Origin of the sequence: Streptomyces sp. NPDC046831 (assembly GCF_040645305.1) — a bacterium.
In the GTDB taxonomy this organism is placed as follows: Bacteria; Actinomycetota; Actinomycetes; order Streptomycetales; family Streptomycetaceae; genus Streptomyces.
In genome coordinates this window covers 34,851-148,861 of sequence record NZ_JBEYXZ010000007.1, presented here as the reverse complement: position 1 = coordinate 148,861, position 114,011 = coordinate 34,851, and the positions used below count along the sequence as shown (strand labels likewise).

General features: G+C 74.2%; 97 protein-coding genes, 2 pseudogenes and 1 riboswitch (1 of these 100 only partly in view). Of the genes and pseudogenes, 36 read left to right on the top strand and 63 right to left on the bottom strand.

What is annotated here, in order from left to right; translation table 11 throughout:
• A protein-coding gene (locus tag ABZ920_RS09545) for a biotin carboxylase N-terminal domain-containing protein (protein ID WP_361500792.1) crosses the window boundary here: on the top strand, positions 1–453 show its 3' portion. Its footprint begins 1,320 nt before the window's first position; only the last 453 of its 1,773 coding nucleotides appear in the window; its start codon lies off the left edge, out of view; the stop codon is at positions 451–453.
• Between the two features lie 175 nt (positions 454–628).
• Here ABZ920_RS09545 and ABZ920_RS09540 read toward each other — a convergent pair whose 3' ends face one another.
• Positions 629–1,579, bottom strand: a complete 951-nt coding sequence (locus ABZ920_RS09540; protein ID WP_361500789.1) for a DeoR/GlpR family DNA-binding transcription regulator — start codon at positions 1,577–1,579, stop codon at positions 629–631.
• Positions 1,580–1,751: 172 nt separating this feature from the next.
• Positions 1,752–3,200, bottom strand: a complete 1,449-nt coding sequence (locus ABZ920_RS09535; RefSeq protein ID WP_361500786.1) for an NAD(P)H-quinone dehydrogenase — start codon at positions 3,198–3,200, stop codon at positions 1,752–1,754.
• A 105-nt stretch (positions 3,201–3,305) separates the two neighbouring features.
• Here ABZ920_RS09535 and ABZ920_RS09530 point away from each other — a divergent pair, with 105 nt between their 5' ends.
• The 3 genes from ABZ920_RS09530 to ABZ920_RS09520 all read left to right on the top strand — a co-directional run bounded on the left by ABZ920_RS09530 (position 3,306) and on the right by ABZ920_RS09520 (position 7,381).
• A complete protein-coding gene (locus ABZ920_RS09530) occupies positions 3,306–3,743 on the top strand; it encodes a gamma-glutamylcyclotransferase (protein WP_361500783.1) in 438 nt (145 codons plus the stop codon).
• 338 nt (positions 3,744–4,081) lie between these two features.
• Complete coding sequence (locus ABZ920_RS09525; RefSeq protein ID WP_361500780.1) at positions 4,082–4,906, top strand: purine-nucleoside phosphorylase; 825 nt, start codon at positions 4,082–4,084, stop codon at positions 4,904–4,906.
• Positions 4,907–5,734: 828 nt separating this feature from the next.
• Positions 5,735–7,381 (top strand): phospho-sugar mutase, encoded by a 1,647-nt coding sequence (locus ABZ920_RS09520; RefSeq protein WP_361500777.1) that lies wholly within the window; start codon positions 5,735–5,737, stop codon positions 7,379–7,381.
• 436 nt (positions 7,382–7,817) lie between these two features.
• On the opposite strand, the gene ABZ920_RS09515 is transcribed toward ABZ920_RS09520, so the two are convergent.
• On the bottom strand, positions 7,818–8,489 hold the full coding sequence (locus ABZ920_RS09515) for a PH domain-containing protein (protein WP_361500774.1): 672 nt from the start codon (positions 8,487–8,489) through the stop codon (positions 7,818–7,820).
• Positions 8,490–8,731: 242 nt separating this feature from the next.
• Between ABZ920_RS09515 and deoC the strand changes: the two genes are divergently transcribed.
• The 3 genes from deoC to ABZ920_RS09500 are packed head-to-tail and all read left to right on the top strand — an operon-like array spanning position 8,732 to position 12,079.
• A complete protein-coding gene (gene deoC, locus ABZ920_RS09510; protein WP_361500994.1) occupies positions 8,732–9,721 on the top strand; it encodes a deoxyribose-phosphate aldolase in 990 nt (329 codons plus the stop codon).
• Positions 9,722–9,726: 5 nt separating this feature from the next.
• The gene (locus ABZ920_RS09505) at positions 9,727–11,202 is read left to right on the top strand and encodes an aldehyde dehydrogenase family protein (RefSeq protein WP_361500771.1); all 1,476 of its coding nucleotides are present in this window, start codon (positions 9,727–9,729) and stop codon (positions 11,200–11,202) included.
• A complete protein-coding gene (locus ABZ920_RS09500; RefSeq protein WP_361500768.1) occupies positions 11,195–12,079 on the top strand; it encodes an aldehyde dehydrogenase family protein in 885 nt (294 codons plus the stop codon). Before ABZ920_RS09505 ends, ABZ920_RS09500 begins: the two co-directional genes overlap by 8 nt.
• Positions 12,080–12,162: 83 nt before the next feature.
• Here the strand turns inward: ABZ920_RS09500 and ABZ920_RS09495 are convergent, their stop codons facing one another.
• Entirely contained in the window at positions 12,163–12,561 is a 399-nt protein-coding gene (locus tag ABZ920_RS09495; protein ID WP_361500765.1) for a hypothetical protein, read from the bottom strand.
• A gap of 126 nt (positions 12,562–12,687) precedes the next feature.
• Here ABZ920_RS09495 and ABZ920_RS09490 point away from each other — a divergent pair, with 126 nt between their 5' ends.
• On the top strand, positions 12,688–13,332 hold the full coding sequence (locus ABZ920_RS09490; RefSeq protein WP_361500762.1) for a uridine kinase: 645 nt from the start codon (positions 12,688–12,690) through the stop codon (positions 13,330–13,332).
• A gap of 219 nt (positions 13,333–13,551) precedes the next feature.
• Here the strand turns inward: ABZ920_RS09490 and ABZ920_RS09485 are convergent, their stop codons facing one another.
• Entirely contained in the window at positions 13,552–14,367 is an 816-nt protein-coding gene (locus ABZ920_RS09485; RefSeq protein ID WP_361500759.1) for a SigE family RNA polymerase sigma factor, read from the bottom strand.
• Positions 14,368–14,627: 260 nt separating this feature from the next.
• Between ABZ920_RS09485 and afsQ1 the strand changes: the two genes are divergently transcribed.
• From afsQ1 to ABZ920_RS09460, 5 genes are all read left to right on the top strand, one after another.
• Positions 14,628–15,305 carry a two-component system response regulator AfsQ1 gene (gene afsQ1, locus ABZ920_RS09480; protein WP_361500756.1) on the top strand — a complete coding sequence of 226 codons (678 nt, stop codon included), beginning with the start codon at positions 14,628–14,630 and terminating at the stop codon, positions 15,303–15,305.
• A complete protein-coding gene (locus tag ABZ920_RS09475; protein ID WP_361500753.1) occupies positions 15,302–16,936 on the top strand; it encodes a HAMP domain-containing sensor histidine kinase in 1,635 nt (544 codons plus the stop codon). The genes afsQ1 and ABZ920_RS09475 overlap by 4 nt, the downstream gene beginning before the upstream one ends.
• Positions 16,933–17,577 carry a hypothetical protein gene (locus ABZ920_RS09470; protein WP_361500750.1) on the top strand — a complete coding sequence of 215 codons (645 nt, stop codon included), beginning with the start codon at positions 16,933–16,935 and terminating at the stop codon, positions 17,575–17,577. Before ABZ920_RS09475 ends, ABZ920_RS09470 begins: the two co-directional genes overlap by 4 nt.
• An 87-nt stretch (positions 17,578–17,664) precedes the next feature.
• Positions 17,665–18,246 carry a VanZ family protein gene (locus tag ABZ920_RS09465; protein ID WP_361500992.1) on the top strand — a complete coding sequence of 194 codons (582 nt, stop codon included), beginning with the start codon at positions 17,665–17,667 and terminating at the stop codon, positions 18,244–18,246.
• A gap of 264 nt (positions 18,247–18,510) precedes the next feature.
• Positions 18,511–18,711, top strand: coding sequence for a PspC domain-containing protein (locus ABZ920_RS09460; protein ID WP_361500747.1), 201 nt, complete (start codon positions 18,511–18,513; stop codon positions 18,709–18,711).
• A gap of 79 nt (positions 18,712–18,790) precedes the next feature.
• Here the strand turns inward: ABZ920_RS09460 and ABZ920_RS09455 are convergent, their stop codons facing one another.
• Positions 18,791–19,207, bottom strand: a complete 417-nt coding sequence (locus ABZ920_RS09455) for an ATP-binding protein (protein WP_361500744.1) — start codon at positions 19,205–19,207, stop codon at positions 18,791–18,793.
• A 167-nt stretch (positions 19,208–19,374) separates the two neighbouring features.
• The gene (locus ABZ920_RS09450; RefSeq protein ID WP_361500741.1) at positions 19,375–20,532 is read right to left on the bottom strand and encodes an adenosine deaminase; all 1,158 of its coding nucleotides are present in this window, start codon (positions 20,530–20,532) and stop codon (positions 19,375–19,377) included.
• A gap of 113 nt (positions 20,533–20,645) precedes the next feature.
• On the opposite strand from ABZ920_RS09450, the gene ABZ920_RS09445 reads away from it, so the two are divergent.
• Positions 20,646–21,407 (top strand): alpha/beta hydrolase, encoded by a 762-nt coding sequence (locus tag ABZ920_RS09445; RefSeq protein WP_361500739.1) that lies wholly within the window; start codon positions 20,646–20,648, stop codon positions 21,405–21,407.
• 27 nt (positions 21,408–21,434) lie between these two features.
• On the opposite strand, the gene ABZ920_RS09440 is transcribed toward ABZ920_RS09445, so the two are convergent.
• Positions 21,435–22,409 (bottom strand): LysR substrate-binding domain-containing protein, encoded by a 975-nt coding sequence (locus ABZ920_RS09440; protein WP_361500736.1) that lies wholly within the window; start codon positions 22,407–22,409, stop codon positions 21,435–21,437.
• Between the two features lie 362 nt (positions 22,410–22,771).
• Here ABZ920_RS09440 and ABZ920_RS09435 point away from each other — a divergent pair, with 362 nt between their 5' ends.
• Positions 22,772–23,974: an MFS transporter gene (locus ABZ920_RS09435; RefSeq protein WP_361500989.1), complete on the top strand. Its 1,203-nt coding sequence runs from the start codon at positions 22,772–22,774 to the stop codon at positions 23,972–23,974.
• 108 nt (positions 23,975–24,082) lie between these two features.
• On the opposite strand, the pseudogene ABZ920_RS09430 reads toward ABZ920_RS09435, so the two are convergent.
• Positions 24,083–24,353 (bottom strand): annotated as a pseudogene (locus tag ABZ920_RS09430) (WYL domain-containing protein); the annotation flags it as partial.
• Between the two features lie 227 nt (positions 24,354–24,580).
• Between ABZ920_RS09430 and ABZ920_RS09425 the strand changes: the two are divergent.
• Positions 24,581–25,597, top strand: coding sequence for a sigma-70 family RNA polymerase sigma factor (locus tag ABZ920_RS09425; RefSeq protein WP_361500733.1), 1,017 nt, complete (start codon positions 24,581–24,583; stop codon positions 25,595–25,597).
• Here ABZ920_RS09425 and ABZ920_RS09420 read toward each other — a convergent pair.
• The 14 genes from ABZ920_RS09420 to ABZ920_RS09355 all read right to left on the bottom strand — a co-directional run bounded on the left by ABZ920_RS09420 (position 25,481) and on the right by ABZ920_RS09355 (position 42,100).
• Positions 25,481–25,825 (bottom strand): STAS domain-containing protein, encoded by a 345-nt coding sequence (locus tag ABZ920_RS09420; RefSeq protein ID WP_361500730.1) that lies wholly within the window; start codon positions 25,823–25,825, stop codon positions 25,481–25,483. The two genes, ABZ920_RS09425 and ABZ920_RS09420, sit on opposite strands and share 117 nt — an antisense overlap.
• Before the next feature lie 193 nt (positions 25,826–26,018).
• Positions 26,019–26,603, bottom strand: a complete 585-nt coding sequence (locus ABZ920_RS09415; protein WP_361500727.1) for a Uma2 family endonuclease — start codon at positions 26,601–26,603, stop codon at positions 26,019–26,021.
• Positions 26,604–26,698: 95 nt separating this feature from the next.
• Positions 26,699–27,982, bottom strand: coding sequence for a thymidine phosphorylase (locus ABZ920_RS09410; protein WP_361500724.1), 1,284 nt, complete (start codon positions 27,980–27,982; stop codon positions 26,699–26,701).
• A 75-nt stretch (positions 27,983–28,057) separates the two neighbouring features.
• A complete protein-coding gene (locus tag ABZ920_RS09405) occupies positions 28,058–28,462 on the bottom strand; it encodes a cytidine deaminase (RefSeq protein WP_361500721.1) in 405 nt (134 codons plus the stop codon).
• On the bottom strand, positions 28,459–29,721 hold the full coding sequence (locus ABZ920_RS09400) for an ABC transporter permease (RefSeq protein WP_361500719.1): 1,263 nt from the start codon (positions 29,719–29,721) through the stop codon (positions 28,459–28,461). The genes ABZ920_RS09405 and ABZ920_RS09400 overlap by 4 nt, the downstream gene beginning before the upstream one ends.
• Positions 29,718–30,839, bottom strand: a complete 1,122-nt coding sequence (locus ABZ920_RS09395; RefSeq protein WP_361500716.1) for an ABC transporter permease — start codon at positions 30,837–30,839, stop codon at positions 29,718–29,720. Before ABZ920_RS09395 ends, ABZ920_RS09400 begins: the two co-directional genes overlap by 4 nt.
• A complete protein-coding gene (locus ABZ920_RS09390) occupies positions 30,836–32,464 on the bottom strand; it encodes an ABC transporter ATP-binding protein (protein WP_361500986.1) in 1,629 nt (542 codons plus the stop codon). Before ABZ920_RS09390 ends, ABZ920_RS09395 begins: the two co-directional genes overlap by 4 nt.
• Before the next feature lie 382 nt (positions 32,465–32,846).
• Positions 32,847–33,902, bottom strand: a complete 1,056-nt coding sequence (locus ABZ920_RS09385; protein WP_361500714.1) for a BMP family ABC transporter substrate-binding protein — start codon at positions 33,900–33,902, stop codon at positions 32,847–32,849.
• Between the two features lie 326 nt (positions 33,903–34,228).
• On the bottom strand, positions 34,229–35,299 hold the full coding sequence (locus ABZ920_RS09380) for a BMP family ABC transporter substrate-binding protein (RefSeq protein ID WP_361500711.1): 1,071 nt from the start codon (positions 35,297–35,299) through the stop codon (positions 34,229–34,231).
• Between the two features lie 283 nt (positions 35,300–35,582).
• Positions 35,583–36,815 carry an amidohydrolase gene (locus tag ABZ920_RS09375; RefSeq protein WP_361500708.1) on the bottom strand — a complete coding sequence of 411 codons (1,233 nt, stop codon included), beginning with the start codon at positions 36,813–36,815 and terminating at the stop codon, positions 35,583–35,585.
• A 393-nt stretch (positions 36,816–37,208) separates the two neighbouring features.
• Positions 37,209–38,366 carry a hypothetical protein gene (locus ABZ920_RS09370; protein WP_361500705.1) on the bottom strand — a complete coding sequence of 386 codons (1,158 nt, stop codon included), beginning with the start codon at positions 38,364–38,366 and terminating at the stop codon, positions 37,209–37,211.
• Between the two features lie 43 nt (positions 38,367–38,409).
• Positions 38,410–39,348 carry an N-acetylneuraminate synthase family protein gene (locus tag ABZ920_RS09365; protein ID WP_361500702.1) on the bottom strand — a complete coding sequence of 313 codons (939 nt, stop codon included), beginning with the start codon at positions 39,346–39,348 and terminating at the stop codon, positions 38,410–38,412.
• A gap of 14 nt (positions 39,349–39,362) precedes the next feature.
• Positions 39,363–40,700 carry an N-acylneuraminate cytidylyltransferase gene (locus ABZ920_RS09360; RefSeq protein ID WP_361500699.1) on the bottom strand — a complete coding sequence of 446 codons (1,338 nt, stop codon included), beginning with the start codon at positions 40,698–40,700 and terminating at the stop codon, positions 39,363–39,365.
• 35 nt (positions 40,701–40,735) lie between these two features.
• Positions 40,736–42,100: a DUF6716 putative glycosyltransferase gene (locus ABZ920_RS09355; protein WP_361500697.1), complete on the bottom strand. Its 1,365-nt coding sequence runs from the start codon at positions 42,098–42,100 to the stop codon at positions 40,736–40,738.
• Between the two features lie 198 nt (positions 42,101–42,298).
• Between ABZ920_RS09355 and ABZ920_RS09350 the strand changes: the two genes are divergently transcribed.
• The 3 genes from ABZ920_RS09350 to ABZ920_RS09340 all read left to right on the top strand — a co-directional run bounded on the left by ABZ920_RS09350 (position 42,299) and on the right by ABZ920_RS09340 (position 46,465).
• Complete coding sequence (locus tag ABZ920_RS09350) at positions 42,299–43,279, top strand: glycosyltransferase family 2 protein (RefSeq protein WP_361500695.1); 981 nt, start codon at positions 42,299–42,301, stop codon at positions 43,277–43,279.
• Positions 43,279–44,631 (top strand): polysialyltransferase family glycosyltransferase, encoded by a 1,353-nt coding sequence (locus ABZ920_RS09345; protein ID WP_361500693.1) that lies wholly within the window; start codon positions 43,279–43,281, stop codon positions 44,629–44,631. The genes ABZ920_RS09350 and ABZ920_RS09345 overlap by 1 nt, the downstream gene beginning before the upstream one ends.
• Positions 44,632–45,289: 658 nt before the next feature.
• Positions 45,290–46,465, top strand: a complete 1,176-nt coding sequence (locus ABZ920_RS09340) for an acyltransferase (RefSeq protein WP_361500690.1) — start codon at positions 45,290–45,292, stop codon at positions 46,463–46,465.
• An 82-nt stretch (positions 46,466–46,547) separates the two neighbouring features.
• Here ABZ920_RS09340 and ABZ920_RS09335 read toward each other — a convergent pair whose 3' ends face one another.
• From ABZ920_RS09335 to ABZ920_RS09315, 5 genes are all read right to left on the bottom strand, one after another.
• Positions 46,548–47,888 carry an alpha-2,8-polysialyltransferase family protein gene (locus ABZ920_RS09335; protein ID WP_361500687.1) on the bottom strand — a complete coding sequence of 447 codons (1,341 nt, stop codon included), beginning with the start codon at positions 47,886–47,888 and terminating at the stop codon, positions 46,548–46,550.
• Positions 47,885–48,871, bottom strand: coding sequence for a glycosyltransferase family 2 protein (locus tag ABZ920_RS09330; RefSeq protein ID WP_361500684.1), 987 nt, complete (start codon positions 48,869–48,871; stop codon positions 47,885–47,887). Before ABZ920_RS09330 ends, ABZ920_RS09335 begins: the two co-directional genes overlap by 4 nt.
• A 329-nt stretch (positions 48,872–49,200) precedes the next feature.
• Positions 49,201–49,860, bottom strand: coding sequence for a leucine efflux protein LeuE (gene leuE / locus ABZ920_RS09325; RefSeq protein ID WP_361500681.1), 660 nt, complete (start codon positions 49,858–49,860; stop codon positions 49,201–49,203).
• 78 nt (positions 49,861–49,938) lie between these two features.
• Entirely contained in the window at positions 49,939–50,211 is a 273-nt protein-coding gene (locus ABZ920_RS09320) for a Uma2 family endonuclease (RefSeq protein WP_361500678.1), read from the bottom strand.
• Between the two features lie 60 nt (positions 50,212–50,271).
• The gene (locus ABZ920_RS09315; protein WP_361500675.1) at positions 50,272–51,852 is read right to left on the bottom strand and encodes a methylmalonyl-CoA mutase family protein; all 1,581 of its coding nucleotides are present in this window, start codon (positions 51,850–51,852) and stop codon (positions 50,272–50,274) included.
• A gap of 222 nt (positions 51,853–52,074) precedes the next feature.
• Here ABZ920_RS09315 and ABZ920_RS09310 point away from each other — a divergent pair, with 222 nt between their 5' ends.
• On the top strand, positions 52,075–52,983 hold the full coding sequence (locus ABZ920_RS09310) for a L,D-transpeptidase family protein (protein WP_361500672.1): 909 nt from the start codon (positions 52,075–52,077) through the stop codon (positions 52,981–52,983).
• A gap of 813 nt (positions 52,984–53,796) precedes the next feature.
• On the opposite strand, the gene ABZ920_RS09305 is transcribed toward ABZ920_RS09310, so the two are convergent.
• The 7 genes from ABZ920_RS09305 to ABZ920_RS09275 form a co-directional block, all read right to left on the bottom strand.
• Positions 53,797–54,954 (bottom strand): hypothetical protein, encoded by a 1,158-nt coding sequence (locus ABZ920_RS09305; protein WP_361500669.1) that lies wholly within the window; start codon positions 54,952–54,954, stop codon positions 53,797–53,799.
• Complete coding sequence (locus ABZ920_RS09300) at positions 54,954–55,616, bottom strand: RNA polymerase sigma factor (RefSeq protein WP_361500983.1); 663 nt, start codon at positions 55,614–55,616, stop codon at positions 54,954–54,956. Before ABZ920_RS09300 ends, ABZ920_RS09305 begins: the two co-directional genes overlap by 1 nt.
• A gap of 822 nt (positions 55,617–56,438) precedes the next feature.
• Positions 56,439–57,344 carry a hypothetical protein gene (locus tag ABZ920_RS09295; protein WP_361500666.1) on the bottom strand — a complete coding sequence of 302 codons (906 nt, stop codon included), beginning with the start codon at positions 57,342–57,344 and terminating at the stop codon, positions 56,439–56,441.
• A 48-nt stretch (positions 57,345–57,392) separates the two neighbouring features.
• The gene (locus ABZ920_RS09290; protein WP_361500663.1) at positions 57,393–58,010 is read right to left on the bottom strand and encodes an RNA polymerase sigma factor; all 618 of its coding nucleotides are present in this window, start codon (positions 58,008–58,010) and stop codon (positions 57,393–57,395) included.
• 493 nt (positions 58,011–58,503) lie between these two features.
• Complete coding sequence (locus tag ABZ920_RS09285; RefSeq protein WP_361500660.1) at positions 58,504–58,896, bottom strand: hypothetical protein; 393 nt, start codon at positions 58,894–58,896, stop codon at positions 58,504–58,506.
• Positions 58,897–59,040: 144 nt separating this feature from the next.
• A complete protein-coding gene (locus tag ABZ920_RS09280) occupies positions 59,041–59,619 on the bottom strand; it encodes a hypothetical protein (protein ID WP_361500657.1) in 579 nt (192 codons plus the stop codon).
• Positions 59,620–60,499: 880 nt separating this feature from the next.
• Positions 60,500–62,122, bottom strand: coding sequence for a glycoside hydrolase family 20 protein (locus ABZ920_RS09275; RefSeq protein ID WP_361500654.1), 1,623 nt, complete (start codon positions 62,120–62,122; stop codon positions 60,500–60,502).
• A gap of 214 nt (positions 62,123–62,336) precedes the next feature.
• Here ABZ920_RS09275 and ABZ920_RS09270 point away from each other — a divergent pair, with 214 nt between their 5' ends.
• From ABZ920_RS09270 to ABZ920_RS09250, 5 genes are all read left to right on the top strand, one after another.
• Positions 62,337–62,825: a 2-oxo-4-hydroxy-4-carboxy-5-ureidoimidazoline decarboxylase gene (locus ABZ920_RS09270; protein ID WP_361500980.1), complete on the top strand. Its 489-nt coding sequence runs from the start codon at positions 62,337–62,339 to the stop codon at positions 62,823–62,825.
• A gap of 149 nt (positions 62,826–62,974) precedes the next feature.
• Positions 62,975–63,355 carry a succinate dehydrogenase, cytochrome b556 subunit gene (sdhC, locus tag ABZ920_RS09265; protein WP_361500651.1) on the top strand — a complete coding sequence of 127 codons (381 nt, stop codon included), beginning with the start codon at positions 62,975–62,977 and terminating at the stop codon, positions 63,353–63,355.
• A 5-nt stretch (positions 63,356–63,360) separates the two neighbouring features.
• A complete protein-coding gene (locus ABZ920_RS09260; RefSeq protein WP_361500648.1) occupies positions 63,361–63,843 on the top strand; it encodes a succinate dehydrogenase hydrophobic membrane anchor subunit in 483 nt (160 codons plus the stop codon).
• A gap of 23 nt (positions 63,844–63,866) precedes the next feature.
• Complete coding sequence (gene sdhA, locus ABZ920_RS09255; protein WP_361500645.1) at positions 63,867–65,621, top strand: succinate dehydrogenase flavoprotein subunit; 1,755 nt, start codon at positions 63,867–63,869, stop codon at positions 65,619–65,621.
• Positions 65,621–66,382: a succinate dehydrogenase iron-sulfur subunit gene (locus ABZ920_RS09250; protein WP_361500642.1), complete on the top strand. Its 762-nt coding sequence runs from the start codon at positions 65,621–65,623 to the stop codon at positions 66,380–66,382. The genes sdhA and ABZ920_RS09250 overlap by 1 nt, the downstream gene beginning before the upstream one ends.
• A gap of 62 nt (positions 66,383–66,444) precedes the next feature.
• On the opposite strand, the gene ABZ920_RS09245 is transcribed toward ABZ920_RS09250, so the two are convergent.
• Positions 66,445–68,928, bottom strand: a complete 2,484-nt coding sequence (locus tag ABZ920_RS09245; RefSeq protein WP_361500639.1) for a DUF4132 domain-containing protein — start codon at positions 68,926–68,928, stop codon at positions 66,445–66,447.
• Complete coding sequence (locus ABZ920_RS09240; RefSeq protein WP_361500636.1) at positions 68,928–69,320, bottom strand: hypothetical protein; 393 nt, start codon at positions 69,318–69,320, stop codon at positions 68,928–68,930. Before ABZ920_RS09240 ends, ABZ920_RS09245 begins: the two co-directional genes overlap by 1 nt.
• A gap of 129 nt (positions 69,321–69,449) precedes the next feature.
• Between ABZ920_RS09240 and ABZ920_RS09235 the strand changes: the two genes are divergently transcribed.
• Both ABZ920_RS09235 and ABZ920_RS09230 read left to right on the top strand, forming a co-directional pair.
• On the top strand, positions 69,450–69,857 hold the full coding sequence (locus ABZ920_RS09235; protein ID WP_361500633.1) for a VOC family protein: 408 nt from the start codon (positions 69,450–69,452) through the stop codon (positions 69,855–69,857).
• A gap of 86 nt (positions 69,858–69,943) precedes the next feature.
• Positions 69,944–70,689: pseudogene (locus ABZ920_RS09230) on the top strand (TetR family transcriptional regulator).
• Positions 70,690–71,045: 356 nt separating this feature from the next.
• Here the strand turns inward: ABZ920_RS09230 and ABZ920_RS09225 are convergent.
• Positions 71,046–72,452 (bottom strand): metallophosphoesterase, encoded by a 1,407-nt coding sequence (locus ABZ920_RS09225; protein ID WP_361500630.1) that lies wholly within the window; start codon positions 72,450–72,452, stop codon positions 71,046–71,048.
• Positions 72,453–72,528: 76 nt separating this feature from the next.
• Complete coding sequence (locus ABZ920_RS09220) at positions 72,529–72,768, bottom strand: hypothetical protein (RefSeq protein ID WP_361500627.1); 240 nt, start codon at positions 72,766–72,768, stop codon at positions 72,529–72,531.
• A gap of 91 nt (positions 72,769–72,859) precedes the next feature.
• On the opposite strand from ABZ920_RS09220, the gene ABZ920_RS09215 reads away from it, so the two are divergent.
• Positions 72,860–74,140: a D-alanyl-D-alanine carboxypeptidase gene (locus tag ABZ920_RS09215; RefSeq protein ID WP_361500625.1), complete on the top strand. Its 1,281-nt coding sequence runs from the start codon at positions 72,860–72,862 to the stop codon at positions 74,138–74,140.
• Here the strand turns inward: ABZ920_RS09215 and ABZ920_RS09210 are convergent.
• On the bottom strand, positions 74,088–74,996 hold the full coding sequence (locus ABZ920_RS09210) for a YihY/virulence factor BrkB family protein (RefSeq protein WP_361500622.1): 909 nt from the start codon (positions 74,994–74,996) through the stop codon (positions 74,088–74,090). The genes ABZ920_RS09215 and ABZ920_RS09210 overlap by 53 nt on opposite strands.
• Positions 74,997–75,081: 85 nt before the next feature.
• On the opposite strand from ABZ920_RS09210, the gene ABZ920_RS09205 reads away from it, so the two are divergent.
• The gene (locus ABZ920_RS09205) at positions 75,082–75,834 is read left to right on the top strand and encodes a decaprenylphospho-beta-D-erythro-pentofuranosid-2-ulose 2-reductase (RefSeq protein WP_361500619.1); all 753 of its coding nucleotides are present in this window, start codon (positions 75,082–75,084) and stop codon (positions 75,832–75,834) included.
• Between the two features lie 176 nt (positions 75,835–76,010).
• Here the strand turns inward: ABZ920_RS09205 and ABZ920_RS09200 are convergent, their stop codons facing one another.
• The 6 genes from ABZ920_RS09200 to ABZ920_RS09175 form a co-directional block, all read right to left on the bottom strand.
• Entirely contained in the window at positions 76,011–76,589 is a 579-nt protein-coding gene (locus tag ABZ920_RS09200) for a 2'-5' RNA ligase family protein (RefSeq protein ID WP_361500616.1), read from the bottom strand.
• Positions 76,590–76,741: 152 nt separating this feature from the next.
• On the bottom strand, positions 76,742–77,755 hold the full coding sequence (trpS, locus tag ABZ920_RS09195) for a tryptophan--tRNA ligase (RefSeq protein WP_361500614.1): 1,014 nt from the start codon (positions 77,753–77,755) through the stop codon (positions 76,742–76,744).
• Between the two features lie 131 nt (positions 77,756–77,886).
• Positions 77,887–79,335 carry a glycine hydroxymethyltransferase gene (locus ABZ920_RS09190; protein WP_361500611.1) on the bottom strand — a complete coding sequence of 483 codons (1,449 nt, stop codon included), beginning with the start codon at positions 79,333–79,335 and terminating at the stop codon, positions 77,887–77,889.
• Between the two features lie 32 nt (positions 79,336–79,367).
• A riboswitch (ZMP/ZTP riboswitch) is annotated at positions 79,368–79,461 on the bottom strand.
• A gap of 128 nt (positions 79,462–79,589) precedes the next feature.
• Positions 79,590–80,813 carry a glutathionylspermidine synthase family protein gene (locus ABZ920_RS09185; RefSeq protein WP_361500608.1) on the bottom strand — a complete coding sequence of 408 codons (1,224 nt, stop codon included), beginning with the start codon at positions 80,811–80,813 and terminating at the stop codon, positions 79,590–79,592.
• Positions 80,814–80,826: 13 nt separating this feature from the next.
• Positions 80,827–81,171 (bottom strand): hypothetical protein, encoded by a 345-nt coding sequence (locus ABZ920_RS09180; RefSeq protein ID WP_361500605.1) that lies wholly within the window; start codon positions 81,169–81,171, stop codon positions 80,827–80,829.
• A gap of 142 nt (positions 81,172–81,313) precedes the next feature.
• Positions 81,314–82,732, bottom strand: a complete 1,419-nt coding sequence (locus tag ABZ920_RS09175) for a PLP-dependent aminotransferase family protein (RefSeq protein WP_361500602.1) — start codon at positions 82,730–82,732, stop codon at positions 81,314–81,316.
• 46 nt (positions 82,733–82,778) lie between these two features.
• On the opposite strand from ABZ920_RS09175, the gene ABZ920_RS09170 reads away from it, so the two are divergent.
• Complete coding sequence (locus tag ABZ920_RS09170) at positions 82,779–83,288, top strand: carboxymuconolactone decarboxylase family protein (RefSeq protein ID WP_361500599.1); 510 nt, start codon at positions 82,779–82,781, stop codon at positions 83,286–83,288.
• A 242-nt stretch (positions 83,289–83,530) separates the two neighbouring features.
• Here the strand turns inward: ABZ920_RS09170 and ABZ920_RS09165 are convergent, their stop codons facing one another.
• The 12 genes from ABZ920_RS09165 to ABZ920_RS09110 all read right to left on the bottom strand — a co-directional run bounded on the left by ABZ920_RS09165 (position 83,531) and on the right by ABZ920_RS09110 (position 99,677).
• On the bottom strand, positions 83,531–84,490 hold the full coding sequence (locus ABZ920_RS09165; RefSeq protein ID WP_361500596.1) for an ABC transporter substrate-binding protein: 960 nt from the start codon (positions 84,488–84,490) through the stop codon (positions 83,531–83,533).
• A gap of 1 nt (position 84,491) precedes the next feature.
• Positions 84,492–86,441: an ABC transporter permease subunit gene (locus tag ABZ920_RS09160; RefSeq protein WP_361500594.1), complete on the bottom strand. Its 1,950-nt coding sequence runs from the start codon at positions 86,439–86,441 to the stop codon at positions 84,492–84,494.
• On the bottom strand, positions 86,441–87,532 hold the full coding sequence (locus tag ABZ920_RS09155; protein ID WP_361500591.1) for a glycine betaine/L-proline ABC transporter ATP-binding protein: 1,092 nt from the start codon (positions 87,530–87,532) through the stop codon (positions 86,441–86,443). Before ABZ920_RS09155 ends, ABZ920_RS09160 begins: the two co-directional genes overlap by 1 nt.
• On the bottom strand, positions 87,532–89,061 hold the full coding sequence (locus ABZ920_RS09150; RefSeq protein WP_361500588.1) for a GMC oxidoreductase: 1,530 nt from the start codon (positions 89,059–89,061) through the stop codon (positions 87,532–87,534). The genes ABZ920_RS09155 and ABZ920_RS09150 overlap by 1 nt, the downstream gene beginning before the upstream one ends.
• 116 nt (positions 89,062–89,177) lie before the next feature.
• Entirely contained in the window at positions 89,178–90,704 is a 1,527-nt protein-coding gene (locus tag ABZ920_RS09145; protein ID WP_361500585.1) for an aldehyde dehydrogenase family protein, read from the bottom strand.
• 186 nt (positions 90,705–90,890) lie between these two features.
• Complete coding sequence (locus ABZ920_RS09140; protein WP_361500582.1) at positions 90,891–92,003, bottom strand: hypothetical protein; 1,113 nt, start codon at positions 92,001–92,003, stop codon at positions 90,891–90,893.
• A gap of 52 nt (positions 92,004–92,055) precedes the next feature.
• A complete protein-coding gene (locus ABZ920_RS09135) occupies positions 92,056–92,403 on the bottom strand; it encodes a hypothetical protein (protein ID WP_361500579.1) in 348 nt (115 codons plus the stop codon).
• Complete coding sequence (locus ABZ920_RS09130; protein WP_361500576.1) at positions 92,390–94,147, bottom strand: hypothetical protein; 1,758 nt, start codon at positions 94,145–94,147, stop codon at positions 92,390–92,392. Before ABZ920_RS09130 ends, ABZ920_RS09135 begins: the two co-directional genes overlap by 14 nt.
• Before the next feature lie 178 nt (positions 94,148–94,325).
• The gene (locus ABZ920_RS09125; protein WP_361500573.1) at positions 94,326–95,315 is read right to left on the bottom strand and encodes a malate dehydrogenase; all 990 of its coding nucleotides are present in this window, start codon (positions 95,313–95,315) and stop codon (positions 94,326–94,328) included.
• A gap of 1,195 nt (positions 95,316–96,510) precedes the next feature.
• Positions 96,511–97,725, bottom strand: coding sequence for a DUF2690 domain-containing protein (locus ABZ920_RS09120; protein ID WP_361500570.1), 1,215 nt, complete (start codon positions 97,723–97,725; stop codon positions 96,511–96,513).
• A 607-nt stretch (positions 97,726–98,332) separates the two neighbouring features.
• Positions 98,333–98,773 (bottom strand): DUF3017 domain-containing protein, encoded by a 441-nt coding sequence (locus ABZ920_RS09115; protein ID WP_361500977.1) that lies wholly within the window; start codon positions 98,771–98,773, stop codon positions 98,333–98,335.
• A gap of 49 nt (positions 98,774–98,822) precedes the next feature.
• Positions 98,823–99,677, bottom strand: a complete 855-nt coding sequence (locus tag ABZ920_RS09110) for a bifunctional methylenetetrahydrofolate dehydrogenase/methenyltetrahydrofolate cyclohydrolase (RefSeq protein WP_361500567.1) — start codon at positions 99,675–99,677, stop codon at positions 98,823–98,825.
• A gap of 261 nt (positions 99,678–99,938) precedes the next feature.
• On the opposite strand from ABZ920_RS09110, the gene ABZ920_RS09105 reads away from it, so the two are divergent.
• The 4 genes from ABZ920_RS09105 (at position 99,939) to ABZ920_RS09090 (ending at position 103,658) form a co-directional block, all read left to right on the top strand.
• On the top strand, positions 99,939–100,502 hold the full coding sequence (locus tag ABZ920_RS09105; RefSeq protein WP_361500564.1) for a hypothetical protein: 564 nt from the start codon (positions 99,939–99,941) through the stop codon (positions 100,500–100,502).
• A gap of 115 nt (positions 100,503–100,617) precedes the next feature.
• Positions 100,618–101,364 (top strand): FHA domain-containing protein, encoded by a 747-nt coding sequence (locus tag ABZ920_RS09100; protein WP_361500561.1) that lies wholly within the window; start codon positions 100,618–100,620, stop codon positions 101,362–101,364.
• Positions 101,361–103,031: a protein kinase gene (locus ABZ920_RS09095; protein ID WP_361500558.1), complete on the top strand. Its 1,671-nt coding sequence runs from the start codon at positions 101,361–101,363 to the stop codon at positions 103,029–103,031. Before ABZ920_RS09100 ends, ABZ920_RS09095 begins: the two co-directional genes overlap by 4 nt.
• Positions 103,032–103,151: 120 nt before the next feature.
• Complete coding sequence (locus ABZ920_RS09090) at positions 103,152–103,658, top strand: hypothetical protein (RefSeq protein WP_361500555.1); 507 nt, start codon at positions 103,152–103,154, stop codon at positions 103,656–103,658.
• A 79-nt stretch (positions 103,659–103,737) separates the two neighbouring features.
• Here ABZ920_RS09090 and purH read toward each other — a convergent pair whose 3' ends face one another.
• Positions 103,738–105,327 carry a bifunctional phosphoribosylaminoimidazolecarboxamide formyltransferase/IMP cyclohydrolase gene (gene purH / locus ABZ920_RS09085; RefSeq protein WP_361500552.1) on the bottom strand — a complete coding sequence of 530 codons (1,590 nt, stop codon included), beginning with the start codon at positions 105,325–105,327 and terminating at the stop codon, positions 103,738–103,740.
• Complete coding sequence (gene purN / locus ABZ920_RS09080; RefSeq protein ID WP_361500549.1) at positions 105,324–105,953, bottom strand: phosphoribosylglycinamide formyltransferase; 630 nt, start codon at positions 105,951–105,953, stop codon at positions 105,324–105,326. Before purN ends, purH begins: the two co-directional genes overlap by 4 nt.
• Before the next feature lie 290 nt (positions 105,954–106,243).
• Here purN and ABZ920_RS09075 point away from each other — a divergent pair, with 290 nt between their 5' ends.
• Entirely contained in the window at positions 106,244–107,074 is an 831-nt protein-coding gene (locus ABZ920_RS09075; protein WP_361500547.1) for a hypothetical protein, read from the top strand.
• A gap of 26 nt (positions 107,075–107,100) precedes the next feature.
• Here the strand turns inward: ABZ920_RS09075 and ABZ920_RS09070 are convergent, their stop codons facing one another.
• Positions 107,101–109,476 (bottom strand): DUF6350 family protein, encoded by a 2,376-nt coding sequence (locus tag ABZ920_RS09070; protein ID WP_361500544.1) that lies wholly within the window; start codon positions 109,474–109,476, stop codon positions 107,101–107,103.
• Between the two features lie 105 nt (positions 109,477–109,581).
• Between ABZ920_RS09070 and ABZ920_RS09065 the strand changes: the two genes are divergently transcribed.
• Complete coding sequence (locus ABZ920_RS09065; protein ID WP_361500541.1) at positions 109,582–110,691, top strand: sigma factor-like helix-turn-helix DNA-binding protein; 1,110 nt, start codon at positions 109,582–109,584, stop codon at positions 110,689–110,691.
• 594 nt (positions 110,692–111,285) lie between these two features.
• On the opposite strand, the gene sucD is transcribed toward ABZ920_RS09065, so the two are convergent.
• Positions 111,286–112,170 carry a succinate--CoA ligase subunit alpha gene (gene sucD, locus ABZ920_RS09060; protein ID WP_361500538.1) on the bottom strand — a complete coding sequence of 295 codons (885 nt, stop codon included), beginning with the start codon at positions 112,168–112,170 and terminating at the stop codon, positions 111,286–111,288.
• A gap of 28 nt (positions 112,171–112,198) precedes the next feature.
• Positions 112,199–113,377, bottom strand: coding sequence for an ADP-forming succinate--CoA ligase subunit beta (gene sucC / locus ABZ920_RS09055; protein WP_361500535.1), 1,179 nt, complete (start codon positions 113,375–113,377; stop codon positions 112,199–112,201).
• Between the last annotated feature and the right edge of the window lie 634 nt (positions 113,378–114,011).

Below are 114,011 nucleotides of genomic sequence, written 5' to 3'. Positions count from 1 at the left end.
GTGCACACCCGGTGGATCGAGACCGAGTTCGTGAACGACATCAAGCCCTTCGCCGCCCCCGCCGAGACGGAGGCGGACGAGGAGGTCAACCGCGAGACGGTCGTCGTCGAGGTCGGCGGCAAGCGCCTGGAGGTCTCCCTGCCCGCGTCGCTGGGGATGTCCCTGGCCCGCACCGGCCTGGCGGCCGGTGCCAAGCCCAAGCGCCGCGCGGCGAAGAAGTCCGGCCCCGTCGCCTCCGGCGACACCCTCGCCTCCCCGATGCAGGGCACCATCGTCAAGGTGGCCGTCGAGGAGGGCCAGGAGGTCAAGGAGGGCGACCTGGTCGTCGTCCTGGAGGCCATGAAGATGGAGCAGCCCCTGAACGCCCACAAGTCGGGCACCATCAAGGGCCTGAGCGCCGACATCGGCGCCTCCGTCACCTCGGGCGCCGCGATCTGCGAGATCAAGGACTGACCCGGCGGCACACGCGCGTGTGAGGAGCCCGGGTGGACGCCGACGGCGTCCACCCGGGCTCCGTGCGTTGCCGTGATTCCCACAGCCGAGCGCCCGCGGCGCGTCCCCGGCCCGGCGCGAGGCCGGCACCCGTCACCGCCGGGATCGCGGTGGGACCCGCGCCGGGCGGGCGCCCTCAGCGCCTGCGCAGGTCCGCCACCCTGGCCCGCTCCGCCGGCGACGACTGGTCGCCCAGGGCCGTGGCCGAGCGGAGGTTCGCGCCGGGGACCTGGCCGCGGCGCGGGCCGGGCAGGGGCACCTCGCGGCGGCGGTCGCGTGCCGGGGCCTGGTCGCCCGGGCTGCCGGAGGCGCCGGCGACGACGATCTGCACGCCCTGGTCGGCCAGGGCCTGCAGCTCGGTGGCCGCGCGGTCGTCGTGCACGGGCGGCTCGTCCGTCACCAGACGGGTGATCAGCTCGGTCGGCACCGTCTGGAACATCGTGTCCGTGCCGAGCTTGGTGTGGTCGGCGAGGACCACCACCTCCGCGGCCGCCTGCACGAGGGCCCGGTCGACCGACGCGGACAGCATGTTGGACGTGGACAGCCCGCGCTCGGCGGTCAGACCGCTGCCGGAGAGGAAGGCCCTGGAGACCCTCAGCCCGTGCAGCGACTGCTCCGCGCCTGAGCCGACGAGGGCGTAGTTCGAGCCGCGCAGCGTGCCGCCGGTCATCACCACCTCCACGCGGTTGGCGTGGGCCAGCGCCTGGGCGACCAGCAGCGAGTTGGTGACGACGGTCAGGCCGGGCACCCGGGCGAGCCGGCGCGCCAGCTCCTGGGTGGTCGTCCCCGCCCCGACGACGATCGCCTCGCCCTCTTCGACGAGGCTCGCGGCGAGGTCGGCGATGGCCGTCTTCTCCGCGGTCGCCAGGTGCGACTTCTGCGGGAAGCCGGACTCGCGGGTGAACCCGCCCGGCAGTACGGCACCGCCGTGGCGGCGGTCGAGGAGTCCTTCCGCCTCCAGTGCCCGCACGTCCCGCCGTACGGTCACTTCGGAGGTCTGGACGACGCGGGCGAGTTCACGGAGCGACACGGCACCGTTCGCTCGCACCATTTCGAGGATCAGTTGGCGACGTTCAGCAGCGAACACGAAACTGACAGTAACCCCGCCGACCGTCTGCTTTCAGCACTTTGCGCCGAATAACAGAAGTTGTTCGCACACCAGGGCACGAGGTGGTATAGAGCCCCCGTACACGCCGCCGCGGCGCCGCGGACGGACCGGCGCCCCCGCCTGGCGACCTGCGGGAAGCCGGCCCCCGGCGTCAGGCCTCGGCGCCCGCCTTGCGGGTGTGGAGCTGCCGCGCCACCTCGGCGATCGAGCCCGACAGCGACGGGTACACGGTGAAGGCCTTCGCGATCTGTTCGACCGTCAGATTGTTGTCGACGGCGATCGAGATGGGGTGGACGAGTTCCGAGGCGCGCGGCGCGACCACGACGCCGCCGACCACGATCCCGGTGCCCGGACGGCAGAAGATCTTGACGAAGCCGTCCCGGATGCCCTGCATCTTGGCGCGCGGGTTGCGCAGCAGGGGCAGCTTGACGCAGCGGGCGTCGATCTTGCCGGCGTCCACGTCGGCCTGCGTGTAGCCGACGGTGGCGATCTCCGGGTCGGTGAAGACGTTCGAGGAGACCGTCTTCAGGTTCAGCGGGGCCACCGCGTCGCCGAGGAAGTGGTACATGGCGATGCGCCCCTGCATCGCGGCCACGGACGCCAGCGCGAACACACCGGTCACGTCACCGGCCGCGTACACGCCCGGAGCCGTCGTCCTGGACACCTTGTCGGTCCAGATGTGACCGGACTCGCGCAGCTTGACGCCGGCCTCCTCCAGTCCCAGCCCGGCGCTGTTCGGGATGGCGCCGACGGCCATCAGGCAGTGCGAGCCGGTGATGACCCGGCCGTCGGCCAGCGTCACCTCGACCCGGTCGCCGACCCGCTTGGCGGACTGGGCGCGGGAGCGGGCCATGACGTTCATGCCGCGGCGGCGGAAGACGTCCTCCAGCACGGCGGCGGCGTCGGGGTCCTCGCCCGGCAGCACGCGGTCGCGCGAGGACACGAGCGTGACCTTGCAGCCGAGCGCCTGGTAGGCACCGGCGAACTCGGCGCCGGTCACGCCGGAGCCGACCACGATGAGCTCCTCGGGCAGCTCGTCGAGGTCGTAGACCTGCGTCCAGTTCAGGATGCGCTCGCCGTCCGGCTGGGCGTCGGGCAGCTCGCGCGGGTGACCGCCGGTCGCGACGAGCACGGCGTCCGCCGTGAGCGTCTCCTCGGTGCCGTCGGCGGCGGTGACGACGACCTTGCGCGAGCCGTCGAGGGCCTGCATGCCCTCCAGCCGGCCGCGGCCGCGCATGACCCGGGCGCCGGCGCGCGTGACGGAGGCGGTGATGTCGTGCGACTGGGCGAGCGCCAGCCGCTTCACGCGGCGGTTGACCTTGCCGAGGTCCACGCCCACCACGCGGGCGGCCTGCTCCATCGGCGGCGTGTCGTCCGCGACGATGATGCCCAGCTCCTCGTACGACGAGTCGAAGGTGGTCATCACCTCGGCGGTGGCGATGAGGGTCTTGGACGGCACGCAGTCGGTCAGCACCGACGCCCCGCCCAGGCCGTCGCAGTCGACGACGGTCACCTCCGCGCCGAGCTGCGCGGCCACCAGGGCCGCTTCGTATCCGCCGGGTCCGCCACCTATGATCACGATCCGAGTCACGTACCCCATTGTCCCGCACCGGCCGCCGTGCTATCGCCGGGGGGCGAACACGGGTGCGTTCTGTTACCCGCGAGACGGACGAGCCGCGGGTGCCCCCTGCCGTAGTCTCGGTCCATGTCGCTCTACGCCGCGTACGCCGGCAATCTCGACGCCCGGCTGATGACCCGCCGCGCCCCGCACTCGCCGCTGCGCGCCACGGGCTGGCTGAACGGCTGGCGGCTGACGTTCGGCGGCGAGCACATGGGCTGGGAGGGCGCGCTGGCGACGATCGTCGAGGACCCGCTGTCCCAGGTCTTCGTCGCGCTGTACGACATCGCTCCCATGGACGAGGAGTCCATGGACCGCTGGGAGGGCGTCGGCCTCGACATATACCGGCGCATGCGGGTCCGCGTCCACACGCTGGACGGCGAGGAGCCGGCCTGGGTGTACGTCCTCAACGCCTACGAGGGCGGCCTGCCGTCGGCCCGCTACCTGGGCGAGATCGCCGACGCGGCGGAGTCGGCGGGCGCCCCGTACGACTACGTCATGGAGCTGCGCAAGCGGCCCTGCTGAGAGCTGGGCGCTGCCTCTTCCCGGAAGGCGCGCGCCGGTTCTGCGAGGGGGCGTGCCCGCTTCCGCCAGGGGCGGAAGCCTCTGCCCCGTGGGGATGCGCGCCGGCCCGGTCGGGGATCACGCGCCGCTCTTCCGGGGGCGGGAGCGGCTCCTCCGAGGTAATGTGCACCGGCCCGCCTCGGGGCGCGCGCCGCCTGTCGCCTGTCGCCTGTCGCCTGTCGCCTGTCGCCTGTCGCCTGTCGCCTGTCGCCTGTCGCCGGAAACGACAAGACAACGATCGCCGTCCCGCGACCTCTGAGATCTACGCGCGTAGGCGAAGACCGGCTACCCTCGTGCGCGTGAACGCATCTCTTCTTCCGGACGACCGCCAGGGCGACCCGTACGCCGCCGCCGACGCAGCCGCCGCGCGCCTGCGCGAACTGACGGGCACCGAGACCCACGACGTCGCCCTCGTGATGGGCTCCGGCTGGGCACCGGCCGTGGACGCCCTCGGCGAGCCCGAGGCGGAGCTCCTGGTCACCGATCTGCCCGGGTTCCCGCCGCCGGCGGTCGAGGGACACGGCGGCAAGATCCGCTCGTACTCCATCGGCGACAAGCGTGCGCTGGTCTTCCTCGGCCGCACCCACTACTACGAGGGCCGCGGGGTCGCCGCTGTCGCCCACGGCGTCCGCACGGCCGTCGCCGCCGGCTGCAAGACCGTCGTCCTGACCAACGGCTGCGGCGGTCTGCGCGCCGGCATGCGGCCCGGCCAGCCGGTCCTGATCAGCGACCACATCAACCTCACGGCGACCTCGCCGATCGTGGGCGCGAACTTCGTGGACCTCACCGACCTGTACTCGCCGCGGCTGCGCGCCCTGTGCAAGGAGGTCGACCCCACGCTGGAGGAGGGCGTCTACGCCCAGTTCCCCGGCCCGCACTACGAGACGCCGGCCGAGATCCGCATGGCCCGCGTGATCGGGGCGGACCTGGTGGGCATGTCCACGGTCCTGGAGGCCATCGCCGCGCGCGAGGCCGGGGCCGAGGTGCTGGGCATCTCCCTGGTCACGAACCTGGCGGCGGGCATGACGGGGGAGCCACTGAACCACGAGGAGGTCCTCCAGGCCGGCCGCGACAGCGCCACCCGCATGGGGTCCCTGCTGGAGCAGGTGCTGGACCGCCTGTGACCGGACGCCGGGCCGGCTGACGTTCGTCCGTGGGCCGGGGTACGTGGAGGGCGCCCGTGCGTCCCGGCCGGGCGGGGCGGCCGGCGCCGGGACGGGCACGCCACCGCCCCGAGCTGCCGGGGCCGGGGGACGCTCCCGCCCGAGCCGCCGGGGCCGGGGGGGCATCCCGCCCGAGCCGCCGGGCCAGGGCGGGCTTCTTCCGCGCCGAGCCCGCCGGTGCCAGGGCGGGCACGTTCCGCGCCGAGCTGCCGACCGGGGCGGACGCGCCGAGCCGCCGGGGCCCGGGCGGGCACGTTCCGTGCCGCGCTGCCGACGCCGTGGCGGGCACGCCTCGCGCCGAACTGCAGGCACCCGGGCGGGCACGCCCCGCGCCGGCCCCAGGCACCGGGCGGGCGCGCCAACGTGCCGGGCCGGTACGCGGGCGGGGTTCACACGGCCCGGCGCCGTCCGGCGCCGCTTCCGTCCCCACCCCACCCGGTGGCACGAACGGCCCGCGGCCCGGCACGGTGGCCGCCCGGCCCGCGGCCCGGCACGGTGGCTGCACGGCCTGCGGCGGGACCGCCCGCGCCGGGCAGGTCCGCGTCCGCAGCCGGGCGGAGCCGACGGCCCGCGGGAACGGCCGGCCTGTACCCCGCTGGTCGGCCCGGAGCGGCCTTGGGCCCGTACCGGCCACCCGGCCCGCGTCGCAGGCACCCCGCACCCCCACGCCCGGCACCCCCGCCGGGCACCGGCGGTCCGACGGACACCCGGACCACCCGGACCACCCGGACCACCCGCACGGCCTCCGGTCCCCGGCCGGAGGCACGACCGACACGAGAGGCTGACGCAGTGCACGACGACCTCATCGCGCGAGCCAGGACCTGGCTGGCCGAGGACCCCGACGCGGACACCCGCGACGAACTCGCCCGGATCATCGACGCCGGAGACGTCGACGAGCTCGCCGACCGCTTCGGCGGCACCCTCCAGTTCGGCACCGCCGGCCTCCGGGGCGAACTCGGCGCCGGCCCGATGCGCATGAACCGCGCCGTCGTCATCCGCGCCGCCGCCGGTCTCGCCGCGTACCTGAAGAAGCAGGGGCCGGCCGCCGGGGACGGGAGCGACGGCCTCGTCGTCATCGGCTACGACGCCCGCCACAAGTCCGCCGACTTCGCCCGCGACACCGCCGCCGTCATGACCGGCGCGGGCCTGCGCGCCGCCGTCCTGCCCCGCCCCCTCCCCACCCCCGTCCTCGCCTTCGCCATCCGGCACCTCGGCGCGGTCGCCGGCGTGGAGGTCACCGCCAGCCACAACCCGCCCCGCGACAACGGCTACAAGGTCTACCTGGGCGACGGCTCGCAGATCGTGCCGCCCGCCGACGCGGAGATCGCCGCCGAGATCGACGCGGTCGGCAGCCTGCACGACGTCCCCCGCCCGGACACCGGCTGGGAGACCCTCGACGAGCGCGTCCTCGACGCCTACCTCGCCCGCACGGACGCCGTCCTCTCCGCCGGCTCCCCGCGCACCGCCCGCACCGTCTACACGGCGATGCACGGCGTCGGCAAGGACGTCGTCCTCGCCGCGTTCGCCCGCGCCGGCTTCCCGGAACCCGTCCTCGTCGCCGAGCAGGCCGAGCCCGACCCGGACTTCCCGACCGTCGCCTTCCCCAACCCGGAGGAGCCGGGCGCCATGGACCTGGCGTTCGCGAGGGCCCGGGAGACGGACCCCGACCTGGTCGTGGCGAACGACCCGGACGCCGACCGCTGCGCGGTGGCCGTCAAGGACGGCGCCGACTGGCGCATGCTCCGCGGCGACGAGGTCGGCGCCCTGCTCGCGGCCCACCTCGTGCGGCGCGGCGTGACCGGCACCCTCGCGGAGTCGATCGTCTCGTCCTCCCTGCTCGGCCGCATCGCCGCGAAGGCGGGCCTGCCGCACGAGGAGACCCTGACCGGCTTCAAGTGGATCGCCCGCGTCGAGGACCTGCGCTACGGCTACGAGGAGGCCCTCGGCTACTGCGTCGACCCCGACGGCGTCCGGGACAAGGACGGCATCACCGCGGCCCTGCTCGTCACCGAGCTCGCCTCGCAGCTGAAGGAGGAGGGCCGGACCCTGCTCGACCTCCTCGACGACCTCGCCGTCGAGCACGGCCTGCACGCCACCGACCAGCTCTCGGTCCGCGTGCAGGACCTGACGCTGATCGCCGACGCGATGCGCCGGCTGCGTGAGCAGCCCCCGACCGAACTGGCCGGTCTGCCCATCACCCGGTCCGAGGACCTCACGCGGGGCACGGACCGGCTGCCGCCGACGGACGGCCTGCGCTACACGCTCGACGGCGCCCGGGTCGTCGTCCGCCCGAGCGGTACGGAGCCGAAGCTGAAGTGCTACCTGGAGGTGGTCGTGCCGGTCGCGACGCACGCCGACCTCCCGGCGGCCCGGACGAAGGCCGGCGACCTGCTGGCCGCGATCAAGCGGGACCTCTCGGCGGCGGCGGGCATCTGACCCGCGGGACGGCGGGGCTCCGGCCCCCGGGGAACGGCCGCCGCCGGCCCCGCGACGGAGCGACCGCCGCCCCCATCAGCACGATGGCGTGCCTCTCACCGGAGAGGCACGCCATCGTGCGTTTCGCGGGTCATCGCCCGCACTCACCTGCTCCCGGCGGCACCGCACCGCGCCGCCCGGCCCGCGCGAGTCACGGCCGGCCCGGTCCCCGCCACCGGATCTCCGCGCCGCGTGAGTCGCCTCCGCCGCTTCTGCCGCCGCGGACACGAGCAGCGACCCGGTGCAGAGCACCCCGAGCCGCAGGTCACCGCGCCACACATGCAGCCCGGGCCACAGCGCCGCGCAGGCCACCCGCCGCCGCGTGACCGCCCCGCGGCTCACCCCACCGCGCAGGCCCCCGGCGGCCACCCGCCGCCGGATCACCGCGTCCCGCCGGTCACCCCACCGCGAGCAGGATCGCCAGGACCACCGCACCGGCCAGCGCCGGACCCAGGATCTCGTAGGCCCAGCGCACGGTCACCTCGCCCTGCGCCGACTCGGCGGACTCGCGGGCCTCGGCGAGCTCGCGCAGGTCGTCCATGATCTTGTCGTTCGCGGCGCGGTGGGGCCCGGACTGGCCGGCGGGGCCGCCCCCGAGCCGGCCGGGGACGGCGCCGCGCCCGGGGTCGCGCTCCGCCGCCGCCGCCCGCGCCTCGTTGCGCGCCGCCTTCTTGCGCCCCCGCAGGGAGACGGGCAGGGCCCACATCTGGTACTTGGCGCCGGACTTGGTGAGGGCCTCGTTCGAGTAGCCGGACCGCAGGCCGGCGACCTGCCCCCAGGGCAGCACGATGACGCGGAAGGGGTTGCGGATGCGCAGCCGGTCCTCGTTGGCGTACACGGCGGGCCGCAGCGTGAAGGCGACCACCAGCGGCACCACGAGGATCATCACGGCCAGTGCCAGCCACGGGACACGGCCGCCGCCGTTCATGATCGCGTCCAGGCCGAGCCAGAGCACGATGGCGAGCAGCAGGACACCGCCCGCGATGGCGGCGGAGGACCGGTGCACCTGGTCCTGGTACGCGGGACCCTGCGGCCGCGGGGCCGGGGACTGGGGCTCTGGGGTCGTCATGGTCCCGATTCTGCCCGACACCCCGGCCGGCCCTGGCCACGCGGTGGCGGGGCGCCGGGAGCGGCCGGCCGGGCCCGTGCGGAGCGCCCGTCGACGGGCAGGGGCGCGGCCGTCACCGCTCGTGCCCCGGCGACGGGCGGCCGGCGCACGGCGGCACCCGTCCGGCGCCCGCCGCCGAGCCGTTCGTCCCGGTTCCGGGGGTGTACATCCGCTACGCGCGTAGATATGCTCGGCTGGTGACCATGCCCACCACTGCACCCTCTTCCGCTGCCGAAGGCGTGGGTGGCACCGCCCGCCACACTCTCGCCGACGTCACCGCGTCCGACGGTTCGCTGCGCCGCTTCCTGCACGGGCTGCCCGGCGTCGACGCGGTCGGCCTGGAGGCGCGCGCCGCCTCGCTCGGCACCCGTTCCATCAAGACCACCGCGAAGGCGTACGCCATCGACCTCGCCATCTCGATGGTCGACCTGACGACGCTGGAAGGCGCGGACACCCCGGGCAAGGTCCGGGCGCTCGGCGCCAAGGCGGTCCACCCCGACCCGACGGACCGCGCGACCCCCGCCACGGCCGCGGTCTGCGTCTACCCCGACATGGTGGCCGTCGCGAAGGAGGCCGTCGCGGGCTCCGACGTGAAGGTCGCCTCCGTCGCCACCGCCTTCCCGGCCGGCCGCGCGCCGCTCTCCGTGAAGCTGGCCGACGTGCGGGAGGCCGTCGCGGCCGGTGCCGACGAGATCGACATGGTCATCGACCGCGGGGCGTTCCTCGCGGGCAGGTACCTGAAGGTGTACGACGAGATCGTGGCCGTGAAGGAGGCCTGCGGCACGTCCGCCCGCCTGAAGGTCATCTTCGAGACCGGCGAGCTGTCGACGTACGACAACATCCGCCGGGCGAGCTGGCTCGGCATGCTGGCGGGCGCCGACTTCATCAAGACCTCGACCGGGAAGGTCGCCGTGAACGCGACCCCGGCCAACACGCTGCTGATGCTGGAGGCCGTCCGCGACTTCCGCGCCCAGACCGGCGTCCAGGTCGGCGTGAAGCCGGCCGGCGGCATCCGCACCAGCAAGGACGCCATCAAGTTCCTGGTCCTGGTCAACGAGACCGCGGGCGAGGACTGGCTGGACAACCACTGGTTCCGCTTCGGCGCCTCCTCGCTCCTGAACGACCTGCTGATGCAGCGCCAGAAGCTGGCCACCGGCCGCTACTCCGGCCCCGACTACGTGACGGTGGACTGATCACCATGACCACGGACAACACGACGGAGAAGACCGTGGGCAAGCGGTCGTCCGCATTCGAGTACGCCCCGGCCCCCGAGTCGCGCGCGATCGTCGACATCGCGCCGTCCTACGGCCTGTTCATCGACGGCGAGTTCGCCGAGGCGGCCGACGGCAAGGTGTTCAAGACGGTCAGCCCGGCCACCGAGGAGGTCCTCTCCGAGGTCGCGCAGGCCGGTGAGGCGGACGTGGACCGCGCGGTGCAGGCCGCGCGCCGGGCGTTCGCCACCTGGTCGGCGCTGCCCGGCTCCGAGCGCGCCAAGTACCTGTTCCGCATCGCCCGCATCATCCAGGAGCGCAGCCGCGAGCTGGCGGTCCTGGAGACGCTGGACAACGGCAAGCCGATCAGGGAGACCCGCGACGCCGACCTGCCCCTGGTCGCGGCGCACTTCTTCTACTACGCGGGCTGGGCGGACAAGCTCGGCCACGCCGGCTTCGGCCCCGACCCCAGGCCGCTCGGCGTCGCCGGCCAGGTCATCCCCTGGAACTTCCCGCTGCTGATGCTGGCGTGGAAGATCGCCCCGGCGCTGGCGACCGGCAACACGGTCGTCCTCAAGCCCGCCGAGACGACCCCGCTGTCCGCCCTGTTCTTCGCGGACGTCTGCCGCCAGGCCGGTCTGCCCAAGGGCGTCGTCAACATCCTGCCCGGCTACGGCGACGCGGGCGCCGCGCTCGTCGCGCACCCGGACGTGAACAAGGTCGCCTTCACCGGCTCCACGGCCGTCGGCAAGCAGATCGCGCGCACGGTCGCGGGCACGGCGAAGAAGCTCACCCTGGAACTGGGGGGCAAGGGCGCCAACATCGTCTTCGACGACGCCCCGATCGACCAGGCCGTCGAGGGCATCGTCACGGGCATCTTCTTCAACCAGGGACAGGTCTGCTGCGCAGGTTCCCGGCTGCTGGTCCAGGAGTCGATCCACGACGAGCTGCTGGACGCCCTCAAGCGGCGCCTGGCCACCCTGCGCCTGGGCGACCCGCTCGACAAGAACACCGACATCGGCGCGATCAACTCCGCCGAGCAGCTGGCCCGGATCACCGCGCTCGCCGACCGGGGCCAGGCGGAGGGCGCCGAGCGCTGGTCCCCGGCCTGTGAACTGCCGTCGTCCGGCTACTGGTTCGCCCCGACGCTCTTCACGAACGTCACCCAGGCGCACACCATCGCCCGCGAGGAGATCTTCGGCCCGGTGCTGTCCGTGCTCACCTTCCGCACCCCGGACGAGGCCGTCGCCAAGGCCAACAACACGCCGTACGGGCTGTCCGCCGGCGTCTGGACGGAGAAGGGCTCCCGCATCCTGGCCGTCGCGAACAGGCTGCGCGCCGGTGTCGTCTGGTCCAACACGTTCAACAAGTTCGACCCCACCTCGCCGTTCGGCGGCTACAAGGAGTCGGGCTTCGGCCGCGAGGGCGGCCGCCACGGCCTGGAGGCGTACCTCGATGTCTGAGCGACTCAGTGTGTTCAAGACCTACAAGCTGTACGTCGGCGGGAAGTTCCCGCGTTCCGAGAGCGGCCGGGTGTACGAGGTGAGCGACTCCAAGGGCAACTGGCTGGCCAACGCGCCCCTGTCCTCCCGCAAGGACGCCCGTGACGCGGTGGCCGCCGCGCGCAAGGCCTTCGGCGCCTGGTCCGGGGCGACGGCGTACAACCGCGGCCAGGTCCTCTACCGCGTCGCGGAGATGCTGGAGGGACGCCGGGAGCAGTTCGTGCGCGAGGTGGCCGACGCCGAGGGCCTGTCCCGGGCGAAGGCGGCCGCGGTCGTGGACGCGGCGGTCGACCGCTGGGTGTGGTACGCGGGCTGGACCGACAAGATCGCCCAGGTGATCGGCGGCGCGAACCCGGTGGCGGGCCCGTTCTTCAACCTGTCCTCGCCCGAACCGACCGGCGTGGTGGCCGTCCTGGCCCCGCAGGAGTCGTCGTTCCTCGGGCTGGTCTCCGTCGTCGCCCCGGTGATCGCGACCGGCAGCACCGCGGTCGTCGTGGCGAGCGAGAAGGCCCCGTTGCCGGCCCTGTCCCTGGCCGAGGTGCTGGCCACCTCCGACGTCCCGGGCGGCGTGGTCAACGTCCTCTCCGGCCGCACGGCGGAGATCGCGGCGCCACTCGCCGCGCACCAGGACGTGAACGCGATCGACCTCGCGGGCGCCGACGAGGCCCTGGCGAAGGAGCTGGAGATCGCGGCGGCGGACAACCTGAAGCGCGTGCTGCGTCCACAGGCTGTGGACTACTTCGCGACCCCGGGCACCGAACGCCTCACGGCCTTCCTGGAGACCAAGACGGTCTGGCACCCCACGGGTTCGCTGGGCGCGTCGGGGTCCTCCTACTGAGGCACGCCGGGCCGCCGAGCCGAGAGAGCCGCGCCTCCCCCACGTCCGGGGGAGGCGCGGCTCCGTGCGCTCTGGGGCGGGCGTCAGCCGGCGCCGCCGCCCAGCGACCGGGTCACCGGGCCCGCCACCGGGACGCTCCTCACCGAGGGCGCCTGCGCCACCGGCCCGGTCAGCGTTCTGGTGTTCACCGGCCGGAAGTCGGCGATCTGGGTCTCGACGCCGTTGTCGAGGGGGTCGGCGCCGGTTTCCGCCAGCGGGTTGGGCCTCATGTCGGCGACCGGTCCGGTGACGTGCCCGACCGGGCCGGTCACCGCCGGCAGGCCCGTCTGCGGGCCGGCGCCCTCGGCGGAGGCGGGCCGGCCGCTCTGCGCGGGAACGGCCCCGGCCGTCGTGGCGCCCGCGCCCACGGCGGCGCCGGCAGCCGCGAAGGCGACCAGGGCGCGCCGGGCGGTGGTGCGGGGCAGGGGCAGGTGTCGGGCCATGGTCGTGCCGCCTTCTGATGCTGATCGTGATCAGTGCGGCGCACAGCGTAGTTGAGACGTAACCCACGGTCCAAAGCCGACCCGCGGGGTCGGCAGGACGGCCACCATGCGTCAAACTGGTGTTCCGTGAGCCTTCATCCCCCGTCACGTACCCGCGTCGTGCTGCTCAGCGGCCCCTCGGGTTCCGGCAAGTCCCTCGTCGCCGCCCGCTCCGGTCTTCCCGTGCTGCGCCTCGACGACTTCTACAAGGAGGGCGACGACCCGACGCTGCCGCTGGTGGCGGGGAGTTCGGACATCGACTGGGACCACCCGCGGTCGTGGGACGCCGACGTCGCGGTCGCGGCCATCGAGCGGCTGTGCGCGACGGGCACCACGACGGTGCCGGTGTACGACCTCTCGCTGAGCGCCCGCACCGGTGAGGACACGCTGCACATCGGCGGCACGCGGCTGTTCGTCGCGGAGGGCGTCTTCGCCGCCGAGATCGTCGAACTGTGCCGGGAGCGGGGGCTGCTGGCCGACGCGCTGTGCCTGACGCGCGGGCCCGTCACCACGTTCCGCCGGCGTTTCCTGCGCGATCTGAGGGAGGGCCGCAAGTCGGTGCCGTTCCTGCTGCGCCGCGGCTGGCGCCTGATGCGCGCCGAACGGTCGATCGTCTCCCGCCAGGTCGCGCTGGGCGCCCACCCCTGCGACCTCGACGAGGCCCTGACCCGCCTGGCGGCCGCCGCGGTGCGCCCGGCCAGCGCGGCGGAGAGCACCGCGACCGTCAAGTGACCGGCCGGAACGGTGAGTTGTCCGGGCCGGCGCGGCGGCGCCGGTCCGGGCGCGCACACGGGTGAGCGGGACCGGAGGGACCCCCGGCCCCCCGGTCCCGCTCACCCGCGCCCGCCCGCTCCCCCGTGGGCGGTGCTCCCCCGTCGTCCCCCGTGTCCCCGTTCCCCCCGGGGACCGCTCCCCCGTGGGATCCCCCCGGTCCCCCGTTCCCCGCGGCCTTCAGGCGACCAGTTCGCCGAAGGACTCCTCCTGGTCCCGGCCGAAGCTCAGGACCTCGTCGTCGCGCAGCCGGCGCAGCGAGCGCCAGATGCTGGACTTGACCGTGCCGACGCTGATGCCGAGGATCTCCGCGATCTCCGGGTCGGTGCGGCCCTCGTAGTAGCGCAGGACCAGCATGGTGCGCTGGAGTTCGGGCAGCCGGGCCAGCGCCTGCCACAGGACCGCGCGCAGTTCGGTGCCGCGCATCGCGTCCGTGTCGCCGGGCGTCTCCGGCAGCTCCTCGGTCGGGTACTCGCTGACCTTGCGGCGCCGCCAGGCGCTGATGTGCAGGTTCGTCATGGTGCGGCGCAGGTATCCCCCCACGGCCGCCTTGTCGCTGATCCGGTCCCACGCCTTGTACGTCGAGAACAGCGCGCTCTGCAGCAGGTCCTCGGCCTCGAAGCGGTCGCCGGTGAGGTGGTAGGCGGTGGCGTACAGGGAGGCGCGGCGCTCCTGCACGTAGGCGGTGAACGCCGCTTCGGCGTCCCCGGCCTCCGGCAGGGAGCGACGCTCCCCCGAGCCCTCCCCGTACGCTGCTCCCCCGTGTGCTTCCCCCGTGTGCGCGTCAACCACCGCCATGCGGGGCTGGCGCCCCTGCTGTGCTGCGGCGGTGTGCTGACGCCCGGCGCCGCGGGCGCACCCCCGCGGTCCCCCGAGCTCTCGACTGCGATCGAGCAGGGAGGTGCCCCCCGCGGCACCGGACTTCTCGGAACTCCGGGTCACGTCGTGCAGACGCGTGAGCACTGCGCTGGTGCTGGTGCCGTGCAGCGTGTTCATCTCGCGCCCCCCGTCGTGGAATTCCGGTCTCCGGCCTGTTCCTTGCCGGTGCGGAAAAGCCTGCCGTCGTCTCTTCATGGCCGTGTCCGCCGACTGTCACAGACCTGTCACAGGGGTCCCTCGCGGCGGCGGCGCGGCGGATCGCGGGAAAGAGCGGTACGGCTACGCGGACGCACACCGGGGGCGGTTCGGTTGCGGTGCGGCCTCCCAAGCGCCCCAAGTGTCGAAACACCGGCCCCGCATGGGTCAGAATGAGGCCCGTGCCTTCCCTGTTGCTGATCGAGGACGACGACGCCATCCGGACGGCCCTGGAGCTCTCACTGACGCGCCAGGGACACCGGGTGGCCACCGCTGCCAGCGGTGAGGACGGTCTGAAGCTGCTGCGCGAGCAGCGGCCGGACCTGATCGTGCTGGACGTGATGCTGCCCGGCATCGACGGGTTCGAGGTCTGCCGGCGCATCCGGCGCACGGACCAGCTGCCGATCATCCTGCTGACCGCGCGCAGCGACGACATCGACGTGGTGGTCGGCCTGGAGTCCGGCGCGGACGACTACGTCGTCAAGCCCGTGCAGGGGCGGGTGCTCGACGCCCGGATCCGCGCCGTGCTGCGCCGCGGCGAGCGGGAGGCGAACGACTCGGCGACGTTCGGCAGCCTCGTCATCGACCGTGCGGCGATGACGGTGACGAAGAACGGCCAGGACCTGCAGCTCACCCCGACCGAGCTGCGGCTGCTGCTGGAGCTGAGCCGGCGGCCCGGGCAGGCGCTGTCCCGGCAGCAACTGCTGCGGCTGGTGTGGGAGCACGACTACCTCGGCGACTCGCGGCTCGTGGACGCCTGCGTCCAGCGCCTGCGCGCCAAGGTCGAGGACGTGCCGTCGTCGCCCACGCTGATCCGTACCGTGCGCGGCGTCGGCTACCGCCTGGACGCTCCTCAGTGACGGACGGGCGAGGAGGGGTGCGCGGCTGGGCCGCGGGCCGCAGGGGGACGCTGTCGCGGCTGCGGTTCACCAGCCTGCGGCTGCGGCTGGTCGTCGTGTTCGCGCTCGTCGCCCTGACCGCGGCGGTGTCGGCGTCCGGCATCGCGTACTGGCTCAACCGGGAGGCCGTGCTCACCCGTGCCCAGGACGCGGTGCTGCGCGACTTCCAGCAGGAGATGCAGAACCGGGCCGGCGCGCTGCCGGTGCACCCGTCGCAGGACCAGCTCCAGCGCACCGCCGGCCAGATGGCGGGCAGCAGCCAGCGCTTCAGCGTGCTGCTGGTCGCCCAGGACGCGAGCGGGGCGACGGTGTACGGCGCCTCCGGCGGCCTGAACGGCTTCTCGCTGGAGGACGTGCCGGGGTCGCTGCGCACCGCCGTGGCCAGGAAGCAGCCGCTGTCCTCGGGCAACACCTCGCCGTACCACCTGTACTGGCAGCGGGTCGTCCGGCACGGCACCCCCTGTCTCGTCGCGGGCACGAAGGTGATCGGGGGCGGCCCGACCGGCTACATGGTCAAGTCGCTGGAGCCGGAGGCCAAGGACCTCAACTCCCTCGCCTGGTCGCTGGGCATCGCCACCGCCCTGGCCCTGATCGGCGCCGCGCTGCTGGCGCAGGCCGCCGCGACGACCGTCCTGAAGCCCGTGCACCGGCTGGGTGTCGCCGCGCGCCGGCTCGGCGAGGGCCGGCTCGACACCCGGCTGCGGGTGTCCGGGACCGACGAACTGGCCGACCTGTCCCGGACGTTCAACAACGCGGCGGAGGCGCTGGAGAAGCGGGTGGCGGACATGGCCGCGCGCGACGAGGCGTCCCGCCGCTTCGTGGCCGACATGTCCCACGAGCTGCGCACACCGCTGACCGCGATCACCGCCGTGACGGAGGTGCTGGAGGAGGAGCTGGACTCCGAGAGCGGCGGTGTCGACCCGATGATCGAGCCCGCCGTACGGCTGGTGGTCAGCGAGACCCGGCGGCTGAACGACCTGGTCGAGAACCTCATGGAGGTCACCCGCTTCGACGCGGGCACCGCCCGGCTCGTGCTGGACGACGTCGACGTCGCCGACCAGATCACCGCCTGCATCGACGCCCGGGCCTGGCTGGACGCGGTGGAGCTGGACGCCGAGCGCGGCATCCACGCCCGCCTCGACCCGCGCCGCCTGGACGTCGTCCTGGCGAACCTGGTCGGCAACGCGCTCAAGCACGGCGGGTCCCCGGTGCGCGTCTCCGTGCGGGAGGCCGACGACGAGATCGTCATCCGGGTCCGCGACCACGGGCCCGGTATCCCCGAGGACGTCCTCCCGCACGTCTTCGACCGGTTCTACAAGGCGAGCGCGTCCCGGCCGCGCTCGGAGGGCAGCGGCCTCGGCCTGTCCATCGCCATGGAGAACGCCCACATCCACGGCGGTGACATCACCGCCGCCAACTCCCCTGACGGCGGCGCGGTGTTCACCCTGCGGCTGCCGAAGGACGCGTCCGCGCTGACCGAGGAGGGCGGCGGTCCCGACGGGCCGCGGTCCGCCGCCGGGACCGGCGGCGAGGACAGTGGCGGCAAGGCCCGCAGGAGGACGGCCGACGGCGCGAGGGGAGAGGCCCGGTGAGGGGTGACGGACACCGCCCGGGAGCGAGGGGCGCGAGGGGCGGTGCGCGTCTTCTGCTCGCGCTCCCCGTCCTGGCCGCGGTGCTCACCGGCTGTGGGATCCGGGCCACGGAGGTGCCCACGGACTTCGGTCCCGCGCCCTCCCGGGTGCCCTGCTCCCTGTCCGGTCCGGACGTGCCCGCGCAGGCCCCGCGCGGCATGCCGGTGCAGGTCTTCCTGCTGTGCGGCTCCTCGCTGGTGACGGTCGACCGGACCGTGCGCGTGCCGGCCGGCGCGGTGGACGCCAGGCGGCGCGTGCTCGTGGCGCAGGGGCTGCTCGACCAGCTCGCGCAGAAGCCGTCGGCGGGCGAGCGGGCGGCCGGGTTCAGCACGGACGTGCGCGGCGGGCTGACGGTCACCGGCGCGGGCCCCGGGGACCCCGAGGACACGCTGCGGCTGAGCACGGCGCCCGGCGCCCTCACGTCGTACGCCCTCGGCCAGATCGTGTGCACGTTCTCCGACTCGGCGGCGGCCGAGGGAGACGGTTCGGTGGTCCTCGGCGATCCGGCCGGCGGCGCCCCGCAGCGCTACGAGTGCACCGACGACGTCCGCTCCCGGCCCGGCACCGTGCGGCCGCCGTCGACGGCGGTGACCGGCGGCTGATCCACGGGCCGTCCCGGGCGGCGCGGGCCGCGTCACGGGGGGGGGGACGAGGGAACCGACGGTGCCGTGGGCCGCGTCTTGGGGAGCGTGCAGCGTCCAGGCTCCATCGGCGGCAGCGCCGCGATCCACATCCGTGCGGCAGGGGGTGTCCTCCTCCTCGCGCACCTCGCGCTCGTCGCCTGGCTCTCGCTGCGCCCCCTGGACGTCCCCTGGGTGATGCCCGCGAACCTGCGGCCCCTGGCCACCATCCGGGCGGATCTGGCGCTGGGCCTGCCGGAGGCGGCCCGGCGCATCGGCGGGGGGCTCGCCCTGCTCGCACCGCTGGGCGTACTGCTGCCCATGGCGCACGGCAGGCTCCTCGCGTCCCCGGCCGCGTCGCTCGTCCGGACGGTGGCGGCCGGCGCGCTGCTCTCCCTCGGCATCGCCCTGCTGCAGAGCGGGGTGCCCGGCCGGGTCGTGGACGTCGACCTGCCTCTGCTGAACACCGCGGGCGTGGCCCTCGCCCATCTGGCGGTCGTCCCCGCGGCCCGGTGCCGGCTCCGCCGCAGGGCCGAGCGGCGGCAGCGGACGGCCCTGCGTCAGGACGAGCCGGCTCAGGGTCGGACCCCGACGATTCCCAGGGTCGGGATCGCCCCCTGGAGCGACGCTTTGCCCCCTTCGTCCACGTAGCGTAAGGGGTGCAGAAGCCGAGCGGTCCCACCGGCGGCGGCGACCACCGCGGCCGCCGGGCGGACCCGCTCACCAGTCGGCACCGGCCGGCGGCCAGCGCCCTGCCACGACCACCACGGCACGCCCGCCGTGCGTGCGCCGCGGAGGGCGGTGCCGGGGCCGGGAGGGGGTATGCGTGGCGGCCTGGGGGCCGCGCCGCGATCGCCGTCCCGGCTCCGGCCGGCACCCGGCCGGCCGCGTACGAGTCAATCCGAGGGAGCCACCATGTCCAGCCTTGCCCGTCCCACCAACGGCCGCATGATCGGCGGAGTCTGCGCAGCGCTGGCCCGGCGCTTCGGCACCTCCGCGACGACGATGCGGGTGATCTTCCTGGTCTCCTGCCTGCTGCCCGGGCCGCAGTTCCTGCTCTACATAGCGCTGTGGATCCTGCTGCCGTCGGAGGACAAGGCGCGGACCGCCTGGTGACGGCCTCACCCGCGAACGCCGCCGGGGCGCACCCCTGAGAACCGGGGTGCGCCCCGGGGCGCGTGCTGGGCGGCGCGGCTCAGCCGATCGGCAGACCGTTCACCGGCAGGCCGCCGAGCAGTCCGGCGACCGGCGCGGCCGGGCCGCGGCCGAGGAGGGTCTGCACGAGCGGCGCGACGGGAGCGGGCCCGGGCTGGGCCTTGCGGGCCGCCGCGGGCTGCGCCTTGGCCTTGCGAGCCGCCGCGGGCTGGGCCTTCGCCTTGGAGGCCGCCGCGGGCTGCGCCTTCGCCTTGGAGGCCGCCGCGGGCTGGGCCTTCGCCTCGCCGACTCCGGGCAGCTGGGCGACGTTCCCGGTGGGGAGCGCCTCGCTCGCGGCGCCCAGCGCGCCGGTGGCGTCCGGGAGGGCCGGCGCGGCGCTCGCGGTGCCCGCGGCGGCGGCGGCGAAGGCGGCGCCGAGAACGGCGACACCGAGGGTCCTGGCGGCAGACTGCTTCATGGAGATGCGTCCTTGCATGGATGACGGGGAACTGAGCGGTCCTCGACCGTAAGGACCGCGAGCCGCCCGCCGCAAACGCCGGAATGCGGAGGAGTTCAGCCACCGAATTCCTCCGCGCGTTCCCCGATTCAGCCCTTCGGCGTGACAGAACCGCTGGTGGAAGCGGTCTACTGAAACAGCCATTCGGATTTCAGCTCGGCGTATCCGGGCTTGATCACGTCATTGATCATGGCCAGTCGTTCATCGAAAGGAATGAACGCCGATTTCATCGCATTGACGGTGAACCACTGGATGTCGTCGAGCGTGTAGCCGAACGCCTCGACGAGGTGCTCGAACTCCTGGCTCATGCTGGTGTGCGACATGAGCCGGTTGTCGGTGTTGACCGTCGCGCGGAAGTGCAGGCGGCGCAGCAGCCCGATCGGGTGCTCCCCGTACGAGGAGGCCGCGCCGGTCTGGAGGTTGGAGCTGGGGCACAGCTCCAGGGGGATGCGCTTGTCCCGCACGTACGCCGCCAGCCGGCCGAGTTCCACCGAGCCGTCCTCGTGGACGGTGATGTCGTCGATGATGCGCACCCCGTGCCCGAGCCGGTCGGCGCCGCACCACTGCAGCGCCTGCCAGATGGACGGCAGACCGAAGGCCTCGCCGGCGTGGATGGTGAAGTGGTTGTTCTCCCGCTTCAGGTACTCGAAGGCGTCCAGGTGCCGGGTGGGCGGGTAGCCGGCCTCGGCCCCGGCGATGTCGAAGCCGACGACCCCGCGGTCGCGGTAGCGGTTGGCGAGTTCGGCGATCTCCAGGGCTCGGGCGGCGTGCCGCATGGCGGTGAGCAGGGCGCCGACGCGGATGCGGTGCCCGTTCTCGCGGGCCAGCCGCTCCCCCTCGCGGAAGCCCTCGTTGACGGCCTCCACGACCTCCTCCAGGCTCAGCCCGCCCTCCAGGTGCTGCTCGGGGGCGTACCGCACCTCGGCGTAGACGACACCGTCCTCGGCGAGGTCCTCGGCGCACTCGCGGGCGACCCGGACGAGCGCGTCCCGGGTCTGCATCACGCCGACGGTGTGGGAGAAGGTCTCCAGGTACCGCTCCAGGGAACCGGAGTCGGCGGCCTCGCGGAACCACAGGCCGAGCTTCTCCGGGTCGGTCGCGGGAAGCCGGTGGAGCGGGGCGCCGGCCGCGTCGCCGGGGCCCTGGGGGGCGCCGTCGCGGGCGAGTTCGACGACCGTGGCGGGGCGCAGCCCTCCGTCGAGGTGGTCGTGCAGCAGAACCTTGGGCGCCCGGCGGATCTGGTCCGAGCTCGGGGTGTCACCCGGATGGGCAGTCTGGCTCGTCATTTCCGCACTCTAACTCCTACGCGCGTAGAGAGCCTGCTGTACACATCCGCCGATATGTAACGGTGACCGCACGGACGGGTGGCATCCACCGCGCCTTCTGACACTGTTCTGCCATGCCACAGGAAGCGACGCCGGTGCGCACGGCCCGGCTGGGGAGGACGTTCGGCCCGGAGCCGGCGACGGTGAGCGGAGTGGTGCTGCTGCTCCCCGGCGGGGAGGAGGTCTCCGGCCGCAGACCCTCGCCCGTGCTGGCGACCGCCTCGGTGCGCGCGCTCGGGCGCTGCCTGGCCCGGGCCGGCCGGACGGAGGGCCTGGCCGCCCATGTCGTGCACTACCGCTACCGCGGCTGGAACGGCAGCGAGGCCCATCTGGCCCGCGACGCCGCCTGGGCCGCCGACGAGGCCGTACGCCGCTACGGCGACGTCCCCGTCTGCCTCGCCGGCGTCGACATGGGCGGCCGGGCCGCGCTGCACGCGGGCGGGCACGAGGCGGTCAACTCGGTGGCGGCGATCGCCCCCTGGCTGCCCGAGGACGACGTGGCGCTGCCGCCCGAACCGGTGAAGCAGCTCGCCGGGCGCCAGGTGCTGATCGTGCACGGCACCAACGACGAACGCACCGACCCCGAGCTGTCGTTCCGGCTGGCGGCGCGCGTGAAGAAGGCGAACCGGGACGTGTGCCGGTTCGAAGTCCACGCCGACCGGCACGGGTTGCACCAGTACCGGTCCGAAGTCCTGGCCCTCGCCTGTGACTTCGTCATGGGCGCGCTGTTCGGGCGGCCGTTCTCCCGGCCGGTCCAGGACGCGCTGGCGGCTCCGCCGCCGCTGGGGCTGCGGATGCCGCTGGCGGCGGGGTTCGGGAAGACGTTGCAGCGGTAGGCGACGACGCGCATGGTCAGACAGGACCTAGCCCGGCAGCAGGTTGTCCCGTCGCGACAGCAGGAACTTCTTGAAGGCGGCCACCGGTGGGGTGTCCGGGTGCCCCTCCAGCCAGGCGACGCCGATCTCGCGCACCGCGCGCGGGGACGTGACCGTCAGTTCGGCCACTCCCGGCCGGGGGAAGGCCGGCGGCGGGAGGAGGGCGACCCCGAGGCCCGCCGCGACGAGGCCCCTCAGCGTCTCGGCCTCCTCGCCCTCGAAGGCGATCCGCGGCTTGAACCCGGCCGCACGGCACAGGTCGTCGGTGATGCGGCGCAGGCCGTAGCCGGGCTCCAGGGTCACGAACATCTCGTCGGCGGCCTCGGCGAGTCGGATGCGGCGGCGGTCGGCGAGCCGGTGGTCGGCCGGCACGACGAGGCGCAGCTTCTGCTCGTCGAGGCGGCGGGCGACGAGGTCCGGCGCGTCCGGCACCGGAGCGGTCAGGCACAGGTCCAGCTCCCCGGCACGCAACTTCTCCAGCATGGCCTCGCCGTAGTTCTGGACGAGGCTGAAGCGGATCCGCGGGTGGCGGGCGCGGAAGGCGTGGATGAGGCCCGGCACGGTCTCGGCGCCCATGGTGTGCAGGAAGCCGAAGGCGACCTTGCCGGTGGCCGGGTCGGCGTCGGCGCGCACCTCCTCGGCGGCGCGCTCGATCTCGGCGAGGGCGCGTTCCACGGAGCCCAGGAAGGTGCGGCCGGCGGGCGTGAGGGAGACGGTCCGGCCCCGGCGGGCGAACAGGTCGACGCCGAGGTCCTGTTCGAGCCGGACCATGGCCCGGGAGAGCGTGGACTGCGGGACCTGCATCTCCTGGGCGGCCCGGGTGACGTGCTCGGTCCGGGCGACGCCGGCGAAGTGCGCCAGGCGGGGCGCGAGCAGCAGGACGATGTCCTCCGTGCTCCTCCGGATGTCTTCTGTGTCACCGGACCGTGACAGGCGACCTCGTGACCTCTGCTGATGCACCATGGGAACGATTATGACGAGTCCGTGCATTGGACGGATGAACGGCCGGTTCCTACTGTCGAAGCATGTCTCCCGCCGATACCGGGGCGTCCGCCGTCGTGGACGCCGCACCCGCCGTCCCCGCCGCCCGCACCACCACCGCCGGCCCGGCCCGCCCCGCGGCTGTCACGGCCTCCACGACTCGCGCGGACCGCCCGGCCCGCCCCGCGGCTCCCACCGCCTCCACGACTCGCGCGGACCGCCCGGCCCGCCGCACGGCTCCCACCGCCCCCACGGCCGGCGCGGACCGTCCGGCCGCCTCCGCGGCTGTTGCGGACGGCCGAGCCGGCTCGGCCGCTGCCGCCGACGGCCCGGCCGACTCCCGCATGGCGCCGGGCGGCCCCGGCTACCGCCGGATGAGCCTCGCCCTCTTCCTCGCCGGCGTCGCGACCTTCGCACTGCTGTACTCCACGCAGGCGCTGCTGCCGCTGATCTCGGGCGAGTTCGGTGTGGCGGCGAGCGAGGCGAGCTGGACCGTGGCGGCCGCGACCGGCGGACTGGCCCTGTTCGTCCTCCCGATGAGCGCCCTGTCGGAGCGGTTCGGGCGGCGCACGATCATGACGGCCTCGCTGGTGGTCGCGGTGACGGTCGGCCTGCTGGTGCCGTTCGCCCCGTCGCTCGGCGCGCTCGTCGTGCTGCGGGCGCTCCAGGGCGCCGCGCTGGCCGGGCTGCCGGCCTCGGCACAGGCCTACCTGGCGGAGGAGGTCCGCCCGAGGGCGCTGGTCACGGCGATCGGCCTGTTCGTCGCGGGCAACAGCGTCGGGGGCATGAGCGGCCGGGTGATCACCGGCTGGGTGGCCCAGGAGTGGGGCTGGCGGGTCGCCGTCGGGGTGATCGGCCTGATCGCGGTGGGCTGCGCGGTGGCCTTCCGGCTGCTGCTTCCGGCGCCGCGGCACTTCCGGCCGGGCTCGCTGCGCCCGCGGGTGCTCGCCCGTACGGTCCGCGACCACCTCGCCGACCCGCTGCTGCGCCGCCTGTACGCGATCGGCGCGCTGTTCATGACGGTGTTCGGCGGCGTCTACACGGTGATCGGCTACCGCCTCACCGGGGCGCCCTTCTCGCTCCCGCAGGGCATCGTCGGCTCGATCTTCCTGGTGTACCTGGTGGGCACGGTCTCGGCCTCGGCGGCGGGCCGGCTGGTGGGCCGCCTGGGGCGCAGGGGCGCGCTGTACCTCGCGGGCGCGACGACGGCGGCGGGTCTGCTGCTGTCCCTGCCGGGCTCGATCGTGTGCGTGCTGCTGGGCCTGGTCCTGATCACGGCGGGCTTCTTCGCGGGCCACGCGGTCGCCTCCTCCGCGGTCAGCAAGACGGCTGCCCACGGCCGCGCGCAGGCCTCGGCGCTCTACCAGTCCGCGTACTACATCGGCTCCAGCGCCGGCAGCACGGTGGGCGCGGTCGCCTTCCACGCCAACGGCTGGGGTGGCACGGTCGGTGTCGGCCTGCTGGCGGTGCTGGGCGTGGTGACGATCACGCTGCTCGGTTCGCGGGCGGCGCGGGCCGCGTCCCGGCGGGGCCCGGTGGCGGCCTGACCGGCTGCCACCGCCCTGAGGGCGCCCCCGCGGTGGCGCTGCGCCCCGGGGGCGCCCCGCCGTAGTCCTGCGCCCCGAGGGCGGGCGGGCCGCCGTTGCACTTCGCCCTCAGGGCGTCCCGCGGTGGCGCTCGGCGAGCGCCGCCACGGTCGCGGCGACGGCCTCCCGCAGTCCGGGCGGGCCCAGCACCTCCGCTTCGGCGCCGAGCCCGAGCAGGTCGCCGGCAGCCACCGCGGGCACCCTCGACCGACGTCTCCACCTGGACCCATCCCTCGTCCGGCGGCCCGTCCTTACGCAGCGCCCGGACGCCGGCCGCGCCGAACCGCATGGGCAGCAGCCGCCGGCCCCCGGGCGAGACCCGCAGGCGCGCGGTGCCCCGTGCGGACGGCGCACGCCGGCCACGGAGCGGGACCGGCCGTGCGGAGGCGGGCCGTGACGCGGACCGGCCGTGCGGCGGGCCCGCCCGGCGGGGCCGGGCGGGCCCGCCCGCGCGACCTGCGGTCCTCTCCGCTCGGGGCGCCGTTGTCAGTGCGCTGCGGTAGCTTCCGAAGTGCCGGGCGCAGCGGTGCGCACCGGAGGAGGAACGGCCACAGGGGTGGGTGGACGATGGGCGACGGCACGGCGACGACGACGGACCTCGACGCGCAGTTGGAGAAGCACCGGGTCGAGCTCACCGGCTACTGCTACCGCATGCTCGGTTCCTCCTTCGAGGCCGAGGACGCGGTGCAGGACACGCTGGTGCGGGCCTGGCGGAGCCATGCGACGTTCGAGGGCCGCTCCAGCCTCCGCTCCTGGCTCTACCGCATCGCGACGAACGTCTGCCTGGACATGCTGGCCGCCGGCAGCAAGCGGGCCCGTCCGATGGACCTGACCGAGTCCACGCCGCTGGCCCGCGCGGCCCTCTCCCCCCGCCCCGACCACACCTGGCTGGAGCCGATGCCCGACGCCCGCGTCCTCCCGGCCGTGCAGGACCCCGCGGAGGCGGCCGTCGCCAAGGAGTCCGTGCGGCTGGCCTTCATGGCCGCGCTGCAACAACTGCCGCCCAAGCAGCGGGCCGTGCTGATCCTGCGCGAGGTGCTGGCCTGGCGGGCGAGCGAGGTGGCCGAACTGCTCGGCACCTCGGTCGCCTCGGTCAACAGCGCGCTCCAGCGGGCGCGCGCGACCCTGGCCGCGCGGGAGGACCGGGGCGCCGAGGCGGCCCTGGCGGACCCGCTGGACGAGGAGCAGCGCAAGCTCCTGGAGCGCTACGTGCAGGCGTTCGAGGGGTACGACATGACGGCGCTGACCGCGCTGCTGCACGAGGACGCCGTCATGACGATGCCGCCGTTCGACCTGTGGCTGACCGGTCCCGCGGACATCACCGGATTCATGACGACGCTCGGCGCGTCCTGCGCGCACTCCCGTCTGCTGCCGGTCCGGGCCAACGGACTGCCGGGCTTCGCCCACTACAAGCCCGACCCGGAGAACGGCGGCTTCACCCCGTGGGCCGTGCAGGTCCTGGAGGTGTCAGAGGGGCGGATCACCGGGTTCCACTGCTTCCTCGACACCGAGCGCTGGTTCCCCCTGTTCGACCTCCCCCTCCATCTCGAAGCGGAGGCCGACGAGGTCCAGCACAGCCGCTAACGCCGGGTCGGCGCCGCGCAGCCGGATGCGGCCCCCGGCCCGCCGGGCGGTGAGCTGCAGCCGCGCGAGCAGGTCGACGGCGCCGAGTCCCGGCGGCCCCAGCCCGCGCACGTCGCAGACGACGACTCCGGCGCGGGTGGCCGCCAGCAGCCCGCGCACGTCCTCGCACAGCCCCGCCACCTCCTCGCGGGCGGCGGGTCCGGCGAGCACGAGCACGGTGGGTGTCATGGCGTCCACCACCGGTAGACGGCCCGCGCACGCGGAACTCATCGGACCGCGCCGCCCTTCCACCGGGCACCGCTCCCGCCCCGCCGGTCCCGGCGCGGGCTCGCCCACTCCCTGGCCCGCGCGGCGATCCTGCTGTCGACGATCCTGTCGGTGCCGCTCCTGGTGGTGGCGACGCCGCTCGGGTGACGGAGCGTCAGCCGGCCGGCCATTCGGCGGTGTCGAGGACGAGGTCGAAGGGCGCGGGAAGCCGGACGGCCTCGCCGAACTTGGCGCGGCTCAGCGGACGGTAGACATCTCCCTTCGGCTCTCCGTAGAGCGTCGCGGTGGGGCCCTCGGGAGCCCAGCGGTCGACGAGGAGGTACAGCGGAATGCCCGCGGCGGCGTAGGCGGCGGGCTTGCTGACACGGTCGTGCCGGGCGTTGGACTTGGAGGTCACCTCGACGACGAGTTCGGCGAGAGCGGCCGGGATGTGCGTAGGCGATTCCGTCTGCTCGCGCACCGGAGCCACCACCAGGTCGGGGATCAGCATGCCCAGCCGCGACGGCACGGCGATGGCCAGCGTCTGAAAGATCTCCCAATCCCCAGGGATCACCGAGTAGAGGCGGCGCTGAATCCGTGCCGCGATCAAGTTGTGGTGGTAGGCGGGAGCAGGTGACACGGTGACGATCCCCTCGATGATCTCCACCTTGCTGCCCTCGGGCCATTCCATCTCCTCCCAGAACCGGACGAGGTCGTCCCAGCTCTGCTCGGGGTCCTGGCTCACGGTGAGTGCGCTCATGGCGGTTCTCCTATCTGCGTCACCGATCCCAGCATGCCGAACGGGACCGGCGGAGGTCCACCGGTCCCGTTCACCCGAAAGGGTAATTCGCCTGGTCAGGCGATACGTTCCAGCACCACCGGGGAGGCCGTGACGTCCGTGCCGGGGGCCGCGATGTCGTACGAGCCCTCGACGGCCTGAAGCGCGTACGCGAAGCGCTCGGGGGTGTCGGTGTGCAGGGTCAGCAGGGGCTGGCCGGCCGTGACGGTGTCGCCCGGCTTGGCGTGCATCTCCACGCCCGCCGCCGCCTGCACCGGGTCCTCCTTGCGGGCCCGGCCGGCGCCCAGGCGCCACGCGGCGATGCCGATGTCGTAGGCGTCGAGGCGGGTCAGGACACCCGAGGACCGGGCCGTGACCACGTGCTGCTCCCTGGAGGTCGGCAGGGCGGCGTCCGGGTCGCCGCCCTGGGCCGCGATCATGCGGCGCCAGACGTCCATCGCGGAGCCGTCGGCCAGGGCCTTCGCCGGGTCGGCGTCCTTCAGGCCGGCCGCGTCCAGCATCTCGCGGGCCAGCGCCAGGGTCAGTTCCACCACGTCGGCCGGGCCGCCGCCCGCGAGCACCTCGACCGACTCACGGACCTCCAGCGCGTTGCCCGCCGTCAGGCCGAGCGGCGTCGACATGTCGGTCAGCAGCGCGACCGTCCGCACCCCGTGGTCCGTGCCCAGGCCGACCATCGTGCGGGCCAGCTCGCGGGCGTCCTCGGCCGTCTTCATGAAGGCGCCGGAGCCGACCTTGACGTCGAGCACGAGCGAGCCGGTGCCCTCCGCGATCTTCTTCGACATGATCGAGGAGGCGATGAGCGGGATCGCCTCGACGGTGCCGGTGACGTCCCGCAGCGCGTACAGCTTCTTGTCCGCCGGGGCCAGCCCGTCGCCCGCCGCACAGATCACCGCGCCGACGCCGTCCAGCACGGACAGCATCTCCTCGTTCGACAGCAGCGCCCGCCAGCCGGGGACGGACTCCAGCTTGTCGAGCGTGCCGCCGGTGTGGCCGAGGCCCCGGCCCGACAGCTGCGGCACCGCCGCGCCGCACGCGGCGACCAGCGGGGCGAGCGGCAGCGTGATCTTGTCGCCGACGCCGCCCGTGGAGTGCTTGTCCGCCGTGGGGCGGGACAGGGACGAGAAGTCCATGCGCTCGCCGGAGGCGATCATCGCGGCCGTCCAGCGGGCGATCTCCCGGCGGTTCATGCCGTTCAGGAGGATGGCCATCGCGAGCGCGGACATCTGCTCGTCGGCGACCTCCCCGCGGGTGTACGCGTCGATGACCCAGTCGATCTGCTCGTCGCTGAGCTCACCGCGGTCCCGCTTGGTGCGGATGACGGAGACGGCGTCCATGGCCATGGCGTTCCTTCCGAGGTTGCGCAGGTGCGCGGCCCCCCTGGGCCACGAGGGCACGTCAGGGGGGCCGCGCGGGAGTTACCGGGTGAGATGGTCCGGGCCGAAGGCCTGCGGCAGCATCTCCGACAGCGGCAGGATGCCCGCCGGGGTCTCCAGGAGCAGGTCCGGCCCGCCGAACTCGTACAGCAGCTGGCGGCAGCGCCCGCACGGCACGAGGATCTCGCCGTTGCGGTCCACGCAGGTGAAGTGGGTCAGGCGCCCGCCCCCGCCGTTCTGCAGCGCGGACACGAGCCCGCACTCGGCGCACAGGCCGAGCCCGTACGAGGCGTTCTCGACGTTGCAGCCGGTGACGATCCGCCCGTCGTCGACCAGGGCCGCCACGCCGACCGGGTAGCCCGAGTAGGGGGCGTACGCGCGGGACATCGCCCCGCGCGCGTGCTCCCGCAGGGCGTCCCAGTCGACGGTCGCGTCGTCGCGGGTCACTTGCCCTGTCCCTTCCGGTAGGGCAGTCCGTCCGCCTTCGGCATCCGCAGGCGCTGCGCCGACAGCGACAGCACGAGCAGGGTGACGACGTACGGGGTGGCGCTGACGACCTGCTTGGGCACCTCGTTGGTGCCGAGGTACCAGACGAACATCAGCACCGAGACCACGAGGGTGGTCAGGGCGGAGGCGTACTTCTTCCGCCACGCCAGGTAGGCCGCGCCGATCACCAGCAGGATGGCCAGCAGCAGGATCAGCGCGTGCACGTTGGTCGTGCCGCCGCGCAGGTTGAGGCTGTCGGTGTAGCCGAACAGGCCCGCGCCGAGGGCGAGGCCGCCCGGCATCCAGTTGCCGAAGATCATCGCGGCGAGACCGATGTAGCCGCGGCCAGCGGTCTGGCCGTCCAGGTAGACGTTCGAGGCCACGATGGACAGGAACGCGCCGCCGAGGCCGGCGAAGCCGCCGGAGATGATCACGGCGATGTACTTGTACTTGTAGACGTTGACGCCGAGGGACTCGGCCGCCACGGGGTTCTCGCCGCAGGAGCGCAGGCGCAGGCCGAAGGCGGTGCGCCACAGCACCCACCAGGTGGCCGGCACGAGCGCGACGGCGATGACGGTCAGCGGCGACAGGTCGGTGATCAGGCCGCCGAGCAGGCCGGCGACGTCCGAGACCAGGAACCAGTGCTTGTCGTTGAGCGTCTCCAGCCAGCCGGACAGGCCCGGGATGTCGAAGGTGCCCAGGGAGTCGATCGGCGGGGACTGCTTGGACGAGCCCTGCGGGGCCTCCTCGAAGGTGAACTTCGACAGGTAGCGGGTGACGCCGAGGGCCAGGATGTTCAGGGCCACGCCGGAGACGATGTGGTTGACGTTGAAGGTCACCGTCGCGACGGCGTGCAGCACCGCGCCGAGGGCGCCGCCGACGATGCCGAGGACGACACCGGCCCACGGGCCCCACTGGTAGCCGGCCCAGGCGCCGAACCAGGTGCCGAGGATCATCATGCCCTCGAGGCCGATGTTGACGACGCCCGAGCGCTCGGACCACAGACCGCCGAGGCCGGCGAGGCCGATGGGGACGGCCAGGCGCAGCGCGGTGGACATCTGGCCGGTGGAGGTGATGCCGTCCGCGCCGGTGATCAGGCGGACGATCGAGGTCAGCACCAGCACGCCCGCGATGATCAGCAGGAGTACCGGGAGCGAGATGCGGCGGCTGCCCTTGCCGGGCCGCTGCGTCCGCGGCTTGGCGGTGGTCGCGGTGGTCATCGGGCCGCCGCCTCCTTCGTCTGGGAGTTGTTCCGGGCGGCGAGCTCCGCGCCGACCCGCTTCTGCTGGCGGCGCAGACCCCACTGCCGTACGGCCTCGTACGAGATGACGACCGCGAAGACGATCAGGCCCTGCATGATCGTGGCGATCTCCTTCTCGTACGCCACCGGGGTCGCGTAGTCGAGGGCCGGGGAGGCCTTGTCCAGGAAGGCCCACAGCAGGGCGGCGAGAGCGATGCCGCCGGGGTGGTTGCGGCCGAGCAGGGCGATGCCGATGGCGGTGAAGCCGAGGCCGGCCGGGAAGCTCAGGCTGTAGGTGTGGGAGTCGCCGAGCAGCAGCGGCAGGCCCGCCAGGCCCGCGACGGCGCCGGAGATCAGCATGGCCGTGAGCACCATGCGCCGGGAGTCGACGCCGGAGGCGGCGGCGGCCGTCTCCGAGGCGCCGGAGGCGCGCAGGTCGAAGCCGAAGCGGGTGCGGTTGAGGACGAGCCAGTACAGGACGCCGAGGACGACGGCCAGGAAGACCAGGCCGTAGATCTCGCCGACGTCGGGGCCGAGGTCGAGGCCCGGGACCCAGCCGGACTCCTTCATGATGCCGGTCGTCATGTTGTTGCCGACCTGCACGCCCCACACGTCGGCCAGCGTGACGTAGCCGATGATGCTGGTGGCGATCGCGTTCAGCATGATCGTCGCGACGACCTCGCTGACGCCGCGGGTGACCTTCAGGACACCCGCGATGCCGGCCCAGAAGGCACCGGTGAGCATGGCGACGAGCAGCAGCAGCGGGATCTGCAGCGGCGCCGGCAGGGCGACGTGCGCGCCGACGACGGCGGTGATCACCGCGGCCAGGCGGTACTGGCCGTCGACACCGATGTTGAACAGGTTCATGCGGAAGCCGAGGGCGACCGCGAGGGCGGCGATGTAGTACAGCGAGGCCTGGTTGACGATGAGCACCTGGACGTCGGAGAACGTCGCCTGCTCCAGCATCAGCCCGTACGGCTCGAACGGGTTCTTGCCCGAGGCGATCAGCACCACCGAGGTGAGCGCGATCGCCAGGAGGAGCGCGATGACCGGACCGGCCACCGCGAGGAGCACCCGCTCCTTGTCGAACTTCTTCATCGGGCCTCGTCCTCCGGACCGGCTTCCTCGGTGGTCTCTGTGTGTTCCAGGTGGCCGGACGCGGCACCCGTCATCGCCGAGCCCAGTTCCTCCGGGGTGACGGCGGCCGGATCGGCGTCCGCGACGAGCCTGCCGTTGTAGATCACCCGCAGGGTGTCCGACAGGCCGATCAGTTCGTCGAGGTCGGCGGAGATCAGCAGCACGGCCAGGCCCTCGCGGCGGGCCGCGCGGATGTGGTCCCAGATCGCGGCCTGCGCGCCGACGTCCACACCGCGGGTCGGGTGGGCGGCGATGAGGAACTTCGGGCTGTGGCTCATCTCGCGGCCGACGATCAGCTTCTGCTGGTTGCCGCCGGACAGGGAGGCGGCGGTGACGTCGATGCCGGGGGTGCGGACGTCGTAGGCCTCGACTATCCGGCGGGTGTCCGCCTGGGCGCCCTTGGGGTCGAGCCAGAAGCCCCGGGCGTTGGGACGCTCGGTGACGTGGCCGAGGATGCGGTTCTCCCACAGCGGGGCCTCGAGGAGCAGGCCGTGGCGGTGGCGGTCCTCGGGGATGTAGCCGACGCCGTTCTCGCGGCGCCTGCGGGTGGGCCAGGCGGTGATGTCCTCGCCGAGGAAGAGGATGGAGCCGGAGTCGGCGGCCTTGAGGCCGATCAGCGCGTCGATGAGCTCGGTCTGGCCGTTGCCCTCGACGCCGGCGATGCCCATGACCTCGCCGGCGTGGATGGTGAAGGTGACGTCGTCGAGGACGCGGCGCACGCCGGCGCCGCTCTCGGCGGTGTCCTCCGTGAGCAGGCCGGTGGCCGAGGGCTCGGCGAACTCGCCCAGGGAGGGACCGCCGGTGGCGTGGACGGTCAGGTTCCTGACCTCGATGACGGGCCGGTCCGTGACGGTGGACTCGGCGGTCTCCGGGGTGGGCAGTTCGCTGCCGACCATCATCTCGGCGAGCTGGCGCGGGGTGGTCTCGGAGGGCACGGCGGTGCCGACCGTCGTGCCGCGCCTGATGACGGTGATGTCGTCGGCGACCGACAGGACCTCGCCCAGCTTGTGGGAGATGAAGATGACGGACAGGCCCTCGGACTTCAGCTCGCGCAGGTTGGCGAAGAGCGCGTCGACCTCCTGCGGGACGAGCACGGCGGTCGGCTCGTCCAGGATCAGGGTGCGGGCGCCGCGGTAGAGGACCTTGAGGATCTCCACGCGCTGGCGGTCGGCGACGCCGAGGTCCTCGACCAGGGCGTCCGGGCGGACGCCGAGGCCGTACCGGTCGGAGATCTCCTTGATCTTCTTCCGGGCGCCGCCGCCGATGCCGTACAGCTTCTCGCTGCCGAGCACGACGTTCTCGAGGACCGTCAGGTTGTCGGCCAGCATGAAGTGCTGGTGGACCATGCCGATGCCGCGGGCGATGGCGTCGGCGGGGCTGCCGAAGCTCACGTGCTCGCCGTCGACGGCGATGGTGCCCTCGTCCGGCTTCTGCATGCCGTAGAGGATCTTCATCAGGGTCGACTTGCCGGCGCCGTTCTCGCCCACGAGGGCGTGCACGGTGCCCTTGCGGACCGTCAGGTGGATGTCGTGGTTGGCGACGACACCGGGGAATCGCTTGGTGATGCCCGCGAGCTCTACCGCGATCGTCGACTGAGCGGTGAGCGGAGGGCTGCTGGACGCGTCGATGGCGCACTCTCCTCGGGAAAGGGGCCGCTCTACGCGCGTAGCGCCCCTGCTTCGAATAGTGCCCGGACCTGATCGTCCCCGATCGGCACCGGGCATTCTGCCGCGCGAACGGGGCGCGGGCCGCCCATGCTTCCCGCACCCCGTTCCGTGGCCGTAACGCTGCCATTTGAGCGCTCTTTTGACCATGCCCCGGACCGGCCCGCGTTCCGGGATCCGCCGGACGGATCCCGCCGGGGCCGCGGTGCCCGGTACGTGCCGCCGCGCGCCCCCGGGGCGTCCATGCTCCGCATCGACGCCCCCCTCGGGCCGCGGCCGGCCGTACCGGCTCCCGGCGTCGGCGTCAGGAGGTCTTCACCTTGATGGTGCCGTTCTTGATGCCTTCCTCGGCCTTCTTCAGCGCGGCCTGCAGGTCGGCGTTGCCCTTGAAGACGGGGTTGGAGTGGGCGAGGCTCACACCGCCGGTGGCCAGGCTGGCCCGCACCTCACCGCTCTGCGGCTTGCCGTCCTCGACCGACTGGGCCAGGTTGAAGACCGCGCCGGCGACGTCCTTCATCGCCGAGGTGAGGATGCTGTTCTTGTACTTGGCCAGCGCGTCCTGCTGGTACTGGTCGGAGTCGACGCCGATGGCCCAGATCTTGTGCGCGGCGGCGGCCTTGATCACGCCCTGGCCGGACAGGCCCGCGGCGGCGTAGACGACGTCGGCGCCGGCGTCGATCTGGCCGTTGGCGGCGTTCTCGCCCTTGTCCGGGCTGGAGAAGCCACCCTCGGCGGCCGTCTCGGTCAGGTACTGCGACTTGACCGTGACGCCCTTCTTGGTGTCCGCGACGCCCTGCTTGAAGCCGGCCTCGAACTTGTGGATCAGCGGGACGTCCACGCCGCCGATGAAGCCGACGGTGTTCGACTTGGTCGTCTTGGCGGCGGCCACACCGGCGAGGTAGGAGGCCTCCTCCTCGTGGAAGACGAGGTCGGCGACGTTGGCGGCCTTGATGGTGTTGTCGTCGACGATGCCGAAGGTGGTCTTCGGGAACTTGGCGGCGGCCTCCTTGACGGCCGGCGCGTAGGCGAAGCCGACGCCGACCACCGGGTTGTAGCCCTGCTTGGCCAGGGTCTCCAGGCGCTGCACCTTGTCCGCGTCGGACTCGCCGTCCTGCGGCTCGACGGCCGTGCTCTTGTAGCCGAACTTCTGGTCGGCCTGCTCCATGCCGGCCGTCGCGGCGTCGTTGAAGGACTGGTCGCCCTTGCCGCCGACGTCGTAGGCGAGGGCGAGGCCCAGCTTTCCGCCGCTGGAGGACGACCCGCCGGCGGACTCGCTGGACGACTTGCCACAGGCGGATACGGTGACGGCAAGGGCTGCGGTGGCAACGCCTGCAACCGCGATACGGGACACCCGGCGCATGGAACGAGACTCCTTAGTGCAAGCGCCCCTACCAGGCGCTGGTTCCGCCGCAGCGTAACGCGCGTAGACCAGACGGAAAACCCCTTCTGTCCGGTCCGTTATAGAGATGTGGCCCACTCCTTGCCCCCAGGACTACGGACCGCAGTAGGTCCCTTGCGGTGGGCAAGGGACGCGGCGACGGCGCGGTGTCCGCGTGGCTGGGCGCGGGCCGCCGGAGCGGGCCGGGCGGGGCCGCCGGGCCCCGCGGGCGGGCCCCGGGCGGCCGGCCGGGTGCCGCCGGACGGGGTCCGGCGGGTTCCCGCGCGGCCGTCCGGCGGCCGGGGACGTCACTGGGTCCTGACGGTCACCTTGCCGTCGACGATGTCCTTGCGCGCCTTCTCGACGGCGGCGACCACGTCCTTCATCGCCTGGTACTTCGGGTTGGAGTCGGCGAAGCCGACGCCGCCCGACGCGAGGTCGCCGCGCACCTCGCCGTTCAGCGGCTTGCCCTCCACGACCGACTTGGCCAGGTCGTACACCGCGCCGCCGACGTTCTTCAGGGCCGAGCCGAGGATCCAGTCCTTGTACTGGGCCAGGGCGCTCTGCCGGTACTGGTCGGAGTCGACGCCGACGGCCCACACCCGGTGCTCGGCCGCGGACTGGATGACGCCCTGCCCGGACAGGCCGGCGGCGTGGTAGAGCACGTCGGCGCCCGCCTCGATCTGGCCGTTCGCCGCGTCCTTGCCCTTGTCGGGGCTGGAGAAGCCCCCCTCCTGGGCGGTCTGCGTCAGGTACTGCGACTCGATCCTGATCTTGGGGTTCACCGACCGGGCGCCCTGCTTGTAGCCCGCCTCGAACTTGTGGATCAGCGGGATGTCGACGCCGCCGATGAAGCCGATGTGGTTCTTCTTCGTCGCCTTGGCCGCCGCGACGCCCGCCAGGTACGACGCCTGCTCCTCGTGGAAGACCAGGTCGGCGACGTTCTTCCCCTGCACGGTGTTGTCGTCGATGACGCCGAAGGTGATCTTCGGGTACTTGGGGGCGACCGCCTTGACGGCCGGGCCGTACACGAAGCCGACGCCGATGATCGGGTTGTACCCGGCCTTGGCGAGCTGCTCGAGCCGCTGCACCTTGTCCGCGTCGGTCTCGTTGTCGTTCGGCTCGACGTCCCGGCCGCCCATCCTGAACTCCTGCTCGGCCTTCTTGAAGCCGGAGAAGGCCGCGTCGTTGAAGGACTGGTCGCCCTTGCCGCCGATGTCGTAGGCGAGACCGATGCCCTTGCCGGAGTACTTCCCGGACTCCGCGGCGCCGCCGCCCGACTCGCTGCTGGACTTGCCGCAGCCGGCTGCCGCGAGGGCGACGACCGCGACGGCCGCCGCGGTCTGGGAGAACCTGGTCCTCCGAGAGTTGAGACGCACAGCAAGCACCCCTTCATCCCCATGGCACCGTCGCCGGCCCGCTTCCCCGTGGCGCCGCCTCTGGTGGCGATTTCGGCGCACGCTAACGCGCGTAGAAGGAAGGGGGAACGGTGTTTCCCGGGGCCGTTACCGAACCGTGCCGACAACGGGCCGTCCGCGCCCGCCGCCGATGACGGCCCGGTCACGGGAAGGCACGAAAGGGGCGCCCCTCCGGGGAACGAAGGGGCGCCCTCGCCTTACTCCTCACCCCTGCTGCTCACGGCTCACCGCCGCACACGGCTCCTCAGTGCGCCGGGTGCAGCAGGGCGGCCGCCGTGAACAGCTCGACGCCGACCTTGATCGCGGTCTCGTCGGCGTCGAAGTCGCCCTGGTGCAGGTCGCGGATGGTGCGCTCGCCCGGGGTCCGCACACCGAGCCGGGCCATGGCGCCGGGCACGTGTTCCAGGTACCAGGAGAAGTCCTCACCACCGAGGCTCTGCTCCGTGCCCTCCACGGAGTCCGTGCCGCGCCGGGTGATCATGGCGTCCCGCAGCAGCCCGGTCACCACCGGGTCGTTGACGACGGGCGGCACCCCGCGCACGTAGTTGATCTCCGACTTGGCCTTGTGCAGGTTGGCGACCTCGTCGATGGCGGCGACCACGATGTCGGGCGCCTGCCGCCAGGCGTTGATGTCCAGGCAGCGCACGGTCCCGGACAGCTCGGCGTGCTGCGGGATGACGTTCGGGGCGTGCCCGGACTCGATGCGTCCCCAGGTCAGGGCGAGCCCGGCGCGGGTGTCGACGCGGCGGCCGACGAGCGCGGGCACGTCGGTGGCGACCCGGGCGGCGGCGGTCACCAGGTCGGTGGTCAGGTGCGGCCGGGCGGTGTGGCCGCCGGGCCCGTCCAGCAGGACCTCCAGCCGGTCGCAGGCGGACGTGATGGGTCCGTGCCGCAGCCCGATCCTGCCGGCGTCCACCCGCGGGTCGCAGTGCACGGCGATGATCCGGCCCACCCCGTCGAGCACGCCGTCCGCGATGGCGTCGCCGGCGCCGCCGGGGAGCACCTCCTCCGCGGCCTGGAAGATCAGCCGCACGGGCCGGGGCAGCAGTCCCTGCCGGTGCAGTTCGGCCAGCACGATGCCGGCGCCGAGCACGACGGTGGTGTGCACGTCGTGGCCGCAGGCGTGCGCCCGGTCCGGCACGGTCGAGCGGTACGGGCACCCGCTCTTGGTGTCCGGGATGGGCAGGGCGTCGATGTCCGCGCGCAGGGCCAGCATGGGCGCCCCGTCGCCGGCCGGACCGACGCCCGAACCGATGTCACAGACGAGTCCGGTCCCCGCGGCGAGCACCCGTGGCCGCAGCCCGGCCTTCTCCAGCCGCTCCTTGATCGCCGCGGTGGTGCGGAACTCCTGGTTGCCGAGCTCCGGGTGCATGTGCAGGTCTCGCCGGAACGCGACGAGTTCGGCGCGCAGCGCCTCGGGCAGCGCGCCGGGGAGAACGGCATCCCCCGGGATATCGGTCTCGGACTCTAGGGACATCAGTTGGTTCACCCTTTGAAGGGTAGGACGCGCGGACGGCTGACGGACGTGCGATCAGCAAAACTTCAGCCCCTCAGGGGAAGAAAATCTGGCCGCCGGACGCATGACTGTCGATGGGGACGGGTAGACTCGCCCGAATTCTTCCAGGCGGCCGGAGCCCGGCTCCCCGGGCGTGGACCGCGCCACATCCCGGTGTCCGTCCCACTTCCTCACCCCTCACGCATACCACGTCCCGCTCGGGCCACGCCGTCGTGTTCACCAGCCGGGCGCCTTCATTCCGCGCCGGTCCGGAAGTCCCGCCCGAATCGGCCGTCGGAGTCACGGCACCCCCGAACGGCCCCTGCCCGGGCCGGCCGCCCCGCCGGAGGAGCGCGGGCGCCACCGCCCTGCGCGCTACACGCCGCCGACCACCGCCAGCCCGTGCACGTCGCGGGCGGTGCCCGTCACGCCCGACAGGAAGCCCTGGGCGCGGGGCGAGGCGTGGTCCGTCAGCCAGGTCGGGTGGATGTCGCAGACCCCGATCCGCACCTCGGTGCCGGCCAGGGCCAGGGGCAGGGTGTGGACGACCGTGGAGGGGAAGCTGAGGACGGTGCGCCCGATGGGGCCGCGGCGGGCCGTCAGTTCCAGGGGCAGGTCGGGGCGGACTATCTCCAGGCCGGTGTCCGTCGCCAGGCGGTGCAGTTTTCCGGCGCTCTCGCGGCGGTGGGCGAAGTACCGCCGTACGCCGTGCGCCTTCGCCAGGGCGCGGACGGCGTCGAGGTAGCGCTCGCCGTCCACCACGCCCGTCTCGACGAGGGAGGTGCCCACCAGGTCCGCGCCGTTCGTGACGCGCGGTGGGCCGAACCGGCCGCGGGCCCAGGCGAAGCCGTTCGCGGTGACCGTCACGCCCGGCGGCACCTGGTCGATCGGCATGGCCGAGAAGACCTCCACCCGGCGCTCCCCGCCGGGCGTCAGGCGGCGGCGCGCCGAGGACGACACGGGCCCGAAGAGCAGGTCCCGGGGGCCGGGGCGGCCGCCCCTGCGGTGCCAGCGCACCAGGCGCTCGCCGCGGGCGAGCTGGGCGACGAACTCCATCGTGGCCGTGCCGTCGTCCACCACGACCAGGTCGTGGGCCGAGGTGATGGTCAGCAGCAGCTGGACGTAGCGGGAGAACGGGTCGCCCATGACCACCCGCCCGGCCCGCCGCAGCAGCGGGGCCAGCGCGCCGATCGTCCGGAACGGCGCCGCCGTCCCGCCGCGCGCCTCCTCCCAGCGGACCTCGTGGCCCTCCTCGCGGGCCAGCTCGGCCATGCGCCGCAGCTGGCCGCGGGTCATCGGGTCGGTCGGGGACAGGACGACGAGGGTGAGTTCCGCGCCGGGCGCCGGCGGACCGGTGTCCCCGGTGCGCCGGACCGGGGGCGGCTGCTCCGCGCCGGGCGCCGGCTCGCCCGCGGTGCGGCGCCGGCCGTGCGCCCATTCGAGCACGTTCAGCAGCTGTACCGGGCTCTCGACGAAGGCGAGGGTGCGGAGGGCGTGCGGGGTGGGGCCGGCGGACCCGGCGCGGGGGCTCATTGGCGTACGACCGTCCCGTCGTCGGTGGGGGTCAGTGGCTGGGTCACACCGTGACCGGTTCGCCCGCCGCCGCGGCGATCTCCGCCTCGGCGACGACGCCGGCGACACGGCGCAGCTTCTTCATGGGGGCCAGCTCCGAGTCGTAGACCTTCTTCACGCCGTCGCCGAGGGACGCCTCGATGGTGCGGATGTCGCGCACCAGGCGCTGCAGGCCCTGCGGCTCGACGGAGGCGGCCTGGTCCGAGCCCCACATCGCGCGGTCGAGGGTGATGTGCCGCTCGACGAACACGGCGCCGAGGGCGACGGCGGCGAGGGTGGTCTGCAGGCCGGTCTCGTGGCCGGAGTAGCCGATCGGGACGTTGGGGTACTCCCGCTCCAGGCTGTTGATGACCCGGAGGTTGAGCTCCTCGGCCCGGGCGGGGTAGGTCGACGTGGCGTGGCAGAGGAGGATGTTCTCGCTGCCCAGGACCTCGACCGCGTGGCGGATCTGCTGCGGGGTCGACATGCCGGTGGACAGGACGACCGTGCGGCCGGTGGCGCGCAGCGCCCGCAGCAGCTCGTCGTCGGTCAGGCAGGCGGAGGCCACCTTGTGGGCGGGGACGTCGAACTTCTCCAGGAAGGCGACCGCCTCGGTGTCCCACGGGGAGGCGAACCAGGCGATGCCCTTCTCCCGGCAGTGCTCGTCGATCCGGCGGTAGTCGTCCTCGCCGAACTCGACGCGGTGGCGGTAGTCGATGTACGTCATCCGGCCCCAGGGGGTGTCGCGCTCGATGTCCCACTGGTCGCGCGGCGTGCAGATCTCCGGGGTGCGCTTCTGGAACTTCACGGCGTCGCAGCCGGCCTCCGCGGCCGCGTCGATCAGCTTGAGGGCGTTGTCCAGCTCGCCGTTGTGGTTGATGCCGATCTCGCCGGTGATGTAGACGGGGCGGCCCGGGCCGGCCTCGCGCGGGCCGAGCGTACGGGTGCGTGAGTAGGTGCTCATGGCGGGGGATGTCCTTACCTGGGGAGGGAATCGAGAAGGGGACCGAGGATCCAGCCGGCGATCTCCCGGATCGCGCCGTCGCCGCCGGGAACGGTGGTGACGGCGCGCGCGGCGCCACGTACGACGTCGTGGGCGCTCGCGACCGCCACGGGCCAGCCGACGAGGGCGAAGCACGGGAGGTCGTTGACGTCGTTGCCGACGTAGAGCACGCGCTCCGGCGCGATGCCCTGCTCCTCGCACCACTGCTTCAGTGCGAGGTCCTTGCGGTCGACGCCGTGCAGCACCGGGAGCTTCAGCTTCCGGGCCCGGGCGGCGACCACCGGGTTCTGTTCCGTGGACAGGATCAGCATCTTCAGGCCGCTGCGCCTGAGGGCCGCGATGCCGAGGCCGTCCCCGCGGTGCACGGAGACGAACTCCCGTCCGTCGGAGTCGATCAGCACCCGGTCGTCGGTCTGGGTGCCGTCGAAGTCGAGGACGACGGCGTCGATGTCGCCGGCCGCGGGGAGGCGGGCAGGCGTTCCGTCGACGAGGCCGGGGCCGGTGCCGGGAGCCGGGGGGAGGTCCGCGTCGAACAGCGGGGCCAGGGCGCGGGCGCGGGCCAGGTCGTGCGGGTCGTCGATCTCCAGCACCCGCGCCGGGTCGGTGCGCACCAGTTCGGTGCGGCCGAAGAAGCGGTGCCGGTGCTCGCGGAAGCCGGCCGCGTCCATCGCGTAGGCGGCGCCGGTCTCCAGCAGGTCCTGGGGGCGGTCCTGGCGGCGCGGGCGGTAGGACTTGTCGTGGTTGACACCATGGCCGCCCGCGGTGGCGGCGGAAACGGCGGTCCGGGCGGCTCCCGCGGTGCCGACCGGCTCGGCGACCGCCGGTACGTCGGCCTCGTCCCGCCAGAGGAACCCGTGGAAGGGCGCCACGGTCACCGCGGTGTCGGCGCCGTCCTCCACGACCGCGGCCGCCACCTTGTCGACGTCGTCCGCGAGGAGGAAGGGGCTGGTGCACTGTACGAGCAGGACGGCGTCGGCCGGGGAGCCGTGCAGCGCCTCGTGGGCGTCGAGGGCGTGCAGGACGGCGGCCTCGGAGGTGGCGGTGTCGCCGGCGAGGGCGGCGGGCCGCGGCACGACCTCGGCGCCGGCCCGGCGGGCGGCCTCGGCGATGGCCCGGTCGTCGGTGGAGACCACGACGTCGGTCACCAGCCGGGCCGCCCGGCAGGCGCGCACGGCGCGGGCCACCAGCGGTACGCCGCCGACGGGGGCGAGGTTCTTGGCGGGGACGCCCTTGGAACCGCCCCGTGCGGGGATCACCGCGAGGACGCGGCGCGCCGGGGGGCCGTGACCGGCGTCCGGGCGGGCGTTGGGCATGGGCTCCACTCCTTGGGGTGGCAGGGTCCGGTCGCTCACAGCTCCCCCATCCGCCGCACCACGGGCGCCACGCGCTGCACGCCGTGGCGGTAGGCGCCGCGGGCCGCGCGGCGGACGATCCGCCGCACCGGTCCGGGCTCCCTGTCTCCGGCCGCGGCGCCCGGCAGCGGGGAGCCGTCGGGGCCGAGGTGGTGGCGGGCGAGGACGCCGGGCAGGTAGCCGGGGGCGGTCGCGAGCGTGTAGTAGGGGGTGAGGGGCGGCAGTCCGCCGGGGCGGGCCAGCAGCCCGGTGATCCGGTCGCGGGCCGCGTCGAAGGCGCTGTCGTAGGACGCTCCCCCGGCGGCGACGCCCTGCCGGGCCACCCACTCCGCGTCGGGCACCGGGCGGTGCCCGGCGTCCAGCTGGTCCCAGGAGGCCAGGCAGCCGGAGCCGACGAAGTGGTGGTTGCCGAGCACCTCGCGCACGCCCAGGTCGGTGAGGACGGCGGTGGGGATGCGGCGGTGCAGGGCCTCCAGGGCTGCGGTGGAGCTGACCGTCACCAGCAGGTCGGTACGGTCCAGCACCTCTCCCATGTGCCCGTAGACGAGCCGGACGTTGGGCGGCAGGCCGGTCTTCGGGACCAGCTTCTGGTAGGGCAGTTCCTCGATGTGCGTGGTGTGCTCGCCCGGCCTGGAGCGCAGCTTGAGCAGCACCTCGCGCTCCGGGTGCAGCCGCGCGTGCCGCAGGAGCCGGTCCAGCAGGTACGCACGGTCCCGGCGGCCCGCCGGCACGGAGGGCTGCGCGGCGAAGACGACGGTGTACGGCCCGTGCCCCGGCTCCGCGGACCCGTCGCGTTCCCCGGTGCGGGGCGCGCCGCCGAGGAACGGCAGGGCCACCTCCGTCACCGCGGACGCGTCGGCGCCGACCCCCTGGTACACGGCGCGGAAACGCTCCGCGTCCTGACGGGAGTTGGCGAGGACCAGGTCCGCGCCGTGCCGCAGCAGCAGGCCGTCGGCGAGCTTCTCGTAGACGACGCCGACGTAGCCGGTGACGACGACGGGGCGCCTGCGGCGGCCCTGCCACACCCGCTTCAGGCCGTGCAGCATCGCCTGCACGCCACCGCCCACGAGGGCGAGGACGACGACGTCGTAGGGCGGCCCGTCACCGGCGTCGCCGCCCATGGCGCGCAGGAACTCCACGGCGGTCACCTCGCTCAGCGAGTCCGCGCGGACGCCGACCTCCCGCAGCTGGCGGGCGGTGGGCGTGGCGCGGCCCCGCAGGAGGTAGCCGTCGAGGCGGATGCCGGGTCCGGTGGGAGCGCCGGGGGCGACACGGTTCGCGGTGAGCGCGCCCCATTTCCACCGGGTGTCGGAGTCCGCGAGAACGGCGACGCGCAGGGCCTTCGTTGCACTTGCTGGCACGCCGACGACCGTAGGAAGGCATTTCTAGGTCCCGCCCAACCGGAACGCAACGGACGGTTAACAGCGCGCCGCCGACGGGGGAATCGGGCCGGGGCCGGCCCGCGCCGGGGCCCCGTTCACGGCATCGGCACGGGCCGTTCACCGCCCGGCAAGTCCGCGGTCAGAGCCGGTGACGGGCCGCCCCCTACCGTCACCCGCGTGGTCAAGCTCTCCGTCATCGTGCCGTTCCACGACGTGCGGCAGTACGCGCCGGACACCCTGAGGAGCCTGCGCGCGAACGCGCGTGAGGACGTCGAGTTCATCCTCGTCGACGACTGCTCGCGCGACGGGACGGCGGACGTCCTCGCGCGCGCGGAGCGGGAGCTGCCCGGCGCCGTGCTCGTCACGCACGACAGGAACGAGGGGCTGGCGACCGCGCGCAACACCGGCATCGCGCGGGCCCGCGGCGAGTACCTGACGTTCCTCGACGGCGACGACTGGGTCGCTCCCGGCCACTACCCCCAACTGCTCGCCGCCGTCGAGGAGCTGGGCTGCGACTTCGTGCGCACGGACCACGTGCAGTGCACCGGGCGGGTGCGCACCGTCCACCGCGTCCCGCACGGCCGGCGGGGTGTGGTGACGCGCCCGCGGGACGCCATCCTGCCCGCGGACCGGTCCACGTCCGTCGACTACGCCTACGCCTGGGCGGGCGTCTACCACCGCCGGCTGGCCGACCGGGGGCTGCTGCAGTTCACCGACGGGCTGCGGACGGCCGAGGACCGGCCGTGGATCTGGAAGCTGCACCGGGAGGCGGAGTCCTTCGCCGCGGTCGGCCTGCTGGGCGTGTTCTACCGCCGCGGGGTGGCCTCCTCGCTCACGCAGATCGGCGATGTGCGGCAGCTCGACTTCATCCGCGCGTTCGACCAGGTCGTCGAGGAGACGGCACGCGATCCGGAGGCGGACAGGCTGCTGCCGAAGGCGGTGCGCACCTACTGCGCGGTCATGGCGCACCACCTCGGTGCGATCGAGAGGTTCGAACCGGCCGTGGCCCGCGCGCTGCGCTCCCGCGGCGCCGCCGCCCTCAGGCGCCTGCCGCGGGACCTGCTCGACGACGTGCTGGACTCGATGGACACGCGGCGGGCGAGCCGGCTGCGGCGGCTGCGGCGCAGGCCGGTGTCCTCCAGGACGGCGGCCGCCTGATGCCCCGTACCACGCTGATCCTGTGCGCGTCGTCGCTGCGCGGCGCCGCCGTCCTGGCCGCGGCCCTGGACGCCGGACTCCTCGAGCCGGCCGACCGGCGGCTGCTGCTCGTCGCCAACGACGCCGCCAACCCGGAGACCGCGCCCGCCGTCGACGCGATGCCCGGCTTCGGCCGGCTGCGGGAGCGGTTCGACGAGGTGCTGTCCTTCAACGACGCCGTCGCCCCGTTCCATCCCCGCGACTGGGCGCCGCGCGCCGACGACGTCCCGCTGTGGGAACGCCATCTGCGGCTGCTGTGGCGCCTGGGCGACGACGAGGTCCGGCTGACCGTGGAGTCGGTCGAGGCCGGTGCCGGGCTCGCGCTGTGCCGGCTGTTCCCCGGCACCGCCGTCGACGTCCACTGCGACGGCCTCGCGGTCTACGGACCCACCAGCGACAGGATCGACCCCCTGGTCGGCACGCGGGTGGGCCGGCTGCTGCACCTCGACCTGGTACCGGGCCTGGCTCCCCTGCTGCTGGCCGAGTTCGGGGTGCGGCCGGAGCCGGTGCCCGCCGCGTCGTACCGGGACGTGGTGGGTGAACTGGCCGGGGCGGAGGACACGTTGCCCGGTGCGGGCGACCGGCCGGCGCTGCTGCTCGGCCGGTGCCTCACGGCGCCGGGCGTCCTGACCGGCGCCGAGGAGGAGGAGCTGCACCTGAGCATGGTGCGGGGCGCCGCCGCCCTCGGGCACCGCCGGCTGGTGTTCCAGGCGCACCCCGCCGCCCCGGCCCTCCGCTCCCGCCTCCTGGCGGAGGAGGCGGCCCGGCTCGGTGCCGAACTCGTCGTGCTGGACCGGCCGGTGCTCGCGGAGGCCGCCGCCGGGCGGCTGCGGCCCGCGCTGGTCGCCGGCTGCTCCCCCACCGCGCTGCTGGCGGCCGCCGGCCTCCACGGCGTCCCGGCCGCCCGGGTCGGCACCGGCACCCTGCTCGGCCGGCTGACGCCGTACCAGCACGCCGACCGCGTCCCCGTCACGATCCTGGACGCGCTGCTGCCCGGCCTGGCCGGCGACGCGGCGGTGGAGGCGTGGACGCCGCCCCCGGCCGAGCGGGTGGCCGAGCTGTCCGGGCTGCTGGCGGCGGTCGGCTACGCCATGCGGCCCAGGGTCCGCCCGGATCTGCGGGACGCCGCCGAGAGCTACCTCTCGACGCGGCTGTCGCCGCACACCTGGCGCTACTTCACGCGCGGGCGGCTCGCCGCGCTCGCGCTGCCCGGCGCGGTCCCCGCACCGCTCGCGTCCCTGCCACGCAACGCGACCGTACGCCGCCTCGCCCGGCACGCCCGGGACCTGTCACGGCGCCGGGCCCGCCCCTGACCGCCGGACCACCCGACGCGCCTCACCGGCCTACGACCCCGCCGGGACGCGTCGGCGCAACCGTCAGCCACCTCGCCCGACCCGCCAGCGACCTGCCACAGCACCGCACCCGCCCCTGACCGCCGGACCACCCGACGCGCCTCAACGACCCACGACGCCGCCGGAACCCGACGCCGCGACCGTCAGCCACCTCGCCCGGCACGCCAGCGACCTGCCACAGCACCGCACCCGCCGCTGACCGCCGGACCACCCGACGCGCGTCAACGACCCACGACCCCGCCGGGACGCGTCGGCGCGACCGTCAGCCACCTCGCCCGGCACGCCAGCGACCTGCCACAGCACCGCACCCGCCCCTGACCGCCGGACCACCCGGCGCGCAGCGCCGCACGGTGCTCCCTCGCCGCGCTCGTCGCCCGGCCGACGCCGCCCGCCGCCCTGCCGGGCGGCCCGCGGCCCCGCCGGGAGGGCGGCGGACGCGTCACCGCGGGCACCCGGGCGCCGGTCCGCGTGCCGGCCGGTCCGGGCCGGTTCACCCGGCGGACATCCGCCCGACCGCCGCACGTCCCCCGCGACTTCCCCGGCATCCGTCGGAGGTCCGTAGCGTCCCGTCATCGACGACGGGACCCCCGTACGACCCCGACTGGAAAGGCAGCCCAGGATGAACGTGGCCGACCCGGCCCTGGGACCGGCAGGCCCGGCACCGACGCTCGGCGTGCGGGTCCCGACCCCGCCGGAGGCCTCCGCGCCCCCGGCCCGGCGACCCGCGGGCGACCGCCTGCGCGCCCTGGACGGCCTGCGGCTGCTGGCGGCGCTGATGGTGTGCCTGTACCACTACGCCGGCAAGAACGGTGAGGTCGCCGCCTCCTGGCACCAGTCCCCCGGGCACCTGTTCCCGACCCTGTCGCGGGCGGCCACCTACGGCTCCCTCGGGGTGCAGTTCTTCTTCGTCATCAGCGGTTTCGTCATCTGCATGAGCAGCTGGGGGAGGACCCTGGGCGACTTCTTCCGCTCCCGCGTGGCCCGCCTCTACCCGGCCTACTGGGTGGCGCTACTCCTGGTGGGCGCCGCGTCGCTGGCGCTGCCCGTCGTCCTCGCCCCGCTGCGCCCGGACGAGTTCCTGGTGAACCTCACCATGCTCCAGCAGCCCATGGGCGTGCCGCGGGTGCTGGGCGTGTGCTGGACCCTGTGGGTCGAGATGCGCTTCTACGTGCTCTTCGCGCTGTGCGTGATCGTCAAGGGTGTCACCTACCGGCGTGTGGTGGTCTTCTGCGTCCTGTGGACGCTGGCCGGCGTCCTGGCCCGGGTCGCCGACACCCCGCTCACGGACGAGCTCGTCATGCGGGACCACGCCCCGTTCTTCGTCGGCGGACTGGCGCTCTACCTGATCCACCGCTTCGGCGGCGACCTGCTGCTGTGGGGCATCGTCGGCATGTCCTTCCTGCTGGGCCAGCGCTACGCGGTCACGGCGATGTGGCACCCGGGCATGACCGGCGACTTCCACCGCGACCCGCGCGTCGTCCAGGCGATCGTCCTCGTCGCCTTCGCCGCCGTGGCGGTGGTGGCGCTCGGCTGGGTACGCCGGGCGGACTGGCGCTGGCTGACGGTGGCCGGTGCGCTGACGTACCCGTTCTACCTGGTCCACGAGCACCTGGGCTGGTTCGCGATCCGCGTGCTGTACCGGGGCCTGGGGCTGGATGCCCACCTGACGATGGCGCTGACCGTGGCCGGGCTGCTGGGCCTGGCCTGGCTGGTGCACCGCTTCGTGGAGAAGCCCTTCGGCCCGCGGCTGAAGCGGGCGATGGCGCGGCAGGCACGCCGGCCGGGGCTGACGTAGGCGCCGCGGACCGCGCGGACGCACGGGAGGGGCACGAAGGGCCGGGCCGCCCGAGGGGCGGCCCGGCCCCGGCACGAGGGCGTCAGCTCCGCGCCGCGCGCACCCGGCGCACCACGCGCCGCACCGCCGGGTTGCGGCGCAGCGCCTCCGCGCGCACCGGGCTCCCGCCGGGCAGGCGCAGGCCGGTCAGCCGGCGCTTCCTGAAGTACCGCGGGTGCTCGGCGAGATGGGCGGTCAGCCAGTCGGCCACCTCCTCGCGCAGGTCGTGGTGCTTGCGGGGCTGCATGCAGTAACTCACCGCGCGGACCAGCGGCTCGAGCTGCCCGGCCGGCCGCGCCGGTCCGAGCGGGACGCCGGCCTCCTCGTGCTCCGCGTCCGGCAGGGCCGCGTCGATGAGGGTGAGCGGGACGCGGTTGCTGTTCTCGTACGGGGTGATGCGTTCCAGCAGCAGGTCCGTGCCGACGCGGGCCACGGGGATGCCGTAGAAGGCGGCGGCCGTCATCAGGGCCGTGGAGAAGCAGCCGACGACGAGCTTCGGCCTCAGCACGGCGAAGACCGTCTCGGCGAGGACCGGTTCGGCCAGGACGGTCAGCCGCACCCCCAGCCCGGCGGCCTCGTCCTCCAGGGACGCGTGGTACACGGCGGGCGCGCTGGGGTGGGGCTTGAACAGCACGCTGCCGTGCCCGGCGCGGGCGGCGGCCCGCAGCATGCGCAGATGGAGCTGCTGCTCCTCCTCCTGGGTGATCAGGCCGAGGGCGGACAGGTACTGGCCGAGCAGGACGGCCGTGGGAGGGTCGTCGTCCGGGACGCGCCCGGCGAGGACCGCGGCGCCCTCGCGGCCGATCCCCGCCAGGACGTCGACGATCGCCTCGGTGGGCACCGCCTCGGGCCGCACGCCGTACTCGGAGAGCAGCATCGGGCGCAGCCCCGGGACGAGGTCCAGGTGGATCACCCGGGTGATGCGGCTGCTCATGGGGTACGGGATGCGGTTGCGGGTGGGCCCGTAGCTCATCAGGCCGTCGGCGTACACGTGGATCGGGCTGTCGGCGAAGATGTCGGCCACCGCGCGCGAGGGGTTGGCCTGGAGCGACTCGCAGGCGATCTCCACGGGCTCGTCGCCCAGGTCCCAGGCGAGGCGGACGGCCCTCTCCCACAGGACGGTGTCCTGGGGGCGCGGCGACCAGCCGGCCGGGTGGTGGGGGGAGATGAACTCGTTCCAGGAGCGCACCTCGTCGAACTCCGGGCGCAGCGCCTCGAACCCGGCCATCCGGTCCAGCGGGGTGCCGACCTCGGGCACGGCGGCGGTGTTGCTGACGACGAGGATGCGGCGGCGGCCCTCGCGGGGGCCGAAGAGGCCGGCGCGGATCGCCGCGGTCACCGTCGCGGCGGCGTACTGCGTCGCGGAGAAGAAGATCTGGATCACGCGGCGACTCCCTTCATGCCGCCGCGGATGCGCCGCAGCAGGCGAACCCGTTCCTCCCCCATGCCGACGAGCGCCTCGGCGAGCTCGTCCTCCCCCATCCGGCCGAGGGCCTCGGCGGCCGTCCGCCTGAGCCTGCCCGCGACCTGCCGCTCGAACCGGCCGCGGTCGAGCAGCTGGTGGGCGATGACGACGCAGTAGGTGCGCAGCGCCTTCGTGCGCAGCGTGCCGGCGTCGGGGTCGTCGCCGAGTTCGGCGAGGACGAGGTCAAAGGCGCGGAAGAAGTCGAGCTGCCGTATGTCGCCGATCTGGGTCAGCGAGGTCGCCACCCCCCGCCGGTAGAACACGCCGTGCAGGCTCGCGACGGCGTAGGAGTCGGCGCCGCGGTGCAGTTGCCAGATCCAGGGGCGGTCCTCGGCGGTGCGCAGTCCGTCGTGGAAGCGCAGCAGCCCGCGGTCCAGGAGCCGGCGGTGGTAGACGCCGGCCCAGGCGTACGGGTAGTCGACCATCGTCGTCTCGTCGACGGGGAGGATGGAGCTCCGGGGGTCGAGGGGGGTGTGCCGGCGGCCCTCGGGGGCCCGGTGGACGGCCCGTTCGACACCGGTGACCTGGACGTGGTCGGTGCGGACGAAGTCGACGTCGAGGCGTTCGATGCGGTCCACCAGGCCGGCGAGGTGGCCGGGGGCGAGCCAGTCGTCGCCGTCGAGGAAGGTGAGGTAGCGGCCCTCCGCCGCGTCGATGCCCGTGTTGCGCGCGGTGGCCAGGCCGCCGTTGCGCTCGTGGCGGATCACCCGGCTGCGGGGCAGGCGCTTGGTCAGCTCCAGCAGTGCCTCGTAGGTCCGGTCCCTGGTCGACCGGTCCTCCACGAAGAGGAACTCGAAGTCGTCCCGGGCGTTGTTGACGAGGCTGGTCACGGTGTCCGGGAGATAGCCCTCGACGTTGAAGCAGGGCACGATCACGGACAGGGTCGGAGGACGGTTGGGCACGCGCACACCTGGGCTCTCTCGCGGGCGGATCGCTGCGACCGTAGGAGACGTGCGACGCCGGACATCGACCCTGCGGCGACCGGCAGGTGAACGTAGGGCGACCGCCTGCCCTTCCGGGCCGGTACGGCGAGGTCGGGCGGCTGACACCGCCGGCGCCCGGGCCCCGGGCGGCCGTGCGCCGGCCGCGTGCCCCGCGCACCGGCCGCGCCGCCCGCCTTCCTCGCGCCGGTGCCGCCGCGGCCCTTCGCAGCAGTGCCGCACGGCGCCGCCGCGGCCCGTCGGAGCGGTGCCGCACGCCTGCCACCGCTCCCGCCGCCACGGGTCCCGGGCTACGCGCCGGCGAGGGACAGCTTCACCGCAAAGCCGAGGAACAGCGCGCCCGCCGCCGACGTCGCCCACGCGGACAGCCGCTTGCGCCGGCGGAACGCGGCGGCCAGCCGGGTGCCGCCGAAGATCAGTGCGCTGAGGTAGAGGAAGCTCGCCACCTGGGCGAAGCCGCCGAGGACGACGAAGGAGACGGCCGGGTGGGCGTAGCCCGGGTCGACGAACTGCACGAAGAAGGCGACGAAGAAGAGGATCGCCTTGGGGTTGAAGAGGCTGACGACCAGCGCGCGCCGGTAGGGCCGTTCCCCGGCGGACCCGTGGGCGTCGGCGGCCGGGCCCTCGTCGGCGGCCTGCTCGCGGCGGGTGCGCCACATGTCCCGGGCGGCGCGCAGCATGCCGACGGCGAGCCAGGTCAGGTAGCCGGCGCCCGCGTACTTGACGACGGCGAACAGCAGCGCGTTGGCCTGGAGGAGGGAGGCGACCCCGGCCGCCGACAGCGTCATCAGCACCGTGTCCCCGCACCACACGCCGGCCGCGGCGGTGTACCCGGCCCGGACGCCGCGCCGGGCGGCGACGGACAGCACGTACAGGGAGTTGGGGCCGGGCAGGAGCACGATGAGGACGAGTCCCGCCAGGTAGGTGGGGAGGTCGATGACGCCGAACATGGCAGGAGTGTCGCACGCGCGTACGCCCCCGCGCCGTGGAGGTCCGGATGACGGGAAGTACGGGGCGGGCCGGGCCGGTCAGCCGTCCAGCAGGGTGCCGGCCGGCAGTTCGACGCGGACGCCGACGCCCTCCGGCACGGGCACGCTCTGCCCGCGCTCGAAGCGTTGGAGGACGGAGTACTTGCCGTCTTCCGGGCCGGTGTGGAGGAGCACTTCGTCGTGCTTCCGGTCGACGACGAGGTAGGCCGGGACGCCGGCCTGGGCGTAGCACTCGGTCCTGGTACCCAGATCGTCCGCCCAGTTGGACGACGTCACCTCGACGACCATGCGGAAGACGTCCGGACTTTCCACGAGCCTGACCGGGGGCGGGTGGTTTCCGCCCCCGGTCACTCGTCCGAGGGGTCGGGCGGCTCAGAACGCGTCGGACGGCACGTAGGTGCCCCAGACCTCCCGCAGCGCGTTGCACACCTCGCCGACCGTCGCGCGGGCCCTGAGGGCGTCCTTCATCGGGTACAGGACGTTGTCCTCGCCCGCGGCGGCCTTCTTCAGGGCCGCCAGGGCCACGTCCACGGCCGCCTGGTCGCGCTCGGCGCGCAGCTTCGCCAGCCGCTCCGCCTGCTGCGCCTCGATGGCGGGGTCGACACGCAGCGGCTCGTACGGCTCCTCCTCGTCGAGCTGGAAGCGGTTGACGCCCACGACCACCCGGTCGCCGGAGTCGGTCTCCTGGGCGATGCGGTACGCGCTGCGCTCGATCTCGTTCTTCTGGAAGCCGTGCTCGATGGCCGTGACCGCGCCGCCGAGGTCCTCGACCTTCCGCATGAGCTCCAGGGCGGCCGTCTCGACCTCGTCGGTCATCCGCTCGATGACGTAGGACCCGGCGAAGGGGTCGACCGTCGCGGTCACGTCCGTCTCGTAGGCCAGCACCTGCTGGGTGCGCAGGGCCAGGCGCGCGGACTTGTCCGTCGGGAGCGCGATCGCCTCGTCGAAGGAGTTGGTGTGCAGGGACTGCGTGCCGCCGAGCACGGCCGCCAGGCCCTGGACGGCGACGCGGACCAGGTTCACCTCGGGCTGCTGGGCCGTCAGCTGCACACCCGCCGTCTGCGTGTGGAAGCGCAGCATCAGCGACTTGGGGTTCTTCGCGCCGAACTCCTCCTTCATCACCCGCGCCCAGATCCGGCGGGCCGCGCGGAACTTGGCGACCTCCTCCAGGATGGTCGTGCGTGCGACGAAGAAGAACGACAGGCGGGGCGCGAAGTCGTCGACGTCCATGCCGGCCGCCACCGCCGTGCGCACGTACTCGATGCCGTCCGCCAGGGTGAACGCGATCTCCTGCGCGGGCGAGGCACCGGCCTCCGCCATGTGGTAGCCGGAGATCGAGATCGTGTTCCACTTCGGGATCTCGGCCCGGCAGTACTTGAAGATGTCGGCGATCAGGCGCAGGGAGGGCTTCGGCGGGAAGATGTACGTGCCGCGCGCGATGTACTCCTTCAGCACGTCGTTCTGGATCGTGCCCGTCAGCCGGTCCGCGGGGACGCCCTGCTCCTCGGCCACCAGTTGGTACAGCAGCAGCAGGAGGGCGGCGGGCGCGTTGATCGTCATCGACGTGGAGACCTTGTCCAGCGGGATGCCGCCGAACAGCACCCGCATGTCGTCGATCGAGTCGATGGCGACGCCGACCTTGCCGACCTCGCCGTGCGCGATCGGCGCGTCGGAGTCGTGGCCCATCTGCGTGGGCAGGTCGAAGGCGACCGACAGGCCCATCGTGCCGTTGGCGATCAGCTGCTTGTAGCGGGCGTTGGACTCCACGGCCGTGCCGAAGCCGGCGTACTGGCGCATGGTCCACGGACGGCCCGTGTACATCGTCGGGTACACACCGCGGGTGAAGGGGTACGACCCGGGCTCGCCCAGCTTCTCGGCCGGGTCCCAGCCCTCCAGGGCGTCCGGCCCGTAGACCGGCTCGATGGGCAGCCCGGACTCCGACTCGCGCGCCATGGTGTGTGCCTCCGCGTTCTTGGTTACTCGCCAGTACAGCCAGTCCTCGCCACGGACTGTAGCGGCGGCCCCGGTGTCGGGTGGAGTGCCCCACGCTGGGACGTTGCTCACAGACCGGTTCGGCCCTGTGTTCCCCACCCTGCCCCGTGGTTCGGCGTCCGTCACGCCTGGGGAGACATCGGGGGTGGACCACCGGACACCGAGGAGACGCCGGGGGGCGGTATGCGCGTGGGGGACGTCAGGAGAACGGCGGCCGCCGTCGCCGCGGCCGTGGCGCTGGCCGGGGCGTACGGCTGCACCGTCCGGCCCGGGGGCACGGCGGGCGCGGACGGCGGGCACCGGCTGCCGGTGCACATCGAGGTGCCGGCCGCCGGCGCGTCCGCGAGTCCGCCGGCCCGGGAGCCCGCGGCGCCGCCCGAGCGGCCACCCGCGGGCCGCCCCGCCCGCCCCGCACCGGGCGGCGGCGGGCAGCGCGCCGTCCCCGGCCGGACGCGGCCCGCGCCGGTGCTGTGGCGCCCCGGCGACAGCGGGCCGGACGTCCGCGAACTCCAGGCCCGGCTGCGCCAGGTCGAGTGGCTCTTCGACGGGCCGACGGGGACGTACGACGACCTCACGCAACGGGCGGTCGAGGGGTTCCAGGGCAAGCGGGGACTGCCGCGGACGGGGCGGACCGACGTCGTCACCTGGCAGCGGCTGCTGGACATGACGCACGAGCCGGGCGAGTGGGAGCTGTACCTGATGGGCGGGCAGCCCGCCGCGCCGCCCGACCCGCGCTGCCTCACCGGCCGGGTCCTGTGCATCGACAAGACCAGCCGGACGCTGCGCTGGATGATCGGCGGGCGGACCGTCTCCACGGTGTCGGTGCGGTTCGGCACGGAGCACACACCTACCCGGGAGGGGGTGTTCCAGGTCTACTGGAAGTCCCGGCACCACGTGTCCACGCTGTACGACTCCCCCATGCCGTACGCGATGTTCTTCAGCGGCGGGCAGGCCGTGCACTACTCGTACGACTTCGCGGCGCGCGGCTACGCGGGCGGGTCGCACGGCTGCGTGAACGTCCGGGACGAAGGGGCGATCGCTCAGCTGTTCGCAGAGGTGCGGGTGGGCGACAAGGTCGTCGTCTCCTGGTGACACGCGACGCGCCGGATGCGGATGCGCGGAACGCGCGGCGAGAGGGTATGCGGGGCGCGGGCGGGACCGGGGGAACGTGTCCCGCCCGCGCCAGGTGCACGAGCCGCGGGTACGGGGGGAACCCCGGCTCGGTGCGACAGCCGATGACCAGTCGGCTCACTCATTACTGCGCAGGCGCCTCCGAAAACGTCACACCCCTCGGGGAAGAAGTTCCCGGAGTGACGAACAGGCAGGTCACAGGGGTGAGGCGGACGACGCCGCGCTGGTCGGGATCCGCCGGGCGGACCGGAGCGGAGGGGCAGCGGGGGCGCGGGCTCGGGCGGCGGACCGGAACGGCTCGGTGGGGCGCGTCACGCTTCCGCCTTACACCGGGCGGGACGGGGCGGAGGGCAGCCGGTGAGCGGGCTCCGGGGGGCCGCGGACCGGGACGACGCACGCCGGGACGCCCCGAGCGCGACGCCGTCAGGCTTCCGCGATCCGCTGGGCGGACCGGGGCCGTGAGGAGCCGGGGACGCCAGCGTCGCCGGGGCGGGCTGGGTCCTGTCTGACCATGCGCGTCGTCGCCCGAAGGGCGGCCGCGCGGCGTCAGGCGCGTGCTCTCGGCGTGGGCCCCAGGCCCCCGTACGGGACGTACTCGGGTCCGGGGCCGTGCGGCGAGTGGGGGTACCCCCTGGTCGAGCGAAGCCGAGAGCCTGGGGGAGCGTGCAGGGCGTCGCGCGGCAGACGCGCATGGTCAGACAGGGCCTGGCCCAGAACTAGGTGTGCTGTCGGGAGGCTGGGGCCGGCGGGAGGTGTGTGCCCGGGACGGCCAGGTCAGACGGTGGGGCAGGTGGGGCGCGGCGACGGGGCCAGGGCGGTGGACGACGGCCTGGCCCCGGACGGGGTGCGTCCCGCCGCGGCGGACGCGGGGCTCGGCGCGGCTCCGGCGCCCATCCCCAAACGGTGGCCGCCTCTGTCGTTCCCGTCGTCGTCGCCGCCCTGGCCGTTCTTGTCCTTCTGCCCGCCCTGGCCCTTGGCCGCGTTGCCGCCGCCGTCGCCACCGCCCTGACCGTGGCTGTTCCCCTTGCCGGCGCCCGTGCTGCTGCCCTGGCCGTCGCTGTTGCCGTTGCCGTTGCCGTTGCCGTTGCCCGTGTTCCTGCCCTGGCCGGTGCTGCCCTCGCCGGGGCCCGTGCCCTTGCCCTGTCCCTTGTCGCCCTTGTCCCCCTTGCCGCTGGAGCCGGGGTCGCCCGGCCTCAGGACGCCCCTGCAGTACGCCTCCACGTGCGCGGAGCCGCCCGCCGCCCGCTCCAGGGCGCGTCTGCGGCCGGGGGCGAGGCTCGCGCCGTCGCGCAGGTCGCGGCAGGCGGAGGCCATGCGCTGCGGGCCGCCCGGGACGCCGTGCGCGTCGTCCGCACCGGAGCCGGGTCCCGGGGACGGGGCGGAGCCGTCACCGGCCGTCGCGTCGTCACGGCCGGCACCGCCGGAGGGATCACCAGGGGCCGCAGGACCGGAGCCGCCGCCCGACGACGGAGAGCCGGGCGTCCGGGTGGGAGCCTCCACGGACGCGGCCGGGCCCGGTTCACCGAAACCGAACGGCGTGGGCAGCACGCCGGTGGTCGCGGCGGCGACCCCGCCGACCGCGCCGACCGCGAGCGCGGCGCACACGGCGAAGCGGACGGGGCGGCCCCAGCGGGCACGCCCCGCGCCGGAGGGGCGGCCCCCGATACGGACCACTTCCGCGTCGCCGGCGCCGGCGACGGCCGAGCCCGGGTCGGCCTGCTCCGCGCGCATCTCGCGGAAGGCGGCCAGCGCGGCGGCCTCGCCGGGAAGTTCGACGTCGGCCGGGACACTCGTGGGGGACAGGGCGTTCAGCGCCGCGGCGAGCCGTTCGGCCTGGTCACGGGTGGTGGCGTCGGCGGTGTCCGGTGACTCCCCGCGCAGCAGACGCTCCGCCGTTTCGCGGTCCAGCCACCCGTGCTGCTCATCGGCCATCACATGTCCCTCTGCGTCCGGGCCCGGAGATGCGTCACACCGGCGGACGTCACCGCGCGGCCGCGCGGTTCTCGCTGAGCCGGCAGCGCGTCGAGCGCGCCGGGGGATTCCGGATCGGTGCCGAGGAGTTCGGCGAGCCGCTTCAGACCACGGTGAGCGGCGGTGCGCACGGCGCCGGGCCGCTTGCCGAGCGTCTCGGCGGCGGTCTTGGCGTCCAGGCCCACGACGACGCGCAACACCACGGCCTCGGCCTGGTCCTGCGGCAGCCGGGCGATCAGTGAGAGGGCCCTGTCGGTGGCGAGGGCCTCCATGGCCTCGCCCGCGGTGTCGCACTCCGCCGCCCTGCCGGTCAGTTCCGTTTCGTCGCCGCCGATCGCGGGACGGCGGCCGCGCATGCGTATGTGGTCCAGGGCCCGGTTGCGGGCGATCCGCGCGGCCCAGCCGCGGAACCGGTCGGCGTCGCCGCTGAACCGCTCCAGGTCCCGGGCGATCTGCAGCCAGGCCTCGGACGCCACGTCCTCGGCGTCCGGCTCGCCGACCAGTGTGCGTACGTATCCGAGCAGCCGTGGGTGCACGGCGCGGTACACAGTCCGGAACGCGGTCTCGTCCCCGTCCTGTGCCGCAAGCACCGCGGCGGTCAGCTCCGCGTCGTCCCCCAGCACCCGTGGTTCCTCAGTCGATCGGTGCAGCTCCTGGCCGCCGATGGTTGCGGCGATCATGCATCGTCCCCGCCCGGCGCGAAAGGCACGTTACGGCGTCAATCCACTCCCGTCCATGACCGTACAACGTGCAACTAACCCAGACGAGGTGAGGTGTGACAGAAAACGCACGCCCGGCGCTGTAGGAAGTACGGGCCGCCGCGCGGCCCGTGCCGCGCGACGGCCGGGGCCTCTCCTGTGGGGGGTGGCGGCCCCGGCCGTTGCCTCGGCGAGCGGTCCGGAGCCCCTCGGCACGGCGCCGGAAGCCACCCGCGAACGCCGGCGCGGACTCCATCGACTGCGTCTCCGGATCCCCTCCGGGCCCGGACTCACGATGCACGCGGCTGAAGCCCACGTTTCCCGGTGCGAAGCCCGCGCTCACCGCTCCCGTGTCACGGCGCAGCACCCTGTTCAAGACCGACGCTCCACGACGCCGGACCGGACCACGCTGAGCCTCCCCGCGCAGGGCAGAGGCCGCGCTCAGGACTCCCTCACGTCGGACGGTCCGCAGCCCCGGTCAGGCGCGAGCCGCACCGCTCAGTGCCCACCCGGCCCGATGCGCCGGAGCCGCGTCACAGCGCCCGGGCCGGAGCCCGACCGCCCCGCGGCCCCTCGCCGGCCGCGCCACCGCGGACGGCCCTGTCCGCCCCTCGCGCCACCGCAGACGACTTTGTCCGCCGGTCCCGCCCCCGCGGACGGCCCCATCCGCCGCTCATCCCACCACCGGTCGTCCCGCGCCCGTCAGTGCCGCGCCCGTCGGCGCGGCCCCCGTCGGCGCCGCGCCCGTCAGTGCTGCGCTCCGGCCTTGTCGTTCGGGTCCTGGCCCGTTCCGGCGCTGCCGCCGTTCGCGTCCTGGCCGGTTCCGGCGTCGGCGTCGTTCCCCCGGCCAGTGGTGCCGTTCGTGCCGTCCGTGCCGCCGCCCGCGCCGCCACCGCTCGCCGCGTTCCCCGGATCGGCCGCACCGCCCGGCGCCGCCGGGCTCGCGGCCGCCGAGCCGCCCGGGGCCGCGGGTCGCCCGGTGCCGCCGGCGCCGTTCGAGCCCTTCGCGGCCGGTGTCCCGCCGGTCCGCTCCGCGCAGTACCGGGCGACGTTCTCCTCGCCGCCTGCGGCCGCGACGAGCCACCGCCAGGCCCGCGCGTCCAGCGCCTGGCCCCGCCCGCGGACCTGCTCGTAGGCGCGGCAGTGTGCATCGGCGGCCGGTGCGGCGGCGGCCGGTTGGTCCGGCGTTGCCGGAGCGGTCGATACACCGGTGCGGGGCGCCGCCGCGGAGGGGTCGGCCGGGGCGTCGGAGGACCGGTGGGGCCGCCCGTCCTCGGGTCCGCGGCCCGACGAACCGGCCGTGCCGATCGCCGCGACCGCGACGCCGCCCAGGGTCAGACTCGCCGCGAACACGCCCAGGAGGGCCTTCACCGGGAGACGCGCGCGCCCGTGTCCGCGCGGCCGCCAGTCGTCACCGCTGCGGGTGCGCGTCCCGCGGGCCCCGGCCGTCGTCCGGGCGGCGCGGAACGCCGCCACCGCCCGCTGCTCGGCCTCGGCGTCGAGGGCGCCGCCGCGCAGGGCGGTGGCGAGCATCGCCTGCAGCGCCGCGCCGTCCGGTGCGTGCTCGGGACCGGGCACGGTACCCGCCGGGTGTACGCGCCGACGGCCGCCCGCGCCGCCGTCGCCCTGCCGCTCACCCATGTCCGTACCCATCCCGGTCCGACGGTCGGCCGTCCTGGCCGTGCAGGCCGCCGTTGCCGTTCACTTCGACTCCCCCAGCGCGCCGGGGCCGTCCTTCGTCACACCTGCCGCGCCCAGCTGGCCGGCCAGACGCTTCAGCCCCCGGTACGCGGCCGTCCGCACCGCGCCGGGGCGCTTGCCGAGGACCCGTGCGGTCGCGGGGCCGTCCAGGCCGACGACGACGCGCAGCAGGACCGCCTCCGCCTGGTCGCGAGGCAGGGCGCGGACCAGCTCCAGGGCGCGCTCGGTGGAGAGCGACTCCAGCGCCTGCTCATGGGTGCTGTGCGCACCGGGCAGGTCCAGCACGTCCTGTTCCAGCGCCGTCGACCGGGGCCGCACGCGCTGGCGCCGCAGGTGGTCCAGTGCCCGGTGCCGGGCGATGGTCGCCGTCCACCCGCGGAACCCGGCGCCGTCACCCTTGAACCGGCCCAGGTCACGGGCTATCTCCAGCCAGGCGTCGGACGCCACGTCCTCGGCGTCGTCGCCGACGATCCCGCGAAGATAGCCGAGCAGCCCGGGCTGCACGATCCGGTAGGCGACCGCGAAGGCCGCCTCGTCCCCCTCCTGGGCCCGCGCGACCGCCGCGCCCAGCTCCCCGTCGTGCGCCTGCCGGCGACGGGGTTCCCCTGCCTGGCCCAAGAGTGTCCTCGTTCGTGCCGAGTTCGTAGCCACCGCGTGGCGCCATCCCCACCGTGCGACAGGCTCCGGCCGTGTCCACGCCCCCATGGTCATCAGCGCCGGGGTGCACGGAAGTGTCACAGTCCGCCCCCCGTCCCGGACCGGCCGCCCCGGTACGGCCGGGGACCCGCGCCCGGCGGACCGCCGCGGTCCGGCACGGACGCCGGAACGGCATCGGGCGGGGCGGTCGCCGCCCGCTCCGGTTCGGCCGCGCCCCAGCGCGGACCGGGCGCCCGAGCCGGGACCGCCACCACCGCGAGCGGGGAGCCGGCGGTGCACCCGCCGCCCCCGACCGCCTCGCGCCGAGGCAGGGCGGACAGCGCCGGAGCCCGGCCCGGTGCCCCAGCGGGCGCCGCCCGCGCCCGGAGCCTGCGTACGGCCGCCGTGAGGGACGCGGTGACCCGGCTCGGGCATCCCGTCCCCGCCGCCGGAGCCACCGGAGCGCTCGCCGCCGTCAGCGGCCGGCCGTGCCCGCCGCGTCCCGGCACAGCAGCCGCAGGGACCCGTGCCCGGTGAAGCAGCGGCGGGCCTCGTCGATCGGGTCCCACAGGCGGCCGTCGGAGGTGCGGACCCAGTGGTCGCCGCCGGTCGTCCACCAGTCCCCGCCGGCCTGCCGGACGATCACCTCCCCGGCGTACGCGCCGAGGCCGCGCAGCACGTTCTCCACCGCGGCGGGCGGTGTGCCCTCCCGCCGCAGGTCGTCGATCATCCGGTCGACGCGCCACAGGCTCTGCGCCGAATAGTCCAGGCGCATCCGGGCCCCCTCGCGCATCGTCGCCACGGCGTCCGCCGCCCACCGCACCGGTTTCGCGGCGGCCTGCGGCCTGGTCTGCTGCTGAGTCGTCACGTCCTGCGCTGTCACATAGGGAAGAGCGAGCCCGGCGCCCGATCCGTCACCCGGATCCGGCGGCTGCCCGCGATCGGCGCACGATCGCCCCACCGTGGACGCAGGACGCTCACGGAACCTCTGCCGCGGCGGAGGACCACGCGGTCACCCGCGCCCCCGCGCCCGGCGGGACACCACCGCCCGCAGCACCCGGCGGCCCTCGGTGGACACCTCCAGCGCCTGGCGGACCCCGGCCGGGCCGTGACCGGCCAGCAGTTCGAGGACGGCGATCTGACGGCGCACCTCGGCGGCGACGAGCGGGGACACGTCCTCCGCGCCGCCCTCGCGGCAGGAGTCGACGGGGACCGTGTCCTCGGCGGGCTCGGCGGGGTCCAGCAGCCGGTGGATCCGGAGCGAGGCGATCGAGCAGGCGTCGGCCCACGCGCGCACCTCGGCCGCGGTCCGGGCGGACGGCGCCGTGGCGAGCATGTGGCGGGCGAGCCGCGCGGCCTCGTCCTCGGCGGTCCCGTCGGCGCCGGTGCCGTCCAGCGCACCGCGGGCCTTCTCGAGACGGCCGGACCAGTCGTCGCCGTCGTCCTCGCCGCCGTCCGCGAGACTCGCCCACAGCGGCCGCAGCACCTCGTCGTCACCGCCGAGCAGGGGAACGCACCGATCCAAACAAGCCAGTCCGCTGGCGGCCAGTCCGCGCTCGTCGGCCCGCGCGATCAGTTCGACCAGGCTCATCCACGTCTCCCTCGCCAGGGCGCCGACCTTCACGGAGCCCGCACTTGCCCTTACTGCGTGCGATCGCCCGGTAGTGTCACACGAGCACCACACGCAGTGAAGTGGCTGGGCGAAAGAAAGTTTTCGGCCAGTCGGTGAGGAACGCGGTCACTCCGGGGAAGAGCCCGGAGGCGAGCCGGCCCGACCGCCGCCCGGCGCGGCACCCCTCCGGTGTTCCGGACGAAGCCCGGGCGGCCCTGCGCCCGGACGCCCGCCGCCCCCGCGGCCCCGCCACGCCCGGCGCCCCGCCACGCCCGGCGCCCCGGCGAACCCACGGCGCACCGGCATCCCCGCGGCCCGGCAGCCGACGTCCCCGCATCCCGACGGCCCCAAGCAGCCGGCGTCCCGACGGCTCCGCGTCCCGACGCCCCCACCTCCCGGCGCCCCCGCGTCCCGGCATCCCGGCGTCCCCGGATCGGCGACGGCTCCGCGTCCCGACGCCCCCGCCTCTCGGCGCCCCCGCGTCCCCGCGTCCCGGCGGCCCGGCGCCCTCGCCTCCCGGCGTCCCCGCCTCCCGACGCCCCCACCTCCCGGCGCCCCCGCGTCCCGGCGGCCCGGCGCCCTCGCCTCCCGGCGTCCCCGCCTCCCGACGCCCCCACCTCCCGGCGCCCGCGCGTCCCCGCGTCCCGGCGGCCCGGCGCCCTCGCCTCCCGGCGTCCCCGCATCCCGATGGCTCCGCGTCCCGACGCCCCCACCTCCCGGCGCCCCCGCGTCCCCGCCTCCCGGCGTCCCCGGATCGGCGACGGCTCCGCGTCCCGACGCCCCCGCCTCGCGGCGCCCCAGCGTCCCGGCGCCCAGGCGTCCCAGCCTCGCGGCGCCCCGGCGTCCCGGCGCCCTCGCGTCAGCCCAGCTTCCCCGCCAGGGCCCTGAACTCCGTCCACGACAGTGCCGGCGTGCGCGGGTCCCACAGTTTCTGGACGGTCGCCCGCAGCGGCATGCGGATGCCTGCGGCCACCTGCTCCGGGGTCTGCGCGTTCGGGCGGTCGCCCCAGACCGCGAGGGAGCCGCCCAGTATCTGGCCGTCGTACCGCGCGGGCACCGCCTGCGTGCCACGCAGCACACGCGGGGTCCACTGCTCGTAGATGCGCTGCCCGGTCGGGTAGACGAAGGTCAGCGGCTCGCCGAGGACGTAGTAGAGGTACTCGTCGTTGTAGTTGATCACCTTGCGGCCGGCGCCCAGGTACTCGGCCGGCTGGCGGGCGCCGATCTCCTTGCCGGTCCAGTAGGCGACCTCGATCTCCTTCGCGGCCTGCACCGAGGTGCCGCGCAAGAAGCCGTCGTTCCAGGCGCGCGGGGTGCGGTCGTGCGCGCGGACGGTGGCGGCGCGGTCGTTCAGCCAGCCCGTGGTGAGGTCGGAGACGGTGGCGCCGGAGCCGTAGGCGGCCCGCGCGGCGGCGGCCAGCTGCGGGTAGGCCGTCGAGGGGCTGGACGCCGTCAGGGCCTGGTACTCGTCGGCGCCCAGGTGCCAGGAGGCGCCGGGGAACAGCCCGGCGTACTCGTCGAGGAGGTCGTCCAGGAGGGCGCCCGAGGCGTCCTTGGATATGTCGATCGCCCCGCGCGTGGGCACGCCCTGGGCGTTGCGCAGCTGGAGCTCGGGGTGGGCGGCGAGGACCGCGCCGAGGTGGCCGGGCGAGTCGATCTCCGGGACGACGGTGATGTGCCGGGCGGCGGCGAGGTCGACGATCCGCTTGACCTGCGCCTTCGTCAGGTGGGTCGGGGAGACGATCTCCGGGTGCGTGTCGGACTGGATGCGGAAACCCTGGTCGTCGGAGAAGTGCAGGCCCAGCTCGTTGTACTTCAGGTCGCCGAGCTCGCGTACGCGGTCCTCGATCCAGTCGGCCGGGTACGGCTTGCGCGCGATGTCCAGCATCAGGCCGCGGCGCGGCTTGGCCGGCTCGTCCTTCACGACGCCTTCCGGGGCCGTGCCGCCGGCGTGCACCTCCTGCTTCAGGGTGCGGGTGCCGTAGAAGACCCCGGCTTCGGCCGGGCCGCTGATGGTGACCCGGCCGTCGCGCACGGTCATGGTGTACGACTCGGCGTTGCCGCCGCCACCGCTCAGCGCCAGCCGTACGTCGCCGGGGCGGGCGTCGTTCTTCTCGCCGCCGTACGCCAGGCCCAGCTCGCCGGCGATCAGGCGGCCCTCGTCGGCGAGGCCCGGGTCGCCGACCACGACGCGCTCACCGCTCGCCGGCCGCCACCCCGGTCCGCGGGCCGGGGTGTGGGAGCGCACGGCGGGGATCGTGCGCGGTGCCTGGGAGAGGGGGTAGCTGCGCGTGGGACTAGGGCTCGGAGCCGCGGCGGAGGTGCCCGCCCGCGAGCCCGCCGAGTCCGCCGGGGACTCCCCGCCGGAGGCCCACAGACCGACTCCGACACCGAGCCCGATCGTCACCGCGACCGCTCCGGCCGCCAGTGCCTGCCCGTGTCGGACCTTCTTCGCCGGCGCCCGGCGCCTGTGCTGGCTCACTCAGCCAACCTAAAGCCTCGGCGCGCCCGGCGCGTCCACAGGGCGTTCTCAAACTCTCCCGTCCGAGTGAGATTCGGGCATGCGTCGGACAGGTGACGACCATGACCGATAACGTTGCGGCACATCCATCACACCATCACCCGCCCCCGCACGTGACGTCCACGAGGGGCGTCGCCGCATCCATCGCCGAGGACCCACGCTGCCCGCGCAGAATCTGGAGCACTTCAACACCGCCCCGGCCGCCGAGGCCCGTCATCTTCTCCTGACCTGCCTGCGCAGCCCGCGCTGGGCCCGGCGGGTCGCCGACCACCGCCCGTACCCGGACCTGGGCGCCCTGCTGGCCGCCGCCGACGAGGCCGCCTACGACCTGACGCGGGCGGACCTGGCCGACGCCCTGGCGGGCGAGGCGCTGCCGGCCCTGCCCGGCGACACGTACGCCGCCGCGTCCACGGCCCTGAGGGCCGCCTGCGCCGCCTACGAGGCGAAGTTCGGCCACGCCTTCGCCATCTGCCTGGACGGAATCGCGGCCGGCGAGCTGCTCGACCGGGTCCTGGGCGCGATCCGGTCCCGGCTGGGGAACGATCCGGAGGAGGAGCGGGTCGTGGCGAGCGAGGAGCTGCGCAGACTGGCCCGGGGCCGGCTGACGCGGCTCGCCGGGCGCGCGGGGGACCGTCCGGCCCGTAGCCCGTCCGTGCCCCTTTGAGTGCGGGTTCGCTCACATACACGGCCCCCCATGTAAGCGCCACACATACCGGTCGCTACGATGCTGGGGGCCGGTGGACCGTACCCGGCCGGGCCCGACCGACCCCGAAGCCGGCGCGGCCCTTAGTCCCCGCTCCCGGAGGGATTTCCGTGCCGGCTGGAACGCTGTACCGCGGCCGGGAAGGAATGTGGTCCTGGGTGGCTCACCGAGTCACCGGCGTCCTCATCTTCTTCTTCCTGTTCGTACACGTGCTGGACACCGCTCTCGTCCGTGTCTCCCCCGAGGACTACGACAAGGTCGTAGCCACGTACAAGACGCCGATCGTCGCCGTGCTGGAGTACGGCCTGGTCGCCGCCATCCTCTTCCACGCGCTCAACGGCCTGCGGATCGTCGCCGTCGACTTCTGGTGGAAGGGCACCCGCTACCAGAAGCAGATGCTCTGGGCCGTCGTCGCCGTGTGGGTCGTGCTGATGATCGGGGCGATCTACCCCGTCCTCGGCCACGCCGCTCGAGTCCTGTTCGGGAGCTGACGCGTATGTCCACCACTGACACCAACGCCTCCGGTATCGGCCCCGTCGAGGGCGCGTCCGGTTACAGCGTCGAGAACCCGGCGCCCTACCTCCAGGCCCCGCGCACGCGCACCAGGAAGACGCCGCGGTCCACCCGTGGCAACTTCGAGATGTACGGCTGGCTGTTCATGCGCCTGTCCGGCGTGGTGCTGGTCGTCCTCGTGCTCGGCCACCTGCTGATCCAGCTGGTCCTGGACGGCGGCGTCTCGAAGATCGGCTTCGCCTTCGTGGCCGGTCGCTGGGCCTCGCCCTTCTGGCAGGTCTGGGACCTCGCCATGCTGTGGCTGGCCATGCTGCACGGTGGCAACGGCCTGCGGACGGTCATCAACGACTACGCGGAGCGCGCGGGCACCCGGCTGTGGCTGAAGGCACTGCTCTACACCGCCACGGTGTTCACCATCCTGCTGGGCACGCTGGTGATCTTCACCTTCGACCCGAACATCCGCTAGGCCCCGGGACCGAGGTAATCCTGATGAAGATCCACAAGTACGACACCGTCATCGTCGGCGCCGGTGGCGCCGGTATGCGTGCCGCGATCGAGGCGACCAAGCGCAGCCGCACCGCGGTCCTGACCAAGCTCTACCCCACCCGGTCCCACACGGGCGCCGCGCAGGGCGGCATGGCCGCCGCGCTGGCCAACGTGGAGGAGGACAACTGGGAGTGGCACACCTTCGACACGGTCAAGGGCGGTGACTACCTGGTCGACCAGGACGCCGCCGAGATCCTGGCGAAGGAGGCCATCGACTCCGTCCTCGACCTGGAGAAGATGGGCCTGCCGTTCAACCGCACCCCGAACGGCACCATCGACCAGCGCCGCTTCGGCGGTCACAGCCGCAACCACGGCGAGGCCCCGGTCCGCCGCTCGTGCTACGCGGCCGACCGCACCGGCCACATGATCCTCCAGACGCTGTACCAGAACTGCGTCAAGGAGGGCGTGGAGTTCTTCAACGAGTTCTACGTGCTGGACCAGCTCATGGTCGAGGTCGACGGCGTCAAGCGGTCGGCCGGTGTCGTGGCCTACGAGCTGGCGACCGGCGAGATCCACGTCTTCCAGGCGAAGGCCGTGATCTACGCCTCCGGCGGCTGCGGCAAGTTCTTCAAGGTGACGTCGAACGCGCACACGCTGACCGGTGACGGCCAGGCCGCGGTCTGGCGCCGGGGCCTGCCGCTGGAGGACATGGAGTTCTTCCAGTTCCACCCGACCGGCATCTGGCGCATGGGCATCCTCCTGACCGAGGGTGCGCGCGGTGAGGGCGGCATCCTCCGCAACAAGGACGGCGAGCGCTTCATGGAGAAGTACGCGCCGGTCATGAAGGACCTCGCCTCCCGCGACGTCGTCTCCCGCTCCATCTACACGGAGATCCGCGAGGGCCGCGGCTGCGGTCCCGAGGGCGACCACGTCTACCTGGACCTCACCCACCTGCCGCCGGAGCAGCTGGACGCCAAGCTGCCCGACATCACCGAGTTCGCGCGGACCTACCTGGGCATCGAGCCGTACACCGACCCGATCCCGATCCAGCCGACCGCGCACTACGCCATGGGCGGCATCCCGACCAACGTCCAGGGTGAGGTCCTCGCGGACAACACCACGGTCGTGCCGGGCCTGTACGCGGCCGGCGAGGTCGCCTGCGTCTCCGTGCACGGCGCCAACCGCCTGGGCACGAACTCCCTGCTCGACATCAACGTCTTCGGCAAGCGGGCCGGCATCGCCGCCGCGGAGTACGCCGCGAAGGCGGACTACGTGGAGCTGCCGGAGGCCCCGGAGACCCTCGTCGTCGAGCAGATCGAGCGGCTGCGGAACTCCACGGGCACCGAGCGGGTGTCCACCCTGCGCCGCGAGCTGCAGGAGACCATGGACGCCAACGTCATGGTGTTCCGCACCGAGCAGACGATCAAGACGGCGGTCGAGAAGATCGCCGAGCTGAAGCAGCGCTACAAGAACGTGGCGATCCAGGACAAGGGCAAGCGGTTCAACACGGACCTGCTGGAAGCCGTCGAGCTGGGCAACCTGCTCGACCTGGCCGAGGTCATGGCGATCTCCGCCCTGGCCCGCAAGGAGTCCCGCGGCGGTCACTACCGCGAGGACTACCCCAACCGTGACGACGTCAACTTCATGCGCCACACCATGGCGTACCGCGAGGTCGGCGCCGACGGAACCGAGACCGTCCGTCTGGACTACAAGCCGGTCGTCCAGACCCGGTACCAGCCGATGGAGCGTAAGTACTGATGGCTACCCCCGTTCTGGACAAGGCCGAGGCACAGTCCACGGCCACCCCGTACATCACGGTCACCTTCCGTGTCCGCCGCTTCAACCCTGAGGTCGCGGCGGAGGCGTCCTGGGAAGACTTCCAGCTGGAGATCGACCCGAAGGAGCGCGTCCTCGACGGCCTGCACAAGATCAAGTGGGAGCTGGACGGCACGCTGACGTTCCGCCGCTCCTGCGCGCACGGCATCTGCGGCTCCGACGCCATGCGGATCAACGGCAAGAACCGCCTGGCCTGCAAGACGCTGATCAAGGACATCAACCCCGAGAAGCCGATCACGATCGAGCCCATAAAGGGCCTGCCGGTCCTCAAGGACCTGGTCGTGGACATGGAGCCGTTCTTCCAGGCGTACCGGGACGTGATGCCGTTCCTGATCACCAAGGAGACCAACGAGCCCACGCGGGAGCGGCTGCAGTCGGCCGAGGACCGCGAGCGCTTCGACGACACGACGAAGTGCATCCTCTGTGCGGCCTGCACCTCCTCCTGCCCGGTGTTCTGGAACGACGGGCAGTACTTCGGCCCGGCGGCCATCGTCAACGCGCACCGCTTCATCTTCGACAGCCGTGACGAGGCGGCCGAGCAGCGCCTGGAGATCCTCAACGACAAGGACGGCGTCTGGCGCTGCCGCACCGTCTTCAACTGCACCGACGCCTGCCCGCGCGGCATCGAGGTGACGAAGGCGATCACGGAGGTCAGGCGCGCCCTGATCACCCGCCGCCTCTGACCCTCCCCGCACCAGGTCCCTCCGGGCCCCGCTCCCCCCGTGGGAGCGGGGCCCGGACGCGTTCACAACTGGCTCAGGATCGTGGGGTCCGTGATCTTCGTGTCCTCGGCCAGGAGCATCGCCTTGCTGAGGATCACGGCCAGGGTCCGGTCGCCCTCGTAGGGCAGGTAGCCGGTCTGCGGTCCCGTCCCGGCCTTCGGGACGATGCACAGGTAGCGGTCGCCCGGCGCCATCAGGACGTTGCCCGAGCCGAGGTGGATCCGGTAGGTGTGCCGTTCGCCCCGCACGTGCAGGAAGCGGCCCTCCAGGGCGCACCGGCCGGCGATCGCGAGCCGGGGTACGAGGTGCTCCAGCACGGTGCGCCGGGTCCGCGCGCTCTGGTTCAGCTCGCCGAACCCGTACGACGTCCAGTAGTCGCGGTAGCGGCCGCCGGGTCCGCCGTCCTGCCAGGTGGGGTCGTTGCCCACGCTGGCGACGCCCACGAACAGGTCGACGTCGCGCAGCACCTCGGACAGCACGAGCGGGGGGATGTCGGTCAGGGGCAGGGCTCCGACCGGTTCGGCGCCGCCGCGCGCCGCCATGCGGTACTCGCCGCCACAGCAGTGCGCGGAGTTCTGCGGGGCGTCGATCGGGTAGAAGCGGACCTGGTCGGTGCGCAGCCGCAGGTAGCTGCCGGACTCCAGCGTGTCCTCGCCGTAGCCGTCGCCGTCGCCGTGGATCCAGTACTCGGCGCGCAGACCCCACTGCGGCAGCTCGCGCACGGCCGACGGCGCCTCGTCGTCGACCATGAGGCGCAGCTTGTTGTGCCAGCCGCGGACCGCGGCCAGCGAGTGGAACTGGTGCTGGCGCAGGATGTGGGCGGCGAACCGGTTGGAGTACGTGCCGGTGGCACGCTCGGCGTCCGTGAGCAGGTAGACCTCGCGGTGGGCCTGCTTGAACGGCTGCGTGATCCCGTGCCGCTCCAGCCAGTCGCGCCAGGCGGCGACCTGGGCGGGCTCGTGGTCGACGGGGTGCCACGGACGGACCTCGGCGCCGTCGGGCAGGGGGTCGTCGGTGAGGGTGCGCAGCGCGCCGTCCGCGTATCCGACGGCCGTCCCGTCGACCGTCCACAGCAGGCGGCGGGCCAGCGTGCCGGCCAGCGGGTGGTCGAGGCAGCGCTCGCGCCAGACCGCGTACGGCCAGGTGCGGCGGGCCAGGAACTGGCGGTCCAGGCGCTCGCTCAGCGCGGTGAGCATCCTGTCCACGTCCTTGACCGTGGTCCTGAGCTCCTTGAGCTCCTCGGCGTGGTCGCGCCGTACGGCGGCGGGCACCGCCTTGACCGTTCTGCCGGCGGCGGTGCGCCAGCCGAGGACGGCCCGGGAGCCGTGGACCTCCACCACTGCGGTGACGTCCCCCAGCCGGTGCTCGGCACGGCCGACCTCGGTCAGGCCGTAGGCGGGCACGGCCAGTTCCTCGACCTCCTCGCGGCTCAGGCCGAGTGCGGCGGCCCGCGTCCGAAGGGCGGAGTCGAGCAGCTTGAGGGTGCCCTTGTAGGTCACGCGGGTGGCGAGGCGGGCCAGTTCGGCCAGGGCCGGTTCGCCGTCGACGCGGGACAGCGCGACGACGCCGGCGTTGGCGACCTTGGGGTTGCGCGGCCCGAGGCCGGCGACCTTCTTCAGGCTGGTCTCGACGAGGGCGCCGAGCACACGGGCGGTGTCCGGGTGCGGTGGCAGCAGGGACAGCGTCCAGGCGAGGCCGCGCAGGGCGACCGCGTTGTAGGGGTCGAAGGTCTCGTCGAGGTCCGTGCTGGGGTAGGCCGCCTCCAGCGGCTGGGTCCGCGGTCTGCCCACGAGCCGCAGCCAGGCGCGCAGCCGCTCGCCCGCGTCCTTCGCACCGACGGCGTCGAGGAGTGCCCGCCCCTTGCGCTCCCATGCCGCCGAGGGGCGGGCCGAGGTCGCGGTGGCCGCGTGGGCGACCAGACGGTGCCAGTCGTCGCCGAGGTCCTCCAGGTCCGCGAGGGCGTGGTCGGCCCAGGCCTCGCCGGGGTTGACCACCGGCGAGGTCAGGCGTCCGGCCAGGGCGCCCAGTTCGCTGCGGCCGTTCCACAGGATCAGCAGGGAGCGGCGGACCACGGCGACGAACGGGCCGGGCAGTTCGCGCCCTTCGGCGAGTTCCAGCTCGGCCAGCCGGACCAGCTCCCGGGGATGGTGGTGCACCTGCTGCTCGGCGGCCAGGCGGATCAGCGCGGCGCGGGTGGCGGGCGATCCGTTCTTCACCGGGGCCAGGGTCCTGAGGGCGGTGAGCAACCGCACGATGCCGCGCCGCTGGACCGTGCCCGGCTCCAGCGCGTGGTACCGGTCCACCAGCCGGTGCACCACCCGCGCCTGGAAACCGGCGTCGGCGGCCCTCAGGGCGTCGGCGGCCCTCAGGCCCTCAAAACCCCAGTGGTCGTCGATCATCTCGGCGAGCGCGAGCAGTTCGGGCACGAGTCCTTCGGCGTCCTGGCGGGCGATCCGGTCCAGCACGTCGCCGACCAGGCGGGCGTACGCGGAGGGGGAGGTGATCATCAGCCACCCACCAGGGGAACGAGCTTGAGGAACGTGACCTCTGTGCCGGACGCCGCCTCGATCTCCTCATCCAGCCCGGTCACCTGGCGATCGCCGACGATGATCAGGAAGCCGTTCCCCGCGAACGCCTGGAGGGCCAGCCGCGTCTGCGCCTCGGGGTCGATACGGCGCGACGTGCGCAGCGCGTAGCCGTTCAGCACGCGCTCGGCGTCCTGCGGCTGGACCAGCCCCTGGAACACCTCCGGCGTGCGCGCGTTGAACTCGGCGACCTCCTGGTGCACCCGGCGCCGGATCAACTCCCGCACGGTGAGCCGCTCCTCGGCGATGTCGAGCACCCGGCCCGCGCCCCGCTCCCCCGATGTCGTCTCGTCGACGAACGTCACTGTTGCCATGCCCAGGACAGTAGGGGTGCCCACTGACAACGCGGCCGGGGCGGCCGGGGCGGGCCGCGTCGGCCGGGCGGGTGACCCGGTGGCCGCCGCCTCCGCCGCTCCCGGCCGGCGCCCACCTAATGTGATGGCATGTCAGATGACGAGTCGTACGAGCTGCTCGGGTTCGACAACGTGCTGCTGCCGGTCGGGGACCTCGGCGAGGCACTGGCGTTCTACGAGCGGGCCGGGTTCACGGTGGGGTTCCGGCTGGACGAGGCGGGCATCGCACAGCTGAAGGTGGGCGGCGAGACGCCGGGGATCCTGCTGCGCCAGGAGGAGTTCGGGCACCGGACCCCGCCGTGGCCCTCGCCCCGCGTCTGGCTGGAGGTGCCGGACGCCCGGGCGGCGGCACGGGAGCTGACCGCGGCGGGCATCGCCCTGCTCGACGAGCCGTCCGCCGTCGCCACGGGCTGGGCCGTCGAGATCGCGGACCCCTGGGGCAACGTCCTCGGCTTCACCGACTACGCCAAGCGTCCCGAACTGGGCCGCCGGGGCTGACGGCAGCGCGGCGGACGCGCGGGCCCCCGCGACGCCGGAACGATCCGCACGACGGCCCTGGCGGACACGGCCTAGGCTTGGCGTTCGTGTCCGCGAAGAACGACGGCCCCGGTGAGGACGTCACCCCGAGCAAGTCGGAGCAGACCCGCGCGCTGATCCTCCGGACGGCGATGCGGCTGTTCGAGGAGCGGGGGTACGACAGGACCACGATGCGGGCGATCGCCCGGGAGGCCGGGGTCTCCGTCGGCAGCGCCTACTACTACTTCGCGGGCAAGGAACACCTGATCCAGGGCTTCTACGACCGGATCGCCGCCGAGCACCGCGCGGCGGTCCGGGATGTGCTCGACCGGGAGACGACCTGGAGAAGCGGCTCGCGGGCGTGCTGACGGCGTGGCTCGACGTGGCCACGCCCTGCCACGAGTTCGCGGTGCAGTTCTTCAGGAACGCCGCCGACCCGGACAGCCCGCTCAGCCCCTTCTCGTCCGAGTCGGAGCCCGCCCGTGCGGAGGCCGTCGCCGTGCACCGGGAGGTGCTGGCCGGGTCGAGGACCAGGGGTCCGGACGACCTGCGGGACGTGCTCCCCGAGCTGATGTGGCTCGCGCAGATGGGGCTCGTCCTGTACTGGATCTTCGACCGCACCGAGGGACGGGAGCGCAGCTACCGGCTCGCCGAGCGCGGAGCGCGGCTCACCGCGCGGGGCGTGGCCCTCGCCCGCTTCAAGGTGCTGCGGCCCCTCGTCCGCGAGGTGCACGAGCTGTTCACGGACTTCCTGCCGGGGATGACGCGGGCGCTGCCCGATCCGGCGGTCCGGGAGCGGAGCGCGGGGAGCTGATCCCTCACGGGCGGGGCGGGCGCGCGGCACACCCGGCGTCCGGCTGCCCGCGGTGACGCTCGCGGCAGCCGTCACGCCCGCGGCGGCCGTGACGCCCGCGGCAGCCGTCACGCCCGCGGCGGCCATGACGCCCGCGGCAGCCGTCACGCCCGCGTGGGCCCTGACGCTCGCGGAGGCCCTGATGCGCGCGGCAGCCCTGATGCGCGCGGCGGTCGTCACGCCGACGGCGGCCGTGACGCTCGCGGAGGCCCTGAAGCTCGCGGCAGCCGTCACGCCCACGGCAGCCGTCGCGCTCGTGGCAATGGTCCGCGGTCCCGGCCGTCCCCGCGCGCCCCGGCACCCCGGCCCCGGCGCGGTCAGGCCTGCCGCGAGGCCAGTTCCACCACCGTGATGTCGGACGGGGCGCCCACCCGGGTCGGCGGGCCCCAGGCCCCGGCGCCGCGGCTGACGTACAGCTGGGTGTCGCCGTAGCGCTCCAGGCCCGCGACGGTCGGGTTGGCGGCCTCGGCGAGCAGGTTGCCGGGCCACAGCTGACCGCCGTGGGTGTGGCCGGAGAGCTGGAGGTCGACGCCGTGCCGGACGGCCTCGTGGATCTGCACCGGCTGGTGGGCGAGCAGCACGCACGCGCGGGCCGGATCCCGGTCGCCGAGGGCCGCCCCGAAGTCGGGGCCCTGGCCCTGGCTCTCCCCCCGGACGTCGTTCACGCCGGCCAGGTCGAAGTACGGCATCTCCGTGCGGGCGTTCTCCAGCGGGTGCAGGCCGAGCCGCCGCACCTCCTCGACCCACTGCTCGGCGCCGGAGAAGTACTCGTGGTTGCCGGTGACGAAGTAGGCCCCGTGGCGGGCGCGCAGCCGGGCCAGCGGCGCGGCGGCCGGCCCGAGGTCCTTCACGCTGCCGTCGACCAGGTCGCCGACCACCGCGATGAGGTCGGGCTGGGTCGCGTTGATCGTGTCGACGACCTTCTGGGCGAACCCCCGGCCCAGTACCGGGCCGAGGTGGATGTCGCTGACGACCGCGATCCGGAAGCCGTGCGCGGCGCGCGGGAGTCTGGCGAGCGGGACGGTGACCCGCTTCACCCGCGGCCCGCGCAGCACTCCGTACGTGCCCGCTCCGACGGTGCCCACGGCGGCCACGGCCACGGCGCCGGCGACGGCACGGGAGACGAACAGACGGCGGCTGGGGCCGGCGAGCGGGGCGGGCGACGCGGCCGGCGGCACGTCGGCCGTCCCGTCCCCGGACGCGGGCCCGGAGGCCGGCGCGCCGCCGGCGGGAGCCGGTCCGGCGCCGGCGGGAGCCGGTCCGGCGCCGGCGGGAGCCGGTCCGGCGCCGGCGGGAGCCGGTCCGGCGGACGCGTCCGGCGCCCCCGTCGCCACCGGTACCGGGTCCTGGTCCGCCCGGGGCGCGGCCGCGGCCGGCGCGGGCTGCGGACGGGCGCGCCGGTCGCGCCGGTCGAGCAGGCGGCGCAGCAGCGGACGTACGGCCTCGCCGGCCACCACGCCCAGCAGCAGGTAGATCGACAGCGCCAGCCACAGGAAGCCCGGCCAGGCCAGGGTGCGCTGGAGCCAGAAGGGCGCGCCCGCGCGTTCGGCGACGAGCGCCGCGACGGCCACGGCCCAGCCGCCGGCGATCACCCCGGCGCCCACCCGCCGTGCCCTGCCCGGGCCGCGGGTCGTGTCGCGGAACAGGCGGCGCCACACGTACCAGTTGCCCGCCACCACGGCGCTCAGCACGAGCAGCGCCACGAGCACGAAGACGACCACCATGCGGTCGTGTCCCCCCTTTGTCGGTTCCGGTTCCGGCTGTCAGCCCTGACGGCCGGCCCCGGCTGTCCGGAAAACGCTATGACGTCCGGCGCAGTGCGCGCAGCGAGCGCAACCCGACGACCCCGATGGCCGTCCCCCATACGAAGGAGGCGACGGCCAGCGCCAGGTGCACCCAGAAGTACGCCGTCGGCTCCCCGTGGTCGAACGCCAGTCCGCTGCTGTCCTTGACGAGATTCTTGACGAAAGTGATCCAGATGACCCAGCTCCACACCCCGAAGGCGAGCAGGAACCAGGAGAGGGGGCGGCTGAGCTTCATGGGTCCAGTATCGCCGCCGAGCGTCCGGCTCCGCGGCCGGGGTGGCAGGGGCGACGGAGCCGCGACGGCCGGAGCAGATAGTTTCTCGGCCGTGCCCATACCCCAGACGACGGCCAGGCGCGCCCTGCTGGTCGCTTCCGCCGCCCTGCTGTCCCTCGCGTCGGCCGCGCCCGCCGCTCTCGCCGCGCCCCGGCCCACGACGACCCCGGCGGCCACGCCCCCGGCCCGCATGTCCACCGTCGGCGGTGACCGCCTCGGCCTGCCCGGGACGCAGGCCGACCTCGGCAGCGGCGCCCCGGTGCTGCCCAAGGACGTCACCGCGCGCTCGTGGATCGTCGCCGACGCCGAGTCCGGCGAGGTGCTCGCCGCGCACAACGCGCACTGGCGACTGGCCCCGGCCAGCACGCTGAAGATGCTGTTCGCCGACACGGTCCTGCCGAAGTTCCCCTCGACGCAGGCGCACAAGGTCGTGCCGCAGGACCTGGCCGGGATCGGCGCCGGCTCCAGCCTGGTCGGCATCAAGGAGAACGAGACCTACACGGTCCGCGACCTGTGGCTGGGCGTCTTCCTGATGTCCGGCAACGACGCCGTGCACGTACTGTCCTCGATGAACGGCGGGGTCGAGCAGACCGTGCGGGACATGAACGCGCACGCCGCCGAACTGCGGGCGCTCGACACGCAGGTGGTCAGTCCGGACGGCTACGACGCGAAGGGACAGGTGTCGTCGGCGTACGACCTGACCCTGTTCGCCCGCTCGGGACTGCAGAAGAAGGACTTCCGCGCGTACTGCTCGACCGTGCGGGCGCCGTTCCCGGGGGAGACGAAGAAGGACAAGAAGGGCCGGACGTCCCGCGGGTCCTTCGAGATCCAGAACACCAACCGGCTGCTGAGGGGCGACTACGACACCTCGGTGTACCCGGGCATCGCGGGCGTGAAGAACGGCAACACCACCAACGCGGGCGCCACGTTCACCGGCGTCGCCGAGCGGGGCGGCAAGGTGCTGCTCGTCACCGTGATGAACCCGGAGAAGAAGGACCACAACGAGGTCTACAAGGAGACCGCGCGGCTCTTCGACTGGGGATTCCAGGCGGCCGGGAAGGTGCGGCCGGTGGGTGAGCTGGTGCCGCCGAGGAGCGCCGCGGGCGCGGGCGGCGGGCCGGGGCAGGGCTCTTCGCAGGGGCAGGCGGGCGGCGCCGACGGGTCCGGGGGCGCCTCGTCGAAGCCCGCGGCGAGCGCCGGCGGCGGTTCGGGCGGCGCCGGGATCGCGCTGGGAATCGCCGCCGGGGTGCTGGCGCTGGGCGCCGCCGGGGGCTGGCTCGTCAACCGCCGCTGGCCGCTGCCGGACCTGATGCGCCGTCGGACCCGTCCGTGAGCCCGGCCCGCTTGCTCGGTGTCGCCGTCCAGGCGGCGCAGTACAGCACGAGTTTGCAGGTGAGGTTGATCCACAGCAGCAGGGCGACGGGCACGCCGAAGGCGCCGTACATGCTCTTCGCGGCCACGCCCTGGAGGTAGCCGCTGAGGAGCAGCTTCAGCAGTTCGAAGCCGACGGCGCCGACCAGCGCGGCGACGAGCAGCCGCCTGCGCGACGGCTCCACGCCGGGCAGCAGGGTGAGGACGTAGAGCAGCACGAGGAAGTCGGCGAGGACGGCGACGGCGAACGCGGCGATCTGCAACAGCACGCTGCCCCAGCCCTGTTCCTCCAGCCCGAACTGCCGTGAGGTCCAGCCGACGGCCGCGGAGGCGACGGCGGAGACGGCGATGGTGAGCAGGAGGGCGCCGCCCAGCCCGAGGAGGACCCCGCCGTCCTTCAGCTTGTGCAGGAAGGGGTTCTCCTCGGCGTCGGGCAGTTCCCACACCGCGCGCAGGCAGTCGCGGGTCTGTCCGACCCAGCCGATGCCGGTGAGCAGCAGCAGGGCGCCCGCGATGCCGCCGACGGTACCGGCGTTCTGCACCAGGGCGTTGACGTCGAGCTGGTCGGAGATGCCGGGGACCTGTTCGGCGATCTTGTCCTGGAGTTCCCGCTGCTGCTGGGTGCTGAGGGTGGCGGCGGCGATCGCGGCGGCCAGGGTGAGCAGGGGGAACAGCGCGACGAAGCTGACGAACGTCATCGCGGCGGCCAGCCGGGTCCACTTCACGCGGTCCAGGCGCTCGTAGGAGCGCCAGGCGTGGGTGGCCATCAGCCGCGCCGCCGGCGGACCGATGACGGGGAGGTTCCTCAGCCAGTCCATGATCCGACTGTGCCCGCTCTCCGTTCCCCTGAACGCCGCGTTTCTCAACCGAAACGCCCATACCCGGACGATACAGTCATCCGTCGTGAAGGACGCCTTCGGTCTCCCCCGCTCCCTGCTCGTCCTCGGCGGCACGTCCGAGATCGCGCTGGCCGTCGTACGCCGGCTCGTCGCCCGCCGCACCCGCACGGTCTGGCTGGCGGGCCGCCCCTCCCCCGAGCTGGAGGAGGCCGCCGCGCATCTGCGGCGCCTCGGGGCCGACGTGCGCACGGTCGCCTTCGACGCCCTGGACGCCGCATCCCACGAGGCCGCGCTCGGCAAGGTGTTCGCGGAGGGCCCCGTCGATCTGGTGCTGCTGGCCTTCGGGATCCCCGGCGACCAGGCGCGCGACGAACGGGAGCCGGCGGGCGCGGTGCGGGTCGCGCAGACCAACTACACCGGAGCGGTGTCGGCGGGACTGGTCACCGCCCGGGCGCTGCGGGCACAGGGGCACGGCGCGCTGGTGGTGCTCTCCTCGGTCGCCGGCGAGCGCGCCCGGCGCGCGGACTTCGTGTACGGCTCCAGCAAGGCGGGCCTGGACGCCTTCGCGCAGGGCCTGGGCGACGCGCTGTACGGCAGCGGCGTGCACGTCATGGTCGTCCGCCCGGGCTTCGTGCGCTCCCGCAGGACGGCCGGGCTCGACGCGCCGTTCGCGACGACGCCGGAGGAGGTCGCACGAGCCGTCGAACTCGGGCTGCGGCGGCGTTCGCACACGGTGTGGGTACCGGGCGCCCTCCGGCCGGTGATGGCGGTACTGCGCCACCTGCCGCGGGTGGTGTACCGGCGGCTGCCGCTGTGACGCGGCGGGCGGCGCAGCGGTCGCTACCGCTGTGACGCGGTACGCGGCGTACCCGCGGCCGCCGCTGTGTCGTGGCGCGCGGTTCGGCGCCGGCCGCCGGCAGGCGGCGGGGATGCGGCGGTTGCCGCGGTGGAGCCGCCGACGCGGCGCGGGCGGTGCGCGGTGCCGTGCGGGTGTCAGCAGGCGGGCAGTGTGCCGCGGTCGCGTGGCTTGGCCTGCGGAGGCACCACCGCGCCGCCGAAGGCGAACTCCCGCAGCTTGCGCCACACTCCGTCGGCGCCCTGCTCGTAGAGGGCGAACCCGGTGCACGGCCACTCGGCCTCGTAGTCGGCGAGTTCCTCGAAGGCGCGGTCCATCGCCGCGTCGTCGATGCCGTGCGCCACCGTGACGTGCGGGTGGTAGGGGAACTGCAGTTCACGGGCGACGGGCCCGGAGGCGTCGCGGACCTGCTTCTGCAGCCAGGTGCACGCGTCGGCGCCCTCGGCGACCCGCACGTACACCACCGGCGACAGGGGGCGGAAGGTGCCGGTGCCGGACAGCTTCATCGGGAACGGCCGGCCGGCCGCGGCCACCTCGGACAGGTGGGCCTCGATCGCGGGCAGGCGGGCGGCGTCCACCTCGGTGGGCGGCAGCAGGGTGACGTGCGTGGGGATGCAGTGAGCCGCGGCGTCGCCGAAGCCCGCGCGCCGCTGCTGGAGCAGGCTGCCGTGGGGCTCCGGGACCGCGATCGACACACCGATCGTTACGGTCCCCACGTCGTCTCCCTGTCGTCGTGCCGGTGTGTTCCCGGCCGCTTCGTCGTGGCCGTCCGGCTATCGACTGTACGGCCACGGCCGCCCGGTGGGCAGGCGCGGCGGAAGTGATGTGCAGCGCTCTGCCCGGCGGCCGGTGTGTGCGGTGGTGCGCCTCAGTGCTTGGCGGGCAGGAAGCCCACCTTGTCGTACGCCCGGGCGAGGGTCTCCGCGGCGACCGTGCGCGCCTTCTCGGCGCCCTTGGCCAGGATCGAGTCCAGCGTCTCGGGGTCGTCCAGGTACTGCCGGGTCCGCTCCCGGAACGGCGTCACGAACTCGACCATCACCTCGGCGAGGTCCGTCTTGAGCGCGCCGTAGCCCTTGCCGGCGTACTTCTCCTCCAGTTCGGCGACGCCCGTCCCGGTGAGGGTGGAGTAGATGCCGAGGAGGTTGCTGACGCCGGGCTTGTTCTCCGGGTCGAAGCGGATGACGGTGTCGGTGTCGGTGACCGCGCTGCGGACCTTCTTGGCGGTGGTCCTCGGCTCGTCGAGGAGGTTGATGAGGCCCTTCGGCGTGGAGGCCGACTTGCTCATCTTGATGGCCGGGTCCTGCAGGTCGTAGATCTTCGCCGTCTCCTTGAGGATGTACGGCTCCGGGACGGTGAAGGTCCGGCCGAAGCGGCCGTTGAAGCGCTCGGCGAGGTCGCGGGTGAGCTCGATGTGCTGGCGCTGGTCCTCGCCGACCGGGACCTCGTTCGCCTGGTAGAGCAGGATGTCGGCGACCTGGAGGATCGGATAGGTGAACAGGCCGACGGACGCCCGGTCGGCACCCTGCCTGGCCGACTTGTCCTTGAACTGGGTCATGCGGCTGGCCTCGCCGAAGCCGGTGAGGCAGTTCATGACCCAGGCGAGCTGGGCGTGCTCGGGGACGTGGCTCTGGACGAAGAGCGTGCAGCGGTCCGGGTCGAGCCCGGCGGCCAGCAGCTGCGCGGCGGCGAGCCGGGTGTTGGCGCGCAGCTCCTCCGGGTCCTGCGGGACCGTGATCGCGTGCAGGTCGACGACCATGTAGAACGCGTCGTGGGTCTCCTGCAGGGCCACCCACTGGCGGACGGCGCCGAGGTAGTTGCCGAGGTGGAACGAGCCTGCGGTGGGCTGGATTCCGGAGAGCACGCGGGGTCGATCAGAGGCCATGCTCCCCATTCTCTCATTGCGGGCCGCCCCCGCGGACGCGGAGGGATCGCCCGCCCGGGCCCGCCCGGCGGCGGCCCGTGGCGGGACGGGCCGCCGCGTGCGGCGCGGGTGCTCGCGGCCGCGCCGGGGCGTCAGCCGAGGTCGATCTCCGGGTACAGCGGGAAGCCCGCCACCAGGTCCGTCGCCCGGTGGGAGATCTCGTCCGCGATCTTCGGGTCGAGGACGTGCTGCGCCTTGGAGGGGACGCCCTTGGCGGTGGTGCCCGGCTCGGTGGCCGTCAGGACGCGGTCGATGAGGCCGGCGACCTCGTCCATCTCGGCCGTGCCGAGGCCCCGGGTGGTCAGCGCGGGCGTGCCGACGCGGATGCCGGAGGTGTACCAGGCGCCGTTCGGGTCGGCCGGGATCGCGTTGCGGTTGGTGACGATGCCCGACTCCAGCAGCGCGGCCTCGGCCTGGCGGCCGGTGAGGCCGTAGGAGGAGGCGACGTCGATCAGGTTGAGGTGGTTGTCCGTGCCGCCGGTCACCAGGGTCGCGCCGCGGCGCATCAGGCCCTCGGCCAGGGCGCGCGCGTTGTCGACGATGCGCTGGGCGTAGTCCTGGAAGGACGGCTGCCGCGCCTCGGCCAGGGCGACGGCCTTGGCGGCCATGACATGGGGGAGCGGACCGCCCAGGACCATCGGGCAGCCTCGGTCCACCTGGTCCTTGAGGGAGTCGTCGCACAGCACCATGCCGCCGCGCGGGCCGCGCAGCGACTTGTGGGTGGTGGTCGTCACGATCTGCGCGTGCGGGACCGGGTCGAAGTCGCCGGTGAGGACCTTGCCCGCGACCAGGCCCGCGAAATGGGCCATGTCGACCATGAGCGTGGCGCCGACCTCGTCGGCGATCTCGCGCATGATCCGGAAGTTCACCAGGCGCGGGTACGCCGAGTAGCCCGCCACGATGATCAGCGGCTTGAACGCGCGGGCGGACGCCCGCAGGGCCTCGTAGTCGATCAGGCCCGTGGCCGGGTCGGTGCCGTAGGAGCGCTGGTCGAACATCTTGCCGGAGATGTTCGGGCGGAAGCCGTGGGTGAGGTGGCCGCCGGCATCCAGGGACATGCCGAGCATGCGCTGGTTGCCGAAGGCGTGGCGCAGCTGGGCCCAGTCCTCTTCGGAGAGGTCGTTGACCTGGCGGACGCCGGCCTTCTCCAGGGCGGGCAGTTCCACGCGCTGGGCGAGGACGGCCCAGAAGGCGACGAGGTTGGCGTCGATGCCGGAGTGCGGCTGGACGTAGGCGTGGCGGGCGCCGAACAGCTCCCTGGCGTGCTCGGCGGCCAGCGCCTCGACGGTGTCGACGTTGCGGCAGCCGGCGTAGAAGCGGCGGCCGACGGTGCCCTCGGCGTACTTGTCGCTGAACCAGTTGCCCATCGCCAGCAGCGTCGCCGGGGAGGCGTAGTTCTCCGAGGCGATCAGCTTGAGCATCTCGCGCTGGTCGGCGACCTCCTGGCCGATCGCGTCGGCGACGCGCGGCTCGACGGCGCGGATCACGTCCAGCGCGGCGCGGAAGGCGGTGGACTGGGTGGAGAGGGGCTGCTCGGGCATGGGGACCTCCGGACGGCGTGCGGTCGGCGTTCACGGTTGGCCCAGGCGCACGGCACACGATCGATCGGCTCCGGGCCGCTCCCCGATGGTCGGTCCCATCCCAGCGCGCCAGTCACGGCCCGCGGCCAGCCTACCGGGCGGTCCGTGCGGGGAGTGTCCCACGTCCACCATGCGGGCGAGGGCGGCAGGCGGGTGCCCCCGCGGGCGGGCGTGTACGTCACCCCGCCGTCGCGGGGTGACGTACACGGCATGCCCTAGAGGATCACGTGCGGCAGGAAGCGGGCGTACCCGTCGGTGACCGGGCCCGAGGACTCCCGGATGCCCAGGCCGGCGGACTCGCCGTCCACGATCCAGGTGCCGAGGACGACGTGGTTGCCGTCGAACGCGGGCAGGGTCGCCAGCTGCTGGTAGCAGCAGGGCTCGTCCCGGACGGCCGCGGCCGTGCCGGGCCTGTGGAGCGTCACCCCCTCCCCCTCCCGGCCGAGCAGCGGCTTGGCCGCCCAGCCGGTCGTGGCCGCCAACTCGCGGGGACCGTCCAGGTAGGCGGGCAGGAGATTCGGGTGGTCCGGGTACAGCTCCCACAGGATCGCCAGGAGCGCCTTGTTGCTGAGCAGCATCTTCCAGGCGGGCTCGATCCACAGGGTGGAGCCGGTGCCGCCGCCGTTGTCCAGGGTGTCGAGGACGTGGCCGGCGAAGCGGTCGGTGGTCAGCCACTCCCACGGGTAGAGCTTGAAGCAGCTGCGGATGAAGCGGAGCCGGTTGTCGACGAAGCGCCCGGACAGCGGGTCCCAGCCGATCTCCTCCATGGAGATCCAGTCGGTGGCGAGGCCCGCCTGGTCGGCCGTCTCCTTCAGGTAGGCGACCGTCATCAGGTCCTCGCCGAGTTCGTCGGCGGCGGAGTGCGCGAAGTACAGGGGGCTGCCGGGCGGCAGGAGGGCGGCCTGCCTGCGCCAGGCGGCGACGAGGCGGTCGTGCAGGGAGTTCCACTGGTCGGCGCCGGGGAACCGTTCCTCCATCCAGAACCACTGGGGCGAGGCCGCCTCCACCAGGGAGGTGGGGGTGTCGGCGTTGTACTCCAGCAGCTTCGCCGGGCCCGAGCCGTCGTAGCGCAGGTCGAACCGGCCGTAGACGGAAGGCAGTTGGGCGCGCCGGCGCCAGGCCTCGGCGACCGCCTCGGCGACCCGCGGGTCGGTGATGCCGAGGTCGGCGAAGCGGTCGTGGGCGACGATGTGCTCCGCCGCCGCCAGGCACATGCCGTGCAGCTCCTCGACGACGTCCTCCAGCGCCTCGACCTCCGCAAGCGTGAAGGCGTAGTAGGCGCTCTCGTCCCAGTAGGGGAGCCAGGCGTCGTCGGGCACGGGGGCGCCCGCCGCGCGAGCGGCCTCGAGGGCCGGGGGAAGCGTCAGCGGGTAGATGAGCCCCTGGGCCTCGACGGTCTGCTGCCAGCCGGGGCGGGGGGCGATGGTACGGCGTTCCACGTCAGGGGGTCCCTCAGCCGCCGGAGCCCTTGCCGCCGCCGAAGCCGCCGCGGTCGACACCGCCGGAGCCGGAGCCGCCCGAACTGCCGGAGCCCTTGCGGGGCTTGCTGAACGAGCCGCCGTCGATCCAGCCGCCCTTCTTCTTGCCGCCGTAGTACCAGAAGCTGTGGCTGGACGTCGTGGCGGACTTGCAGTTCTTGTCGGAGACGACCTTGTAGCCCCTGGCCGCGGTGTAGCTGTCGCGGTCGACGCAGCGCTTGTCGGGGTCGGAGGAGCAGGCGGTGAGTGCCGCGGCGAGCAGTCCCATGCCGCCCAGTACGACCGTGCCCGAGCGCAGTTGCCGACGTGTGTCCGCCATGTCCGTTCTCCCCGTTGTCCGTTGCCGGATTCAACAGCCAGGTTAGAGAGCGCGTCCGGCGCCCGTACAGGCGGCCCGTCCTTTCCGGCCGCTCGGGGCGCGCGCCGCCGGACGTACCCCTCGTCCGACACCGTCACCCGGGTCACGGCAGGACGCGGCACAGGGCGTCCAGGGCGCCCGGCCAGGCGTGGTCCGGGGGTGTGCCGTAGCCGACGACCAGCGCGTCCAGCGGGTCGGTGACGGCGTCCGGGTGGCGGAAGCGGGACAGGCCCCACAGGGCGAGGCCCTGCCAGGAGGCCGCGCGGACGACGCTCTGCTCGGTGCCGGGCGGCAGGCGCAGCACGGCGTGCAGGCCGGCTGCGATGCCGGTGGCGTGGACGGCGGGGGCGCGCGCCGCGAGGGCCGCGACGAGGGCGTCCCGGCGCCGGCGGTAGCGCAGCCGGCACGCGCGGACGTGGCGGTCGTGGGCGCCGGAGGCCATGAACTCGGCCAGGGTCAGCTGGTCCAGCACCCCGCAGGTCTCGGTGCCGCCCTTGGCCACGGCGGCCTCCTCGGCGAACGCGGGCGGCAGCGCCATCCAGGCCAGGCGGAGTCCGGGGGCGAGGGACTTGCTCGCCGTGCCCAGGTACACCACCCGGTCGGGGTCCAGGCCCTGGAGCGCCCCGATCGGCTGGCGGTCGTAGCGGAACTGGCCGTCGTAGTCGTCCTCCAGGACCAGGCCGCCGGTCCGCCGGGCCCAGTCCACGACGGCCGCGCGCCGCCCGGGGTGCAGGGGCACGCCCATCGGGAACTGGTGCGCCGGGGTGAGCAGGACGGCGTCGGCGTCGCCCAACGCGCCCGTGTCGGTGCCGAGTTCGTCGAACGGCAGCGGCCGGACGCGCAGCCCGGCCTCGGTGAGCAGCCGCCAGTGGATGTCCAGGCCGTAGGACTCGACGGCGACCGTGCGGACACCGCGCGCCCGCAGCGCCGCGCCGAGGATCCGCAGCCCGTGCACGAAGCCCGCGCACACCAGCACCCGCTCGGGGTCGGTGCGCACGCCCCGCACCCGGGCGAGGTGGCCGGCCAGCACCGTGCGCAGCTCCGCACGGCCGCGCGGGTCGCCGTAGCCGAGGGCGCCGTGGGGGGCCGCGGCGAGGGCCCGTCGGGCCGCCCGCAGCCACGCGGCGCGGGGGAAGGAGGCGAGGTCCGGGGTGCCGGGGAGGAGGTCGTGGACGGGGCCGGGCCGTTCGCGGCGCGGGGGTGCCGCGCCGGCGGGCGGGGGCGCCGCGCTCCCCCGCTGCCCGTCGGGCGTGGAGCCGGCGCCCGCCGCCACCCGGGTGCCCGAGCCCTGGCGGGCGGTGAGCCAGCCCTCGGCGACCAGGTCGGCGTACGCCTCGGCGACCGTGTTGCGGGCCAGCCCCAGGTCGGCGGCGAGGGAGCGGGAGGAGGGCAGCCGGGTGCCGGGGGCCAGGCGTCCGGTGCGGACGGCCTCGCGCAGGGCGTCGGTCAGCCCTCGCCGCACGCCCGGGCCCGTCGGTTCCAGATGCAGGTCCACCCCGTAAGTGGCCCATGAATTCGCCATGGGAATGGACCATACTCCTGGGCTGCCTCGCTTCTAGGGTCGCGGCATGACGACCGAGGACAAGGGCACCGCGCCCGTGGAGTACGCACCCGAGCACACCCCCCGCATGCACTGGACGCAGCACGCGCCGGAGGTCTACAAGGCGATGGTCCGGCTGGACGCGGCCGCCGGTCAGGGGCTGGACGCCAGGCTGCGCGAGCTGGTCAAGATCCGCGCCTCCCAGCTCAACCACTGCGCGTTCTGCCTGGACATGCACACCAGGGACGCCCTCGCGGCCGGTGAGAGCGTCGAGCGGATCGTCCAGCTCAGCGCCTGGGAGGAGTCGCGGCACTTCTACACCGCCAGGGAGCTGGCCGCCCTGGAGCTGACCGAGGCGGTGACGGTCCTCGGCGACGGCTTCGTGCCGGACGAGGTGTACGACCGGGCCGCCAAGCACTTCGGCGAGGCCGAGCTGGCGCAGCTGATCGCCGCGATCGCCGTCATCAACGCCTGGAACCGGTTCGGGGTGGCCACGCGGATGGTGCCGGGCCACTACGAGCCCAAACAGCACAAGTGACGACCGCGGCGCGGCGGACGGGACTGCCGGAGCGCGAGGCCGGGCGGGCCCGGTGGGTCCCGGTGCGGCCGCGAAGGCGGCCGGGGCGAACCGGACCTCGCCGCGCCGGGCGTGGGTGAGACGGGCCCCGGCTCGGGGCGGGACGTGGCCGGGGGGCCGGGGTTCGACCCCGGCCCCCCGGCCGCGTCGGAACGGCCCCGGGAGCCGGCTCCGGTGTTCGGCTCCTGGGACCGTCGGGACCGTCAGGGCAGCCACTGCCTCCAGGTGGACTCGTGGCCGTCCACCCACTTCTTCGCCGCCTCGGCCGGGGTGAGCTTCTGGTCGGCGATCATCAGGGAGACGTCGTTCTGGTCCTCGGTCGTCCACCGGAACTTCTTCAGGAAGGCGGCCGCCTTGCCGCCGGACCGCGCGAAGTCCGCGTTGAGGTACTTGCGCAGCGGGGTGTGCGGGTAGGCGCAGGCGACCTTCGCCGCGTCGGCGTCGCAGCCCTCCCGGTAAGGCGGCAGCCTCACCTCCGTCATGGGGACCTTCTCGAACAGCCACTGCGGCGAGTACCAGTACGTCAGGAAGGGCTTGCGCTCCTTGGCGAACTGGCGGATCTGCGTGATCTGCGCGGCCTCCGAACCGGCGAAGACCACCTGGTAGTCCAGTTTCAGGTTCCGCACCAGGGCCTTGTCGTTGGTGACGTAGGACGGGGAGCCGTCCATCAGCTGGCCCTTGCCGCCGCTCTCCGGGGTGCGGAACAGGGAGGCGTACTTGTCCAGGTTCCGCCAGTCGGTGATGTCCGGGTGCTGCCGGGCGAGGTACGTCGGGACGAACCAGCCGATGTGCCCCGTCACGCCGAGCTCGCCGCCGCGCGCGATCGTCCCCTTGTCGTCGACGTAGCGCTTCTCCTGCTCCGGGTGGCCCCAGTCCTCCAGGATGGCGTCCACCCGGCCCTGGCTGAGCGCGTCCCAGGCGGGCACCTCGTCGACCTGGACGGTGTCGACGCGGTACCCCAGCTCGTGCTCCAGCAGGTACTGGGCCACGGCCACGTCGGCCTGCGCACCGACCCACGACTGCACGGACAGGGTCACCGTCCGGGAGCCGCGCGCGTTGGCGAACGGCGAGGCCTGCCGGGTCATGTCGGCGGCGCCGCAGCCGGTGAGCAGCGCCAGGGCCGCCGCGGCGGCCGTCAGGGCCGTCCTGCGCTTGAGCCTCATGTCATGCTCCCTTCCGCACGCGGCGTTCCGTCGGCTGGGTCACCCGGTCGAGCACCAGGCCGAGGCAGACGATCGCGGTGCCGGCCACCAGACCGGTCGCCAGGTCGCCCTGCGCGAGGCCGAAGACGACGTCGTAGCCGAGCGCGCCGCCGCCCACCAGGCCGCCGATGATGACGACGGCGAGGACGAGCACCACGCCCTGGTTGACGGCGAGCAGCAGCGCCGGGCGGGCCAGCGGCAGCTGCACCTGGCGGAGCTGCTGGCCGCTGGTCGCGCCGAGCGAGCGGGCCGACTCCAGGGCCGCCGCGTCGACCTGGCGCAGGCCCTGCGCGGTGATGCGGACGACCGCGGGCAGCGCGTACACGACGGCCGCGGCGACGGCGGGGGCGCGGCCCACGCCGAACAGCGCGACGACCGGGATCAGGTACACGAACTGCGGCATGGTCTGGAACACGTCGAGGACCGGGCGCAGCAGCCGTTCGACGCGGTCGCTGCGGGCGGCCGCGACGCCGGTCGCGACACCGAGGACGAGGGTGACGGCCACCGCCGCGAGCACCTGGGAGAGCGTGTCCAGGGACGGCTTCCACACGCCGAGCACGCCGATCGCGGCCATGGCGAGGGCGGCGGTCAGCGCGGTGCGCCAGGTGCCGATCAGCCAGGCGAGTCCGGCCACGATCAGCAGCACCGACCACCACGGCAGCCACTGCAGGCCGTCCCGCACCGGGTCCAGGACCCAGGTGGTGAAGCGGCCCGCCCAGTCGGCGGTGCCGCCGACGTAGGGGACGCCGGAGTACAGGTGGCCGGTCATCCAGCCGACGGCGCGGTTGACCGGCCCGGCGATGGGCACGCTCGCGCCCCCCGGCCAGTCGAGCAGGCCCGCCGCCCGTGCGGCCAGGGCCACGGCGACGGTGACGGCGGCCGCGACGGCCCACCGGGTCCGGGCGTGGCCGGGCCCGTCGTGCCCGAGGCGCTCCCCGGCGGCGGCCGTCACCCGGTCCAGGACGACGGCCAGCAGCACGATCGGGATGCCGGCCGCCAGGGCCGCGCCCACGTCGACCGAGGCGAGCGCCTGATAGACGCGGTCGCCGAGGCCGCCGGCGCCGATCACGGAGGCGATGACCGCCATGGACAGCGCCATCATGATCGTCTGGTTGAGGCCGAGGAGGAGTTCCTTGCGGGCCAGCGGGATGCGGGCGGTCAGCAGGCGCTGGCGCGCGGTCGCGCCGAGCGAGTCGACCGCCTCCAGCACCTCGCGGTCGGCGCCGCGCAGGCCGAGGGCGGTCAGGCGGGCCATGGGCGGGGCGGCGTAGACGACGGTGGCGAGGACGGCCGCGGGCACGCCGATGCCGAAGACCAGCACGACGGGCAGCAGGTACGCGAACGCGGGGAGGACCTGCATGGTGTCCAGCACCGGACGCAGCGCGCGGTCCATGCGGTCGGACAGGCCGGCCGCGAGCCCGAGCAGCGCGCCGACGGCGACGGAGGCGAGCACCGCCGCCACCATCAGGGCGAGCGTCTGCATGGTCGGCACCCACATGCCCAGCAGGCCGCAGGCGAGGAACGCGGCGGCGGTGCCGAGGGCGAGCCGGACGCCCGCCGCCCGCCAGGCCACCAGGGCGGCCCCGGCCGTGACGCCGGCCCAGCCGGCGGCGAGGAGGGTGAGGTAGACGGCGCGGACGGAGACGACCACCGCGTTGCTGATGTGGCCGAAGAAGTACAGGAACAGCGGGTGGCTGTCGCGGTTGTCGACGATCCAGTCGCTGGCGCCGCCGAGCGGGCCGGACAGGTCGACCGTGAGGGCGTGCGGCCAGCTCCCGCTCGCCCAGCGGGCGTGCGCCGGCGGCACCAGGACCGCCGCGAGGACGGCGAGGACGAGCAGCTTGCGCACGGCGGGACGGCGCAGGGCGCCGGGCAGCGCGGCGCGCGGGGCGAAGGCGGTGAGCGCAGCCATCAGACCGTCTCCCCGGGCCGCTCCGTTCCCGCGACCACGCCGAGCAGGCACTCGTGGTCGACGACTCCCAGGCAGCGTCCCTCGTCCATGACCCGGGCCGCCTCGCCGCTGCGGGCCACCACCTCGATCGCCTCCGCCACGGTCGCCCCGGGGGCGAGGGCGGGGCCGGTGCCGGCGTGGTCCGCGGACGACAGGGGGCGCATGGCGCTGCGCACCGTCATGACCTGCTCGCGCGGCACGTCGCGGACGAACTCGCGGACGTAGTCGTCGGCCGGGGAGCCGACGATCTCCTCGGGGGTGCCGAGCTGGACGATGCGGCCGTCACGCATCAGGGCGATGCGGTCGCCCAGCTTGAGGGCCTCGCTCAGGTCGTGGGTGATGAAGACCATCGTGCGGCCCTCCTCCCGGTGCAGCCGGACCACCTCCTCCTGCATGTCGCGCCGGATCAGCGGGTCGAGCGCGCTGAACGGCTCGTCGAACAGCAGGACCTCGGGATCCACGGCCAGCGCCCTGGCCAGGCCGACGCGCTGCCGCTGGCCGCCGGAGAGCTGACCCGGCCGGCGCTGCTCCATGCCCTCCAGACCGACCTTCGCGACGAACTCGGCGGCCCTCGCACGGCGTTCGGCGCGGCCCACGCCCTGGATCTCCAGGCCGTAGGCGACGTTGTCGAGGACGGTGCGATGCGGCAGCAGGCCGAAGTGCTGGAAGACCATGGCGGCGCGGTGCCGGCGCAGGGAGCGCAGCGCGGCCTTGTCCATGGCGCGGACGTCCTCGCCGTCGATGGCGATGGTGCCGGCCGTCGGCTCGATCAGCCGGGTCAGGCAGCGCACCAGCGTCGACTTGCCGGAGCCGGACAGGCCCATGACGACGAAGACCTCGCCCTTGCGCACGTCGAAGCCGACGTCGCGGACGGCGGCGGTGCAGCCGGTGCGTTCGCGCAGTTCGGCGGGGGTCAGACCGGCCAGTTCGGGGTCGGCCGGCACCCGGTCCGGTCTGGGGCCGAAGACCTTCCACAGGCCGTCGACGGCGAAGACGGGAGCGCCGGCGGCGGCGCCGGTGGGGGGCTTGCGTGTGGGAACCGCGAGGGCCATCAGCCCTCACCTCCGATCAGGTCGGCGGCCTTCTCACCGACCATGAGCACCCCGATCATCGGGTTGACGGCGGTCATGGTCGGGAAGACGGACGCGTCGGCGATGCGGATGCCGTCCAGGCCGCGGATGCGCAGCTCGGGATCGACGACCGCGAGTTCGTCGTCGGCGGCGCCCATCCTGCAGGTGCCCGCCGGGTGGTACACGGTGTGCGCGACCCTGCGCGCGTACTCGCTCAGCTCCTCGTCCCCGGTGACGTCCGGGCCCGGGCACACCTCGCGCTTGAGCCAGCCGGCCAGCGGCTGGGTCTTCGCGATCTCACGGGCGATGCGGATGCCGTCGACGAGGGTGCGGCCGTCGTAGTCGTCCTCGTCGGTGAAGTAGCGGAAGTCCAGGGCGGGCTTGACCGACGGGTCGGCGCTGGTGAGGCTGAGCCGGCCGCGGCTCTTCGGCTTGGGGATGTTCGGGGTCATCGACACGCCGAACTCCGGCCGCTCGTAGCCCAGTCGCTCCGGGTTGTCGGTGAACGGGATCTGGTAGAAGTGGAACATCAGGTCCGGGCCCGCGTGGCCGGGGTCGCGGCGCACGAACAGGCCCGCGTCGGAGTCCATCGCGGAGTTGTCCGGGATCGGGCCCTCGGTCTCCCACACGATGACCGACTCGGGGTGGTCGAGCAGGTTCTCGCCGACGCCCGGCAGGTCGTGCGCGACGGGGATGCCGAGCGCCTCCAGGTCCGCCCTCGGGCCGATGCCGGAGTGCAGCAGCAGACGGGGCGAGTCGACGGCGCCGGCGCACAGCACGACCTCGCGGCGGGCGCGGACGAGGAGTTCCTCGCCGTCCTTGGTGCGCACGTGCACGCCCTCGGCGCGGGTGCCGTCGAGCCGGAGCCGGTACGCCCAGGTCTCCAGCATGAGCGTCAGGTTGGGCCGCTCGTCCATCACCGGGTGCAGGTACGCCACCGACGCCGAGGAGCGCTTGTTGTTCTCCGGGTGGTAGGCGAGGTCGAAGAAGCCGACGCCCTCGGTGAACGGCTTCTTGTTGAAGCCCTCGATCCGCGGGACGCCGAGCGCCTCCTGGGCGGCGTCGACGAAGTCGCGGGCGATGGCGTTCCGGTCCTTCTCGTCGACCGGGACGATGTTGTTCTTCAGCCGGGCGTAGTAGGCCTCCATCGGGACCGCACCCCAGCCCTTGGCGCCGGCGGCCTCCCACTCGTCCCAGTCGGACGGCAGCGGCTTGAAGGCGATGAGGGTGTTGTGGGAGGAGCAGCCGCCGAGGACCCGGGCCCGGCTGTGCCGGATGTGCGAGTTGCCGCGCGGCTGCTCGGTCGTCGGGTAGTCGTAGTCCAGCTCGCCGCCGAGCAGGCCCATCCAGCGGCGCAGGGTGAGCACGTCCTCACGGCCGACGTCGCTCGGGCCGCCCTCGATCACGGCGACGGTGACGTCCGGGTTCTCGGTCAGGCGGGAGGCGATGACGGAGCCTGCGGTGCCGCCGCCGATCACGACGTAGTCGAACACATGGGGGGTGTCGGGCATGGGGGTGGTACTCCGGGGGGGTCGGGAGTCGTAAGGACTCGGCGGGGAGGCGGGGAGGGGCCCGGGGGTTGACGGGTGCGCCGCGGGCGGCCGCTCCGGGTGGCCGGGCGGCCGGCTCAGCCCTTGAACCAGCGCACCGGCGCGGGCGCGAGGTTCTGGTAGACGTGCTTGCTCTCGCGGTACTCGGCGAGACCGGCCGGGCCCAGCTCCCGGCCGACGCCGCTCTTCCCGAAGCCGCCCCACTCCGCCTGCGGCAGGTAGGGGTGGAAGTCGTTGATCCAGACGGTGCCGTGGCGCAGCCGGCCGGCGACGCGCCGGGCGCGGCCGGCGTCGGCGGTCCACACGCCGCCCGCGAGGCCGTACTCGGTGTCGTTGGCCAGCGCGACCGCCTCGTCCTCGGTGCGGAAGGTCTCGACGGTGACCACCGGGCCGAAGACCTCCTCGCGGACGGCCTTCATCTCGCGGTGGCAGTGGTCGAGGACGGTCGGCTCGTAGAAGTAGCCGGCGGCGGGCCGCTCGGGCGACGGCTCGGGCCGCTTGCCGCCGGTGCGCAGCACGGCGCCCTCGGCGAGCGCGGAGGCCACGTACGCCTCGACCTTGGCGCGGTGCTGCTCGGAGACGAGCGGGCCGCACTCCACGCCGGCCTCGGTGCCGCGGCCCAGGCGGATGCGCGCGGCGCGGCGGGCCAGCTCGGCGACGAAGCGGTCCCGCACCGGTTCCTCGACGATGAGCCGGGCACCGGCGGAGCAGACCTGGCCGCTGTGCACGAAGGCCGCGTTGAGGGCCTGGTCGACGGCGGTGTCGAAGCCCTCGTCGGTGGCCAGGGCGTCGGCGAAGACGACGTTGGGGTTCTTGCCGCCGAGTTCGAGGGCGACCTTCTTCACCCCCGGCGCGGCCGCCTGCGCCACCTTCGTGCCGCTCGCCAGGCCGCCGGTGAAGGACACGAGGTCGACGTCGGGGTGTTCGGCGAGCCGGGCGCCGACCGTGTGACCGGGGCCGGTGACGATGTTGGCGACGCCCGTGGGCAGACCCGCCTCGACGAGCAGCTCGATCAGGGCGACGGTCGTCAGCGGCGTGATCTCGCTCGGCTTGACGACGAAGGTGTTGCCGGCCGCGAGGGCGGGGGCGATCTTCCAGCTCGCCTGGAGCAGCGGATAGTTCCAGGGCGTGATCAGCGCGCAGACGCCGACGGGCTCGTGCACGACGACGCTGTGGACGTCGGGCGAGCCGGCGTCCACGACCCGGCCGGGGGCCTCGGCGGCCACCAGGCCGGCGAAGTAGCGGAAGGCGTCGGCGACGCAGTCGACGTCGACGCGGCCCTCCTCGACGGTCTTGCCCGCGTCCCGGCTCTCCAGCAGGCCGAGCCGCTCCCGGTCGCGCACCAGGAGGTCGGCGACCCGGTGCAGCAGGGCCGCGCGCTCGGCGACGGGCGTGCGCGGCCAGGCGCCCGCACCACCGTCGAAGGCCTGCCGGGCGGCCTCCACCGCCAGGTCGGCGTCCTTCTCGCCGCCCTCCGCCACCACGGCGAACGGGGTCGCGTCCGCCGGGTCGAGGATGTCGCGTGTGGCGCCGGACACCGCCTCGCGCCACTCCCCTCCCGCGTGGATCGAGTCGCGCCCCCTGAGTTTCGTGCTGTCCGCCATGACCGGTTCTGCCTTCCGTTCCTGCTCCGTCGCCCCGGGCTGCCCGGGCGCCGGCCCGGGGGCCGGCCCCGGGGATCGGGGTACCTGCCCTTCCGGGTGCGTCGCATGCGCCCGGCGGGCCGGAAGTGGCACGGCTCACGGAAGGCTGGGTACGAAAGGCGGCAAACGGGGCGGCCCGCCCGCGCCTCACTCCGAGCAGGGCGCGCCGGCCGGGCAGAACCAGTTCAGCGCCGTGTCCACGGCCTGCCGTTCGTCCTCCCGGCCGTCGCCGTCCGGGCCGTAGGAGGCGATCGCGTAGAGCTTGCCGTCGGCGGCCTGGAAGCGTTCGTCGACGACGTGCCAGGTGCCGATGTCCGGCTCGCCCCTCAGGGAGGCGGCGGTGTACTCCAGCCGCGAGCCGGTGAAGTCGGCGCTGTCCAGGTTCTGCAGGGAGAGCTGCCGGAATCCGTCGGGCTTCGGCACCTCGTCGGACAGGAACAGACGGAACGACTCGTCCGGTGACGGCTCCGCCACCTCGTACACCTGGATCCGCCGGGTGCCCGTGGCGTCCCGGTAGTTGACGATGTCCATGCCGTACTTGGCGCCCACGGTCGTCCGGTTCTGCTGCCAGCCCTCGGGCAGGGCGATCCGGAAGCCCTCCGGGTCGTCGTACACCGTGGATCCGGCGGGCGGCTCGGCGGCCGACGTCGACGGGGCGGGTGTGGGGGTGGGGGACTCGCCCTGCGTGACGGGCGCCGGCCCGGCGGTCGTGGCCGTGCCGCCCGTCGTGGAGGGGTCGTCGGAGGTGCCGCCGAACCCGAGCGTCACCGCCAGGCTGACGGCCACCCCGACCGCGGCGGCCGCGGCGATCACCGTCACCACCGTGCGGCGGCTGTGCCCGCCGAGCCGCGCCGGGGCGGACGGCGGGAGTGCCGGGGGCCAGGTGTCGGCCGGGAGGGACGATCCGCCCGAGGAGGGCCAGGTGCCGTCGGCGGGAGGGAGGGGCGGGGCGGCGGGAGGCCGGGTTCCGTCGGCCGGGAAGGACGGCGGGACTGCCGGGGCGGTGCCGCCGGACGCCGGTGCGGACGGCGGGGCCGCCGGGCCCGCGCCCTCGCCCGCGGACGGCGGCCACGGCGCAGCCGATCCGCCCACGCCCGTCGCCGCGTCCGGGTCCCGGACGGTGCCGAGCGGCGCGGACTGAGCGGCCGGTGCGTGCTCCGGCCGCGCGGGCGGCGGCGGAGTCACCTGCGGTGTGCTCCGCGCGCCGTCCTCCCAGCGCTGGGTCTCCTCGTTCCAGAACCGTCCGCCCCCGTCGGCCACGGCGCCCTCCCCTTTCACCAACCCCGGCCCCGTCACGGTCGCCGGGTCCGTCTCACAGCCCCAGCAGACCGGCCACGGCCCCGGCCGACGCGAACAGGGTCAGCACCGACTGGGCGTCCGACAGCACCTCGCGCAGCCGCTGCCGTCTCGTGTCGCCGGCCGTGCCGGTGCGGGCGATCTCGTTCTCGGTGTCGGCCAGGGCCTCGTCCAGCGCCCGGGTCTCGTCGCTGGCGTTCAGCCGGGCGAGGTCGGCGCGCAGCTCGCGCACCGCCCGCAGCAGCGCCTCGGCGGACTCGTCGCGCGCGGCGGCGTAGCGGTTCTCCGACCGCGCCCCCTTGCCGATGGCGAGGCTGCTGTGCGAGACGTTGCTGATGCTGACGGACGGCTCATCCGTGGTCATCGGGGCCGGATCCCTTCTGCGGCACGGAGCCGCCCATGGTCGTCGAGGCGGAGGCGTGGTCGCCGAGGGCGATGGTGCTGCCCTCCACCTGGCTGATGTGCACACCGCCGTGGCTGATGTTGTTGATCTGCTGCACGAACTCGCCGGTCTGGTAGCCGCTTTCGGCCAGTGCCGCCCGCACGCCGTTCGCCACGCGGTCCTGGATGCTCCTCAGGTAACGCTCGATGTCCATGCCCTGGAACAGCGAGCGGGAGGTCGCCGAGCCCAGCTCACGCACCGACACGGCGGGTCCGTCCGGCAGGGCGTGCGCGTAGCCGCCGGTCAGCAGGCGCCACACGTACCACAGCCCCTTGCCCAGGGCGACCAGGGACCGGGCCGCCGAGGAGGGCACCAGCGGCACCGCCCAGGCCGCCTTGCCCAGCAGGTTGTTGTGCCGGAACCGGTGGGCGGTGCGGTCGGCCTCCTTGAAGTCCTCGCGCACCGGCAGCAGCACGTGCGGGGCGACCTCCAGCATGAGCATGCGGCCCTGGGTGTGGATGCGCACGAACACCGTGACGACCAGCTCCTCCTCCCAGCCGCCGACGCGGATGCGCAGGAAGTGGCGCCGCTTCTCGCCGCCTTCCTCGACCGCGCGCGCCCGGTGCTCCTCGAACGCCGCCCGGTCGTACGGGGCGTCGACGCGCCGCAGCAGGCCCTCGGCCGGCAGGAACACGCACTCGTCGACCTCCAGGCGCCGCAGCCGGTCGCGGACCGTGTAGCCGGCGTACTCGGAGGGCAGCCGCAGCTGCTCCAGCAGCGGCCGGATCTTCTCCAGGACCGCCCGGTTGCTGATCGGCAGCTGCTGCTTCCGCAGGGTGTCCGGCTTCAGCTCGACGGGGAGCACCCAGGTGTCGTGGGCGCCCCCGGCCCCGCAGAACGGGCGCAGCTCGTGGTACATGATCAGCGGTGCGTGCTGCTCGGCCCTGATCCGGTCCTTCAGCCGCTGGAACCGCGCGCCCTCGTCGCGCTCGGCGGGATCGCCCGCGGCGTCCGGGAAGCGCTGCGGGGACAGCTCGGCCGCCAGCGCCCGGGCGAACTGGTTCCGCTGCGCGGCCACGCACACCGCGAGCAGCGCGAACAGCACGATCGTGGCCCAGGCCTGCCAGGGCTTGATCAGGTCGCCCAGCGCGGACCCCGGCAGGAGCACCTCGCTCGCGCTCGGCCCGCCGGAGGAGTCGTAGCCGTAGGGGCCGGAGTCGTACGTGGACGACTCGTCGTCGGAGCCGCCGAACGCGGACGTCAGCGTGGTGTACAGCAGGACCACGAACATGATCCGGCCCCACCAGCGGATGAGGAAGGCCGGGACCCGCCGGTACAGGGGCGGCCGCTCGTCCCGGCCCCGGATCCACGCCGCGAAGGCGAGGTACAGGCTGGGCACCACGAACAGGGCCAGCCAGAGGCCGGTCAGGGCCGCGCCCACCACCCACAGCCCCAGGACCAGACCGGCCCACAGCAGCTCCCGCCGCCGGGCCCGCAGCGCGTGCGCGAGGACCCGCGCCGCGTCGAACCCGAGCGAGGGGGCCACGAACCGCTGCTCGTTGAGATGCAGTTCCTCGATGACCCGGTCGCGGTAACCGGAATCCAGGTACGTGCCCGCGCACAGCAGCCGGGTGGCCTCACTGGCGTGCGGCGGCGTGACGGGCAGGTCCGGTGGTGCCGCCGTGGGCGCGGGCTGCGGCTGCTGCGGCACGTACGCGGTGCTCACGCGAATCCCCCGATGCGTGTGAAAAGAACTCCGGTGACAAGGAGTTGATGACCCATCAGCATAGAGGGACGAGGGTGGCGAGGAAAGCGGAATGTCAAGACCGCAGGCCCCGCTCCGGTGGACCGGAACGGGGCCTGCGCGGGGTGCCGACGGACAGCCCGGGGGCTGTCCGGGTGGGTCAGATGAGGCCGAGGCCGCGGACCGCCTCGCGCTCCTCCTCGAGCTCCTTGACGGAGGCATCGATGCGGGCGCGGGAGAAGTCGTTGATGTCCAGGCCCTGCACGATCTCGTACTTGCCGTCCGTGCAGGTCACCGGGAAGGAGGAGATCAGGCCCTCGGGGACGCCGTAGGAGCCGTCCGACGGGATGCCCATGGAGGTCCAGTCGCCCTCGGCGGTGCCGTTCACCCAGGTGTGGACGTGGTCGATCGCGGCGTTGGCGGCGGAGGCGGCCGACGAGGCGCCGCGGGCCTCGATGATGGCGGCGCCGCGCTTGGCGACGGTCGGGATGAAGTCCTCGGCCAGCCACTTCTCGTCGTTGACCACCTCGGCGGCGTTCTTGCCGGCGACCGTGGCGTGGAAGATGTCCGGGTACTGGGTGGCGGAGTGGTTGCCCCAGATGGTCAGGCGCTTGATGTCGGAGACCGAGGAGCCCGTCTTCTTCGCGAGCTGGGTCAGCGCGCGGTTGTGGTCCAGGCGGGTCATCGCGGTGAAGCGCTCGGCCGGCACGTCGGGGGCGGCGGCCTGCGCGATGAGCGCGTTGGTGTTGGCCGGGTTGCCCACGACGAGGACCCGGATGTCGTCCGCGGCGTGGTCGTTGATGGCCTTGCCCTGCGGCTTGAAGATGCCGCCGTTGGCCTCCAGGAGGTCACCGCGCTCCATGCCCTTCGTGCGCGGGCGGGCGCCCACGAGGAGGGCGACGTTGGCGCCGTCGAACGCGACGTTCGGGTCGTCGGTGATGTCGATGCCCCGCAGGAGCGGGAACGCGCAGTCGTCCAGCTCCATGGCCGTGCCCTCGGCGGCCTTGAGCGCCGGGGTGATCTCCAGCAGACGCAGCTTGACCGGCACGTCCGCGCCGAGCAGCTGGCCGGAGGCGATGCGGAAGAGCAGGGCGTAACCGATCTGGCCGGCCGCGCCGGTGACGGTGACGTTCACGGGAGTGCGGGTCATGGCGTTCTCCGTATGACAGCTGGCGGTGGGGCGTCCCTGCCCCGGGGTGCGGGATCCCGACGCCGGCTCGTGACCGGCGCCCGGCGCGATGATCGATCACCGGTACGGATGATCGATCTCTTGGCGTCAAGAGAGATCCAGCGGTCAGGCTATCGCGCCTCCGGGATGCGGGACGGCCGGGCTGCGTGTGGCCCGGCCCACAGAGTGACCGGCGCAACGGACCGGCCGGGGCCGAACGGAAGGCGGCCGCCCGTCCGGGAGAGGGGGAGGACTAGAACGGCCGCCGAGGGGGTTCCCGGAGCACCGGAGCACCGGAGTCCCGTGGGGCTACCGTTCGGCTGCCCACGTCCGGACGAGTCATGCGCGCCGCTGTCGGCCGGTTGGCCGGAGAACGATCGGGTGGCCGATTGGCCGGAGACCTACCGGTCGGCTGGCTACCCGGAGGACGACGGTTGCCCGGTTGGCCGGTGGCCATTACCCGGAGAACGGGCGCGCGGGCCGGCGTCCCGCCGTTCGCCGTGTGTGCCCGCGGCCCGCCCTACCGTTCGCCGCCCGTGCCCGGCCCGCCCCGCCGTTCGCCGCGCGCCCACGGCCCGGCCCGCCGTGCGCCGTGCGTGCCCACGACCCGCCCCGCCGTGCCCTGTGCGTGCCGGCGGCCAGCCCCGCCGTTCGCGCGTGCCCGCGGCCCGGCCCGCCGTGCGCCGTGCGTGCTCGCGGCCCGCCCCGGCGTGCCCTGTGCGTACTCGCGGCCAGTCCCGGCATCCGCTGTGCGTGCCCGCGGCCGGCCCGCCGTTCGCCGCGCGCCCACCGCCCGCCCCGCCGTGCGCCGTGCGTGCCCACGACCCGCCCCGCCGTGCCCTGTGCGTGCCCACGGCCCGGCCCGCCGTTCGCGCGTGCCCACGGCCCGCCCCGCCGTGCGCCGTGCGTGCCCGCGGCCCGCCCCGGCGTGCCCTGTGCGTGCTCGCGGCCAGTCCCGGCATCCGCTGTGCGTGCCCGCGGCCCGCCCGCCGTTTCGCCGCGCGCCCAGGGCCCGCCCCCGCCGGTCGCCGCGCGTGCCCACGACCCGCCCCGCCGTGCCCTGTGCGTGCCCGCGGCCCGGCCCGCCGCGCGCCGCGCGCCCACCGCCCGCCCCGCCGTGCGCCGTGCGTGCCCGCGGCCCGCCCCGCCGTGCGCCGCGCGTCCCGCCCGGCCGTGTCTACGTCGTGCACCCCGTCCGTCCCGACGCCAGCGTGACGCACGCCCTCACCTGTGCGGCGTCCCGCACCGCGACCATCGGCGTGTACGCGGTCGTGGCGCCGGCGGCCGTGACGGTGCCGGTCTCCTCCAGGGCGCCGGCCTCGACCCGGACCCGGTCGCCCTGGGCGCCCTGGGTGACGCGGCCCCAGGCGGCGCCGCAGGTCCTGCTGTAGCGGACCTCGACGACGGCCGTGCCGACGGTCGCGCTGCGGTCCGTGGTCACCAGGTCGCCGCTGCACCCCATGGCCTCGGCGTCCTTGCCGGTGCAGCCCGCCCCGCTGCACCCGACGCCGGCGGGCAGGGCCGGACGGGTGCTCGCGGCGGGGGCCGGCGAGCCAGCCGTGCCCCGCGCCTCGCCGTGCCCGCCGCCGTCGGTGAACCAGAGGACGGCCCCGATCAGGAGGAGCGCACCGGCCGCGCCCGCGACGAACACCGTCAGCCGCCGGGTGCCCGTGTCGTCGCCGCCGGTGCCGGTGGGACGCGGGGCGCCGGCCGGTGCGGCGTGCGGGGCCGGGGCGTGAGCCGGCCGCCCGGGTCCGCCGGACGGCGCCGCCGTGGGTCCGGGGCCGGGCGCCGCCGCCGCGGGCCCGGCGGCCGCGCCCGCGCGGGACGCGCCGCGGCGCCCGGCCGCGCCCCCAGAGTCGCCCGGCGCGGAGCCGGAGCCGGAAGGCGCCCGCTGTGGGACGCCGTCGCGTACGTCGGCGTCGGACGCCGTCGGCTGCGCCGGCACCGCCGCCACGGCACCCGCGGCGCCCCCGGTCGCGGGGGCGTTCGCGGCACCGCCGCCCATGCGGACGGGCCCGCCGCCCGAGGCCTCCCCGGCGGACCGCCCCGCGGCCTGCCCGGGCGCGCTGCCCGCCCGCGCGATGCGCAGCGCCTCCGTCGCCGGGTCGTGGCCCGTCCCCGAGCGGCTCCAGGCCCGTTCCGCGAGCTCCCACAGCTCGGTGAGGTGGGCGGGGCTGGTCCCGGTGACCTCGGCGAGCGCGATGATCGCGCCCTTGGGCGCGAGGAGCCGGCCGTCGAGGTAGCGCTCCCAGGACGTCGCGCTGTAGCCCGTGCGGTCCGCGAGCGCGGCGGCATCCAGGCCGCCGTGGTCCACGAGCCGCCGCAGCCGGCCGGTGAACTCCCGTACCTGCGGATCGAGTTCGTCGGGCAAGGCCGTCCAGCGAGGCATTGCTTCCCCCTCTTCCCGGTGCTGATGGTCCGCCGCGCGGTGCCCTGGCCGAGTCCCCGTTCCGGCCGTACACGGGGATACCTCCGCTCAGGGTGCCAGTTTCCCGGAGCGGAGGCGCACAGGAGCACGCGGACCGGAACGCGCGCCGTGCGCGCACCCTCGTCGGAGCCCCCGCAGCGCCGGTCCCCCACCCCGGCCGCCCCCGTCCGGACGCACCCCCACGGAACCGGTCGGGCCGGCCCCGCGGAGCGCACGAAAGCCGCCTGTCACAGGCACCCTGCGGTCCCCCCGGCGCGAGCGCGGCGGCGGCTCCCCTGCCCGCGGCATCGCCCGGACGGCCGTGCCGCGTCCGTTACCCGCCCGCCCGCAGGGGGTGACGGTGTCGGCCGGACCTGTCTCCGCCGGCTGTGGCGGAAGACGGACACCGTGGCGGAACGGTCACCTCCGTGCCACAGCGTGCGGACAGCCGTTGAACAGCCCGTTCACCGTGCCGGAGAGTTGGCCGTGGCGCCGGCCCGTCCTTGCTCGGGGGAGGGGACGGGCCGGTGCCGCGGGGCCGCGAGGGGCCGGAACTCGTGTCCGGATCCGGCCGGTCCGGACGGGACCCCTATCCCCGGACCGTGTAGTGCAGGGCGTCGTTCAGGAACGGGATCTCCAGCCACGGCTTGGGCTGGGCCATCATCGCCAGCAGGACGATGACGGCGCCGAGCACGCCGTAGGTGACGATGTCCGTGAAGCGGGAGCGGACGGCGAGCATGCCGACGCCGGGCAGCAGCCAGCGCAGCACGGCCCCGCCGACCAGCCCGACGCCGATCAGCAGCGTCCCGACCCGGAACGCGTCGAACGCGGTGACCAGCAGGCCGAGCCCGACCACGGACAGCACCGCGAGCATCGGCCACTGCCGGGCGGGGGCCGGGGCGTCACGGGGCGCGGCCCGGCCGCCGCCCTCGGGGGGCGCGGTGTCCCTGGTGAACAGCGGGAAGCGGCGCGTGACCCGCCGGGGCCTGCCCTCGGCGTCGGGCGCGCTGATCGGGTCCCGCACCTCGATCTCCGGCTCCGCGGCGGCGGCGTCCGCCCCGCGCTGGGTGCCCTCTGCGTCAGCCGACACTGCGCTCCGCCGCCTCGACCACGTTGACCAGCAGCTGGGCCCGGGTCATGGGGCCGACACCGCCGGGGTTGGGGGACAGCCAGCCGGCCACCTCGGCGACGTCCGGGTGCACGTCGCCCACGATCCTGCCCTCGGCGTTGCGGGAGACACCGACGTCGAGGACGGCGGCACCGGGCTTGACGTCCTCGGCGCGGATCAGGTGCGGGGAGCCGGCCGCGGCGACGATGATGTCGGCGCGCCTGAGGTGGGCGGACAGGTCACGGGTGCCGGTGTGGCACTGGGTCACCGTGGCGTTCTCGCTGCGCCGGGTCAGCAGCAGCGGCATCGGGCGGCCGATGGTGACACCGCGGCCGACGACCACGACCTCGGCGCCCTTGATCTCCACGCCGTGGCGGCGCAGCAGGGTCAGCACACCGTTGGGGGTGCAGGGCAGCGGGGCCGGCTCGTTCAGGACGAGACGGCCGAGGTTCATGGGGTGCAGGCCGTCGGCGTCCTTGTCGGGGTCCATCAGCTCGAGGATGCGGTTCTCGTCGATGCCCCTGGGCAGCGGCAGCTGGACGATGTAGCCGGTGCAGGCCGGGTCCTCGTTGAGCTCGCGGACGACCGCCTCGATCTCCTCCTGCGTCGCCGTGGCGGGCAGCTCGCGCTGGATGGAGGCGATGCCGACCTGGGCGCAGTCGCGGTGCTTGCCGGCGACGTACTTCTGGCTGCCGGGGTCGTCCCCGACCAGGATCGTGCCGAGGCCGGGCGTGACCCCCTTCTCCTTCAGCGCCGCCACCCGGGCGGTCAGATCGGACTTGATCGCGGCTGCGGTGGCCTTGCCATCGAGAATCTGGGCGGTCATGGTCCCATCCTCGCGGATGACCGGGCCGCGGTTCCAATCCGGGCCCCGATCCCGTCCCGCGCGCATCCGGTCATGATCGGCGATGTTGCGCTTGCACAACACCCGCGCATTCCGGCTGGACAGCTCAAGTCCGGTCGAGAACGATGAAAGCCACAGTGACGCGGACAGCTCATCGGGGGGACGGACCGCATCTGTAGCTCTCTCCTCCGTGCGGTGCCGCGCGCGTCGTCCCGCACGTGAAGCAACGGAGGAAAGACCGCCATGAGTTTCGGTGACCCGAACAACCCCTACGGCGCCCCCCAGGGGCAGCAGCAGGGCTACGGCCACCCGCAGGGTCAGGCGCCGGGCTACGGCTACCCGCAGGCCCCGCCGGTGCAGCAGCACTACGGCGCCCCGGTCCCGCAGTCGATGCCGGGCAACGTCAGCGGGGCCCGCGTCATGCTGTGGGTGATCGTCGCCCTGCAGGTCGTCGGCGCGGCGCTGTTCGCCTTCGCCACCGTCAGCGTCAACGCCGCCAGGAACGACAACACCCTCAAGGACGACGCCGCCTTCCAGCGGCTCGCGGACTACTCCACCGGGCTGCTGTGGGCCATCGTCGTCTTCGCGCTGGCCTGGGGCGTCTTCGGCGGCGTGCTGGCGGCGAAGTTCAACACCGGCGGCAACGGCGTGCGCATCACGACGATGGTCTTCGCCATCATCACCGCGATCCTCGGCATCTACCCGTTCGTCCTGGTGGGTCTGGTGCACGCGGTGCTCGCCATCCTGGTCGCCTGCTTCGTCGGCGGTTCGAACGGCGCGGCCTGGTTCAACCGCCCCCGCCACTGACCACTTCACGCCATTCACCCCAAGGGCCGTGTCTCACCCCGTACAAGGGGGGACGCGGCCCTGGTGCGTCGCCCTAGTCTGAATTCCGCAGCCGTCAGGCACGGGGAGACGCACCTTGTACAGCATCATCGTGGTACCTCCGCCGACCACGGAGGACGAGCACCGCGGCCCGCAGATCCGGCTCGCGCCCGGCGAACGGCTCGCCTTCGGGCGGTCCGCACCCGGCAACGGCCTGGTGATCCCGCACGACGGGGTCTCGCGCCGGGCCGGTGAGATCACCGCCCACGGCGCCTTCTGGATACTGAGCAATCTCTCCGCCCGGCAGACCTACGTCGTGGAGAACCCCGAGGGCGCGGGCGAGCACATCAAGGTCCCGCCCGGGCGGCTGGACGCGCCCGTCCCCTTCGAGTTCTCGCGGATCGTGCTGCCCGCCGCCGGGGACCTCCTGGCGCTGGAGGTCTGGGCGCCCCGTCACGACTACCTGCACGGCGCGGGCGGGACCGACGGCCGGACCACCGCGCCCGCCTTCTGCGTGGACCGCACCAAGCGCTACTTCGCGGTGCTCGCCGCCCTGTGCGAACCCCGGCTGCGCGGCGCCCCGCACGCGGCGCTGCCGACGGTGGACCAGGTCGTCGAGCGGCTGCGCCCGGCCTGGCCGGCCGCGTCCCGCACGTCGGTGCAGTGGAACATCGACTACCTGGCGGTCAAACTCCGTCTGAAACCGGGCCCGGACACCGCCGGGAGCGGCCCCCGCCTCAACGGCAAGAAGGAGTCGCTGGTCTCCCTGGCGCTGCGCTTCGACCTGGTGCGGGAGGACGACCTGGTCGTGCTGGCGCCCCCGCCGAGCCGGGCGGACCGGTGACCGAGCCGTACGCCGTGCCGGTGCCGCGGGGCTACCGGGTCGGCGTCTGGGAGGTGCGCCGCCCCCTCGCGACGGGCGCCTTCGGCAGCGTGTACGAGGCCCGGCGCACCGGCGGCCCCGGAGGGACGTCCGGGGCCGGGCCGTGCGCGCCGGAGGCGGAGCGCGGCGACGGCGCCGGCGCGCTGCCCCGCACGGCCGCCCTGAAGTTCCTGCCCACCGGCACCGGGACCCCGCGCCAGCTCACCCACCTGCGCGAACTGGTCGAGCGGGAGATCGCGTTGCACCGCCGGCTCAGGCGCCCGCGGCTGATCCGCATGTACGAGACCCTCACCGTCGACGATCCCGGTCATCCCGGCCTGGACGGCGCGACCGTCCTGGTGCTGGAGAAGGCGGAGGGCTCGCTGGCCGCCCTGCTGGCCGCCGCGCCGCGGCCCGCCGCCGGTCCCGTGCTGCTGGCCCAGATCTGCGAGGGCCTCGCTCAGCTGCACCGCGCGGGCTGGGTGCACGGCGACCTCAAGCCGGCCAACGTGCTCCTGATGGAGGACGGTTCGGCGCGGCTCGCCGACTTCAACATGGCGGCCGAGCTGGACGGCACGCACGCCTACAGCCCCGCCTTCTCCACCCCCGACTACACCCCGCCCGAGCTGCTGTGGTGCGAGATCGGCGAACACGGCCGGCGCACCCGCCCGTCCGCCGACGTCTGGGCCTTCGGCGTCCTCGCCCACCTCGTCCTCACCGGCTCCCTCCCCCTGCCCGGCGGCACACCGGGCGCCCGCCGGGACGCGGCCGTCGCCTACGCCCGCGGCGCGGAGGACCTGCGCCTGTCCCCCGACCTGCCGGACGCCTGGCGGGACATCGTGCGGGACTGCCTGGCCCGCACGCACGCCGACCGCGTCGGCACCGAGGCCCTGCTGCGCCGTGCCGAGGCCGCGGCGGGCTCCGGCCGCTCGCCGGGCGGCCCGTGGGTCCGTGGCCTCGCGCGCCGCCCGCGCGCCGGACGGGCGCGGCGGGAGGGCCGGCCGCGCGGACGCCGGGCGGGGATGGTGCTCGGCGCGGCCGCCGCCACCGCCGCCGTCGCCGCTCTCGGCTACGGCGTCAGCGCCTGGGGGGACCGCGAACACGGCTCCGGCGCCCCCTCGCACACCGCGTCCCGCGCCGGAACCCACCAGGTCGCCGCCGCCTACGGCGCCTCGGAACTGCGCACGGACAAGGGTGTGCCGGCCGCCTACCGCCTGCTGATCGTGGAGACCGCGCACGACTGCCCGCAGCCGGACGTCACCCCGTCCCTGATCGCGGCGATGCTGAAGGTGGAGAGCGGCTTCGACCCGGACCTCGCCGACCCGGCCCACGACGAGTACGGCATCGCCCGCTGGACCCCGAGCGTGCTGCGCTGGTGGATGCACCCCGACGGCACGCCCGCGGAGAGCGTCCCCCAGCCGCCGTTCCCTCCCGCCGAGTCGATCCCGGCCATGGGCCGCTACCTGTGCTGGATCGCTCCCCGTCTCGACTCCGGCCTGCCGGGGGACCGCCGGGTGCTGATCGCCCTCGCCTACCGGACGTCGTACGCGAAGGTGAACGGCGCGGGCGGCGTGCCACCGAAGTACCGCGGCTACGCCGGCCGCGTCGCCCACTACCTGAAGGAGTACACGCCGCCCGGCAGGAAGTGACCCTGAGACCTCCGAGGTACCCCCGCCCCGGCGTCCCTGGCACGGTGGTCCCACTCCGCTCCGGCGGTGCTCCGCCGGACGGTACGACCACACCGGTGCTCGATCACTCATGGGGGAAACGTGAAGATCTCGAAGCCCGCCGCGCTGCTCGTCGCGGCCACCGCCCTGCTCGCCGGCCCCACCGTCTCGGCCGCCGCCGCCCAGCCGGCCGGGGACGCCGCGCACGCCCGGACCGCCGCCTCGGCGCCGGCCGGGGTCCAGCAGCGCGTCGACGCGGTGCTCGCCGCGCAGCCCGGCGGCCGGCAGGTCGCCGCCGACAAGGTCCACTACGACGGCCTCGACGTGACCGTCTACCCGGCGGACCAGACCCGCCGGGCCAAGGCCGCGGCCCTGGACTGCGCCTACGGCTACCTGTGCGTCAACGTCCGCGGCACCGTCTTCAAGTTCTACAAGTGCCAGACCTGGGCCGTCTCCAACTGGTCCGGCGACGGCGACTTCGTCAACAACCAGACGCCGGGCACGGTCGCCCGCTTCTACAACAAGGACGGCAGCGTCCGCTGGACGTCCACGGCCTACCAGGCCGGCCGCGCCACCTGGGACCCGATCTGGTCCGTGCGCCCCTGCTGACGCGACCGGGCCGCGGTCTCCGCCCCCCTGCCGGGGGCCGGAGACCGCGGCCTGCCGCCTGCCGGTTCCTCCGGCCCGATCAGTGGAAGAAGTGGCGGGTGCCGGTGAAGTACATCGTGACGCCCGCCTTGCGCGCGGCCTCCACGACGAGCTCGTCGCGGACGGAACCGCCCGGCTGGACCACGGCCCTCACCCCGGCCTGGGTGAGGATCTCCAGCCCGTCGGGGAACGGGAAGAAGGCGTCGGAGGCGGCGAACGCGCCCCGGGCGCGCTCGGCGCCGGCCCGCTCCACGGCCAGCTTCGCGGAGTCGACGCGGTTGACCTGGCCCATGCCGACGCCGACCGAGGCGCCGTCCTTGGCGAGCAGGATCGCGTTGGACTTCACGGCCCGGCACGCCCTCCAGGCGAAGGCCAGCTGCTCCAGCCCGGCGGCGTCGAGCGCCTCGCCGGTGGCGAGGGTCCAGTGCGCCGGGTCGTCGCCCTCGGCCTGGAGCCGGTCGGTCACCTGCAGCAGCGCGCCGCCGTCGACGGGCTTGATCTCGACGGGCGCGGCCGGCGCCTCGGGGGCGCGCAGCACGCGGATGTTCTTCTTCTTGGTGAGGGCCTCCAGGGCCCCCTCCTCGTAGCCGGGCGCGACGATGACCTCGGTGAAGATCTCCGCGACCTGCTCGGCCATCTCCTTGCTGACCGGCCGGTTCACGGCGATCACGCCGCCGAACGCGGACAGCGGGTCGCAGGCGTGCGCCTTGCGGTGCGCCTCGGCGACGTCCGCGCCGATCGCGATGCCGCAGGGGTTGGCGTGCTTGATGATCGCGACGCAGGGCTCGGCGTGGTCGTACGCGGCACGGCGCGCGGCGTCCGTGTCCGTGTAGTTGTTGTACGACATCTCCTTGCCGTGCAGCTGCTCCGCCTCGGCGAGGCCGCCGCCGGTCCCGGCGGAGCCGCCCACGGAGGCGGTGTCGACGTAGAGCGCGGCGGGCTGGTGCGGGTTCTCGCCGTAGCGCAGGTTGTGCGCGCGCTCCCAGGTGGCGCCGAGGAAGTCGGGGAACCGCGAGTCGTCCACGGGGGCGTAGGTGCCGGCGAACCAGGACGCGACGGCGACGTCGTAGGAGGCGGTGTGCTGGAACGCCTCGGCGGCGAGCCGCTTGCGGGTGGTGAGGTCGAAACCGCCGCCCTGCACCGCGGCGAGCACGTCGGCGTACCGGGCCGGGCTGGTGACGACCGCCACCGACGGGTGGTTCTTGGCGGCGGCGCGGACCATCGACGGGCCGCCGATGTCGATCTGCTCGACGCAACTGTCGGGCGATGCGCCGGAGGCGACCGTCTCGCGGAACGGGTACAGGTTGACGACGACGAGGTCGAACGGCTCCACGCCCAGCTCGTCCAGCTGCCGGCGGTGGTCCTCCAGGCGCAGGTCGGCGAGGATGCCGGCGTGGACCTTGGGGTGCAGGGTCTTGACGCGGCCGTCCAGGCACTCGGGGAAACCGGTGAGCTCCTCGACCTTGGTGACGGGGACGCCGGCCGCGGCGATCCGCGCGGCCGTGGACCCGGTGGAGACGAGCTCGACGCCGGCCTCGTGCAGCCCGCGCGCCAGCTCCTCCAGACCGGTCTTGTCGTAGACGCTGACGAGCGCGCGCCGGATGGGCCGCTTGTTGCTCTCGGCGGTCACTGGATAACTACCTTTCGTCCCTCAATGCGATAGCCGTTGCGGGCGAGCCGCCCCACGACCTCGACGAGCAGCCTTCGCTCGACTTCCTTGATGCGCTCGTGCAGCGCGCTCTCGTCGTCCTCGTCCCGGACCTCCACCACGCCCTGCGCGATGATCGGCCCGGTGTCGACGCCGTCGTCGACGAAGTGGACGGTGCAGCCGGTGACCCTGACGCCGTACGCGAGTGCGTCCCGCACACCGTGGGCCCCGGGAAAACTGGGCAGCAGGGCGGGGTGGGTGTTGACGAACCGCCCGCCGAACCGCGCGAGGAACTCCTTCCCCACGACCTTCATGAACCCGGCGGACACGACGAGGTCGGGCTCGTGGGCGGCGACGGCCTCGGCCAGCGCCGCGTCCCACTCCTCGCGCGTCCCGTAGTCCTTGACCTTCCGCACGAAGGTCGGCACCCCGGCGCGCTCGGCGCGTGCCAGCCCCTCGATGCCGTCGCGGTCGGCGCCCACGGCGACGATCTCCGCGCCGTAGGCCTCGGCGCCGGCCTCGGCGATCGCGTCGAGGAGCGCCTGCAGATTGGTGCCGGATCCGGAGACCAGCACGACGAGGCGTTCGGCCACGGGCTTGGCGGCCACGGCGGGGCCCTTTCTCGGGGGAGCTGTTTGTGCGGTCGTACGAATGCTTCGCGCCCCCGGATACGGGGAAGCCTACGAAGCAGCCGACCGCCAGCAACGATACCGGCACACCGTGCGGCCCCCACGGGACGGGGGCGTGGCCGGAAGGTAGCGTCTGAGGGGAGCCCGTACGGGAACGCCCTCCGCGCACCGTGCGTTCACGGGATGGCGTACCCGGGTCCCGGGGCTTTCGAGCGCTTCGGGGACGCTCCAGATCAGTCGTGACTCACCAAGGGGAAGACGCTCACTTGATGCCGGACCGCAGCCCGCGACTCCTCACGCTCCCCCCGCAGCCCGCGCCGGGAGGGGTGCGCGGCGCCGTGCTGCTGCGGGAGCGCCCCGCCTCCCCGCCGGACGCGCCCTCGGACGGGAAGAACGGGAAGAACGGCACCGGGCAGGGCGGCGCGGGACAGGACGACAACCCCTTCGCGCCGCCGCCGGAGGGCACGCCCGACCGCCCCTGGCAGCCGCGGCACCCGTCGGGCGGCGGCCAGTCCCCCGACGGCGACTCCGGTGACCGGGACAGGGACGGCTCCCCGTGGGGCAGTCAGTGGAGCGACCGGCAGCCCGGCCGCTCGCCCGGCGGCTTCGGCGACCGTCCGCAGCCGCCCGGCGGCGGATCCGAGGGACCCGGCGGACCCCAGGGGCAGGGCAAGGGCCCCGGCCCGGGCCTGCGCTGGGACCCCACCGACCCCGCCCAGCGCCGGGCGCGCTACGCCCTGCTGTGCGGCATGTGGGCCTTCTTCTTCGCGCTGTTCAGCTGGCCGTACGTGGCGCTGCTGCTGGGCGCGCCCGCTCTGTACTGGGGCATCAGCGCCCTGCGCGCCAAGCCGCGCACGCGCGACCCGCACGCGGCGGCCCCCGCCGCCGTCCCCGAGGGCAGGCCGCAGACGACGGCGGCGGTCAGCGGCCTGGTCACCGCGTCCCTGGCCCTGGCCCTGGTCGCCGTGAGCTTCACGGCGCAGCTCGTCTACAGCGACTACTACTCGTGCGTGAAGGACGCCCTGACCAGCGAGGCCAGGCAGTCCTGCGACCAGCACCTGCCGAAGGAACTGCGGGGCGTGCTGGAGGTCAGCGGCTGAGCCGGTGACGCCTTCGGCCGGGGGCGTCACTCCGGCGCGGTGTGGGGGGCCGAGGGCTCCGGGGAGCCTGGTGGTTCCTCGCTCCGCGTCCGCTCCGGTTCGCCGGCGGCCGGCTGCGCCTCGGGTTCCTCCCGTCCTCCCTGGTGACGTCCTCCTTGGTGGGGGAGGTCGGCCGAGTCGGAGGTGGGCGGCGGGGCGGCCGGGGTCGCCGTCCCGTGAGCGTGCAGCGGCCGCTGTGAGGCCGGCCGGTCGCTCGAGTGCGCGGGGTTCCGGGCCGCTGAAGGGCCTTCCCCTGCCGGTGATTCGCCGTCCACCGCGGACTCCTGGGTGACAACGGGTTCCAAGGGCTGCCCGGGTCCGCCGACGGTCGCGGTTTCCCAGCAGTCGGCGGACCCAGTGGCCGCCCCGGCCTCGACTGCCGGTGTGGCGTCCGCAGCCTGCGCGGCGTGCGCGGCGTGCGCGGCGTGCGCGGCGTGCGCGGCCTGCCTGGCCCGGTCGGCCTGGGCGGGCTGCGTGTCCAGCGCCGGGGCACCGGGCCGGAGCGTCGTCGCCGGGGCGCCGGGGCGGAGCGTCGTCGCCCCCTCCGGTGCCTTCCCGGCCGGCGTTCCCTTCGCCGCGTCCGTCATTTCGGCGGGTCCTGCGGAGACCTCCGTCGCCCGCGCCCTCTCGTCGGGCTCGGTGAAGTCCCTCGCGGCCTCCTTCAGCGCCGCCCAGCGGGCCGTGCGGGTCACGTCGTCGCGCCACAGGGACCCCTCACCGCCCGGCGGGGAGTCGAGGGGCAGCACGTCGTAGGCCTCCAGCGTGGGGTCCTCGTGGCGCCGGGAGGCCGCCGTCGGCTCCGGTACGCGCGGCGTGGGGGTCTTCCCCCGGGTGAACCAGCCCCGCGTCGACGGCCCGGAGGCCGGGTCCCGGCGCCCGTCCGTGCCGGACGGAGCGGCGACCGCGGCCGTCCGCGATGTCCCGGTCCGCGGCTCCCACGTCAGACGGCTCCTGCGGCAGCGCCACGCCCGAGCCAGCAGCGCCGTGGGCGGAGCAACAGTCACCGTCCACGCCAGCACGGCGGGTCCCACCTGCCAGTTCACCGGCCCGAAGCGGGCCAGCGCGGCGTTGCCCAGCGGGCCGCCCGCCAGCGTCGCGAGCACGGCCAGTGCCAGGGCGCACAGCAGACAGGCCAGCCCGGCGCCGCCCACCGTGCGCCCCCACGACCACACCTCGGCTCCTCCCCCGCCGGGTCTCCCGGCACCCCTGTCCGGCCTCTGCGACGTCCGGCCCGGACCCGCGTCCCGTCCGGCAGTTCCGCCCCGGGCACCGCCTCCGTCCGTGCCCGTGTCCCGCCGGCCGCCCGCCGCGTCCCGTCCCTCCGTCACGGCTGCCCCGGCGACGAACCACCCGATCGTCAGCCCGGCCGCCACCGGCACCGCGGCGGCCCAGTGCACCAGCGTTCCCGGCCCCGCGTCCGGCACCGCGGCCAGCAACGGGAACGGCGGCAGCAGCGGGGCCGGCGCGGACGACAGCGGGCCGGCCACATGACCCACACCGAGCGCGAAGCCGGGGCCGGTGGCGTACGCGACCGCCCACACCGCCGCGTTCGGCAGCAGGGCGAGGCACAGCACCACGACGGCGAACCGGCCGGACCACACCTCCGACAGCTGCACGAAGGACCGCTGGACGGCCCCGCCGTGCCCCACCAGCGACACCCCGAGCAGCAGCGTCCCGCCTCCGCCGAAGACCACCGTCCCGGCGGCCGCCGCCCGCGCGGCACCGCCGAGCCGCGCACGGGCCCCCGGCGCGACGAGAAGACGCCGCACGCCCCCCGGAAGCCTGCCGAGTGCCTGCTCCAGCGGGGCACGCGGGCAGCCGTAGGCCGTCCACACCCCGCTGCCCGCGGCCACCGTGACGACCAGCGGCACGCAGATCGCCGTCCAGACGTACGAGGGCCGCAGCGCACCGCCCGCCGCGTACACCGTGGCCGCGCCGCCGACGGCGAGGTAGCCGAGCACCACGCCCACCCAGGCGGTACGCGCGGGGACGAGCGGGCCGCCGTCGCCCGCGTCGGTCGCGTCCCGCGCGGCACGGTGCACGAGCAGTACCGGCAGCGCGAACAGCAGCAGCGGAGTGACACCCACCGGGGCGGGCACGCCGGACAGCGTGTCGGCGCGGAGGAGTTCGGCCCCGTGCGCCAGCACCCACAGCGCGGCGGCGACGTGCAGCGCGCCGGCCGGCCCGCTGTCCGGGTACGGCGAGCTGATCCACAGCGCGATGACCAGCACGGCGAACGAGCCGAGTCCGAGCCCCGCCGCGACCGCGCCCCCGAGGAGGCCGGCGCCCAGGCCGGGCGATCGGTCCCGCACCCGGGTGCGCAGCGGAGGCAGTGGCGGACGTCGAGCGGTCGTCTGGATCACGTCCGCCATGCTCCCAACACCACCCGCTTTCCCCTCGTAACAGGCGAAGTGCCGTTGTGTCGCACAACATACTTTTATGTTCTTTATCAGGCGAAGGGGCGCATCGTGAACCAGAGTCCTGCGAAGCCGTTGCCGCCGCCCGCGGAACGCCGACGCCTGCGCCAGTCCGCTGCCTTGACCCAGCATCAGGTCGCCTCACAGGTCGCTGTCGCCCTCGAGACCCTGCGCGCCTGGGAGGCGGGCCGCTCCGTACCGCGCGGCCGGGAGCGGGAGGAGTACGCCGACCTGCTGGCCTCCATCGCCGAGGCGGAGCGTCAGCAGACCCGCGCACCCGGCGGCCTGACGGCTCGTGGGGGCCCCGGCGCGTCACACGGCGCGCCCGTTCCGGCCGAAGCCTCCGGTGCCACCGCCATGACGCCCGCTCAGGCCTTCGACACGCTCTACGCCTTCTGCGCGCCCGCCCTGGTCCGGCAGGCCTACCTGCTGACCGGCCGGCGGGACCGGGCCCGGAGGGCCGTGGAGCGGGCCTTCCAATCGGCCTGGCAGCGCTGGCCCGAGGTGGCCCGGGACCCGGACCCGGCGGGCTGGGTGCGGGCGGCGGTGTACGACTGCGCCCTGTCCCCCTGGAACCGCCTGCGCCCGCCCTCGCGCGCCGCCGCTGCCGCCGAACCCCCGCCCGCGGACCCCGCGGACCGGGCGCTGCTGCGCGCCCTGCTCGACCTGCCGCCGTCGTACCGCCGTGCCTTGGTCCTGTACGACGGCGTCGGCCTCGACCTGCCGGAGACGGCGGCGGAGAGCGAGGCGAGCACCCCCGCGACGGCGAACCGGCTGATGCACGCCCGCGAGGCCGTCGCCGCGCGCCTGCCGGAGCTGGCCGACCCGGCTCAGCTGCACCGGCGGCTGGTCCGGCTGGCCTCCGGTGATCAGCTCCGGACGGACCAGCCCCCTTGCGTACGGACGGCCGGGGAACGCCGGACCCGCTTCTGGGCCCGGGCCGCGATCGCCTTCACGGTCACCATCGTCGGGGCGACGGCCCTGACGCTGCGCACGGCTCCCACGCACTACGAGGCACCGGTGGCTCCGGGGCACACGGTGCGCGGGGTGCCGCCGCGGGCCGCCCTGGGGCCCCTGTCGCCGGCGCAGACCCGGCTACGGGCCAGGCTGAAGGCGGACATGGCCGGCGGACCGGAGCGCGTGCTGCCGGAGGCCAGGTAGGTGACCACGTGCGGCCGGACGACCACGGATGCCGGTGGGTGCGGCGGGACGACCACCGACGCTGGTCCGAACGGCCGGACGACCGCGGATGCCGGTGCGTGCGGCGGGACGACCACCGACGCTGGTCCGAACGGCCGGACGACCACCGGCGCTGGTCCGTACGGGCGCCGGCGCGTGCGGCGAGTGACCGTCGGCCCCGGCACGTCCGGCGAGTGACCACCGGACCTGGCGCGCGCGGCAAGTGACCACGGCACCAGCGCCCGCGGCGGATGACCACCGGCCCTGGCACCTGGAGCGGATGACCACCGGCCCCGGCACATGGAGCGGGTGACCACCGGCAACGGCGCGCGCGGCGGGTGACCGTCCGCTTCCACGAGGGCGACCGGGCGGCCGCCGACCCCGTCGCCCACGGCCGTGCCGCCGCTGGGCCGATGCGCTGCGGCGCACCGCGCGCCCGTGCGGCAGAAACGCCGGTGGGCCCGCTCCCTGAGGGAGCGGGCCCACCGGCGTTCAGCCGTAGTCCTCGGCCAGGCGCCCGGCCGTCCTGCGCGCCGGGCGCGCGCCCGGCCGGCGGAGGCCGGCCGTGGGGCGGAGTCAGCCGGCGAGGATCTCGCGGGCGAGCTTGGCCGTCTCGGTCGGGGTCTTGCCGACCTTGACGCCCGCGGCCTCCAGGGCCTCCTTCTTGGCCTGGGCGGTGCCGGAGGAGCCGGAGACGATGGCGCCGGCGTGGCCCATGGTCTTGCCCTCGGGGGCGGTGAAGCCCGCGACGTAGCCGACGACCGGCTTGGTCACGTTCTCCTTGATGAAGGCCGCGGCCCGCTCCTCGGCGTCGCCGCCGATCTCACCGATCATGACGATCAGGTCGGTGTCGGGGTCGTCCTGGAAGGCCTTCAGGGCGTCGATGTGGGTGGTGCCGATGATCGGGTCGCCACCGATGCCGACGGCCGTCGAGAAGCCGATGTCCCGCAGCTCGTACATCATCTGGTAGGTCAGCGTGCCGGACTTCGAGACCAGGCCGATGCGGCCCGGCTTGGTGATGTCGCCCGGGATGATGCCGACGTTGGACTGGCCCGGGGTGATGATGCCGGGGCAGTTCGGGCCGATGATGCGGGTCTTGTTGCCCTTCTTGCCGGCGTACGCCCAGAAGGCGGCCGTGTCGTGCACCGCGATGCCCTCGGTGATCACGACGGCCAGCGGGATCTCGGCGTCGATGGCCTCGACGACCGCGTCCTTGGTGAACTTCTCCGGCACGAAGATGACGGAGACGTCGGCGCCGGTCTTCTCGATGGCCTCCTTGACGGTGCCGAAGACGGGTACCTCGGTGCCGTCGAAGTCCACGGTCTGACCCGCCTTGCGCGGGTTCACGCCGCCCACGACGTCGGTGCCGTCGCCGAGCATGAGCTTGGTGTGCTTCATGCCGGTGGCGCCGGTCATGCCCTGGACGATGACCTTGCTGTCCTTGTTGAGCCAGATAGCCATGGTGTCTTGGTGTCCTCGTCCTAGGTGCTTACTTGGCGGCGGCCAGCTCGGCGGCCTTGTCGGCCGCGCCGTCCATGGTGTCGACGCGCTGGACCAGCGGGTGGTTGGCGTCGGTGAGGATCTTCCGGCCCAGCTCGGCGTTGTTGCCGTCGAGGCGGACGACGAGCGGCTTCTCGACCTTCTCGCCGCGGTCCTCAAGGAGCTTCAGGGCCTGGACGATGCCGTTGGCGACCTCGTCGCAGGCGGTGATGCCACCGAAGACGTTGACGAACACGGAGCGGACGTCCGGGTCGCCGAGGATGATCTCCAGGCCGTTCGCCATGACCTGGGCGGAGGCACCGCCGCCGATGTCCAGGAAGTTGGCGGGCTTGACGCCACCGTGCTTCTCACCGGCGTACGCGACGACGTCCAGGGTCGACATGACCAGGCCGGCGCCGTTGCCGATGATGCCGACCTCGCCGTCGAGCTTGACGTAGTTGAGGTTCTTCTCCTTGGCGGCCGCCTCGAGCGGGTTCGCCGCGGCCTTGTCGTGGAGCTCCTCGAAGTCGGGGTGGCGGAACTCGGCGTTGTCGTCGAGGGACACCTTGCCGTCGAGGGCGATGACGTCACCGGAGGCGACCTTGGCCAATGGGTTGACCTCGACCAGGAGGGCGTCCTCCTTGATGAAGGTGTCCCACAGCTTGACGAGGACGTCCGCGACCTTGTCGGCGACCTCGGCCGGGAACTTCGCAGCCTCGACGATCTCGCGGGCCTTCTCGGGCGTCACACCGTCGATGGCGTCGATCGGGGTCTTGGCGACGGCCTCCGGACGGGTGGCGGCCACCTCCTCGATCTCCATGCCGCCCTCGACGGAGGCGATGGACAGGAAGGTGCGGTTGGCACGGTCGAGGAGGAAGGAGACGTAGTACTCCTCGACGATCTCCGGAGCGGTCTCGGCGATCATGACCTTGTGGACCGTGTGGCCCTTGATGTCCATGCCGAGGATGTCCGTCGAGCGGGCGACGGCCTCGTCGGGGGTGGCGGCGAGCTTCACGCCACCGGCCTTGCCACGACCACCGACCTTCACCTGCGCCTTGACGACCGACTTGCCGCCCAGCCGCTCGGTGATCTCGCGCGCCGCCTCAGGCGTGTCGATGACTTCACCGGCCAGCACCGGTACACCGTGCTTGGCGAAGAGGTCCCTCGCCTGGTACTCGAACAGGTCCACGCGCTTCCGTCCCTATCAGTGATCTCGCGGTTCGTTGGATGCGTGGGCGTGCCGCGAAGGGCAACGTGACGTCCGCTCTGTGTCACAAGGGAGGCGCACACGGTGTCCGAGCGCGCGGCATGTCCGTCTCGCAGGTTATCGCCGCTTCCGGGGAGGCTCTAAATCGCAGGTCACACCTGAGCGGTGATACCGGTCACATGAGTCAGCGTACGCGCCCGGCGTGAACGGGTGCGCGGAGCCTCACCGGGCTGGGGTTGGCCCGGTGAGGCCCCTTCTGCGTGCCCGAGGGGGGCGCGTGCGCCGCCCCTGGGGCACGGGCCGGCCGGTCCCCACCCCTTCGGGGACCGACCGGCCCCGCCCGCGGGGTCTCCGGCCGGACGGACCGACGGTTTTCGGTCGTCCGGACCTCCGCCCCGCGGAGTCGGTCGGGCACCGCGCGAGAGCGTCCGCCGGACGCCGCTTCACGCGGCTGTACGTAGGGCCTGCCCTGGGGGAGCGGCCCTACGAACGGGTACGACGGCCGCGGGAGCGCCGCCGCGAGATCGGGCACGGGACCTCCCGCGGGGGGCCGCCGTACGGGTCGAGCACGGTGACACCCAAAGGGCCGCCCTGCAGGCCGAGCACGGTGACACCC

What these genes read in the sequence shown, in the direction of transcription:
- leuE (WP_361500681.1), bottom strand. Translation starts at nt 49,860, where the DNA reads ATGTTCGGCGTCATCGACCTCCCCACCTACCTGGCGGGACTCGTCCTC.
- ABZ920_RS09410 (WP_361500724.1), bottom strand. Translation starts at nt 27,982, where the DNA reads ATGGCCATGGACGCCGTCTCCGTCATCCGCACCAAGCGGGACCGCGGT.
- sdhA (WP_361500645.1), top strand. Translation starts at nt 63,867, where the DNA reads ATGAAGATCCACAAGTACGACACCGTCATCGTCGGCGCCGGTGGCGCC.
- ABZ920_RS09360 (WP_361500699.1), bottom strand. Translation starts at nt 40,700, where the DNA reads ATGCCCAACGCCCGCCCGGACGCCGGTCACGGCCCCCCGGCGCGCCGC.
- ABZ920_RS09220 (WP_361500627.1), bottom strand. Translation starts at nt 72,768, where the DNA reads ATGAAGCTCAGCCGCCCCCTCTCCTGGTTCCTGCTCGCCTTCGGGGTG.
- ABZ920_RS09105 (WP_361500564.1), top strand. Translation starts at nt 99,939, where the DNA reads ATGAGTTTCGGTGACCCGAACAACCCCTACGGCGCCCCCCAGGGGCAG.
- sucD (WP_361500538.1), bottom strand. Translation starts at nt 112,170, where the DNA reads ATGGCTATCTGGCTCAACAAGGACAGCAAGGTCATCGTCCAGGGCATG.
- ABZ920_RS09395 (WP_361500716.1), bottom strand. Translation starts at nt 30,839, where the DNA reads ATGAAGAAGTTCGACAAGGAGCGGGTGCTCCTCGCGGTGGCCGGTCCG.
- ABZ920_RS09340 (WP_361500690.1), top strand. Translation starts at nt 45,290, where the DNA reads ATGAACGTGGCCGACCCGGCCCTGGGACCGGCAGGCCCGGCACCGACG.
- ABZ920_RS09515 (WP_361500774.1), bottom strand. Translation starts at nt 8,489, where the DNA reads ATGACGACCCCAGAGCCCCAGTCCCCGGCCCCGCGGCCGCAGGGTCCC.
- ABZ920_RS09370 (WP_361500705.1), bottom strand. Translation starts at nt 38,366, where the DNA reads ATGAGCCCCCGCGCCGGGTCCGCCGGCCCCACCCCGCACGCCCTCCGC.
- ABZ920_RS09120 (WP_361500570.1), bottom strand. Translation starts at nt 97,725, where the DNA reads ATGCCTCGCTGGACGGCCTTGCCCGACGAACTCGATCCGCAGGTACGG.
- ABZ920_RS09245 (WP_361500639.1), bottom strand. Translation starts at nt 68,928, where the DNA reads ATGATCACCTCCCCCTCCGCGTACGCCCGCCTGGTCGGCGACGTGCTG.
- ABZ920_RS09125 (WP_361500573.1), bottom strand. Translation starts at nt 95,315, where the DNA reads ATGACCCGCACTCCCGTGAACGTCACCGTCACCGGCGCGGCCGGCCAG.
- ABZ920_RS09310 (WP_361500672.1), top strand. Translation starts at nt 52,075, where the DNA reads ATGCGCGTGGGGGACGTCAGGAGAACGGCGGCCGCCGTCGCCGCGGCC.
- ABZ920_RS09530 (WP_361500783.1), top strand. Translation starts at nt 3,306, where the DNA reads ATGTCGCTCTACGCCGCGTACGCCGGCAATCTCGACGCCCGGCTGATG.
- ABZ920_RS09150 (WP_361500588.1), bottom strand. Translation starts at nt 89,061, where the DNA reads ATGCCCGACACCCCCCATGTGTTCGACTACGTCGTGATCGGCGGCGGC.
- ABZ920_RS09460 (WP_361500747.1), top strand. Translation starts at nt 18,511, where the DNA reads ATGTCCAGCCTTGCCCGTCCCACCAACGGCCGCATGATCGGCGGAGTC.
- ABZ920_RS09250 (WP_361500642.1), top strand. Translation starts at nt 65,621, where the DNA reads ATGGCTACCCCCGTTCTGGACAAGGCCGAGGCACAGTCCACGGCCACC.
- ABZ920_RS09295 (WP_361500666.1), bottom strand. Translation starts at nt 57,344, where the DNA reads ATGGGTACGGACATGGGTGAGCGGCAGGGCGACGGCGGCGCGGGCGGC.
- ABZ920_RS09505 (WP_361500771.1), top strand. Translation starts at nt 9,727, where the DNA reads ATGACCACGGACAACACGACGGAGAAGACCGTGGGCAAGCGGTCGTCC.
- ABZ920_RS09535 (WP_361500786.1), bottom strand. Translation starts at nt 3,200, where the DNA reads ATGGGGTACGTGACTCGGATCGTGATCATAGGTGGCGGACCCGGCGGA.
- ABZ920_RS09345 (WP_361500693.1), top strand. Translation starts at nt 43,279, where the DNA reads ATGCCCCGTACCACGCTGATCCTGTGCGCGTCGTCGCTGCGCGGCGCC.
- ABZ920_RS09160 (WP_361500594.1), bottom strand. Translation starts at nt 86,441, where the DNA reads ATGGCTGCGCTCACCGCCTTCGCCCCGCGCGCCGCGCTGCCCGGCGCC.
- ABZ920_RS09135 (WP_361500579.1), bottom strand. Translation starts at nt 92,403, where the DNA reads ATGACCACGGATGAGCCGTCCGTCAGCATCAGCAACGTCTCGCACAGC.
- ABZ920_RS09500 (WP_361500768.1), top strand. Translation starts at nt 11,195, where the DNA reads ATGTCTGAGCGACTCAGTGTGTTCAAGACCTACAAGCTGTACGTCGGC.
- ABZ920_RS09365 (WP_361500702.1), bottom strand. Translation starts at nt 39,348, where the DNA reads ATGAGCACCTACTCACGCACCCGTACGCTCGGCCCGCGCGAGGCCGGC.
- ABZ920_RS09170 (WP_361500599.1), top strand. Translation starts at nt 82,779, where the DNA reads ATGACGACCGAGGACAAGGGCACCGCGCCCGTGGAGTACGCACCCGAG.
- ABZ920_RS09280 (WP_361500657.1), bottom strand. Translation starts at nt 59,619, where the DNA reads ATGAGCCTGGTCGAACTGATCGCGCGGGCCGACGAGCGCGGACTGGCC.
- ABZ920_RS09240 (WP_361500636.1), bottom strand. Translation starts at nt 69,320, where the DNA reads ATGGCAACAGTGACGTTCGTCGACGAGACGACATCGGGGGAGCGGGGC.
- ABZ920_RS09110 (WP_361500567.1), bottom strand. Translation starts at nt 99,677, where the DNA reads ATGACCGCCCAGATTCTCGATGGCAAGGCCACCGCAGCCGCGATCAAG.
- ABZ920_RS09455 (WP_361500744.1), bottom strand. Translation starts at nt 19,207, where the DNA reads ATGAAGCAGTCTGCCGCCAGGACCCTCGGTGTCGCCGTTCTCGGCGCC.
- ABZ920_RS09495 (WP_361500765.1), bottom strand. Translation starts at nt 12,561, where the DNA reads ATGGCCCGACACCTGCCCCTGCCCCGCACCACCGCCCGGCGCGCCCTG.
- ABZ920_RS09145 (WP_361500585.1), bottom strand. Translation starts at nt 90,704, where the DNA reads ATGGCGGACAGCACGAAACTCAGGGGGCGCGACTCGATCCACGCGGGA.
- ABZ920_RS09450 (WP_361500741.1), bottom strand. Translation starts at nt 20,532, where the DNA reads ATGACGAGCCAGACTGCCCATCCGGGTGACACCCCGAGCTCGGACCAG.
- ABZ920_RS09440 (WP_361500736.1), bottom strand. Translation starts at nt 22,409, where the DNA reads ATGGTGCATCAGCAGAGGTCACGAGGTCGCCTGTCACGGTCCGGTGAC.
- trpS (WP_361500614.1), bottom strand. Translation starts at nt 77,755, where the DNA reads ATGGCCTCTGATCGACCCCGCGTGCTCTCCGGAATCCAGCCCACCGCA.
- ABZ920_RS09305 (WP_361500669.1), bottom strand. Translation starts at nt 54,954, where the DNA reads ATGGCCGATGAGCAGCACGGGTGGCTGGACCGCGAAACGGCGGAGCGT.
- ABZ920_RS09385 (WP_361500714.1), bottom strand. Translation starts at nt 33,902, where the DNA reads ATGCGCCGGGTGTCCCGTATCGCGGTTGCAGGCGTTGCCACCGCAGCC.
- ABZ920_RS09225 (WP_361500630.1), bottom strand. Translation starts at nt 72,452, where the DNA reads ATGGTGGTCGTCTTCGTGCTCGTGGCGCTGCTCGTGCTGAGCGCCGTG.
- ABZ920_RS09375 (WP_361500708.1), bottom strand. Translation starts at nt 36,815, where the DNA reads ATGTCCCTAGAGTCCGAGACCGATATCCCGGGGGATGCCGTTCTCCCC.
- ABZ920_RS09155 (WP_361500591.1), bottom strand. Translation starts at nt 87,532, where the DNA reads ATGGCCCTCGCGGTTCCCACACGCAAGCCCCCCACCGGCGCCGCCGCC.
- ABZ920_RS09260 (WP_361500648.1), top strand. Translation starts at nt 63,361, where the DNA reads ATGTCCACCACTGACACCAACGCCTCCGGTATCGGCCCCGTCGAGGGC.
- ABZ920_RS09485 (WP_361500759.1), bottom strand. Translation starts at nt 14,367, where the DNA reads ATGAACACGCTGCACGGCACCAGCACCAGCGCAGTGCTCACGCGTCTG.
- ABZ920_RS09210 (WP_361500622.1), bottom strand. Translation starts at nt 74,996, where the DNA reads ATGGACTGGCTGAGGAACCTCCCCGTCATCGGTCCGCCGGCGGCGCGG.
- ABZ920_RS09180 (WP_361500605.1), bottom strand. Translation starts at nt 81,171, where the DNA reads ATGGCGGACACACGTCGGCAACTGCGCTCGGGCACGGTCGTACTGGGC.
- ABZ920_RS09415 (WP_361500727.1), bottom strand. Translation starts at nt 26,603, where the DNA reads ATGAGCGCACTCACCGTGAGCCAGGACCCCGAGCAGAGCTGGGACGAC.
- ABZ920_RS09315 (WP_361500675.1), bottom strand. Translation starts at nt 51,852, where the DNA reads ATGGCGCGCGAGTCGGAGTCCGGGCTGCCCATCGAGCCGGTCTACGGG.
- ABZ920_RS09435 (WP_361500989.1), top strand. Translation starts at nt 22,772, where the DNA reads ATGGCGCCGGGCGGCCCCGGCTACCGCCGGATGAGCCTCGCCCTCTTC.
- ABZ920_RS09400 (WP_361500719.1), bottom strand. Translation starts at nt 29,721, where the DNA reads ATGACCACCGCGACCACCGCCAAGCCGCGGACGCAGCGGCCCGGCAAG.
- deoC (WP_361500994.1), top strand. Translation starts at nt 8,732, where the DNA reads ATGCCCACCACTGCACCCTCTTCCGCTGCCGAAGGCGTGGGTGGCACC.
- ABZ920_RS09420 (WP_361500730.1), bottom strand. Translation starts at nt 25,825, where the DNA reads ATGACACCCACCGTGCTCGTGCTCGCCGGACCCGCCGCCCGCGAGGAG.
- ABZ920_RS09190 (WP_361500611.1), bottom strand. Translation starts at nt 79,335, where the DNA reads ATGCCCGAGCAGCCCCTCTCCACCCAGTCCACCGCCTTCCGCGCCGCG.
- ABZ920_RS09165 (WP_361500596.1), bottom strand. Translation starts at nt 84,490, where the DNA reads ATGAGGCTCAAGCGCAGGACGGCCCTGACGGCCGCCGCGGCGGCCCTG.
- ABZ920_RS09075 (WP_361500547.1), top strand. Translation starts at nt 106,244, where the DNA reads ATGCCGGACCGCAGCCCGCGACTCCTCACGCTCCCCCCGCAGCCCGCG.
- ABZ920_RS09235 (WP_361500633.1), top strand. Translation starts at nt 69,450, where the DNA reads ATGTCAGATGACGAGTCGTACGAGCTGCTCGGGTTCGACAACGTGCTG.
- ABZ920_RS09445 (WP_361500739.1), top strand. Translation starts at nt 20,646, where the DNA reads ATGCCACAGGAAGCGACGCCGGTGCGCACGGCCCGGCTGGGGAGGACG.
- ABZ920_RS09425 (WP_361500733.1), top strand. Translation starts at nt 24,581, where the DNA reads ATGGGCGACGGCACGGCGACGACGACGGACCTCGACGCGCAGTTGGAG.
- ABZ920_RS09175 (WP_361500602.1), bottom strand. Translation starts at nt 82,732, where the DNA reads ATGGCGAATTCATGGGCCACTTACGGGGTGGACCTGCATCTGGAACCG.